96 protein-coding genes and 1 pseudogene (1 of these 97 running past the window's edge) are annotated in these 115,343 nt (G+C 42.7%); 58 read left to right on the forward strand and 39 right to left on the reverse strand.

Features of this window, described 5'->3' with window-relative positions; translation table 11 throughout:
• The first annotated feature begins 197 nt into the window (after nt 1-197).
• The gene (locus O7C57_RS18830; RefSeq protein ID WP_154624360.1) at nt 198-761 is read left to right on the forward strand and encodes a DNA-3-methyladenine glycosylase I; all 564 of its coding nucleotides are present in this window, start codon (nt 198-200) and stop codon (nt 759-761) included.
• 205 nt (nt 762-966) lie between these two features.
• A complete protein-coding gene (locus O7C57_RS18835) occupies nt 967-2,223 on the forward strand; it encodes a valine--pyruvate transaminase (RefSeq protein ID WP_154622815.1) in 1,257 nt (418 codons plus the stop codon).
• Nucleotides 2,224-2,447: 224 nt separating this feature from the next.
• Here the strand turns inward: O7C57_RS18835 and O7C57_RS18840 are convergent, their stop codons facing one another.
• Nucleotides 2,448-4,106, reverse strand: a complete 1,659-nt coding sequence (locus tag O7C57_RS18840) for a putative transporter (RefSeq protein WP_163860540.1) — start codon at nt 4,104-4,106, stop codon at nt 2,448-2,450.
• Nucleotides 4,107-4,462: 356 nt separating this feature from the next.
• Here O7C57_RS18840 and O7C57_RS18845 point away from each other — a divergent pair, with 356 nt between their 5' ends.
• Nucleotides 4,463-4,813, forward strand: a complete 351-nt coding sequence (locus tag O7C57_RS18845) for a YceK/YidQ family lipoprotein (RefSeq protein WP_154622813.1) — start codon at nt 4,463-4,465, stop codon at nt 4,811-4,813.
• A 238-nt stretch (nt 4,814-5,051) separates the two neighbouring features.
• Here the strand turns inward: O7C57_RS18845 and O7C57_RS18850 are convergent, their stop codons facing one another.
• Nucleotides 5,052-6,380, reverse strand: coding sequence for a DUF3748 domain-containing protein (locus tag O7C57_RS18850; RefSeq protein WP_208852755.1), 1,329 nt, complete (start codon nt 6,378-6,380; stop codon nt 5,052-5,054).
• 126 nt (nt 6,381-6,506) lie between these two features.
• Here O7C57_RS18850 and O7C57_RS18855 point away from each other — a divergent pair, with 126 nt between their 5' ends.
• Complete coding sequence (locus O7C57_RS18855; protein ID WP_154622481.1) at nt 6,507-7,121, forward strand: trimeric intracellular cation channel family protein; 615 nt, start codon at nt 6,507-6,509, stop codon at nt 7,119-7,121.
• Between the two features lie 75 nt (nt 7,122-7,196).
• On the opposite strand, the gene O7C57_RS21710 is transcribed toward O7C57_RS18855, so the two are convergent.
• Complete coding sequence (locus tag O7C57_RS21710; RefSeq protein ID WP_247046730.1) at nt 7,197-7,382, reverse strand: hypothetical protein; 186 nt, start codon at nt 7,380-7,382, stop codon at nt 7,197-7,199.
• 407 nt (nt 7,383-7,789) lie between these two features.
• Between O7C57_RS21710 and gmk the strand changes: the two genes are divergently transcribed.
• The 6 genes from gmk (at nt 7,790) to O7C57_RS18890 (ending at nt 14,321) form a co-directional block, all read left to right on the forward strand.
• On the forward strand, nt 7,790-8,413 hold the full coding sequence (gene gmk / locus O7C57_RS18865; protein WP_154622479.1) for a guanylate kinase: 624 nt from the start codon (nt 7,790-7,792) through the stop codon (nt 8,411-8,413).
• A gap of 57 nt (nt 8,414-8,470) precedes the next feature.
• Nucleotides 8,471-8,746 (forward strand): DNA-directed RNA polymerase subunit omega, encoded by a 276-nt coding sequence (rpoZ, locus tag O7C57_RS18870; RefSeq protein ID WP_004262665.1) that lies wholly within the window; start codon nt 8,471-8,473, stop codon nt 8,744-8,746.
• Between the two features lie 19 nt (nt 8,747-8,765).
• Entirely contained in the window at nt 8,766-10,889 is a 2,124-nt protein-coding gene (gene spoT / locus O7C57_RS18875) for a bifunctional GTP diphosphokinase/guanosine-3',5'-bis pyrophosphate 3'-pyrophosphohydrolase (protein ID WP_154622478.1), read from the forward strand.
• A 2-nt stretch (nt 10,890-10,891) separates the two neighbouring features.
• Nucleotides 10,892-11,605 carry a tRNA (guanosine(18)-2'-O)-methyltransferase TrmH gene (gene trmH / locus O7C57_RS18880; RefSeq protein ID WP_269723443.1) on the forward strand — a complete coding sequence of 238 codons (714 nt, stop codon included), beginning with the start codon at nt 10,892-10,894 and terminating at the stop codon, nt 11,603-11,605.
• Between the two features lie 10 nt (nt 11,606-11,615).
• Nucleotides 11,616-13,697 (forward strand): ATP-dependent DNA helicase RecG, encoded by a 2,082-nt coding sequence (recG, locus tag O7C57_RS18885; RefSeq protein ID WP_269723444.1) that lies wholly within the window; start codon nt 11,616-11,618, stop codon nt 13,695-13,697.
• Nucleotides 13,698-13,772: 75 nt separating this feature from the next.
• On the forward strand, nt 13,773-14,321 hold the full coding sequence (locus O7C57_RS18890) for an NADPH-dependent FMN reductase (RefSeq protein WP_154622475.1): 549 nt from the start codon (nt 13,773-13,775) through the stop codon (nt 14,319-14,321).
• A gap of 91 nt (nt 14,322-14,412) precedes the next feature.
• On the opposite strand, the gene gltS is transcribed toward O7C57_RS18890, so the two are convergent.
• The gene (gltS, locus tag O7C57_RS18895; protein WP_154622474.1) at nt 14,413-15,627 is read right to left on the reverse strand and encodes a sodium/glutamate symporter; all 1,215 of its coding nucleotides are present in this window, start codon (nt 15,625-15,627) and stop codon (nt 14,413-14,415) included.
• Between the two features lie 235 nt (nt 15,628-15,862).
• Here gltS and O7C57_RS18900 point away from each other — a divergent pair, with 235 nt between their 5' ends.
• Complete coding sequence (locus tag O7C57_RS18900; RefSeq protein WP_154622473.1) at nt 15,863-17,245, forward strand: uracil-xanthine permease family protein; 1,383 nt, start codon at nt 15,863-15,865, stop codon at nt 17,243-17,245.
• A gap of 116 nt (nt 17,246-17,361) precedes the next feature.
• A complete protein-coding gene (locus O7C57_RS18905) occupies nt 17,362-19,161 on the forward strand; it encodes an AsmA family protein (protein ID WP_249999677.1) in 1,800 nt (599 codons plus the stop codon).
• Between the two features lie 62 nt (nt 19,162-19,223).
• Here O7C57_RS18905 and fabY read toward each other — a convergent pair whose 3' ends face one another.
• The 4 genes from fabY to O7C57_RS18925 all read right to left on the reverse strand — a co-directional run bounded on the left by fabY (nt 19,224) and on the right by O7C57_RS18925 (nt 22,293).
• Nucleotides 19,224-20,147: a fatty acid biosynthesis protein FabY gene (fabY, locus tag O7C57_RS18910; RefSeq protein ID WP_154622471.1), complete on the reverse strand. Its 924-nt coding sequence runs from the start codon at nt 20,145-20,147 to the stop codon at nt 19,224-19,226.
• A gap of 22 nt (nt 20,148-20,169) precedes the next feature.
• Entirely contained in the window at nt 20,170-20,607 is a 438-nt protein-coding gene (dtd, locus tag O7C57_RS18915) for a D-aminoacyl-tRNA deacylase (RefSeq protein ID WP_154622470.1), read from the reverse strand.
• A gap of 60 nt (nt 20,608-20,667) precedes the next feature.
• Nucleotides 20,668-21,282, reverse strand: a complete 615-nt coding sequence (yihX, locus tag O7C57_RS18920) for a glucose-1-phosphatase (protein ID WP_269723445.1) — start codon at nt 21,280-21,282, stop codon at nt 20,668-20,670.
• Nucleotides 21,283-21,369: 87 nt separating this feature from the next.
• A complete protein-coding gene (locus O7C57_RS18925; RefSeq protein ID WP_163860535.1) occupies nt 21,370-22,293 on the reverse strand; it encodes a LysR family transcriptional regulator in 924 nt (307 codons plus the stop codon).
• Nucleotides 22,294-22,562: 269 nt separating this feature from the next.
• Between O7C57_RS18925 and O7C57_RS18930 the strand changes: the two genes are divergently transcribed.
• From O7C57_RS18930 to abgT, 3 genes are all read left to right on the forward strand, one after another.
• Complete coding sequence (locus tag O7C57_RS18930; RefSeq protein WP_163860534.1) at nt 22,563-23,888, forward strand: M20 family metallo-hydrolase; 1,326 nt, start codon at nt 22,563-22,565, stop codon at nt 23,886-23,888.
• Entirely contained in the window at nt 23,881-25,329 is a 1,449-nt protein-coding gene (locus tag O7C57_RS18935) for a M20 family metallopeptidase (RefSeq protein WP_163860533.1), read from the forward strand. The genes O7C57_RS18930 and O7C57_RS18935 overlap by 8 nt, the downstream gene beginning before the upstream one ends.
• A gap of 87 nt (nt 25,330-25,416) precedes the next feature.
• Entirely contained in the window at nt 25,417-26,946 is a 1,530-nt protein-coding gene (gene abgT, locus O7C57_RS18940) for a p-aminobenzoyl-glutamate transporter (RefSeq protein ID WP_154624406.1), read from the forward strand.
• A 73-nt stretch (nt 26,947-27,019) separates the two neighbouring features.
• Here abgT and typA read toward each other — a convergent pair whose 3' ends face one another.
• Nucleotides 27,020-28,843, reverse strand: a complete 1,824-nt coding sequence (gene typA, locus O7C57_RS18945; RefSeq protein ID WP_163860532.1) for a ribosome-dependent GTPase TypA — start codon at nt 28,841-28,843, stop codon at nt 27,020-27,022.
• A gap of 421 nt (nt 28,844-29,264) precedes the next feature.
• On the opposite strand from typA, the gene O7C57_RS18950 reads away from it, so the two are divergent.
• From O7C57_RS18950 to glnG, 4 genes are all read left to right on the forward strand, one after another.
• A complete protein-coding gene (locus tag O7C57_RS18950) occupies nt 29,265-29,921 on the forward strand; it encodes a PadR family transcriptional regulator (RefSeq protein ID WP_230085891.1) in 657 nt (218 codons plus the stop codon).
• Nucleotides 29,922-30,298: 377 nt separating this feature from the next.
• Nucleotides 30,299-31,708, forward strand: a complete 1,410-nt coding sequence (gene glnA / locus O7C57_RS18955) for a glutamate--ammonia ligase (protein WP_154624404.1) — start codon at nt 30,299-30,301, stop codon at nt 31,706-31,708.
• A gap of 171 nt (nt 31,709-31,879) precedes the next feature.
• Nucleotides 31,880-32,929, forward strand: a complete 1,050-nt coding sequence (gene glnL / locus O7C57_RS18960; RefSeq protein ID WP_154624403.1) for a nitrogen regulation protein NR(II) — start codon at nt 31,880-31,882, stop codon at nt 32,927-32,929.
• 9 nt (nt 32,930-32,938) lie between these two features.
• On the forward strand, nt 32,939-34,384 hold the full coding sequence (gene glnG, locus O7C57_RS18965; RefSeq protein WP_154624402.1) for a nitrogen regulation protein NR(I): 1,446 nt from the start codon (nt 32,939-32,941) through the stop codon (nt 34,382-34,384).
• 7 nt (nt 34,385-34,391) lie between these two features.
• Here the strand turns inward: glnG and O7C57_RS18970 are convergent, their stop codons facing one another.
• Entirely contained in the window at nt 34,392-35,270 is an 879-nt protein-coding gene (locus O7C57_RS18970; RefSeq protein ID WP_154624401.1) for a LysR family transcriptional regulator, read from the reverse strand.
• A 193-nt stretch (nt 35,271-35,463) separates the two neighbouring features.
• On the opposite strand from O7C57_RS18970, the gene ampC reads away from it, so the two are divergent.
• A complete protein-coding gene (gene ampC, locus O7C57_RS18975; RefSeq protein ID WP_425476436.1) occupies nt 35,464-36,597 on the forward strand; it encodes a class C beta-lactamase in 1,134 nt (377 codons plus the stop codon).
• A gap of 38 nt (nt 36,598-36,635) precedes the next feature.
• Here ampC and hemN read toward each other — a convergent pair whose 3' ends face one another.
• From hemN to greB, 15 genes are all read right to left on the reverse strand, one after another.
• Entirely contained in the window at nt 36,636-38,009 is a 1,374-nt protein-coding gene (gene hemN, locus O7C57_RS18980) for an oxygen-independent coproporphyrinogen III oxidase (protein ID WP_163860529.1), read from the reverse strand.
• Between the two features lie 206 nt (nt 38,010-38,215).
• Nucleotides 38,216-38,743: a Der GTPase-activating protein YihI gene (gene yihI / locus O7C57_RS18985; protein ID WP_269723447.1), complete on the reverse strand. Its 528-nt coding sequence runs from the start codon at nt 38,741-38,743 to the stop codon at nt 38,216-38,218.
• Nucleotides 38,744-38,946: 203 nt separating this feature from the next.
• Nucleotides 38,947-40,281, reverse strand: a complete 1,335-nt coding sequence (locus tag O7C57_RS18990; protein WP_154624397.1) for an NCS2 family permease — start codon at nt 40,279-40,281, stop codon at nt 38,947-38,949.
• Between the two features lie 218 nt (nt 40,282-40,499).
• Nucleotides 40,500-41,252: an amino acid ABC transporter permease gene (locus O7C57_RS18995; protein ID WP_154624396.1), complete on the reverse strand. Its 753-nt coding sequence runs from the start codon at nt 41,250-41,252 to the stop codon at nt 40,500-40,502.
• Between the two features lies 1 nt (nt 41,253).
• Complete coding sequence (locus tag O7C57_RS19000) at nt 41,254-42,006, reverse strand: amino acid ABC transporter permease (RefSeq protein ID WP_154624395.1); 753 nt, start codon at nt 42,004-42,006, stop codon at nt 41,254-41,256.
• A 102-nt stretch (nt 42,007-42,108) separates the two neighbouring features.
• Nucleotides 42,109-42,939: an ABC transporter substrate-binding protein gene (locus O7C57_RS19005; RefSeq protein ID WP_154624394.1), complete on the reverse strand. Its 831-nt coding sequence runs from the start codon at nt 42,937-42,939 to the stop codon at nt 42,109-42,111.
• Nucleotides 42,940-43,428: 489 nt separating this feature from the next.
• Nucleotides 43,429-44,142, reverse strand: coding sequence for a phosphate signaling complex protein PhoU (gene phoU, locus O7C57_RS19010; RefSeq protein WP_154624393.1), 714 nt, complete (start codon nt 44,140-44,142; stop codon nt 43,429-43,431).
• A gap of 13 nt (nt 44,143-44,155) precedes the next feature.
• The gene (gene pstB / locus O7C57_RS19015) at nt 44,156-44,932 is read right to left on the reverse strand and encodes a phosphate ABC transporter ATP-binding protein PstB (protein ID WP_154624392.1); all 777 of its coding nucleotides are present in this window, start codon (nt 44,930-44,932) and stop codon (nt 44,156-44,158) included.
• Between the two features lie 38 nt (nt 44,933-44,970).
• Nucleotides 44,971-45,852: a phosphate ABC transporter permease PstA gene (gene pstA / locus O7C57_RS19020; protein WP_154624391.1), complete on the reverse strand. Its 882-nt coding sequence runs from the start codon at nt 45,850-45,852 to the stop codon at nt 44,971-44,973.
• Nucleotide 45,853: 1 nt separating this feature from the next.
• Nucleotides 45,854-46,810, reverse strand: a complete 957-nt coding sequence (pstC, locus tag O7C57_RS19025) for a phosphate ABC transporter permease PstC (RefSeq protein WP_154624390.1) — start codon at nt 46,808-46,810, stop codon at nt 45,854-45,856.
• 111 nt (nt 46,811-46,921) lie between these two features.
• Complete coding sequence (gene pstS, locus O7C57_RS19030; protein WP_154624389.1) at nt 46,922-47,965, reverse strand: phosphate ABC transporter substrate-binding protein PstS; 1,044 nt, start codon at nt 47,963-47,965, stop codon at nt 46,922-46,924.
• A gap of 519 nt (nt 47,966-48,484) precedes the next feature.
• Nucleotides 48,485-49,405: a hypothetical protein gene (locus O7C57_RS19035; RefSeq protein WP_269723448.1), complete on the reverse strand. Its 921-nt coding sequence runs from the start codon at nt 49,403-49,405 to the stop codon at nt 48,485-48,487.
• Nucleotides 49,406-49,592: 187 nt separating this feature from the next.
• Nucleotides 49,593-50,924 (reverse strand): two-component system sensor histidine kinase EnvZ, encoded by a 1,332-nt coding sequence (gene envZ, locus O7C57_RS19040; RefSeq protein ID WP_154624387.1) that lies wholly within the window; start codon nt 50,922-50,924, stop codon nt 49,593-49,595.
• Nucleotides 50,921-51,640, reverse strand: a complete 720-nt coding sequence (gene ompR, locus O7C57_RS21715) for a two-component system response regulator OmpR (protein WP_004923581.1) — start codon at nt 51,638-51,640, stop codon at nt 50,921-50,923. Before ompR ends, envZ begins: the two co-directional genes overlap by 4 nt.
• 249 nt (nt 51,641-51,889) lie before the next feature.
• Entirely contained in the window at nt 51,890-52,375 is a 486-nt protein-coding gene (greB, locus tag O7C57_RS19050) for a transcription elongation factor GreB (protein ID WP_154624386.1), read from the reverse strand.
• 157 nt (nt 52,376-52,532) lie between these two features.
• Between greB and O7C57_RS19055 the strand changes: the two genes are divergently transcribed.
• The 5 genes from O7C57_RS19055 to O7C57_RS19075 all read left to right on the forward strand — a co-directional run bounded on the left by O7C57_RS19055 (nt 52,533) and on the right by O7C57_RS19075 (nt 59,383).
• Nucleotides 52,533-54,866, forward strand: coding sequence for a Tex family protein (locus tag O7C57_RS19055; RefSeq protein ID WP_269723449.1), 2,334 nt, complete (start codon nt 52,533-52,535; stop codon nt 54,864-54,866).
• Between the two features lie 352 nt (nt 54,867-55,218).
• Nucleotides 55,219-55,449: a ferrous iron transporter A gene (gene feoA / locus O7C57_RS19060; protein WP_154622219.1), complete on the forward strand. Its 231-nt coding sequence runs from the start codon at nt 55,219-55,221 to the stop codon at nt 55,447-55,449.
• Nucleotides 55,450-55,505: 56 nt separating this feature from the next.
• A complete protein-coding gene (gene feoB / locus O7C57_RS19065) occupies nt 55,506-57,824 on the forward strand; it encodes a Fe(2+) transporter permease subunit FeoB (RefSeq protein ID WP_154622220.1) in 2,319 nt (772 codons plus the stop codon).
• 10 nt (nt 57,825-57,834) lie between these two features.
• Entirely contained in the window at nt 57,835-58,068 is a 234-nt protein-coding gene (locus O7C57_RS19070; protein WP_154622221.1) for a FeoC-like transcriptional regulator, read from the forward strand.
• A 109-nt stretch (nt 58,069-58,177) separates the two neighbouring features.
• The gene (locus tag O7C57_RS19075) at nt 58,178-59,383 is read left to right on the forward strand and encodes a hypothetical protein (RefSeq protein ID WP_163860524.1); all 1,206 of its coding nucleotides are present in this window, start codon (nt 58,178-58,180) and stop codon (nt 59,381-59,383) included.
• 50 nt (nt 59,384-59,433) lie between these two features.
• Here the strand turns inward: O7C57_RS19075 and bioH are convergent, their stop codons facing one another.
• Nucleotides 59,434-60,213 (reverse strand): pimeloyl-ACP methyl ester esterase BioH, encoded by a 780-nt coding sequence (bioH, locus tag O7C57_RS19080; RefSeq protein ID WP_269723450.1) that lies wholly within the window; start codon nt 60,211-60,213, stop codon nt 59,434-59,436.
• Nucleotides 60,214-60,246: 33 nt separating this feature from the next.
• On the opposite strand from bioH, the gene O7C57_RS19085 reads away from it, so the two are divergent.
• The 7 genes from O7C57_RS19085 to O7C57_RS19115 all read left to right on the forward strand — a co-directional run bounded on the left by O7C57_RS19085 (nt 60,247) and on the right by O7C57_RS19115 (nt 67,503).
• Entirely contained in the window at nt 60,247-60,930 is a 684-nt protein-coding gene (locus O7C57_RS19085; RefSeq protein ID WP_154622224.1) for a phosphoribosyltransferase family protein, read from the forward strand.
• A 63-nt stretch (nt 60,931-60,993) separates the two neighbouring features.
• Nucleotides 60,994-61,572 carry a Fe-S biogenesis protein NfuA gene (nfuA, locus tag O7C57_RS19090; protein WP_154622225.1) on the forward strand — a complete coding sequence of 193 codons (579 nt, stop codon included), beginning with the start codon at nt 60,994-60,996 and terminating at the stop codon, nt 61,570-61,572.
• A 90-nt stretch (nt 61,573-61,662) separates the two neighbouring features.
• Nucleotides 61,663-61,986: a thiosulfate sulfurtransferase GlpE gene (glpE, locus tag O7C57_RS19095; RefSeq protein WP_154622226.1), complete on the forward strand. Its 324-nt coding sequence runs from the start codon at nt 61,663-61,665 to the stop codon at nt 61,984-61,986.
• Nucleotides 61,987-62,002: 16 nt separating this feature from the next.
• Entirely contained in the window at nt 62,003-62,848 is an 846-nt protein-coding gene (gene glpG / locus O7C57_RS19100; RefSeq protein WP_154622227.1) for a rhomboid family intramembrane serine protease GlpG, read from the forward strand.
• Between the two features lie 26 nt (nt 62,849-62,874).
• Nucleotides 62,875-63,633, forward strand: a complete 759-nt coding sequence (locus O7C57_RS19105; protein ID WP_163860523.1) for a DeoR/GlpR family transcriptional regulator — start codon at nt 62,875-62,877, stop codon at nt 63,631-63,633.
• 460 nt (nt 63,634-64,093) lie between these two features.
• Nucleotides 64,094-65,608 carry a glycerol-3-phosphate dehydrogenase gene (gene glpD, locus O7C57_RS19110; protein ID WP_154622228.1) on the forward strand — a complete coding sequence of 505 codons (1,515 nt, stop codon included), beginning with the start codon at nt 64,094-64,096 and terminating at the stop codon, nt 65,606-65,608.
• A 326-nt stretch (nt 65,609-65,934) separates the two neighbouring features.
• The gene (locus O7C57_RS19115) at nt 65,935-67,503 is read left to right on the forward strand and encodes an ATP-binding cassette domain-containing protein (RefSeq protein ID WP_196713899.1); all 1,569 of its coding nucleotides are present in this window, start codon (nt 65,935-65,937) and stop codon (nt 67,501-67,503) included.
• A gap of 42 nt (nt 67,504-67,545) precedes the next feature.
• Here O7C57_RS19115 and O7C57_RS19120 read toward each other — a convergent pair whose 3' ends face one another.
• The 3 genes from O7C57_RS19120 to O7C57_RS19130 are packed head-to-tail and all read right to left on the reverse strand — an operon-like array spanning nt 67,546 to nt 69,000.
• Complete coding sequence (locus O7C57_RS19120; protein WP_163860520.1) at nt 67,546-68,040, reverse strand: DUF2569 domain-containing protein; 495 nt, start codon at nt 68,038-68,040, stop codon at nt 67,546-67,548.
• Nucleotides 68,041-68,053: 13 nt separating this feature from the next.
• A complete protein-coding gene (locus O7C57_RS19125) occupies nt 68,054-68,416 on the reverse strand; it encodes a DUF488 domain-containing protein (RefSeq protein WP_154622231.1) in 363 nt (120 codons plus the stop codon).
• A gap of 38 nt (nt 68,417-68,454) precedes the next feature.
• Nucleotides 68,455-69,000, reverse strand: a complete 546-nt coding sequence (locus O7C57_RS19130) for a DUF2569 domain-containing protein (RefSeq protein ID WP_154622232.1) — start codon at nt 68,998-69,000, stop codon at nt 68,455-68,457.
• A gap of 193 nt (nt 69,001-69,193) precedes the next feature.
• On the opposite strand from O7C57_RS19130, the gene O7C57_RS19135 reads away from it, so the two are divergent.
• The gene (locus O7C57_RS19135; RefSeq protein WP_154622233.1) at nt 69,194-70,093 is read left to right on the forward strand and encodes a DNA-3-methyladenine glycosylase family protein; all 900 of its coding nucleotides are present in this window, start codon (nt 69,194-69,196) and stop codon (nt 70,091-70,093) included.
• Between the two features lie 76 nt (nt 70,094-70,169).
• Here O7C57_RS19135 and poxB read toward each other — a convergent pair whose 3' ends face one another.
• Nucleotides 70,170-71,894: a ubiquinone-dependent pyruvate dehydrogenase gene (poxB, locus tag O7C57_RS19140; protein ID WP_154622234.1), complete on the reverse strand. Its 1,725-nt coding sequence runs from the start codon at nt 71,892-71,894 to the stop codon at nt 70,170-70,172.
• Between the two features lie 1,233 nt (nt 71,895-73,127).
• Here poxB and proP point away from each other — a divergent pair.
• Genes proP through O7C57_RS19155 form a run of 3 tightly spaced genes read left to right on the forward strand, consistent with a single transcriptional unit; the run spans nt 73,128 to nt 76,523 of the window.
• Complete coding sequence (gene proP / locus O7C57_RS19145) at nt 73,128-74,630, forward strand: glycine betaine/L-proline transporter ProP (RefSeq protein WP_163860519.1); 1,503 nt, start codon at nt 73,128-73,130, stop codon at nt 74,628-74,630.
• A gap of 26 nt (nt 74,631-74,656) precedes the next feature.
• Nucleotides 74,657-76,129 (forward strand): deoxyribodipyrimidine photo-lyase, encoded by a 1,473-nt coding sequence (gene phrB / locus O7C57_RS19150; RefSeq protein ID WP_196713901.1) that lies wholly within the window; start codon nt 74,657-74,659, stop codon nt 76,127-76,129.
• A gap of 52 nt (nt 76,130-76,181) precedes the next feature.
• Nucleotides 76,182-76,523, forward strand: a complete 342-nt coding sequence (locus tag O7C57_RS19155; RefSeq protein ID WP_269723451.1) for a monooxygenase — start codon at nt 76,182-76,184, stop codon at nt 76,521-76,523.
• Here the strand turns inward: O7C57_RS19155 and O7C57_RS19160 are convergent.
• Nucleotides 76,495-77,256, reverse strand: a complete 762-nt coding sequence (locus O7C57_RS19160; RefSeq protein WP_269723452.1) for a class I SAM-dependent methyltransferase — start codon at nt 77,254-77,256, stop codon at nt 76,495-76,497. The genes O7C57_RS19155 and O7C57_RS19160 overlap by 29 nt on opposite strands.
• An 86-nt stretch (nt 77,257-77,342) precedes the next feature.
• Entirely contained in the window at nt 77,343-79,409 is a 2,067-nt protein-coding gene (gene paaZ / locus O7C57_RS19165) for a phenylacetic acid degradation bifunctional protein PaaZ (RefSeq protein ID WP_196713903.1), read from the reverse strand.
• Nucleotides 79,410-79,733: 324 nt separating this feature from the next.
• Between paaZ and paaA the strand changes: the two genes are divergently transcribed.
• The 17 genes and pseudogenes from paaA (at nt 79,734) to O7C57_RS19250 (ending at nt 97,461) form a co-directional block, all read left to right on the forward strand.
• Entirely contained in the window at nt 79,734-80,672 is a 939-nt protein-coding gene (gene paaA / locus O7C57_RS19170) for a 1,2-phenylacetyl-CoA epoxidase subunit PaaA (protein ID WP_154622240.1), read from the forward strand.
• Nucleotides 80,673-80,696: 24 nt separating this feature from the next.
• A complete protein-coding gene (paaB, locus tag O7C57_RS19175) occupies nt 80,697-80,984 on the forward strand; it encodes a 1,2-phenylacetyl-CoA epoxidase subunit PaaB (protein WP_154622241.1) in 288 nt (95 codons plus the stop codon).
• A gap of 10 nt (nt 80,985-80,994) precedes the next feature.
• Complete coding sequence (paaC, locus tag O7C57_RS19180) at nt 80,995-81,756, forward strand: 1,2-phenylacetyl-CoA epoxidase subunit PaaC (RefSeq protein ID WP_163860516.1); 762 nt, start codon at nt 80,995-80,997, stop codon at nt 81,754-81,756.
• Nucleotides 81,757-81,760: 4 nt separating this feature from the next.
• Complete coding sequence (paaD, locus tag O7C57_RS19185) at nt 81,761-82,270, forward strand: 1,2-phenylacetyl-CoA epoxidase subunit PaaD (RefSeq protein ID WP_247047535.1); 510 nt, start codon at nt 81,761-81,763, stop codon at nt 82,268-82,270.
• Nucleotides 82,271-82,280: 10 nt separating this feature from the next.
• On the forward strand, nt 82,281-83,339 hold the full coding sequence (gene paaE / locus O7C57_RS19190; protein ID WP_154622244.1) for a 1,2-phenylacetyl-CoA epoxidase subunit PaaE: 1,059 nt from the start codon (nt 82,281-82,283) through the stop codon (nt 83,337-83,339).
• Nucleotides 83,340-83,347: 8 nt separating this feature from the next.
• Complete coding sequence (gene paaF, locus O7C57_RS19195) at nt 83,348-84,121, forward strand: 2,3-dehydroadipyl-CoA hydratase PaaF (RefSeq protein WP_269723453.1); 774 nt, start codon at nt 83,348-83,350, stop codon at nt 84,119-84,121.
• A gap of 1 nt (nt 84,122) precedes the next feature.
• Nucleotides 84,123-84,917, forward strand: coding sequence for a 2-(1,2-epoxy-1,2-dihydrophenyl)acetyl-CoA isomerase PaaG (gene paaG, locus O7C57_RS19200; protein WP_163860513.1), 795 nt, complete (start codon nt 84,123-84,125; stop codon nt 84,915-84,917).
• A 1-nt stretch (nt 84,918) separates the two neighbouring features.
• Nucleotides 84,919-86,457 carry a 3-hydroxyacyl-CoA dehydrogenase gene (locus O7C57_RS19205; RefSeq protein WP_196713905.1) on the forward strand — a complete coding sequence of 513 codons (1,539 nt, stop codon included), beginning with the start codon at nt 84,919-84,921 and terminating at the stop codon, nt 86,455-86,457.
• Nucleotides 86,454-86,891: a hydroxyphenylacetyl-CoA thioesterase PaaI gene (gene paaI / locus O7C57_RS19210; protein ID WP_154622248.1), complete on the forward strand. Its 438-nt coding sequence runs from the start codon at nt 86,454-86,456 to the stop codon at nt 86,889-86,891. The genes O7C57_RS19205 and paaI overlap by 4 nt, the downstream gene beginning before the upstream one ends.
• Nucleotides 86,891-88,093, forward strand: a complete 1,203-nt coding sequence (gene pcaF / locus O7C57_RS19215) for a 3-oxoadipyl-CoA thiolase (protein ID WP_154622252.1) — start codon at nt 86,891-86,893, stop codon at nt 88,091-88,093. The genes paaI and pcaF overlap by 1 nt, the downstream gene beginning before the upstream one ends.
• 200 nt (nt 88,094-88,293) lie before the next feature.
• Nucleotides 88,294-89,616 carry a phenylacetate--CoA ligase PaaK gene (paaK, locus tag O7C57_RS19220; protein ID WP_154622249.1) on the forward strand — a complete coding sequence of 441 codons (1,323 nt, stop codon included), beginning with the start codon at nt 88,294-88,296 and terminating at the stop codon, nt 89,614-89,616.
• A gap of 163 nt (nt 89,617-89,779) precedes the next feature.
• Nucleotides 89,780-90,717 (forward strand): annotated as a pseudogene (gene paaX, locus O7C57_RS19225) (phenylacetic acid degradation operon negative regulatory protein PaaX).
• A 32-nt stretch (nt 90,718-90,749) separates the two neighbouring features.
• Complete coding sequence (paaY, locus tag O7C57_RS19230; protein WP_163860510.1) at nt 90,750-91,343, forward strand: phenylacetic acid degradation protein PaaY; 594 nt, start codon at nt 90,750-90,752, stop codon at nt 91,341-91,343.
• 1,188 nt (nt 91,344-92,531) lie between these two features.
• Nucleotides 92,532-93,110: a fimbrial protein gene (locus tag O7C57_RS19235; protein ID WP_154623243.1), complete on the forward strand. Its 579-nt coding sequence runs from the start codon at nt 92,532-92,534 to the stop codon at nt 93,108-93,110.
• Between the two features lie 58 nt (nt 93,111-93,168).
• Nucleotides 93,169-93,861, forward strand: coding sequence for a fimbrial biogenesis chaperone (locus O7C57_RS19240; protein WP_154623244.1), 693 nt, complete (start codon nt 93,169-93,171; stop codon nt 93,859-93,861).
• Nucleotides 93,862-93,881: 20 nt separating this feature from the next.
• Nucleotides 93,882-96,374 (forward strand): fimbria/pilus outer membrane usher protein, encoded by a 2,493-nt coding sequence (locus O7C57_RS19245; RefSeq protein WP_154623245.1) that lies wholly within the window; start codon nt 93,882-93,884, stop codon nt 96,372-96,374.
• A 13-nt stretch (nt 96,375-96,387) separates the two neighbouring features.
• The gene (locus O7C57_RS19250) at nt 96,388-97,461 is read left to right on the forward strand and encodes a fimbrial protein (RefSeq protein WP_269723454.1); all 1,074 of its coding nucleotides are present in this window, start codon (nt 96,388-96,390) and stop codon (nt 97,459-97,461) included.
• Nucleotides 97,462-97,510: 49 nt separating this feature from the next.
• Here O7C57_RS19250 and O7C57_RS19255 read toward each other — a convergent pair whose 3' ends face one another.
• Together O7C57_RS19255 and emrA are read right to left on the reverse strand one after the other, a co-directional pair.
• Nucleotides 97,511-99,031 carry a DHA2 family efflux MFS transporter permease subunit gene (locus O7C57_RS19255; RefSeq protein ID WP_163860509.1) on the reverse strand — a complete coding sequence of 507 codons (1,521 nt, stop codon included), beginning with the start codon at nt 99,029-99,031 and terminating at the stop codon, nt 97,511-97,513.
• A gap of 16 nt (nt 99,032-99,047) precedes the next feature.
• A complete protein-coding gene (gene emrA, locus O7C57_RS19260; RefSeq protein WP_154623247.1) occupies nt 99,048-100,220 on the reverse strand; it encodes a multidrug efflux MFS transporter periplasmic adaptor subunit EmrA in 1,173 nt (390 codons plus the stop codon).
• 608 nt (nt 100,221-100,828) lie between these two features.
• Between emrA and glgB the strand changes: the two genes are divergently transcribed.
• Together glgB and glgA are read left to right on the forward strand one after the other, a co-directional pair.
• Nucleotides 100,829-103,027 carry a 1,4-alpha-glucan branching protein GlgB gene (glgB, locus tag O7C57_RS19265; RefSeq protein ID WP_269723455.1) on the forward strand — a complete coding sequence of 733 codons (2,199 nt, stop codon included), beginning with the start codon at nt 100,829-100,831 and terminating at the stop codon, nt 103,025-103,027.
• Nucleotides 103,028-103,036: 9 nt separating this feature from the next.
• Entirely contained in the window at nt 103,037-104,476 is a 1,440-nt protein-coding gene (gene glgA, locus O7C57_RS19270; protein WP_269723456.1) for a glycogen synthase GlgA, read from the forward strand.
• Nucleotides 104,477-104,656: 180 nt separating this feature from the next.
• Here glgA and O7C57_RS19275 read toward each other — a convergent pair whose 3' ends face one another.
• Genes O7C57_RS19275 through O7C57_RS19290 form a run of 4 tightly spaced genes read right to left on the reverse strand, consistent with a single transcriptional unit; the run spans nt 104,657 to nt 110,161 of the window.
• Nucleotides 104,657-106,966, reverse strand: a complete 2,310-nt coding sequence (locus O7C57_RS19275) for a glycoside hydrolase family 15 protein (RefSeq protein WP_154622638.1) — start codon at nt 106,964-106,966, stop codon at nt 104,657-104,659.
• The gene (gene zwf, locus O7C57_RS19280) at nt 106,963-108,405 is read right to left on the reverse strand and encodes a glucose-6-phosphate dehydrogenase (protein WP_154622637.1); all 1,443 of its coding nucleotides are present in this window, start codon (nt 108,403-108,405) and stop codon (nt 106,963-106,965) included. The genes O7C57_RS19275 and zwf overlap by 4 nt, the downstream gene beginning before the upstream one ends.
• On the reverse strand, nt 108,402-109,454 hold the full coding sequence (gnd, locus tag O7C57_RS19285; RefSeq protein WP_154622636.1) for a phosphogluconate dehydrogenase (NAD(+)-dependent, decarboxylating): 1,053 nt from the start codon (nt 109,452-109,454) through the stop codon (nt 108,402-108,404). The genes zwf and gnd overlap by 4 nt, the downstream gene beginning before the upstream one ends.
• The gene (locus tag O7C57_RS19290) at nt 109,451-110,161 is read right to left on the reverse strand and encodes an ROK family protein (RefSeq protein ID WP_154622635.1); all 711 of its coding nucleotides are present in this window, start codon (nt 110,159-110,161) and stop codon (nt 109,451-109,453) included. The genes gnd and O7C57_RS19290 overlap by 4 nt, the downstream gene beginning before the upstream one ends.
• A gap of 481 nt (nt 110,162-110,642) precedes the next feature.
• On the opposite strand from O7C57_RS19290, the gene hdeA reads away from it, so the two are divergent.
• The gene (hdeA, locus tag O7C57_RS19295; RefSeq protein ID WP_154623420.1) at nt 110,643-110,948 is read left to right on the forward strand and encodes an acid-activated periplasmic chaperone HdeA; all 306 of its coding nucleotides are present in this window, start codon (nt 110,643-110,645) and stop codon (nt 110,946-110,948) included.
• A 119-nt stretch (nt 110,949-111,067) separates the two neighbouring features.
• Here hdeA and O7C57_RS19300 read toward each other — a convergent pair whose 3' ends face one another.
• Nucleotides 111,068-112,246, reverse strand: a complete 1,179-nt coding sequence (locus O7C57_RS19300; RefSeq protein ID WP_196713954.1) for an MFS transporter — start codon at nt 112,244-112,246, stop codon at nt 111,068-111,070.
• A 385-nt stretch (nt 112,247-112,631) separates the two neighbouring features.
• On the opposite strand from O7C57_RS19300, the gene O7C57_RS19305 reads away from it, so the two are divergent.
• Nucleotides 112,632-114,677 (forward strand): TonB-dependent receptor domain-containing protein, encoded by a 2,046-nt coding sequence (locus O7C57_RS19305; protein ID WP_269723457.1) that lies wholly within the window; start codon nt 112,632-112,634, stop codon nt 114,675-114,677.
• Between the two features lie 59 nt (nt 114,678-114,736).
• Nucleotides 114,737-115,343, forward strand: partial view of an alpha/beta hydrolase gene (locus O7C57_RS19310; protein WP_231131840.1) — the 5' portion only. It continues 356 nt past the right edge of the window; 607 of the gene's 963 nt are visible here — the first part of the coding sequence; it begins with the start codon at nt 114,737-114,739; the stop codon falls past the right edge of the window.

The following is a 115,343-nucleotide window of genomic DNA, read 5'->3' on the forward strand; positions in this document are numbered from 1 at the left end:
CCGCACGCGATACATATGATTTAAATGAAAGTATGTCAGTATACCCTTTGACCGCCAGATATACAGCACTGAATCTACGTCTATTTAGCCTATAAATAAAAAAACTTTACTTTCTCTCTTTAAAACTGGATATTTATCCAGTATAAATGAGCAACATTCTGCCCTAAACCGCTAGCCAATCCCCAAAAGGAGATCGTATGGATTCATCACTAACTCGCTGCCGATGGGTCAATCAAGACCCTGAATATATTGCATACCACGATAATGAATGGGGAAAGCCAACGAAAGATAATCTACAGTTATTTGAAATGATCTGCTTAGAAGGCCAGCAAGCAGGGCTGTCTTGGTACACTATATTAAAAAAACGCCAAGGTTACCGAGAATTATTTTATCAATTTGATCCCAGCCGAATTGCCATCATGAATGAAGAAGATGTTGAGCGTTTAATGCAAGATACTCGCATTATTCGTAACCGCGCCAAAATTAATGCGATCATTGCTAATGCTAAAGCCTACTTACAAATGATGGAAAATGGAGAAGACTTTTCCACTTTCCTCTGGCAATTCGTCAACAATACCCCCATTGTCAACCAGTGGCAGTGCCATTCTCAAGTTCCCGCCGAAACAGAACTTTCAAAAACACTCTCGAAGGCGCTTAAAAAACGAGGCTTTAAGTTTGTTGGCGCGATTACTTGCTATGCCTTTATGCAAGCGACTGGCATGATTAATGACCATTTAGTGGGATGCCATCAATATAAATAAATTAGAACTAAGCGGTGCTAGCTTCTTCATCAAAAGCAATATTCACTATACTTTAACTAATTTTAACATATATTAAACTTATAAATAATAAATACTTGGTTCTTTATCTGGAAGAGTGGTCACTTTCAGCTGTTGAACTCTCTTGTCGAGCGGAGTATGTTTTGAATTCCATTAACAAACTACTTAACATATGTGAATAAATGAGATGATATTTTCTAAATTCGGTAATAAGTTCGCTCAGAATTCAGGGATTTCAACCTTAATGAAAGACTTGAACGACGGTTTGAGAACCCCAGGTGCAATTATGCTCGGTGGCGGTAATCCTGCGCATATTCCAGAAATGGATGAGTATTTCCAAACTTTATTGTCAGAAATGTGTGCTAACGGCAAATTAACTGAGACTTTGTGCAATTATGATGGTCCACAAGGTAAAGATGCCATGTTGAAAGCGCTAGCAGCAACTCTAAAAGCGAAACTCGGCTGGAATATTAGTGCAAAAAATATCGCGCTATCCAATGGTAGCCAAAGTGCGTTTTTCTATCTATTTAACTTGCTTGCTGGTCGTTTTGAAGATGGTATCACGCGTAAGGTCCTATTTCCGCTAGCACCAGAGTATGTGGGTTATGCTGACTCTGGTTTAGATGATGATTTGTTTGTCGCAAATAAGCCTCAGATTGAATATTTACCCAATGGTCAATTTAAGTATCGCGTTGATTTCAATACATTGGAAATCACGGATGATATTGGTGTCATTTGCGTCTCTCGTCCAACAAACCCAACGGGTAACGTGATCACCGACGAAGAAGTTGAACATCTTGATCAATTAGCCAAACAACACAATATCCCCTTATTGATTGATAATGCATACGGCGTACCTTTCCCTGGCATTATCTTCAGTGAAGCAACCCCTTTTTGGAATGACAATGTCATTCTCTGTATGAGCCTATCAAAACTTGGCTTACCGGGAACACGTTGTGGGATCATTATCGCTAATGAAGAAATCATCAACGCTGTCAGTAATATGAATGGCATTATTAGTTTAGCACCAGGTGGTGTTGGACCAGCGCTAGCGTTAGAAATGCTGCAACGTGATGAGCTGATTTCTCTATCTAAAAATGTTATCGGTCCTTTTTACCAACAACGTGTCAAAGACGTGATTCAAATCATTCGTCGTTACATACCTGAAGATAGGTGTTTGATTCATAAACCTGAAGGCGCTATTTTCTTGTGGCTTTGGTTTAAAGACCTACCGATTACAAGTTTAGAGCTCTATCAGCGACTGAAAAAACGCGGTGTTTTGATGGTTCCAGGCCATTACTTCTTCCCTGGGCTTGAGGAAAACTGGCCTCATGCTCACCAATGTATGCGTATGAACTATGTACCTGAGCCGGAGAAAATTGAGAAGGGTATCGCTATTTTGGCTGAAGAATTAGAACTAGCTTATCAAACAGTTGAGTGCTAATACGCAAAAGTTAAATAAAAAAATAGCCCTTTTATTGAAGATAAAAGGGCTGAAAAAATTAGCGAGAACTCCGTAATCAAGTATTACATTACGAATATCATTCAACGATATTAAAGCACCTTTTGAATAAGTTCATTGCTTGAATAAGCACCATTTTTACCTCTATATACTCTCATACCCTATTTCTTCACAATCAGACTTAAGATTTTAAATAGTTCGTTATGTCACATCGCCCAAAATAAAATCGCCAGTAATTGCGGGGAAATGATACGTAAAAACATCGCTAAGGGATAAACTGTCGCATAAGAAAGTGCGGGCGCTCCACTTGTTGGATGAATATTATTCGCAAATGCTAGCGCTGGTGGATCCGTCATTGAGCCCGCTAGCACACCACACAGACTGAGATAGTTCATTTTGCCAAAAATTCGAGCCACAAGACCGGTAATAAATAAAGGTACAAAAGTAATCAACAAGCCATAGCCAATCCATGTCAATCCGTCACCTTTAACTAAAGTGTCAATGAAGCCACCACCGGAATTCAGCCCCACAACGGCAAGGAACATCACGATACCAAGCTCGCGCAATGCAAGGTTCGCACTTGGAGGCATAAACCAATATAAACGCCCTATTGTCCCAATACGCCCTAAAATCAGTGCGATAACTAATGGGCCTCCTGCTAAACCAAGTTTTAATGCCGCGGGAAACCCCGGTATAAAGAGCGGTATTGACCCCAAGACCACACCAAGGCCGATCCCGATGAATACAGGCAGCATTTGTACTTGCTGTAATTTATGTTTTGCATTACCGAGTAGAGCACTAACCGCCTCGATAGATTCAGGACGCCCGACTATATTGAGGATGTCACCAAACTGGAGAATCGTATTGTTATTAGCCACAAGCTCAACACCAGCGCGGTTCAATCGTGTTACCACGACATCATATTTCTGTTTTAAATTAAGGTCGCGTAGGCGTTTGCTGAGTACTGCATCATTTGTTACAACCACCCGCACTGAGTGCAAGACGGAACTTGATGTCGATAAGGAAGCATCAACTTCTTCCCCTAAGATTAAACGTACTTTATTCAGATCTTCTTTCTGCCCAACAACATGCAGTAAATCGCCTAACTGAATTTCTGTTGTGGGTTGAGGCACCATCAGCATTTCACCTCTTTTCAGCCTTGAACAAACAATCTCTTCACTTCCCAATAGCGGGATATCTTGCATCATGAGACCATCAAGGTTGGTGTTGCGAACAGCGATATTCATTGTTTGTAACGTTTCTCGTTGATGCATATTTTGATTGCTAAACGCAGACGCTTCTTTATCAACAGCAATCCTAAAAATGATACGTATCAACCACATCACAAGTAAAATACCGCAGATCCCCATAGGGTATGCCATCGCATATCCCATTCCCATTTGGCCGACTAAAGCAGGATCTGAACCTAAGTCAGTCAATATTTGCTGACCCGCACCTAATGAAGGCGTGTTCGTTACCGCACCTGAAAAAATACCTAAAATAATCGGTAAAGGGATATCGGCTAATTGGTAAATAATCGCCGTCACCACAGCACCCAGAACAACGATTAATAAGGCAAAACCATTCAGTTTTAATCCCGATACGCGTAGCGATGAGAAGAATCCAGGCCCAACCTGAATCCCAATTGTGTAAACGAATAGAATCAATCCAAATTCTTGGATGAAATGCAGCATGTGAGCATTTAGTTGTAAATCATAGCTTTGCGCAAAATGACCCACAATAATACCGCCAAATAATACCCCTCCTATACCAAGCCCAACATTACGGATTTTCCAATTACCTATCCATAAACCTAATGCAGCCGCTAACGCCAACAAACTCACAGTAAGAGCTAATTCACTCATAGACCGCTATCCTTTTGACGAACCGTCACTTACAAAACGTAACTTGAAAGGTGGTAAAACATACAACTGAATCGATTATGTCAAATAAAAACAAAGTAATATGTGCATTAGCCCACAGTTCAAAAGGAATTACATTTTGTTCAGGACACCTTTGATCAGCAATTCACTTAGTTAGGAAATAGTGACTTATATTTGTTAACTTTTCTTACAAATGAGGATATTGGTTTAAATCTTTATCTACACTTATAATACAAAAATAACGATTTGTATTATGCTCTGATTGTTAATTTTGCATTTTTAGCTATTATTGACTCAGGAAACAATAATAAATTTAAAGGGTAGGTTAAATAAATTATATGGCTGGGTTATTACTAACGAGAATATTGATCTGTACTCCTCTTCTTTTCTTAACTGGTTGTTCCAGTATTATGACTCATGCTGGTCCTTCGGATGGTTATTACCCCGGTTCTAAAAACAGTTTAGAAATGCTTAAAGATGAAAATACGGGCTGGGTAATGCGCCCATTACTGGCGATTGACCTACCTTTTACCGCCATTATGGACACCCTATTAATCCCTCTTGATTACGTAAAATCAGACAGTAACCCTGAAGAGAGTTCACCTAAAAAGCGTATTGAAGCATTAGACAAACAAACTAATACGACATTGAACCATAATCAAATTCATTCAGAGAATAATCTAGAATAATGTATTCAAATAACGAGTATTATTGTTTTGGTGATGACCTCTTTATTTATATAATTAGTTAAATAAATCATCTAATTAATACTATTTAATAATGATTTAATAAATCGGCCATTCTTATTGACACCGATTGTCGATATATCGAATAACAAAAATAGCTTTATTAAAGATGAATACATGATGAAGAGGCAAAATCACCTCTTCATCTCAAAAACAGATTGCCGTCATCTTTTTGCCAATATCAACCACCCAAGCCCGTTTCTACCGTATAAATCTGTCTAAAACCATCGGCTTCATCACGCATAAAAGCAATCAGACGATCATCCGGTGAGAATACAACCGCATCAGCAACGGGGGAAACGTCACTACGAACCGTTAATCTGTGTAATTCCCCTGAAGTCATATTGCAACGCATCACGCTGTTATCACAAATAAAAGCAATATGCTGCCCTTGGCTATCCCAGCTAAAGGCGGATTGAATTGGCATTCTACTATGCGTAATTTGTGTTAGCGCCCCTGTACAGGTATTCACTAACCACAGCTGAACAATGCCATCATCATCTTTCATCAGGCAAGCAATTGAGCGGCCGTCGGGTGATGAGCGTAACCAGTGTCTAGGGTGTTTAGCTAACCCAGGATATCGGCGCTCATGAGTATATGTCAGCCTTTTTTGCTGAATGTTTTTCGGTGGGAAGGGCATTCGTGACTCAGTACCTTGTAATGGAAATTCACCTTGTTGAGTGAACGCATTTTCGTCGTCAGGCAAATTAACGAGGAAAATTTCTGGGATAATCTCGCCATTAGCAGCATGAGTATCACCAATAAAGGTAATTGCCTTATTTTGCCATTGTCCGTTTTCCATTAGGTAGCCTTTCTGCCCTACCCACCCCTCTTCATAAGCTCGACTAATATCGTCACTTCCAAGGCGAGGCGTAGGTACCGTCTGGGAGATAACACAACAAAAGTATTCGCCATTATACTCACGCTCATGGCCTTTAGGTTCAACGAGTACTTTTTTTATCGGCACAGCTATAGCTACATTTCGTTGGTCTAATCGAACATCAACTTCATGCATCACATGATCATTGTATGTAAAACTTAGCCATTTACTGTCAGGGCTAAAGACATGAACGTGTGTCCCTCCTCTTAATGCCCCAGCGATGTATGGCGGAGTGATACACATCGCATCGATAGAATATGCCGTTCCTAAATGATCATCCCTAACATATACGCCTCTGCGATGGTGAAAATCATATTTCCACTGCTCATTAGGGAATTCCGGCCCATGTATAAAGGCATAACGAGGTGGATTTTCAGCACTGACGGTCACCACTCCAACGTGAGCACCATGATGAGCACGATAAATTTCTATTTGTTTTTGCGTATTAACATGAATTTTTTCTATCGTTAATCCAGTAAACGAACTCGCACTCGGCCGAACATCATAAACTAGCCATTGGCTATCCGCTGTCCAAACATTAATATTTGTAAGTTGATGACTTCGTTTATCATCTGTTATTTGAGTTTCTTTATAAGGCAATTTACTGTTCAATCTGTTATCCTGTGACATCTTTTAATATGGGCTATCGGATTATTTTAACTAATCTATTTTGTAAGGCACTAGAAAAACTCAGTCGAGAATTTCTACAAGTAATATTACCCTTTAGCAATAACTTTAGTGTCGAATAGAATCATCATGTTATTAAGTGTTCTTTATATTATTGGTATCACCGCGGAAGCCATGACTGGCGCTCTTGCAGCGGGACGGCGTAAAATGGACGTCTTCGGCGTTATTATTATTGCATCAGCAACTGCGATTGGCGGGGGCTCGGTTCGTGACGTCCTACTTGGCCACTACCCATTAGGCTGGGTACAAAACCCCGAGTATATTCTTACTGTTGCTGGCGCTGCTGTTGTCACCATTTGGATAGCGCCAATGATGAAGCATTTACGACGTTTGTTCCTTATCCTAGATGCAATCGGCTTAATTGTCTTTTCAATTCTTGGCGCCCAAATTGCTCTTGATATGAATTATAGCCCAGTCATAGCTGCAATTGCGGCTGTGATTACGGGGGTATTTGGTGGCGTTCTTCGCGACATGTTATGTAATACCATTCCTCTCGTATTCCAAAAAGAAGTCTATGCGGGCGTCTCATTTGCTGCCGCATGGTTGTATATCGGGCTTTTATACACCCCGCTCCCACAAGATATTGTTGTGATTATTACCTTAATTGCAGGCCTAAGCGCCCGACTTATCGCCATCCGTTATCGTTTAGGCTTACCGATCTTTAACTATGAAAGCCAAGATTAATGATTCATGCCATCACATAATTAAAAGGGTGGCATGTTTTTTATATCGCTAACGATATTAAGTACATTCCGTATTTCAGGTATCAATAGCCATTGATTTCATTTTACCTTGCGCGTTTGCTGAGTGTTGCACATTGAAATCATTCAGAATGGCTTTCTTGCTGAGACAATAAATAGCGACAACTGAAAGCACCATTAATGATATAAAAAGCGTTAACTTCAGCGTCAGTCTAAGCCCATTCGCCTTTTGCCTAAATGACATAAACCATTCTTATCATCTTATTTGGTTATCTCAGAACGCTATAATCTTGAAGCGATATTCTTTAATTTACCGTATATTTTCATTGGCTTTGCGAAACATTTCGCAAAAAGTATGTACTTTGTATAAATAGAGAAATATTTTATCGCATCGCTTCGCAATTCATCTATTTATTAAATAAATTGCGCTGTATACTCTAGATGATATGAAAGGTAATAAAGGGATACGTCGCTAAAGGGATAGCTCGTTGGCTATCGATATAATGAATCACTACAGCCATGTCGCAGCGATAAATGACGAGATAATTTATGCTTTATTGATAACGCTGCATGTTCGCTTAAGTCCGTGTATACTATGTGGGGTTTATTATCATCATTTATGTTTAATCCTCGACTATTCAAGAAACCATCATGATACAAGGCACGTTATATATTGTTTCTGCCCCAAGCGGTGCGGGTAAATCTAGCCTGATCCAGGCGTTGTTGAAAACACAACCGTTGTATGACACGCAAGTTTCTGTCTCTCATACAACACGAGCTGCACGACCTGGTGAAGTTCATGGTGAGCACTATTTCTTTGTCTCTGAAACTGAATTTTTGACGATGGTCGAAAATAATGAATTCTTAGAACATGCATGTGTATTTGGCAATTACTATGGGACTTCTCGACCTGTTATTGAAGAAGTGCTCAAAAGTGGTGTAGACGTTTTTCTCGATATTGACTGGCAAGGTGCTCAACAAATTCGCGCTACAATGCCTGAAGCCCGTAGTATTTTTATACTACCACCATCAAAAGATGAACTTTATCGCCGCTTACGTGGCCGAGGCCAAGATAGCGATGAGGTCATTGAAAAACGTATGTCACAAGCGGTTGGTGAGATTGAACATTACAATGAGTATGACTATCTCATTGTAAATGATGATTTCAATACTGCATTAAGTGATTTGCAATCTATTATTCGTAGCGAACGTCTAAGATTAGAGCGTCAAATTCAACGACATGGTGCTTTAATCAGCAAATTACTGGCAGACTGAGAATAGTTTCAGTATCATATCAGGTCATTTTTTTATTTCTTTTGGAGTAGCACATTTATGGCACGCGTAACTGTTCAAGACGCAGTAGAAAAAATTGGTAACCGCTTTGACCTCGTACTGGTCGCGGCTCGCAGAGCGCGTCAGTTACAAACTGGCGGTAAAGACCCTCTAGTTCCTGAAGAAAACGATAAATATACTGTTATCGCACTCCGTGAAGTAGAAGAAGGTTTAATCAACGGTCACATACTGGATGTACGTGAGCGTCAAGAGCAGCAGGAACAAGAAGCGGCTGAAATGCAAGCAGTTTCTGCTATAGCTGAAGGTCGTCGCTAATCACTAAGGTGGGTCTGCCTTGTATCTGTTTGAGAGCCTAAATCAAGTAATTCAGAAGTACCTTCCTCCGGAACAGGTTGAATTACTGAAAAAAGCCTATGTTGTCGCCCGGGATGCCCACGAAGGACAAACCCGCTCAAGTGGTGAGCCATATATAACTCACCCAGTTGCTGTGGCCTGTATTCTGGCTCAAATGCGCTTGGATCATGAAACATTGATGGCAGCGCTACTTCATGATGTCATTGAAGATACTCCAGCGACATTTCAGGATATAGAAGAGCTATTTGGCACAACTGTTGCGGGTCTCGTTGAAGGTGTATCTAAACTCGATAAACTAAACTTTCGAGACAAAAAAGAAGCTCAAGCAGAAAACTTTCGCAAAATGATCATGGCGATGGTCAAAGACATTCGCGTCATTTTGATAAAACTGGCAGACCGCACTCATAATATGCGCACGCTAGGCTCATTAAGGCCTGATAAGCGTCGACGTATTGCAAGAGAAACATTGGAAATCTATAGCCCTCTTGCTCATAGATTAGGTATTCATCACATCAAAACTGAGCTAGAAGAGCTTGGGTTTGAAGCCTTATATCCAAACCGTTATCGCGTTATCAAAGAAGTCGTTAAAGCAGCTCGCGGCAACCGTAAAGAGATGATCCAAAAAATCCTCTCTGAAATCGATGGTCGCCTAACCGAAGCGGATATACCTTGCCGAGTCAGTGGCCGCGAAAAACATCTTTATTCTATCTATCGCAAAATGCACCTTAAAGAGCAGCGCTTCCATTCAATTATGGATATTTATGCTTTTAGGGTGATAGTCAAAGATGTCGATACCTGCTATCGCGTATTGGGACAAATGCATAATTTGTACAAGCCGCGCCCAGGCCGTATCAAAGATTATATCGCTATCCCAAAAGCTAACGGCTATCAATCGCTACACACCTCATTAATTGGCCCACACGGTGTTCCTGTCGAAGTACAAATCCGTACAGAAGATATGGATCAAATGGCTGAAATGGGGGTTGCTGCACATTGGGCTTATAAAGAACAAGGCGAGCAAGGCACAACCGCTCAAGTACGTGCTCAACGTTGGATGCAAAGTTTACTTGAGCTACAGCAAAGTGCAGGTAGCTCTTTTGAATTTATCGAGAGCGTTAAATCTGATCTATTCCCCGATGAGATTTATGTCTTTACACCAGAAGGCCGCATTGTTGAACTGCCAACGGGCGCGACACCTGTCGATTTCGCCTATGCCGTGCATACGGATATTGGCCATGCTTGCGTTGGAGCTAGGGTTGATCGTCAGCCTTATCCATTATCTCAAGCCCTCACCAGTGGGCAAACTGTCGAAATTATTACCGCGCCGGGCGCTAGACCAAATGCCGCTTGGCTCAATTTTGTCGTCAGTTCAAAAGCACGCGCTAAAATCCGTCAGTTACTGAAAAACCTCAAGCGTGAAGATTCAATCAACTTAGGTCGCCGCTTATTAAACCACGCTCTTGGCGCAGGTCATAAATTAACGGATGTCCCCCAAGCAAATATTGATCTTGAATTAGCCCGCATGAAGCTCAACTCTATCGACGACTTACTGGCTGAAATAGGTTTAGGAAATGCAATGAGTGTTGTGGTTGCGCGTAATTTACAAAGCAATCCACAAGTTTCCCCAGAGGAAGAGGATGAGCCCGTCATCACAACACGCAACAAGCTGTCCATAAAAGGGGCAGATGGTGTTCTCATCACCTTTGCGAAATGCTGTCGCCCTATCCCTGGCGACCCTATTATCGCTCATATCAGCCCAGGTAAAGGACTCGTGATACACCACGAATCTTGTCGAAACATTCGTGGCTACCAGAAAGAGCCCGATAAATTTATGGCTGTAGAATGGGATAATGATACCGATACTGATTTCATCGCCGAAATCAAAGTCGATATGATTAACCATCAAGGGGCGCTTGCTAATTTAACAGCTGCTATCAATGATGCTAACTCAAGCATTCAGAGTATGAATACTGAAGAAAAAGATGGCCGTGTTTATTGTGCCTTTATCCGCCTAACAACCAAAAACCGGGTTCAGTTAGCAAATGTTATGCGCAAAATTCGGATCATGCCTGATGTATTACGAGTTAGCCGGAACCGTAATTAACTATGAATGAACGCCGCTATCGCCGCATTTGCCAAATGATGGCGATGCGGCAGCCAGACCTCACCATTTGCCTCGAAGAAATTCATAAACCCCATAACGTATCTGCCATCGTACGCAGCGCAGATGCCGTTGGCATCCATCAAATTCATGCTATTTGGCCAGACCAAAAAGTTAAACTTTCCGTTTCTTCTGCCGCAGGAAGCAATAGCTGGGTCAAAGTCATTTCACATCAATCCACTGAAGAGGCTATTTCACAGATAAAATCACAGAACATGCAAGTTCTTGTAACGAACTTATCTGAACAAGCCGTCGATTTCCGTGAAATTGATTATACTCGCCCGACCTGTATTATGATGGGGCAAGAAAAAAAAGGGATCTCTTCAACAGCACTGAAATTAGCCGATCAACACATTATTATTCCAATGGTTGGTATGGTTCAATCCCTGAATGTCTCTGTCGCCTCGGCACTGATTCTCTATGAAGCACAGCGCCAAAGGCAACTTGCTGGTATGTATTCCCGCGAAATAAGCCAACTTTCAGAGCAAGAGCAGCAAGAGTGGCTATTTGATGGCGGCTATCCCATTCTTGCAGAGGTTGCCAAGCGTAAAGGCTTACCACGGCCTTATATCAATGAACGAGGAGAGATAGAAGCCGATGCGTCTTGGTGGGCACAAATGCAGCTAAGTGAAAAAATGAAAAAACAGCAGCTAGGTTAAGGGAGAAACAATGAACAGTGGCCTACTTGATACGATTTCATTGACCACGCTACATGGTGTTGGGGCTAGCCAATCTGAAAAACTAAGTAAGATAGGGCTAAATACTGTTCAAGATTTATTATTACACCTCCCTCTTCGTTATGAAGATCACACGCGTCTTTACCAAATTCGTGACCTATTGCCAGGTACAACCGCAACTATTTTAGGGGAAGTATTACAAACTAAGGTCGTCTTTGGCCGTAAGCGCATGATGACTAGTCTTATCACCGACGGAACAGGCAACTTAACTCTACGATTTTTCAATTTTTCGGCAGCAATGAAAAATAGCCTTGCAGAAGGTCGCCATGTTATTGCTTATGGCGAGGTGCGTCGTGGCAATACTGGTCCAGAAATCATTCACCCTGAATATAAAGTCTCTCAAGATACGAGCAATATTTCTCTCCAAGAGAACCTCACCCCCGTTTATCCCACAACAGAAGGGGTAAGGCAGGCAACACTGAGGAAATTAATTGAGCAAGCGTTAGCGCTATTAGATAACGGGCAGATCAAAGAACTATTACCTGAAGAACTTAGCCGTGGTTTAATCAGCCTTCCTGAGGCAATTCGCTTATTACATACTCCACCACCTAACGTTGCCTTAAGTGAGCTAGAAAAAGGTCAGCATCCCGCTCAAAAACGTTTAATACTCGAAGAGCTTTTAGCACATCATTTAAGTATGTTGGCGATCCGTGCAGGCAATCAACGCCTTTATGCTCAGCCTATGACACTGGACGGCAAACTAAAAAAACAATTTTTAGCCCAGTTACCTTTTTCCCCAACTAACGCTCAAAATCGTGTGGTTGCCGAGATAGAACAAGACCTTGTCAAAGATGCACCGATGATGCGTTTAATTCAAGGGGATGTTGGCTCAGGAAAAACACTCGTTGCCGCATTAGCGGCTTTATCTGCGATTGAAAATGGTCAACAAGTGGCTTTGATGGCACCAACCGAGATTTTGGCTGAGCAACATGCTAATAATTTTAAATTATGGTTTGAACCTCTCGGGATCAATGTGGGTTGGCTTGCTGGCAAGCAAAAAGGTAAAGCGCGCCAGCAGCAGCAAGATGCCATTGCAAATGGTGAGGTGAGCATGGTCATTGGGACTCACGCCCTGTTTCAAGAGCATGTCTCCTTTAAAACTCTTGGTTTGGTTATCATTGATGAGCAACATCGGTTTGGTGTGCATCAACGCCTCGCTTTACGTGAAAAAGGTGAACAACAAGGGTTTCACCCCCACCAATTAATTATGACTGCCACACCGATCCCCAGAACTTTGGCAATGACCGCTTATGCTGATATGGATACCTCTATCATTGATGAGCTGCCTCCTGGGCGAACACCTGTTACGACAGTGGCCATTCCCGATACTCGGCGTAAAGATATTATTGAACGTGTCAGGCAAGCCTGTATTGATGAGGGCCGCCAAGCCTATTGGGTCTGCACTTTAATTGATGATTCTGATGTTTTAGAAGCGCAAGCAGCACAAGCGACGAGCGAAGAGTTATCATTAGCATTGCCCGAATTAAAAGTAGGTCTCGTGCATGGAAGAATGAAACCCGCCGAAAAACAGAGTGTGATGACGGCATTTAAAAATAATGAGATTCAGCTACTAGTTGCAACTACCGTTATCGAAGTGGGTGTTGATGTTCCTAATGCAAGTTTAATGATTATTGATAATCCAGAACGACTAGGGCTAGCTCAATTGCACCAATTACGAGGCCGAGTAGGTCGAGGTGCTATCGCCTCTCACTGTGTACTGCTTTATAAAACACCGTTAACCCATGTCGCCAAACAACGTTTACAAGTATTACGCGACAGTAACGATGGTTTCGTCATTGCTCAAAAAGATCTGGAAATCAGGGGGCCGGGGGAATTATTAGGAACACGCCAAACCGGCAATGCTGAATTTAAGGTCGCTGATTTACTGCGAGATCAGCATATGTTGCCTGAAGTACAACGTATCGCGCGCCATATTCAGCAGAACTATCCTGAAAATGCCAAATTGATTATTGAAAGGTGGCTACCTGAACGCGAGCAATACAGCCAAGCTTAATGCAATCGTAGCACTATAAAGACCTTAATACGTTTTGTAAAAATTAAAAGCCATAACAACAAGGGATAGTGGAACATGAAGATACAAATCTTAATTGGTAGTGTTCGACAAGCACGAATAGGACCTCAGATAGCACACTGGGTCAAGGATGTCGCTGCGAAAAATTATCCAACTGAAATCCTTGATCTCAGAGATTGGCATTTACCAATGGATGATGAACCCTATCTCCCCGCCGAAGGAATATATACCCAAGCACATACCATTGCTTGGAGCAAAAAAATCGCTGAAGCCGATGCTTATATTTTCGTTTTTCCACAATATAACTGGGGCTATCCAGCCGCACTAAAAAATGCGATAGACCATTTGTATAAAGAGTGGAACAACAAACCTGCCTTAATGGTCAGTTATGCCAATCGAGGTGGTGGAAGAGCTGCGGAGCAGTTGCAACAAGTTTTGCAAGGTATTCATATGCGTACCACAGAATCTCATTTAGAAATTAAGCTATCTGAGGTTAATTTCTCACCTTCCAACAGTGATACCTCTTACCCTGAAACACTTGACCATTATGAAAATGAGCTTGTTTCAGCGCTACATCAGATGAGCCTGTTACACACATCGCGCTAATTTCATTATTTATTATGTGCCCTATAAACGAAAATTGCCGTGAATAAATTCACGGCAATACCTGCTATTTACCTTTATCTATTTTTATCTGTTATCCCGTTATTGAAGGAAATACCGGTAACATTAAATACAGTTTGATCACAATCGCATTGACGATATCAATAAAGAATGCACCAACCATTGGAACAACTAAGAATGCAAGATGAGATGGACCAAATCTATCCGTTACTGCCTGCATGTTAGCGATTGCTGTCGGTGTTGCACCTAGACCAAAACCACAGTGACCTGCCGCCAATATCGCTGCGTCATAGTTCTTACCCATCACACGGAAGGTCACGAAAATGGCATAGCCTGCCATCACACAAGCTTGAACAGCCAAGATCACTAACATTGGGATTGCTAGAGATGCCAGTTCCCAAAGTTTCAGGCTCATCAGTGCCATCGCAAGGAATAAGGAAAGGCTCACGTTACCGACAACAGAAACCGCACGGTCGAATACACGATAAAAACCCGCAATAGATAAGCTGTTGCTTAAAATAACGCCCACAAATAGCACACAAACGAATTTAGGTAGAGCAAACGCTGTGCCCGCTAATAACTCTGCAATATAGCTACCTGCCATTAAACAGATCGCGATCATAGCAATCGTTTCGATCAGTACCATCGAAGTAATCATACGGCCTGATTGTGGTTTTTCAAAAGCAGTAGGGACATCTTTATCATCATCCCCAGTACCTGGCGTAGGAATATTGCGGATCAGGAAACGTGCAACTGGACCGCCGATTAATCCACCGAGTACCAAACCAAATGTTGCACATGCCATCGCAACTTCAGTTGCACTTTGGAAACCGTAATTTTCAGTGAAGATCTTACCCCATGCAGCTCCGGTACCGTGACCACCTGATAAGGTAATCGAACCAGCAAGCAGCCCCATAAGAGGATCAAGACCAAGTAATTCCGCTAAGGCAATACCAACCGTATTTTGTACTAGCAGTAAGCCTACAACCACAAAGATGAAAATAAAGAGTGCCTTACCACCAGCCTTCAAGCTGGCTAAGTTTGCGTTTAAACCGATTGTCGCGAAGAAGGCTAACATCATCGGTTCTTGTAATGATAAATCGAAAGATAAGCTCCAATCGAATACTTGCTTGATCACTAATAAGCTAAAAGCGACCAGCAACCCGCCTGCAACAGGCTCAGGGATAGTATATTTCTCTAGGAAAGGAACTGTTTTTACAAGTTTACGTCCGAGCAATAGCACAAGGGTAGCTGCCACAAGCGTACCGTAGACATCGAGATGATACATTTATGTACCTCGTCTGTTGTTAATATTATTTAAAACTAGTAAGACGTTAATTTCTTCCTTAAAACGCCAAAAGCAGGTAACTGAATTAGAAAAAAAATTGGCGATAAACACAAGTTAAAACATATAAAAATGTGACATTCCTTATCTAACAATGAAGAAATATTTTTCGCGCAAACGATTGCTTTTTAAATTAGTCGCTTTACAATGCTTTTTTTGTTGGCAGAGAAAGACCAAAATGACCACCGAAGTATCTCAAAAACAGGCTGTTGACGTCGCACCTAAAAGTGAACTCATTTACCGATTAGAAGACCGACCTCCTCTACCCCAAGCATTATTTGCAGCTGGACAGCATCTTTTAGCGATGTTTGTTGCAGTGATCACCCCGGCAATGCTCATTTGCCAATCATTGGGGCTTCCAGCGCATGACACTCAGCGTATTATTAGCATGTCTCTATTTGCTTCTGGTATTGCCTCTTTAATACAGATCCGAGCATGGGGTCCTGTGGGGTCGGGGTTACTCTCAATACAAGGTACAAGCTTTAACTTTGTTGCACCTTTGATTATGGGAGGGGTTGCACTTAAACAAGGTGGTGCTGATATTCCTTCGATGATGGCAGCACTTTTTGGCACACTACTGGTTGCAGCGCTCACTGAGGTGGTACTCTCTCGCTTCCTACATTTAGCACGACGGGTAATTACTCCTCTCGTTTCGGGTGTTGTTGTCATGATAATTGGTTTATCACTCATTCAAGTCGGATTAACGTCTATTGGTGGTGGTCATACCGCAATTTCTGATAATACTTTCGGTTCCCCTGATTATTTATTGCTAGCGGGTATTGTGTTGGCTGTTATCATTTTACTTAACCGCCAAAAAAATCCTTACTTGCGTGTTGCCTCTTTAGTTATCGCCATGGCAATTGGTTATATTGCTGCTTGGTGGTTAGATATGTTACCTACAGCTCAAGAGACAAACGCGAAACAATCCATGATGACGATACCTGAGCCGTTTTATTATGGGTTGTCGTTTGATTGGAATCTGTTAATTCCGCTGATGCTAATATTTATGGTGACCTCTTTAGAGACGATTGGTGATATTACGGCAACATCCGATGTTTCAGAACAGCCGGTACGTGGTCCAATCTATATGAAGCGAATTAAGGGTGGCGTCTTAGCGAATGGTTTGAACTCGATGGTATCTGCCGTTTTCAATACTTTCCCTAACTCCTGTTTTGGTCAAAATAATGGGGTGATACAGCTTACTGGCGTCGCCAGCCGTTATGTCGGCTATATCGTAGCGTTAATGCTTGTTTTATTAGGTTTATTCCCAGCTGTTGCCGGTTTTGTACAACAGATCCCTGAGCCTGTACTTGGCGGAGCAACAATTGTGATGTTCGGAACCATCGCGGCATCTGGCGTACGTATTGTCTCCCGTGAACCACTTAATCGTCGAGCGATCATGATTATTGCATTATCCCTTGCCGTCGGAATGGGGGTTTCGCAGCAGCCGTTGATTTTACAGTTTGCGCCGGACTGGCTGAAAACTTTATTTTCATCCGGTATCGCGGCAGGCGGTTTAACTGCAATTATTCTGAATTTAATTTTCCCTCACGAAAAGTAACCTATCATTTACCGCCAGAGTTGAATACACTGGCGGTTATTCTGTATTCTATCTTAGTCATTTACCCGGCAGCGCTTTCATCCAAACAATCCAATATATGGAGAGGCAGATAAACCATGAGGTGGTTAACTAAGCTCATCACGACCCTTTTACTACTGTTGTTATTAGTGGTTATATTTACTTACGCTGGGCTGCAAACACGCTGGGGTGCATCCTATGCCAGTCAGTTGTTAAGTAAATTCACTGATTATGATATTAAAGTGGGTATCATGGGGCATGAGTTTGCCAATGCTGGAGAATTTATCTTTCAAGACGTCAACATTGTGTCACGTCATAAAGATATGACTTTGGATGCTAAGCAAATGATTGTTGATATAAACTGGCGTAATTTATTGAGTGGCACCGCCATTCGTCGATTAGTCATCACCGAAGGGAATTTAGATATCTCCTCTGTAGAGACTGCCACGCCAATACCTTTAAATGCCAATATCCTGCAATTTGAAAATAGCCGTATTCAACTAAATCAAGCAAATAATAAGTTCAACGTATTTGGCTTTACGGGTGGCATTACACCATGGCACCCCACGACTAACCATCCTTTCGGCTACGGAGACTTTCGATTTACCACAAAAGAATTGAATATTAATGAGTTACCATTAAAAACGGTTGCAGTCACCGGTAAGCTCGAAAAAAATCTTACTGAATTTACTCAAGCCAGTGGCTACCTCAATAATGGTTATATTAAAGGCTCAGGAAAGGTGTTAACGGACAGCACCATCACAGTTGATTCTTTAGTCATGGACAAAGTTGGTTGGCAAAATAATATTCCCTTTGCTTCATTAAATCAGGCTCTCAATAGTCACCGTACAGTGTCCTTGAAAAATGTCGCTCTCACTAATGTGGATATCCAAGGAAAAGATTGGGCAATTTCAGGGCTCAATACTGAAATCGACCACCTTGACTGGGTCAGAAGTAGTTGGAGTAGCCCAGAAAGTCATATTAATTTCAGCATTAATCAACTCGTTATTAATGATCAACAACTTGATACGCTGATTGGCAATCTCAACCTTCAAGGCGATAACCTCAATATCGAGAAACTTTCAGGTTATTATTACAAAGGGGTATTTAGCCTTAATGGTGTATGGCAACGTAATAATAAAACGCTGACACTCAATGACGGCAAATTAGCCGGTATTTTATATACCTTGCCTGAAAATTGGCTACATTTCTTCAGCCAACCCTCACCTGATTGGTTATCCGGCTTAACGATCAAACAATTTACCTTATCGCAGTCTTTATTGATGAATATTGCCCCTAGTTTCCCATTCGAATTCACGGCACTGAGCGGCAAAATAGAAGACGTCAGCCTTATTAAACAAAAACAATGGGGGATTTGGAGTGGCAAAGCCACCTTTAATGCCGATAGTGGAACCATCAATCAAGTTATGATACGTCGGCCTTATATGGACTTACGCCAAAGTGGTCAAAGTTCTGCTGCGGCTTCATTCACTACAAGCACAGACAAAGGGCTGGTGAAGTTAGGGTTATTAGTCAAGCAATCCCCTAAAAAAATCCCCTTTTTACTCCGAGCCTCAGGGACTAATATTGAGCTTTCCGCTTTAAATCAATGGGGTTGGCAAGGCTTCCCATCTCAAATCGTGGGTGATTTTGATGCCTCATTGCAAGGTGACTTGTTAGCACCATCATTAGCTAGCAGCTTAAATGGTGAATTAGTGGCAATACCATTACAAGGGAAACAGATGTATCGAACCGTTGTGAAAGGCGTCGTCACCTCATCAGTTGAAAATGAGGCCTCACCGATGGAGCCTCAGCCCGCTCCTGCTACGGCTCCCGACGCTATTCCCACGAATATTTTGCCAACAAATGAGCAAATTCCCGCGCTGATAACTCAATAAATAACAAGGCAGGCCAGCGATCACGCTTGGCCTGCCTTTAAAATCAGTATATACGAAAGGCATTACAGTGACTTTACTGTTTTCTCAACAGGTAACACCATATACACACCGCTAAAAACGGCCCCCGCCTCGCCGTTAGTTCCACTCACTGTCACTTCAAGTTTTACCCTTGCTTTACTCCCTCTCGCAAGACGGTCAAGGTCACCACTCATTTGCGACATATCCGCAATAGCGGTGGGTCTACCACTCACTGGCTTGCTATAACGAATATTGGCATCCACTAATACAATATCACCACCGAGTTGATGCTCTTGCATTAATAACCAAATCAATCCCCAACCTGTCAGGGTGGCTAACGAAAATTGGCTTCCTGCAAAAATCGTTTCGTGAGGGTTTTGGTTGCCAGCTTCTGGCATAGTGGTAATAAACTTTTGCCCTGTATATTGTTCAATTCGAACCCCCATTTTTTCACTTAATGGGATATATTTATACCAAGCTTGTTGTAACTCTCCACACCAATCAGGGCGATGAAGGATCTGGTCAAGTGTCTCGATCGGTTTGATCATTAAATAGTGACGAACAGGTGTTTTGAGCTCACCGGCAATCAGACCTCGGCTTTCAAAGCCTATCTTACGAAAAAAGGGAACCGCTTCTTCTCGGACGCTCGACACAATACGTTTGACACTTTCTTGCCGCGCAATTGATTCTAACGCCATCAAAATGAGTTTACCCAGCCCTTTTCCTTGCATTGCTGGATTCACCGCTAAAAAACGAATCGCGCCTTCGTTATCGGCATTAATATAAAGCCGACCAATGGCTAAGATACGATTTTTATCATCAACAACCATTTGATGGTAAGCGGTAAGATCATAACCATCTTTTTCAGAACCAAATGGTTGATTAAAGGGTTTACGTAACATCTCCCAGCGGAACTGGTAATAAGCATCAAATTCCGCTTCATCTTTCGGTGCACGCAGATGGTACATAGTCTCCCCCTTAATAGTAGAATTAGACTTGCAACCAGAAAGTCACAGGACCGTCATTGGTCAGGCTGACTTGCATATCCGCGGCAAATTGCCCTGTTTCAGTGATCACACCTTGTTGGCGACTTTGCTCAACAAAATATTCATATAATTGTTCAGCCCGCGTAGGTTCAGCTCCCCCAGAAAAACTAGGTCTCATTCCTTTTTTAGTATCAGCTGCCAATGTAAATTGAGAGACAACTAATAAGCTCCCACCCGCTTGTTGAACATTCAGGTTCATTTTTCCCTGTTCATCACTAAAAATCCGATAGCCAAGTACTTTTTCACACAACCGTTTTGCTTTTTGTTCATCATCATCTTTTTCAACACCGAGCAAAACAAGTAACCCAGAATCAATTTGACCAACCACCTGCTCATCAACAACCACTGCTGCATGAGCGACTCTCTGTATTAATGCAATCATGATAACTCGACAAAAATATGGAGTAACAGTTTAGGTTACTCCATGGTGATAATTCATCAATTATTCGACTTCAGCACTGAAGTCATAAGTGCGGAAATATTCAGGTACCGTGTCTTTATTCACGACATGGACACCTTTAATACCTAATGCTTCGGCAGCCTTAATATTGTCCTCGACATCATCAAAGAAGATAGCATCAACTGCATCAAATCCTTCAGATTCAAGAACATATTGGTAAATAGCTGGATCAGGTTTGCGCATCCCCAGGTCTTGAGATAAGTATAAAAAGTCTGAGGAAGCTGCAATTTCAGGATAATGTTCAGGCCAGTAATCAAGGTGTAGGCGGTTAGTGTTAGATAAAACAACCACACGATGCCCCTGTTCACGAAGGCGTTCCATGATATCAATCACTTCTGGTCTTACTGACATAAATATCGCATGCCAGCCTTCCGCGAATTCTTCAAAACTGAGTGTAATGCCAAGTTCTTCACATAACATTTCTGCAAATTCGATATCTGAGATTTTGCCACATTCATGTTGTTGGAAGATATTCCCAAAAGTAAACCGCGACTTGATTTGCTCAGACGGTATTCCACTGAGTTCTGACCATTTATCAAATACACGATTAAAGTCGATATCAATAATCACATTACCCATATCGAAGATATACAGCATACCGTTTCCTCGTTGTTATTAACTAAATTCACTTTAATCATTATTCATACAACTGAACAGCCCTAATTACAGATTATTTTTTGTTTTTTATGAATACACGTGACCATCATCTCTATCGTGACAGTAGATACGGAATAATCTCGCCAAATGTTCACCTGCTGGCGATAACGTATGATCCCGACGTCGTACAAGAGCAAAAGTCGCATAAGGAAGCTTTTCAGCGAGATCGAGCGCAATGAATTGTTGTTCAAATAGAGGGTCATCAATAGTATCGATAGACACTATCGTCAAGAAATCACTCTGCGCCACTAAACTCATACAACCGATCAAGGTTTCACATGTCACACTAAAGCTCATCGGTTTATCCATCCTAGAGAACACTTCAGACAGTTGCTTATAGTAAGTGCCTTTCGGTGTTGGCATCGTCCAATCACAGTGGGTGAGCTGCTCTAATGAGGTGGCATGCTTCATTGGGTGATCTTTACGCATGATCACCTTGTATTCCTTGCTCATTAAACGTTCAAAATTGAATTCCGCATCTAGGCTACCGGGATAATACGTATTTACAGTGAAATCGAGCTCACCTTGGCGTAACTGAGGTAACATCGTCAAGAGTTGTCCTTCCATAATCCGAATTTTGATATTTGGAAAGTCACGATGGAATTGAATAATCACTTTTGGCATCACTGAACGCGCAATACTGCCTGCAACCCCAATATTAATCGTGCCGCTGGATAAGCCTATACGCTGCTGTATCTCTTCTTGCCCGACACGTAACTCTTCAAGAATGATACTGGCACGACGCAAAAAACTTTCTCCACTTTCCGTCAGATAGATCCCTTGATTACTGCGAATAAACAATTTTGCGCCTAAAGAAGCCTCTAATTCACGAATAGACTTCGTTAATGCGGGCTGAGAAAGCTGTAAAAAACGACTAGCCGCTCTAATACTGCCATGGCGACTTACCTCGACAAACGCTCTCAACTGATTCAGTTTTATTGGCAAAGCCATATGAATTCCCTGATAACCATTAGTTATATAGGCAAAGATAATTGTATCTTTTTTACCCTATTTTGATTGTGTACAGTCAATGCATGACGATAACAAATAATTAACATCAATACTTATTAACTATTTTTATTTATTAAAATAAAGAAACACAACATATTAAATTATTTTGAAATTATTAAATAAAATTTAATTTCACCGAAATCAAATCGTACTGGGTATTTATACCGAGCCATTCTATTTTATCGTGATAACTAAAAGAGATAACAATTATGGAGATTTCTTTAAATAACGCCATTGAATCCATCACACATCAACTACAACTTTGGCGCCGTGACTTCCATCAATATGCAGAATCAGGTTGGTTTGAATTTCGAACCGCAACACGAGTCGCAGATGAACTCGCTCGCCTTGGCTATCAGCTACAACTCGGAAAAGACGTTATTAAAGCGGAAGATCGTATGGGGTTGCCGACACCAGAACAGTTTGCCGAACAAGAAAAACGCGCTATTGAGCAAGGTGCGTTAACAGAATGGCTTCCCCATTTTTCTGGCGGATTTACCGGTATCGTTGCCACATTAGATACCGGTAAACCAGGACCGACACTCGCCTTTCGTGTCGACATGGATGCATTAGACCTTAATGAGGATCTCACCGCACAACACCGCCCTCATGCAGAAGGCTTTGCTTCTTGTAATTCACACATGATGCACGCCTGTGGTCATGATGGACATACCGCTATTGGCCTTGGTTTAGCTCATATATTGAAGCAGTTTCAATCACAGCTAACAGGTCGAATTAAACTGATTTTCCAACCGGCTGAGGAAGGAACTCGCGGCGCAAAATCAATGGCAACCGCGGGTGTGGTCGATGATGTGGATTTTTTTGTCGCAATACATATCGGTACAGGTGTTCCGAAAGGGGAACTCGTGTGCGGTAGCAAAAGTTTTCTCGCTACGACTAAATTTGATGTCACATTTCATGGTAAAGCAGCCCATTCGGGAGCAAGGCCCGAAGAAGGTAAAAACGCATTAGTGGCTGCGGCTCAAGCGACACTTGGCCTATATGCTATCCCTCGTCACAGTGAAGGTAGCTCTCGTATTAATGTTGGCGTACTGAATGCAGGTATCGGACGTAATGTGATTGCCGATCACGCCTTAATGAAAGTCGAGACACGCGGCGAAACGAATGAAATCAACGAATTTATGTATCAAAAAGCACTTAATGTCATCGAAGGTGCAGCAAAAATGCAGGATGTTGATTTCAAAATCAACTTAATGGGAGCGGCACAAAGTAGTCACCCTAGCCCTGAATGGGTCGATTTTATTATGGGTCTTGCACAGAACAAAATCCCTGAGCTGACCTCCGTCATCAAAGATAAACCTCAAGCTGCGGGTTCAGAAGATGCGACCTATTTTATGGAGCGTACAAAAGCGCAAGGTGGACAAGCAACCTATATGATTTTCGGTACTGAATTAAGCGCGGGTCACCACAACGAGCGCTTTGATTTTGATGAAGATGTCATGCCTGTTGCCGTCAAAACCTTAGCAACCATCGCGCTTTCGCTACCTGAATTTGGAGGCAAAACTCATGAGTAAGACATTCACATCCTTTATTAATAATTATATTGAGCAAAATCGTACTCGTTTTACCCAGTTAAGCGATGCGATTTGGGACCACCCTGAAACGCGGTTTGAAGAGACCTTTTCTGCTAATCTTCTTGCCGATGCGCTGGAGCAAGAGGGCTTTCAGGTTGAAAGAGGGGTTGGTGATATAGAAACCGCGTTCATCGCCAGTTTTGGCTCAGGTACCCCTGTTATTGCTTTACTCGGTGAATACGATGCACTTGCAGGTTTAAGTCAGCATTCGGCTTGTAGTCAACCTAATCCTGTTATTGAAAATGGTAACGGCCACGGTTGTGGGCATAATTTACTTGGCACTGCCGCCTTATCCTCAGCCTTTGCTGTAAAAGCGTGGCTCGAAGAAAACCAGTTGTCAGGCACCGTACGTTTCTATGGCTGCCCTGGAGAAGAAGGCGGTTCTGGTAAAACTTTCATGGTAAGAGAAGGCCTCTTTGATGATGTAGATGCTGCTGTCACCTGGCATCCTGAATCTTTCAGTGGCGTTTTTAATGTGCAATCACTTGCCAATATCCAGACAGCGTTCCGTTTCAAAGGTATTGCAGCACATGCGGCAAACTCACCTCATTTAGGACGTAGTGCGCTGGATGCCGTCAGTTTAATGAATGTGGGTGTTCAATTCTTACGTGAGCATGTTATCCAAGAAGCTCGTATTCACTATGCAGTGACGAATACAGGGGGCGCCTCCCCAAATGTCGTTCAAGCCGATGCTGAAGTCTTGTACCTTGTACGCGCTCCTCAACTAGACCAAGCTCAAGATATATATCAACGCGTTATTGATATCGCTAAAGGTGCCGCCTTGATGACAGGTACAGAACTCGATATTCGTTTTGATAAAGCATGTTCAAATTATGTACCAAATCGTACGATTGAAAAAGCGATGTACCAACATATTACCACTTACGGCATTCCTGAATATGACTCGCAAGAACGCCAATTTGCCGAGGAGATCCATGCCACACTCACTAAAGATGATTTACGCAATGCCAAATTAAATGCAGCGCGTAGTGGTGGTGAAGAAGCGGTTCATTGGGGTGAACGTCAAGGCAATAAAGCGCTAACAGATGAGGTTTTACCTTATGTTGAATCAAAAGAGCTGATGTACGGCTCCACCGATGTGGGCGATGTCAGTTGGGTGACCCCGACCGCACAGTGTTTTAGTCCCTGCTTTGCATTCGGTACGCCTCTACATACATGGCAATTAGTTGCACAAGGCAGAACATCCATTGCGCATAAGGGCATGTTATTAGCAGGGAAAATTATGGCCGCTACTGCCGTCGAACTATTAACGACACCCAGCTTACTTGCTCAAGCAAAAAATGAATTCCAACGTCAGCGTGATGAACAACCTTATCACTGTCCAATTCCATCTGACGTGAAGCCGTCAAAATTGCAGTAACGTGACATTGGCGGGCAAATAACAATCATAACGCCCGCCATCACAATTATAAAAATAACAATAATTGCAAATACATAGGAAAACATCATGAATCAAACTGCAACTTCAATGAATAAAAGTCCAGGTGCTATTTTTCGTTGGATAGAGCGTGTCGGGAATAAAATACCTAATCCTTTTATTCTCTTCGTCTATCTTCTCGCGATCCTAATGGTTGCTACTGCAATACTGTCTTGGTTCGATTTATCAGTCAAAAATCCCGCTAACGGTGAACTGGTTTCGGTTAAGAATTTATTGAGCGTTGAAGGCATTCAATGGATATTGCCTAATATCGTCAAAAACTTTAGTAGCTTCGCGCCTCTTGGGGCAATTCTCGCGTTAGTTATCGGGGCGGGTCTCGCTGAGAAAGTAGGTTTATTGCAAGCCTTAATGTACAAAATGGCGTCAGGAATTAATAAACGCTATGCCAGTTACATGGTGCTCTTTATCGCGTTTTTTAGCCATATTTCATCAGATGCGGCTCTTGTCGTCATGCCCCCATTAGGCGCATTAATTTTTATTGCGGTAGGGCGTCACCCAGTTGCAGGCTTACTCGCCGCTATTGCCGGCGTAGGTTCGGGATTCACCGCTAACTTACTCATTGTCACCACCGACGTTTTACTTTCAGGCATTAGTACTGAGGCGGCAATGATCATTGACCCTAACTTACATGTTAGTGTGATTGATAACTGGTATTTTATGGCGACTTCCGTGATTGTCTTAACGATTGCTGGCGCATTACTCACGGACAAATTTATTGAGCCTAGGCTACCAAAATGGGAAGGAACCTCTAATGACCGCTTAGAAAAACTGACACCATTACAAAATCGTGGGTTATTAATGAGCGGACTTTCAGCACTCATCTTTATCGCTATTGTTGCGTTAATGGTTGTGCCGGAAGGCGCCCCGCTTCGTGACCCTCAAACTGGCTCAGTTATTCCATCTCCTTTCATTAAAGGCATTGTTCCTGTCATTATTATTTTCTTCTTTGTGGTATCTATTACTTATGGTATTTCGACAAAGCAGATTAAAAAACCAAACGATATCCCTGATTTATTAGTTGACCCAATGAAAAGCATGGCAGGCTTTATTGTTATGGTTTTCCCACTTTCCCAGTTTGTTGCTTTTTTCAATTGGAGCAATATGGGGAAATTTATGGCAATAGGTTTAACTGACTTACTCGAAAATTTAGGGATGACAGGTGTTCCTGCGTTTATTGGCTTGATGTTTTTATCCGCATTTTTATGTATGTTTATTGCGAGTGGCTCGGCGATTTGGTCTATCCTAGCGCCTATCTTTGTGCCCATGTTTGTTTTATTAGGCTTCCACCCAGCTTTTGCCCAAATAGTTTTCCGCATTGCAGATTCTGCCGTATTACCGCTAGCGCCTATGTCCCCTTTCTTGCCACTATTTTTAGGGTTCTTGCAGCGATATTACAAAAATGCCCAACTCGGCACCTATTACACCTTAATTTTGCCTTACCCATTAGTCTTCTTTGGCGTTTGGATATTGCTACTCGTAGGTTGGTACTATGCCGGCTTACCAATAGGCCCAGGGGTTTATCCTCTACTCCATCCTTAACGCATCTGCCTATACGGATAAAAAAGGCGCCTTTTGGGCGCCTTCTTCATGATAGCTATCTCGCTAACGATAATTAGTCATCTTTTGAACGATTTGCACGGCGGCGATCGTTTTCAGTCAAGTGACGCTTACGTAGGCGAATAGACTGTGGAGTGACCTCAACTAACTCGTCATCATCAATAAACTCAAGCGCTTGTTCCAGAGTCATTTTGATTGGTGGCGACAGCGTTGTGGCTTCGTCAGTACCCGATGCACGCATGTTAGTCAATTTCTTACCTGTTAAGCAGTTAACAGTCAGGTCATTTGAACGTGAGTGAATACCAATGATTTGGCCTTCATACACTTCCGCACCGTGACCTAAGAACAGCTTACCGCGGTCTTGCAGGCTGTACAGTGCATAAGCAACCGCTTTACCTTGACCGTTTGAAATCAATACGCCATTTTGGCGGCCGCCGATTTCACCCGGACGAACATCATCATAGTGGCTGAATGTTGAATACAGTAAGCCAGTACCTGATGTCATCGTCATGAACTCAGTACGGAAGCCAATCAGGCCACGGCTAGGAATGATGTAGTCAAGACGTACACGACCTTTACCATCTGGCATCATATCGCGTAGGTCACCTTTACGTTCACCCAACGCCTTCATGACATCACCTTGGTGTTGTTCTTCAACATCTAAGGTCACTTGTTCAAATGGCTCTTGTTTACGACCATCAACTTCACGGAAGATAACTTTTGGACGAGAAACCGCCAATTCGAAACCTTCACGACGCATATTTTCGATCAGAACAGATAAGTGCAACTCACCACGACCAGAAACACGGAATGCGTCTGGATCTTGGGTTTCTTCAACACGCAACGCCACGTTATGAACGAGTTCTTTATTCAAGCGGTCAAGAATCTGACGAGATGTCACAAACTTACCTTCACGACCACAGAATGGTGAGGTGTTAACACAATAGAACATGCTAACTGTTGGCTCATCTACCGCTAATGCAGGCAGCGCTTCCACATTCCCCACGTTACAAATCGTGTCGGAGATATTAAGTTCACCTAAACCCGTCAGCGCAACGATGTCACCGGCTTCAGCTTGTTGAGAGTCAATACGCTCTAAACCTAAGTGAGTCAGTACCTTACCAATTTTACCATTGCGAGTGTTACCTTCGCTGTCGATCACCGTCACTTGCTGGTTTGGTTTCACTGTACCACGCTTGATACGACCAATACCAATAACACCTAAGTAGCTGTTGTAATCTAGCTGTGATACTTGCATCTGGAAAGGGCCTTCCAGATCAACTTTTGGTGGCTCAACGTATTTTACGATAGCTTCGTAAAGTGGGGTCATGTCTTCAGCCATATCAGTATGGTCAAGACCCGCAATACCGTTTATTGCAGATGCATAAACAATAGGGAAATCAAGCTGTTCATCCGTTGCACCTAAGTTAACGAATAAATCAAATACTTGGTCAACTACCCAATCAGGACGTGAGCCTGGGCGGTCAACTTTATTGATAACAACAATGGGTTTTAAGCCATTATCAAACGCTTTTTGGGTAACGAAACGCGTTTGAGGCATAGGACCATCAGTCGCATCAACCACCAGCAGAACGCTGTCAACCATTGACATAACACGTTCAACTTCACCACCGAAGTCGGCGTGGCCTGGGGTATCTACGATGTTAATGCGATAGTCATTCCATTTGATCGCGGTGTTTTTAGCAAGGATGGTGATACCGCGCTCTTTCTCCAAGTCATTGGAGTCCATAACACGCTCATCTACAGTTTCACGTTCACCGAACGTGCCTGATTGCTGTAGTAATTTACCAACCAGTGTTGTCTTGCCATGGTCAACGTGAGCGATGATGGCGATATTTCTTAAGTTTTGAATTGACAAGGATTTTTACCGTTTAATTGACAGGAAAGGAATATGCTTTATTGCGCCTAAATCGATATAGGAAGCATACTTTCTACGTTAATTTGCTGTTATTTTACACGTTTTTCCGCACAAGTGGAATAAATGTGAAACCCATCACTGTATAAAAAGTTTTTAACTAAAAAACATTCAGTTGCGTAACAATCGCGGAATATATCAGAAAATAACCCGTATCAGTACTGAAAAACCACAAAGTAGCAGAATAATACACTTTGTACCATTAATTATCCGCCTAAAAAAAGAATAAAAAATAGATTTTTTTGCACAATATCTAGTTTTCGACCCTTTTAATGTGATTTAGATATATCTAAATTGACTAATTAGATATATCTATTTATATTTAACTCAAGCTAATTCGATATATCTAATTAAGGAGGATTATATGCGAATTCATACCTGCCGTCATGTTTATCATTCACGCCATGAAGACGGCCATGGACATCAATGTTGCCACGGCGAAGATCATGGTCATGGTGAAGGTCGTCATTGTCATGGTAAGGGCCGTAGACATGGCGAAGGTCGTCATAAAGGTCGTGGACGTGGATTACGTCGTTTATTCGACCATGGTGATTTGCACATTATGGTGCTGTCATTAGTTGCCAAAAAACCAAGCTATGGCTATGAAATTATTAAAGATATTCAAGAAGCGTCCAGTGGTTTATATGTACCAAGCCCTGGGGTCGTTTACCCAACGCTAACATTACTTGAAGAGCAAGGTTTTCTTGAATCAGAAATAATTGAACGTAATCGTAAAAGCTTCAAAATTACCGCGGAAGGTGCCGAACATTTAAAAGCGAATCAAGAGATTGAGGCCACTATTTTCCGTAAATTAGCCAAAGCTCGCGACATGCAGCACGGCGGTAATTTATCCGAAGAAATCGAAATGGCGGTTCACCGTTTCAAAGCATTATTGCGCCATAAAATGGTGCTAAAGCAACTAAATGAAACCCAAACACGCCAAATCGCACAGATCATTAATGATGCAGTACAGCAAATTGAGCAAGTAAACACATTACTGACTGACAATATCGATGAATAATGTTGTTATTTAGCCATTTTTATAAAATGAACAGCCTTGGGCTTAGACGTCAAGCACAAGGCTAAATAGCCAATCAATCGACTTTATTACGTCAATTTAAATCCCACCCTAGTCAAATTGCACTACATCTGTGCAATCAAAAAGTAAATTGCACCATGTTAGTGCAATTACTGCTGTTTATTTCCTTATCCGTTTGTCATAACGTTGTAATATGCCGTATTTAGGCTATTTTAAAAGTTGGCACGTTTTTCGCTTATATTTTTATGTAAGAAGTGACACCTTGATTAACTGACGCTGAAAAGCCAGAAATAATGGCAAAAAATAATCCAACTGCCTGTGATTATTTTGCAAAACCGACCTGACCAGGAGAGCCGACGATGTCCTCAGAACACGTTTTATCGCTGATAGAAGAGCACAAAATAAAATTTATCGATTTGCGTTTTACTGATACCAAAGGTAAAGAGCAGCACATCACCATCCCTGCTCATCAAGTCAACGAAGACTTCTTTGAAGAAGGCAAAATGTTTGACGGTTCATCGATTGGTGGCTGGAAAGGCATTAACGAATCTGACATGGTGCTCATGCCAGATCCATCAACTGCAATGCTTGACCCATTTTTTGCGGATCCAACATTGATCATTCGTTGCGATATCCTTGAGCCAGGTACCATGCAAGGTTACGACCGTGACCCTCGTTCTATCTCTCAACGCGCGGAAGATTTTTTACGTTCTAGTGGGATCGCGGATACCGTGTTATTTGGGCCAGAACCTGAATTCTTCATCTTTGATGACATCCGTTTTGGTAATAGCATGCACAGCAGCTACTATCATATCGATGATATTGAAGCGGCATGGAATACCGGCACTAAATATGAAGGTGGTAACAAAGGTCATCGTCCAGGCGTAAAAGGCGGCTATTTCCCTGTTCCGCCTGTCGATTCTTCACAGGACTTGCGTTCTGCAATGTGCACCACAATGGAAGAAATGGGCTTAGTGGTTGAAGCGCATCACCATGAAGTCGCTACTGCTGGACAAAACGAAGTGGCATGTCGCTTTAATACAATGACGAAAAAAGCGGATGAAACTCAGATTTATAAATATGTCGTGCATAACGTCGCACATGCTTATGGTAAAACAGCGACCTTTATGCCAAAACCTTTAGTTGGCGATAACGGTTCAGGTATGCACTGTCATATGTCACTGTCAAAAGATGGTATCAACCTATTTGCAGGCGATAAGTACGGCGGGTTATCTGAAATGGCGCTTTACTACATTGGCGGTATTATCAAACACGCTCGTGCGTTGAATGCCTTCACTAACCCAACAACCAACTCCTATAAACGTTTGGTTCCAGGGTTTGAAGCCCCCGTTATGTTGGCTTACTCAGCACGTAACCGCTCAGCATCTATCCGTATTCCTGTTGTTGCTAGCACCAAAGCGCGCCGTATTGAAGTTCGTTTCCCAGACCCTGCTGCTAACCCTTATTTGGCGTTTGCTGCCCAGCTGATGGCGGGTCTTGATGGCATCATCAACAAGATCCACCCAGGTGATGCAATGGATAAAAACTTGTATGACTTGCCACCAGAAGAAGCGAAAGAGATCCCAACGGTTGCGGGTTCATTAGAAGAAGCGCTGAATGAATTAGATAAAAATCGCGAATTCTTAACGCGTGGTGGTGTCTTCACTAATGACGCTATCGACGCCTATATTGAATTACTGCGTAACGATATTCAACGTGTCCGCATGACGCCGCATCCACTAGAATTTGAAATGTACTACAGTGTGTAACACGCCGTTCCACTGCTAGTCTTTGTTGCCGTGAAACATTTGCCCCATCTTTGATGGGGCCTTTTCTCTGACTTTTTAGTAATAGATAAATTGACGGCATTGTTATTCAAGTTGCAGCTTTGTTGGGTAAATCAAGTATAATGCACCAAAATAGTGCAGGAGCAGAATTACATGAAAGCCGAACATTTGCCAGCACCGGAACACATCCTCAACTCACTGTTAAACAGCGTCTTAATTGTCGATTATGACCTTGTGATTCATTATGCTAATCACGCGGCTTTGCAAATACTTGCGCAAAGTCAACGCAAGATATATGGCACACCATTACCTGTTCTTTGTAGTTATTGCTCTTTAAATGACGAGTTAATGTTAAACAGCTTAAAAGAAGGCCACAGTTTTACCGATAACGAGGTCACGCTGGTGTTTAATAATCACTCCCATGTGATGGCGTTAAGCGCACAGCCTTTTTCTAGCCAATTTATTTTATTAGAGCTTTATCAATTAGACAGTCAACGTCGGCTAAGCCAAGAACAAGTACAAAATGCCCAACAATTAGCAGCAAGAGAGCTCATCAGAGGGCTTGCTCACGAGATCAAAAACCCCTTAGGCGGCCTAAGAGGAGCGGCTCAGTTGCTCTCTAAAGCCTTGCCGGATCCACAATTAAACGAATATACACAAGTCATTATTGAGCAAGCAGATCGGCTAAGAGCCTTGGTTGACCGGTTACTAGGCCCACAATACCCCGGTCCTAAAACACAACAAAGCATTCATCATAGCGCTGAAAATATCGTCCGATTGGTGTCGTTAGAAAAACCAGACAACATCACATTAGTCCGCGATTATGATCCAAGCTTGCCTGACCTTGAATACTATCCTGACCAAATTGAGCAGGTTCTGCTAAATATTATTCGTAATGCGTTACAAGCGCTTTCTGAGACAGGTGGTACGATTACATTACGAACTCGCACCGCATTTCAAGTGATGTTGCAAGGTGAACGTTATCGCTTAGCGGCACGTATCGATATCGAAGATAATGGCCCAGGCATTCCATTAGCTATACAAGACACCTTATTTTACCCCATGGTAAGTGGTCGCTTAGGTGGCACGGGATTAGGTCTATCCATCGTTCATAGTTTAGTTGACCAACATGCAGGAAAAATTGAATTTACCAGTTGGCCCGGTCATACCGAGTTTTCTATTTATCTACCAATTAAAAAATAGGAGATAACAATGCAACAGGGAAAAATCTGGGTTGTTGATGATGACAGTTCTATTCGTTGGGTACTTGAGCGTGCATTAAATAGTGCCTCTTTTCATTGCACCTGTTTTGATAGCGCAGATAGCGTCCTCGCGGCGCTAACACATGACCAACCTGATGTTTTGTTATCGGATATTCGTATGCCTGGTGTGGATGGCTTAGCCCTTCTCACTCAGCTAAAACAGTCACACCCATTATTACCCATTATTATTATGACAGCGCACTCTGACCTTGATGCCGCAGTGAATGCATACCAATCGGGCGCTTTTGATTATCTACCTAAGCCTTTTGACATCGATGAAACCGTTGCGCTGGTTGAACGCGCCTTAAATCATAGTCGTGAACAAAATCATGTCGAACGTGACCCCAAACAAAAAATGGAAAGCGTCTCTTCAACCATGATAGGTGAGGCTCCTGCTATGCAAGAGGTCTACCGTATTATCGGTCGTCTCTCTCGCTCATCAATTAGTGTGCTAATTAATGGTGAATCAGGAACAGGTAAAGAATTAGTGGCTCATGCGCTACACCAACATAGCCCTAGAGCCAACGGGCCTTTTATTGCACTAAATATGGCGGCCATCCCTAAAGACCTGATTGAATCTGAACTTTTTGGTCACGAAAAGGGGGCATTCACCGGTGCCACACAAGTTAGGCAAGGTCGTTTCGAACAAGCAAATGGCGGTTCTCTATTCTTGGATGAGATTGGTGATATGCCACTCGATATCCAAACGCGGCTACTGAGGGTACTTGCGGAGGGGCAATTTTATCGTATAGGTGGCTATACTCCTGTAAAAGTGGATGTCCGTATTATTGCTGCGACTCACCAAGATCTTGAGAAACGGGTTAAAGAAGGGTTGTTCCGTGATGATTTATTCCATCGCTTAAATGTCATTCGTGTGCAACTCCCACCATTACGAGAAAGAATCGAGGACATTCCCCGCCTTGCATACTATTTCTTGCAAAATACCGCCAAAGAGCTTGGGGTTGATAGCAAATTGCTGCATCCAGAGAGTGAACGTCTTTTACAACACTATCATTGGCCCGGTAATGTCAGGCAATTGGAAAACGTGTGTCGCTGGCTCACCGTGATGGCGGCAAGCCAAGAAATTTTGCCACAAGACTTACCTGAAGATTTACTCGGTCACCAGCAGCAAAATGATGCATCCACTGAATCCACGACACGCCATTATGTCGCAAGCAATAATACAGCATGGTTTGAATTACTTGAGCAATGGACTCAAGACGCTCTCGCGGAAGGGAAAGAAAATTTGCTTGCACAAACAGTACCGTTAATGGAATACACCATGCTGAGCTGTGCACTTAAGCATACTCATGGACATAAACAAGAGGCTGCTCGTTTACTTGGATGGGGTCGCAATACATTAACTCGAAAATTAAAAGAGCTAGGCATCGAGTAACCCTTTATCACGATTTAACTTCAGTCAGTAACCAATTTTGAAAAATCACCATTGCTGGGGTTATTGGGCGAGATTTTAAACGGCTCAGCCAATATCCCCCGAGTGTTACACTGATATCAAATGGTTGAACTAAGGTTCCCGCACTTAATTCATGCTCAAACATGCAACTTGGTGCAAGGGCTACGCTGTCGGTCAGCAATGCTGCTTCAACCATTAAGCGCGAGGAATCAAATATGGGTCCTTTGACACGCCACGGCTCAAGTCCCGCTACAATCTGCCATTTTTCCCATTCATCTTTACGATAAGAACGCATTAAACGGTGCTCTTTTAGGTCCAAAGGATGGGTCAATTTATGGGCTATTTTTTCAGAACAAAGCACAGTATGTGCGGCCGGAAATAACGGCGTATTTTCAGCTAATGGCCATAGCCCCTCACCGAAACGAATAGCGAAATCAACACCTTCTGCGGCTAAATTGACCACGTTATTATGGGTCATAATACGCAAATCAATATAAGGGTATAACTCAGTAAAAGCAGGTAAACGGGGTAACAACCAGCCTACAGCAAAAGTTCCCACGACTGACACACTCAGTACTTCGTGATAATGACCATCCTCAAACTGTTGCAATAATGACTCTATTTGGTCAAAAGAGCGACTCAAAACAGGAAGTAAAGCAAGCCCCTCATCGGTTAATGCCAGCCCTCTAGGTAAACGAACAAATAACTCTAATCCAAGTTGCTCTTCCAGTAGGCGAACCTGCTGGCTTACCGCCGCTTGCGTGACATTCAGTTCCAAACCTGCTCGCGTAAAGCTTAAATGTCTGGCAGAAGCTTCGAATGCCCTCAACGCATTTAGAGGAAGGCGATGACGATAATTTCCTGACATAAGTTTTTCTTTTGCCTCATCGAATTTTATATCGTTTTAAATCAGAGTTGGAAATAGGCATACTTTCTACCAATCACCAGTACATGCAGAATTCATCGACTCTACAACAAATTTGATGTTGAAGGATTAGCATACCTGAATTTTGTCAGTAACAACGAAAACTTTTACTTTAACGGATAACTCTATGAAAAATATTTTTCGTCAGGGACGGCTTTTTGTCGCTTTGAGTTTAGCCTTTACTTCACTTTCAGCGTCAGCGATGACACAACAAGCGGTTGATGACATTATCAAACCGCTGATGAAGCAAGAAAATATTCCGGGTATGTCTATTGCTATTTCTGTGGATGGACAGCAAAGAATTTACCACTATGGTGTACAGTCAAAGCAGACCCAACGACCTGTTTCGGATAGAACATTGTATGAAATCGGGTCATTATCAAAAACTTTCACAGCAACGCTTGCCGCTTATGCGCAAACACAAGGTAAGTTAGATTTCAGCCAATCTGTCAGCCATTACTTACCTGAGCTAACAGGCAGTGCTTTTGATAATGTTAGCGTGATGAATTTAGCAACCCATACGTCAGGTCTATCGTTATTTGTGCCAAATGGTGTCACTACTGACAAGCAACTGATCGAGTACTATCAAAAGTGGCTTCCTGAGCACAACGTTGGGCAATATCGCGCTTATTCAAACCTTGGCGTTGGGTTGCTCGGCATCGTAACAGCCAAACAACTTGATATGCCATTTTCTCAAGCGATGGAAAAATTGATGCTTCCTTCACTTGGATTAAAACATACTTATATTCATGTCCCTAAAAACCAAGAAAAATATTATGCACAAGGGTATAACAAGCAAGATCAACCCGTTCGAGTTACCCCTGAAATCCTTGATGCTGAAGCCTATGGCTTAAAATCAAATGCTAAAGATTTGATCCGTTATTTAGAGATCAATATGCAGACCATTAAAGTGGCTAAACCTTGGCAAGAGGCGGTTGAGAATACGCATACGGGCGTTTATCTCACAGATTCTTTTGTACAAGATATGATGTGGGAAAGCTATCCATGGCCAGTTTCTTTGGCGCAATTGCTTCAGGGTAATCGTGATGATATGGCACTAAAGCCGCAAAAAGTTGAGTTGATCAAACCCGCTATGGCGCCAGAAATACGTGCTTATTATAACAAAACGGGTTCAACGAATGGCTTCGCCACATACGCTGTATTTATTCCAGAAGAAAAAATTGCCATTGTGATGTTATCCAATAAATGGATACCTATCCCTCAGCGCATTACAGCAACTTATCAACTATTAGAAAAGATCGCTCGTTAAAAGACAATGGCTCCGTCATAACACGGAGCCACAATCGGTTATATCACTCGAGAAAATTGACGTTGACGCATTTGATTGCGTAAATAAACATCGAAACACATACAAATATTTCGAATCAACAAACGGCCTTGAGGGGATACCTTAATTGCTGTATTTGTTATTTCAACTAACCCATCTTCCGCCATCGGTTTTAACAAGGCTAAGTCTTCCGAGAAATATTCTTTAAAGTTAATGGGATAAAGGGATTCAATTTGTGCATATTGAAGCTGAAAATTACAAATTAGCGTCTTAATCACATCTCGACGCAAACAATCGTCATCGGTTAATACTAAACCACGCCACAACGCATGACCTTGCTCTTCAACCTGCGCATAATAAGTTTTTAAATCTTTTTGGTTCTGAGCGTAGCTATCCCCAAGCATGCTGATAGCAGACACGCCTAAACCTAATAAATCACAGTCCCCTTGCGTGGTGTAACCTTGGAAATTACGGTGTAAAACGCCTTCGCGCTGTGCTATCGCTAACTCATCTTGTGGCTTCGCAAAGTGGTCCATACCAATAAATTGATAGCCTTGTGACGTTAATGTCGCGATCGTTTCTTGCAAGATATCGAGTTTTTGCTCTGCGCTCGGTAAATCGTCATCTTTGATTTTACGCTGTGCAGCAAAGAGGTTTGGTAGATGCGCATAATTGAATACGCTCAGGCGGTCAGGCGACAACTCAATCACTTTTTGCAGAGTGAAAGCAAAGCTTTCTGGTGTCTGTTTGGGTAACCCATAAATAAGGTCAATACTCGTTGATGTAAACCCCGTTTCTTTTGCTCGATTAATCAACGCAAAAATGAAATCCTCATCCTGCTCGCGGTTCACCAAGACCTGAACTTCTTTATTAAAATCTTGCACGCCCATACTTAGGCGATTAAACCCTTCACTCCGCAAGTGATCGATCATGTCGAGTTCAATTTCACGCGGATCAACTTCAATCGACATTTCAACATCGTTTGAGAAATGAAAATGTTTTTTTAATAGTGCGACAAGATGGCTCACTTGAGCTTTATCGAGATAAGTTGGAGTTCCTCCTCCCCAATGCATTTGCGTCACAGTGCGATTTTTTAATAGTGCGGCACGCTGAATAATTTCTTTTTCAATAACTTGTAAATATTCATCTGCTTTATGCTTTTGCCGTGTCACTAGCTTATTACAGCCACAAAAATAACAGAGCTTATGGCAGAATGGAATGTGAACATAGAGCGATAATGGATTTTCAGGATAGCGTTGCGTTGCCGCCACGAATGCACGTTCATCATACGACTGATTAAACTCTAAGGCCGTCGGGTATGACGTATAGCGGGGTCCTGAATAATTATATTTTTGGATAAGAGAAAGATCCCAAACGATATTTTGCTCTGACATTAACATTCCTTAATTGGCCGAATGCCGGTTTACAGGCCACATCTTATGTTTTTTTATTGGCTAACTTATATACACGACATAATAACATAAAAGAAATTATAACTTGTGATTGGGCGGTGAGAGTTGATGCAACACCAAAAGTGATACAGTTTGAATGAAATTTGTTCAATACTCCCCCCAGCAAGCAGGGGGAGTGAAAAAGACGCTTATTTACTTTTCAAGATGCGCATAATGTCATCCAGTTTTTCTTCATTTTCCTCTTCTTCTTCATCAGTGAGTTCGATACCCAGAATAGACATCAACTCATCAATACGGTCTAAACAAGTATCAATGTATTTTTGCTCTTCCGTGGTGACCGTTTCACCCTCTTCTAAACGCGCTAATAAGCTATCTAAACGATCGTCCTGCTCCAGCATTTCTAGCTCTTGCTCGGGTGATAATTTCACTTTTGCGACAGGCTCTTTTACTGGCGTCGTACGTGTGGAAACGGCATTTGCATCAACCACCAATGGGACTGGTTTTTTGCTACCAAGGCGTGGGTCAAGGCTGTCGTTTTGCTTGCCAGACTGACTATTAGACGATTTTTCTTGATAGCGAGCCCCCGATTTATTGCCACGATGCTTTTTCTGGCGCTTACGCTCACGCCCTTCTGCATTGAGCTCTTCTTTTGTTTTGCGATACTTTTTCTTCGTTTTGCTAGCAGTTTTACTTGCCGGTTTTTTTGGTGAATTCATGGTCTGATACCTTGATAAGTCAGTTTCTGCTGCGGAATCTAGCAGAATCCCTCAAGCTGTGAAAGCATTTGCGCAGCAATTAAAACGGTTTTTTTGTATTTTGCATGGCAGCTTTGTTGATTATAGCTCGAATTGGCTGTCATAGAGAGGAGTTGATAAACAAAACGGCTCCGACGATTGGAGCCGTTTGATAGGAAAGAAGATTAAGCGTCAACTAAAACCATTTTTAAAATAAATAAAACGGAAACTAAAATGACGCATGGCCCCAACTCGCGCCAGCGGCCGGTACCCACTTTCATTGCGCAATAAGCGATAAAGCCTAACGCGATCCCTTCCGTGATCGAAAAACTAAAGGGCATCATCACCGCAGTAATAAATGCAGGAACTGATTCCGTTAAGTCATCCCATTTCACACGCGTTAAACTTGATGTCATCAACACCCCAACGTAGATCAGCGCGCCAGCTGTCGCATAAGCAGGAACCATACCCGCTAGTGGTGAGATAAACATGGTCAATAGGAATAACACACCAACCACAATGGCAGTTAACCCTGTACGTCCGCCAACCGACACGCCAGAAGAGCTTTCAATATAAGCAGTAACGGAGGAGGTTCCCATCGCCGAACCCGCGACAGAACTGAGGCTGTCGACATAGAGCGCCTGCTTCATGCGAGGGAAAGTTCCACGCGCATCCGTGATCCCAGCTTTATCTGTCACACCAATCATGGTGCCCGAAGAGTCAAATAAGTTAACTAACATAAAAGCAAAAATAACGCCTGATAACGCTAAATCCAAGGATCCCATAATATCAACTTGGCCAACAACGGTCATCACGCTCGGCGGCATAGAGAAGATACCATTGAACTGCACATCCCCTAATGCAAGGCCAATTAAGGTTGTGATCACAATGGAGACCAGCACTGCCGCATGGATATTACGTGCCGCTAGGATCGCAATAATGAAAAAGCCCAAAGCCCCTAACCACACGTTATGTTGGGTAAAGTTACCGATAGAGACGAGTGTATCTGGGTTCGCCACAATAATACCCGAGTTCTTCAGCCCCATCATCGCAATGAACAGTCCGATACCACTGGTGATACCAACGCGTAAACTTAATGGAATATTCGCGATAATCCAATAACGAATACGGAATAGGGTCAAAATGAATAAGCCAACGGCTCCCCAAAATACAGCCCCCATCGCCACTTGCCATGAATATCCCATCGCACTGACGACGACAAACGCAAAAAAAGCATTTAGCCCCATCGCTGGAGCTACTGCGATTGGCAGATTCGCCAACAGCCCCATAAGAATACTGCCTATCGCCGCAATTAAGCAGGTGGTGACGAAAACAGCTTTAATATCCATCCCAGCGACAGATAAGATTTGAGGGTTAACAAAGACAATGTAGACCATTGTGAGAAAGGTGGTGAAGCCCGCAACGACTTCTGTTTTCGCCGTTGTCCCGTGTTCTTGTAATTTAAACACGCGTTGAAACAGACCCTGTTGTTGTCCAGAGCTAGAAGATTGATTACTCATTAGATATAGCGCCCAAAAAAAGTTTTTTTCGCCCTATCCTACAACAAACAAATCGAGAGTGTTACCGTTAAAATGAAAAAAAGAAAACGTTTGCGTAAATCAAAGATCCATAAATGAGTTAACTTACTGATACAACAAGATGAATTGAAATAGACAGTAGAAAAATAAAATTTGCATAAGCAGTGGCGACCCCATCAGCAATCGCCACCTTGAATTGATTAAGATAACGCGAGTAGTTTTTGTCTACGCCAAAATAGCAAGGCACGCTTTGGCGCAAATGGTTTAGCCCCTTGATGACTATTTAAACGTTTTGCCACGAAGTTCGCGATCATCTCTAACGTTAAGCACATAACAAAATAAATAAAGGCAACAAATAAGAAAATTTCGAGTGGATACACCATTTCACGGTTATTCACTTGTGTCGCCAAAAATGACAATTCCGCGACACCAACAATGTAAGCAAGGGAAGTGTCTTTAATCAAAGCCACCCATTGATTAATAAATGAAGGAACCATCATACGTAATGCTTGCGGTAAGACAATTTGCCATAAAACTTGCCAACGGCTAAAGCCTAATGATAATCCGGCCTGCCATTGCCCTTTCCCGATAGCAAGAATACCTGCTTTTACAGCATGAGCTAAATAGGCAGAGGTGATTAATGCGAGCGCACAAACGACCGAAGCGATGCCCGGTATTTCTGTTCCTAGTACCACAGGTAAGAAGAAATAGGTCCAAAAAATTAGCATAATGACTGGAATAGCACGGAAAAAGCCTAAAATAGCCGCGAATAGGTTCATCCAAAACCCTCGTAACATGGCTAATGCAACACCGCTAAGTGTTCCCAGCACAATCGATGCGGCACCCGCAATTAAGCTGATAATCAGTGTAAGGGCTGCACCTTCTATAGGACCATCAGGAAAAGCGCCAAATAACAAATATTGCCAATTTTGTTCAATCACTGAAAAATCCATCTTATACCCCTTCCACTAAATTTCGTTGCGCTCGCCATTGTCCCCAGCCTTCCATAACCGCAATAATGGCGATATACAGCACTGTTGCGAGGCCAAATGCAGTGAATGTTTGTAATGTTTGGCTTTCCACTTGGCGTGAGACGTAAGAGAGCTCAGCAACACCAATTGCCATGGTTAACGACGAGTTCTTAACAACATTCATGTATTGCCCCAGTAAAGGAGGCATGGCGATTTTCACCGCCTGTGGCAACACAACATGTTTCATGGCTTGCCATCCCGTTAAACCAAGTGCAAAGGCTGCATATTTTTGGCCTTGGCGTACACCACGGATCCCTGAGCGTATTTCTTCAGCAATAAATGGTACCGTATATAATGTTAACCCAACAAAACCCGCTAAGAATTCAAATGAAGGCCAGCTCAGCGTGATACCTACCACGTGGATTTCATGCGGTGTATTGAGCCATGCCATCATCTCCGATGATAAAATCTCCCCTGACGCAAAATACCAAAAAAACAGTTGAACCAGTAAAGGTGTATTACGGAAAATGGAAATATACACACTGACCCCCCAACGTAGCGGGGCAATTTGGCTATCCTTTGCCGCGGCAACGACAAAACCTAATAGCGTTGCAGCAATGATGGTACAAACCGAGATCCAAATCGTCAGCAAAAAGCCATAGCCAAACCATTCCAAATACTCAGGAGCCAAAAAATGCTGAGAAAAAAATTCGCCGCTAATAAATTTTTCAAACATAACTGCTGCCTTGTATAACTAAGAACCCCGCAATAATGAGCGGGGTTATTTATTCTGAAGTGCTGATTCAATATATTGAATCGATATATCAGATGGTTATCATTATTTTTGTTGTTCAAGAGGAGCGAATTTGAATTCACCGCGAGGTTGCGCTGCCTTAGTATCAGGGCCAAACCAACGGTTATAAATCTGTTCTGCTTTGCCTTCTTTTTCTAATTTCAACAAGGTGTTATTCACATTTTCGATTAAACGCGTTTCACCTTTTACTGCTGCAACCGCTTGATATTCACGAGTGATACTAAACGGAGATATTTCAAAATCAGCCTTCACTTTTTCTGGCAAGTTACCCAGCAGACCGACTAACTTCGCGTCATCTTGCGTTATCGCTTGGACATTACCATTGCGCAAAGCAGCAAATGCTTGTGGCGTGTCATCATAAGAGATCACTTTCGTATTTGGATAACGCTCACGTAAGGTCACTTCCTGTACCGTGCCTTTATCCGCACCAATACGTAATGGGGCAATATCGTCAGGCGTTTTCAAGACCCCTTTGCGAGCAATAAACTTCTGCCCTGTCGCAAAATCCGGAATCGAGAAATCAACCTGCTTAGCGCGTTCGTCGGTAATTGTGAAATTTGCCCCAATGAGATCGACCTTACCTGATGTCAGTAAAGGAATACGGTTAGCTGGGTTAGTTGGACGCAATTCCAATTTCACGCCGAGGTCATCGGCTATCGCTTGCGCGATATCAACATCATAGCCCGCGAGTTTTTTTGTTTGTGGGTCAATAAAGCCAAATGGTGGATTACTGTCAAACACAGAGATACGGATAACACCAGCTTGCTTAATATCATCTAATTTATCTGCATTGGCGACATTGGCCACCAGCGCAAGGCCTGCAAGTAGTGCGGTAGTTAAAACGCGAGCTTTCATTGAACACCTCTGACGGTAAATTTATGTAAATCGACTACCACAAATTATCAAGGAAGGCTTATCTCTTGAAATACTATTAAATGATATATTTATATCAAAAAAGAATATACGAGGAAAAATAGGTCACCAAGCAATGAAGAGAGTCTGTAAAATGATTCACGTTACCTTTAAGGGTTGTTTGATGCGTACAATCGTTATGAGGACCTTTAATGAGGATGAATAAACGTTTTTTTCTAACTAACTCGTCCGTGTTTAATATCATATGAAAATAGCGTGATAACGGGAGCCTTTTAAAAGATCACCAAAAACCTAAAATCTGCATCAAATAAAAACACTCTAAGCATATCGAAATGAACGAAAACGACGCTCAATAACCTCACTCACACGTGTTGACGCTGGCGATAAAAAACAAAACCCCAGTCACACACATAAGTCTGTGACTGGGGTTGGTAATGACAACCAACAATGCGACAACGCAAAGTTTGACCGTTATTTTTTGGTGATCATTTTTTCCAATTGATCGCCACCTACATGACGGAAATCTTGCCCTTTCACATAGTAAAAAATGAATTCGCAAATGTTTTGGCATCGATCTCCGATACGTTCAATCGAACGGGCACAGAACAATGCCGTTAATACACTTGGGATCGTCCTTGGATCTTCCATCATGTACGTCATCAGTTGACGTACTATTCCTTCGTATTCTTGGTCAACTTTTTCATCTTCTCGATAAATCCGAATCGCTTCTTCCAAATCCATTCGCGCAAAAGCATCAAGCACATCATGCAACATTTGTACCGTATGACGCCCTAATGACTCAAGGCTAACCAGCAAAGGTTGATGTTGATGAGAGAATTTTTCTAATGCTGTTTGGCAGATCTTATCGGCAACATCCCCAATTCGTTCGAGTTCAGCGATGGTTTTTGAAATAGCCATAATGAGGCGTAAGTCACTGGCTGTTGGCTGACGCTTAGCAATGATTTTCACGCACTCTTCGTCAATAGCCACTTCCATCATATTCACTTTATGGTCATTTTCGATAACTTCGCGCGCAAGAGCCTCATCCTGATTATGCATGGCAGTGATCGCTTTGGTGAGCTGTTCTTCAACCAGCCCTCCCATTGTCATCAATTCTGTATGGATATGTTCCAATTCAGCATTGAACTGCCCAGAAATATGTTTGTTGTGATTCAGCGTATCCATAATCGGCTCCCTATCAACCGTAACGACCTGTAATATAGTCTTCGGTTTGTTTCTTTTCAGGTGTGGTAAACATCTTGTCTGTGTCATTAAACTCAATCAACTCACCTAAATACATAAAGGCCGTATAATCCGAACAACGTGCAGCCTGTTGCATATTGTGAGTGACAATGACCACGGTATATTCAGATTTGAGTTCGCTGATCAACTCTTCAATACGCCCAGTTGAAATGGGGTCAAGGGCTGAACATGGCTCATCTAATAATAAAACTTCAGGGCGAATAGCGATACCACGAGCGATACACAAGCGCTGTTGCTGACCACCAGAAAGACTATAACCACTTTGATGCAGTTTATCTTTGGTTTCATTCCACAGCGCAGCTTTGGTTAACGCCCACTGAACACGTTCGTCCATCTCAACACGCGATAACTTTTCAAATAAACGGACACCAAAGGCAATGTTGTCATAAATAGACATCGGGAAGGGTGTTGGTTTTTGGAATACCATACCGACTTTGGCACGTAATAACGCGATATCTTGTTTATCAGTCAAAATATTTTGACCGTCTAGCAGAATCTCACCTTCTGCTCGCTGCTCACCGTACAGCTCATACATTTTATTAAAGGTACGCAGCAGCGTTGATTTACCGCAACCGGATGGGCCGATAAAGGCGGTGACTTTGTTTTTTTCAATATCTAACGAGATATTTTTTAGTGCGTGGAATTTACCGTAATAAAAGTTAAGGTCACGTACTTGAATTTTACTGTTTGCGATCTGATTTGCATTAATCATGGCAACTTCTCTCTATAAATCTCTATTCAATCCGGGTGTTAGTGTTTTTTCTTAGCAAACACAACGCGTGCGATAATGTTAATTAACAGGACACATAGGGTGATTAATAGAACCCCTGCCCATGCCAGTTGTTGCCATTCCGAGAACGGACTCATCGCAAATTTAAAGATAGTCACAGGCAAGTTAGCAATTGGCTCACTCATATCTGTGCTCCAGAACTGATTCGACAAAGAAGTGAACAGTAATGGTGCGGTTTCACCCGCAATACGAGCAATCGCTAGCAAGATCCCTGTAATAATCCCGGATACAGATGCTTTAAGCGTAATAGATAAAATCATTTTCCATTTTGGCGTACCTAACGCATATGCGGCTTCACGCAAGCTATCCGGCACCAGTTTCAACATATTTTCCGTTGTGCGGATAACAATCGGAATCTGCAACAGTGCTAAAGCGATAACGCCTGCCCAGCCAGAGAAGTGCTGCATTTGTGCAACCACAATGGTATAGACAAACAGACCTACAACAATTGATGGTGCAGATAACAAAATATCATTAATGAAACGCGTTACAGAAGCGAGCCATGATTTACGGCCATACTCTGCCAAATAGATCCCTGCTAAGATACCTAAAGGGGTGCCTATCACCGTTGCCCACAGAATCAACAAGCCACTTCCGACGATGGCGTTAGCGAGGCCACCACCTTCAGTATTCGGTGGCGGAGTCATCTCTGTGAACAAGTTAAGGGACATCCCATCAATCCCTTTGGTCACCGTTGAAAATAAAATCCAAACCAGCCAGAACAGACCAAAGGCCATGGTTAACATTGAAACAAATAAGGCCATTCGGTTAATCTGACGACGCCATGCTTGACGACGGGCACGTTCTTTTTCGTTAATAACAAAATGTTGAGATGTCGACATATTAACGGCCCTCGTTCTTCGCTAAGCGCATAACCATGAGTTTTGATATCGCCAGAACAATGAAGGTGATAACAAAGAGAATTAACCCAAGTTCCATCAGTGCAGCAGTGTGTAATCCACTTTCTGCTTCGGCAAACTCATTCGCTAGTGCTGACGTAATACTGTTTCCTGGCATAAATAACGAGAAGCTATCCAGTTGATAAGTATTTCCGATGACAAAGGTCACCGCCATGGTTTCGCCAAGAGCACGGCCAAGGCCTAACATGACGCCACCAATCACACCATTACGGGTATAAGGTAAAACAATATTCCAGATCACTTCCCATGTGGTACAACCAATACCATATGCCGACTCTTTCATCATGACGGGTGTTTGTTCAAATACGTCACGCATAACGGAGGCAATGTAAGGAATGATCATAATGGCGAGGATAATCCCTGCCGCCAAAATACCAATCCCGAATGCAGGACCCGAGAAAAGCTCACCGACAATCGGGATACTTGACATCACATTGCCGACAGGCTCTTGGAAATATTCAGCAAACAGAGGCGCAAAAACAAATAGCCCCCACATACCGTAAACAATACTTGGAATTGCTGCGAGCAATTCAATCGCAATACCTAAAGGGCGTTTTAACCAGTTAGGAGCCAGTTCCGTTAAGAAAAGTGCAATACCAAAACTGACGGGTACAGCAATAATCAGGGCAATCAATGACGTCACAATGGTGCCATAAATTGGCACTAATGCCCCAAACTCCTCCGCGGGTGCATCCCATTCCTTAGTCCATAAAAACGAAAACCCAAATTTTTGCATACTCGGCCACGAGGCAAAAATAAGGGAAATAATGATGCCACCAAGCATTAACAAAGTGATTAGTGCGGCAATTTTTACCAATGCGCTAAATATCACATCGCCTGACTTGCTCGGTGCTTTAAATGCCGTTGTTTTCTCGGCCATGCGCTTTGTCTCATCCTACACCTACTTTATTAGTAGGATTTAGTTACTACGTCAGAAGGCGGATGTTAATCCTAAGCATCCGCCATCCATTGCCAACCCGAGGTTCACTGATTAAAACAGTGGTTTACCTTGGCTATCTTTAACTTCTGTTTTCCATGCTGCACGTATTGCTGTCACAACTTCTGCGGGTAGTACAGCGTAATCTAATGCTTCAGCTTGTTGACCACCTTTTTCGTAAGCCCAGTTAAAGAAGTCGAGCACCGCTTTTCCTTTTTCTGCATTCGCTTGATCTTTATGAACTAAGATAAATGTGGTGGATGTGATTGGCCATGCATTTTCACCATCACGGTTAGTCAGGTCTTGAGCGAATGACTTAGACCAGTCCACTTTTTTCGCTGCCGCACTGAAGCTTTCACCTGTTGGTGAAACCACCTTACCATCCGCTGAAACGAGTTTAGTATAAGCAAGATTATTCTGTTTTGCATAAGCATATTCAACATAACCGATAGAGCCTGGTAGACGTTGAACGAAGGCTGCAACGCCATCATTACCTTTACCACCTACGCTGTTTTTCGGCCAATTAACCGTTGAACCCGCACCGATGTCATTTTTCCAATTTGAACTCACTTTCGATAAATAGCTAGTGAAGACAAAAGTGGTACCGGAACCATCAGAACGTCTTACTACCGCAATATTTTGGTCTGGTAAGTTAACATCAGGGTTCAGCTTAGCAATTGCGGGGTCATTCCATTTGGTGATTTTGCCAAGATAGATGTCACCCAACGTCGTTCCGTCTAATGTCAATTGACCAGACTGGATACCTTTCACATTAACGGCCAAGACAACGCCGCCGATAACTGTTGGGAACTGGAACAGGCCATCTTGCTTCAATTTTTCATCAGTCAATGGCGCATCAGATGCACCGAAATCAACTGTTTTCGCATTAATTTGTTTAACGCCACCAGAAGAACCGATTCCCTGGTAGTTCACTTTATTACCTGTTTCTTTCTGATAAGAGTCCGCCCACTTAGCGTAAACAGGGGCAGGGAATGTTGCACCCGCGCCAGTTAAGCTTGTGGCAGCAAAAGAAGACATCGCAGTCATTGAAAGAGTTGCTGCCATTACGCTAGCTAAGGTTGTACGCATCATTTTCATAATCCCTCCGGGGATGTATAGAAACAATTAAGTGTAAATTGTTGGTGAAATGTCACGGTAGGAAAAATAGGACAATTTGATGACAACAACATGTCTGATTTATGACAGTTTTATGACAATTGATTATTTTAGCGTATTTATTAAAGCAAAGCGGAAGGCCAATAAAAAAAATTAACAATAAAATCAGATGGTAAGAGATATAATACTCGGCCAATCTGTCATGAGGCAAAAATGACACTCTGTCATAAAAAAGTCGCACAATTCTTTTTTGCCGCCTCTCAGGATCGATCAATACTGCTCTGCTCACCATAGCAAAAAGCGCATACACTTGTCATGAGGGGATAGATAACAGTTCATTGCAAGATACGCGCTTTATGATTTTCTAAGCGCTACAGCAAATAACGATGATTAAACACCTAACAAGCAAACCGCCATGACGTGCCCATTGACGCGTAAAATGAGCACGTTAGCGACAATAATCGATCTTATATCCAATTTCAAAATACACATAGACCGACATTATTCTTTATTTGCTTTGTGCTGCATATACTCCTTAAGCTCAGCCAGCACTTGCTCCATACCGACTTTCTTTCCCTGAGTTTGAGAAGGCGTCGTCATTTTGTGGATGCCTTTTAGTGGCGGAGGGGGCGGTGGCGTATCGATTGAAGTCACTGAGGTTTCTTTAAGCCCCTCATACTTTTTGGCATTATTGATAAAAACTTGATGACTTTTCAGCTCTGCCAGCACTTGCGCCATACCGGTTTTCTCCCCCTGAGAGTGCGGAGCAACAGCCATTTTGCCAATGCCCAGAAACTTTGCCATCGGCGGAGGGGGCGGTGGCGTATCGATTGAAGTCACAGAGGTTTTTTCAAGCTCCTCACATTTTTTGGCGTGATTGATAAAAACCTGATGACTTTTCAGCTCCGCCAGCACTTGTGCCATACCAGTTTTCTCCCCCTGAGTTTGCGGAGCAACAGTCATTTTGCCAATGCCCAAAAACTTTGCCATCGGCGGAGGGGGCGGTGGCGTATCGGTTGAAGCCACTGCGTTTTTTTCAAGCCCCTCACGCTTTTTGGCATGATTGATAAAAGTCTGACAACTTTTTAGCTCTGCAAACACTTGCTCCATCCCTATTTTCCCTGCTTTTGTTGGTTGAGCAAGCGGAGTACCAAACTCAGGCATTGGCGGCGGTACTGAAATAGATAGCGGTAATTTTGATGTTGCCAATTGATGTTCCGGTGATTGGATAACCGCGGTCAGTTGTCGACCCCACGTCACCGGTGTAGCCACCTTTTTAGGTTCTTGAAAGAACCCTATTATGGTACATCGTGTACGCTTTATTTTTTGAAATAGGGCAGATTGGTCTCCCTTTCCTTCTATCCTCGCGCATGCATTTTGACTTTGAGAAGAACGGATCGTTTTAAAAAAATTAATCTGCATAGATTCACCCAATTATTTTATTTGGATCTATTATCCAAACGAAACAATTGCTGAGTCTTTTATATAACGATTATTTTATTTATAAACGGCATGTTTTATGAGGTAAATAATTAGGAATGAATACAATTTAAGAATATTTTAGTTAAAGAGATGAGATAGGCTGACAGCTCATTTCACTAACAGCCTGTTATTCTTCTTTTTCTTTCAATGGTAACAGCGCGCGAATGGCAAAACCACCCCGTTCGCTTTTATGAATTTCGATACTGCCCTCATGGGCGTCGACAATACGGCGGATAATCGCTAAGCCAAGGCCTGTTCCCTTATTGCTACGCGCTTTTTCCCCTTGCACAAACGGTTGAAAGAGACGTTGGATATCCTCTTCCTTAATTCCTGCACCATCATCTTCCACTTGGAACCAGACTGAGTCTTCGTTTTTACCACTGCTGACTTTAATCCAACCATTACCATAACGATAGGCATTCACGATCATATTCGTAATTGCCCGCTTAATCGCCAATGGATTGGCATTCACAATCAGATTACCTGGCTCAAATGCCGTTTCAATTTCACCTGTAACACTGCTTTCCGCGGTGACGGCTTCATTTAAGATTGCATTCAGGTCACAGAACTCCATATTCATTTCTTGACCGGTCTTCAGGTAGTCCATGAATTGACCAATGATCGCATCGCACTCTTCAATATCTTTATTGATGGATTCAGCAAGATAACCATCTTCTGGACTCATCATTTCCGTCGCTAAACGTATGCGTGTTAATGGTGTACGGAGGTCGTGGCTGACCCCTGCCATTAATATAGTACGGTCATTTTCAAGTGTTTTGATGCCGGCTGCCATGTGGTTAAAGGAGCGAATTGCGGCTCTTACCTCTGCGGCGCCTTTTTCCTGCATAGCAGGCAGAATAACCCCTTTACCTACTTGACCAGCATGGTATTCAAGCTCCAGTAAGGGTTTATTTTGATAACGGATATAGAGCCAAACACCGGCAAAAATAAACAGAAAGATTGCTAATGTATAACGGAATACTAGCGAGAATTGGTTTTGCCCTATTTCGGTCAAAGGTACCCGTACCCAGATATCGGGGGCAAGATAAGACGTTAGCCAAAGAATAGGATATTCGCGGCCAAGTTCTAAACGGACTTTAGCTTCACCGCCAATATATTCAGACATGTTTTCACTGAGGAAATCATATTCTTTAGCCCAATTTAAGCCTTCTTCCATGGCAGCTGATTGGGCATAAAATGTGATCCCTAACTCATTATAAATCTTTTTACGCAATGCAGGAGAAACCCGCACAGTGGTTCCATCTTGCAGCACCATCTTTTCCGTCATTAAAGTTCGTACTTCATAAGCCAGTACTTTATTAAACTGTTGCAAACTTGGCATCACAACAAAGTTCAATACCACCATATAGCTGGTGACAAGGCTGGCAAACAATAAGGCAACGAACAAAAATAACGAACGAGAAAATGTACTACGGCGAGAGAACCTCAATCGCTTCATGCTTTACTACCGTCCGGTACAAACACGTAACCCAGTCCCCAAACTGTTTGGATATAGCGGGGATGAGCAGGATCTTCTTCAACCATACGGCGTAAACGTGAGATTTGCACGTCAATTGAACGTTCCATCGCACTGTATTCACGGCCTCTCGCCAAGCTCATCAGCTTATCACGAGATAATGGTTCCCTTGGATGCGAAACCAGCACTTTTAGTACGGCAAACTCACCACTGGTTAAAGGCATATTTTCTTCGCCTTGGAACATTTCACGAGTACCAAGGTTAAGTTTAAATTTACCGAATGTGATAATGGCATCATCCTGAGATGGTGCACCAGGTAGTTCATTTGCTTGACGACGTAATACCGCACGGATACGCGCCAATAATTCACGCGGGTTAAATGGTTTCGGGATGTAGTCATCGGCACCAATTTCTAAACCAACAATACGATCAACTTCTTCACCTTTTGCCGTCACCATAATAATCGGAATCGGATTATTTTGACTACGCAAACGGCGACAAATTGACAGGCCATCTTCACCCGGCAACATTAAATCTAAAACAATAAGATGAATAGATTCTCGCGTGAGGATCCTATCCATTTGTTCTGCATTGGCGGCACTACGTACCTGAAACCCTTGTTCCGTGAGATAGCGTTCTAGTAAGGCACGTAAACGCATATCATCATCGACAACAAGAACTTTATAACTTTCTTGCATTTTGTAGCCCTCAAGATGTGCAATCTATTGAAATTACCTTTAAAAATAAGAGCATACCCACCATTCCCAAAAATTATGGGTGTCACCAAATTCACAGTTATCTAAATGATCGCCACATCATATTAATGCGTTTTTTCGCTAGCCTGTGATAGTGGTATATAACTTAATTATTTTGCGTATAAGTTAAATATAAAATAGTTAATGCTCTAATTTACCATCAACTTGAAATTTAATGAATAATTTTACGCGTTATAGGGCTAGAGGTTTATAACTAATTTCTAATATCGAATAGGTCACAATCCCCCCCGGCGTGTTGACAGTAATTTCATCGTCAACCTGCTTACCAACTAGTGCTCGAGCTACTGGAGAGTCAATCGAAATCCAATTTTTAGAGGGATTAAATTCGTCAGCACCCACTAACCGGAATATTCTGATATTTTCATCATCATCTTCTAGTTTAACCCATGCCCCAAAAAAAACACGCCCTTCTTGCCGTGGGTCAGGTTCGACAATCCTGAGTTGATCCAATCTTTTAGATAAAAAACGAACTCGACGATCAATTTCTCGCAAGCGTTTTTTGCCGTAAATATATTCCGCATTTTCTGAGCGGTCGCCTTGTGCTGCGGCTTCAGAAACGGATTGGGTCACTCTTGGACGCTCTTCTTTCCAAAGGTACTTAAGTTCTTTGTCCAGAGCATCCCAGCCTTCGCGTGTGATTAACAGACTCTTATTCATAACCTTTATAAATTAGTAAGCAAGTTAGATAATTATAAATTATATACAGAATTATTCTTTGACTTTAATAAAGTTCGCCCTAGAAATTCTGCCTCTGTGCAAGTATAACAGTGCCATAAATTTTTTTATTATTCATTGATTAGGTATTAAAAACGACATGAATGAAACTCTAAGCCAAATAATTGCAGCAGAGCTACAAGTTCAGACGAAACAGGTATTTTCTGCTATCACACTGCTGGATGAAGGAAACACTGTTCCTTTTATTGCCCGTTATCGTAAAGAAGTGACCGGTGGGCTAGATGATACCCAACTTCGTCAACTGGAGAGCCGTTTAGGGTATCTACGAGAGTTGAATGAACGTAAGCAAACTATCCTTAAGTCAATAGAAGAACAAGAGAAACTCACCCCTGAACTCGCCGCTGCCATCAACAATACCCTCAATAAAACCGAACTAGAAGACCTTTACTTGCCCTTTAAACCTAAACGCCGTACTCGTGGACAAATCGCGATTGAAGCAGGTTTAGAGCCATTAGCGGAAGCCTTATGGCATGACCCTAGCCAATCACCGGATGATTTAGCACAAGCCTATATCAATGAAGAAAAAGGGGTTGCTGACGTCAAAGCGGCACTTGATGGTGCCCGTTATATTTTAATGGAACGTTTCGCTGAAGATGCGACATTATTAGCCAAAGTGCGTGACTACTTGCTAAAAAATGCCCACATTGTTTCCAAAGTTGCTGACGGAAAACAAACAGAGGGAGCAAAATTTAGCGACTATTTTGATCATCAAGAGCCTGTTTCTTCCGTTCCCTCTCACCGCGCATTAGCCATGTTCCGCGGTCGTAATGAAGGGATCTTACAACTGTCACTGAATTGTGACCCACAATTTGAAGAGCCGCCTAAAGAGAGTTACTGTGAAGAAATCATTACACGTCACCTTGATGTTAGGTTAAACAATGCACCAGCCGACCAATGGCGTAAAGCCGTCATCAGTTGGACATGGCGTGTGAAAGTGCTGCTTCATCTTGAAACGGAAATCATGAGTTCCTTGCGAGAAAAAGCAGAAGATGAAGCAATCAATGTATTTGCGCGTAACCTCCATGACCTATTAATGGCCGCACCCGCTGGGATGCGCGCAACGATGGGCCTCGATCCCGGCTTACGTACCGGCGTTAAAGTCGCGGTCGTCGATGCAACAGGTAAACTCATCGCAACAGAGACTATCTATCCACATACGGGGCAAGCAGCGAAAGCCGCCGCCGTGGTTGCTGCCTTATGCCAAAAGCACCAAGTGGAATTGGTGGCCATTGGTAATGGTACCGCTTCTAGAGAGACAGAGCGTTTCTTTGCCGAAGTGCAAAAACAGTATCCTGAAGTGACGGCACAAAAAGTCATTGTGAGTGAAGCGGGCGCATCCGTCTATTCCGCTTCAGAGCTGGCAGCACAAGAGTTCCCAGACCTTGATGTATCACTACGTGGGGCCGTTTCTATCGCGCGTCGTCTGCAAGACCCCCTCGCTGAATTAGTAAAAATCGATCCGAAATCGATTGGCGTTGGTCAGTATCAGCACGACGTCAGCCAAACGCAATTAGCCCGTAAACTCGATGCGGTAGTCGAGGATTGTGTAAACTCAGTCGGGGTTGACTTAAACACGGCATCTGTCGCTTTGCTTACGCGTGTTGCTGGTTTGAGCAAAATGATCGCTCAGAATGTCGTGAATTGGCGAGATGAGAATGGCCGTTTTAACGACCGAAAACAGCTCTTGAAAGTGACTCGTTTAGGGCCAAAAGCCTTTGAACAATGTGCCGGTTTCTTACGTATCACTAACGGTGACAACCCACTTGATGCGTCTAGTGTCCACCCAGAGGCTTATCCTGTCGTTGAAAAAATTCTCGATGCCGTTCGTCAACCTCTCAAAGAGATCATGGGCAACTCACAAGCCTTGAATAGTTTAAGCCCCCATGATTTTACAACAGAGCAGTTTGGTGTTCCTACCGTCACGGATATTATCAAAGAGCTAGATAAACCGGGTCGAGACCCTCGGCCTGAGTTTAAAACGGCAACCTTTGCTGAAGGTGTCGAAACCATGAATGATTTGACATTGGGCATGATCCTTGAAGGCTCAGTCACTAATGTCACTAACTTCGGTGCGTTCGTCGATATCGGTGTTCACCAAGATGGTTTAGTCCATATTTCATCGCTGTCTAACAGTTATGTCGATGACCCGCATAAAGTGGTCAAAGCTGGCGATATTGTAAAAGTCAAAGTGATCGACGTTGATATTCCGCGTAAACGCATCGCGCTCACTATGCGCTTAGATGAGCAACCGGGTGATAGCCATAGTTCATCGCGTAGAACGAACCATTCGCAAGATAGAAACTCACGGAAAACACCGTCGACACCTCGCGATACTTCACGAAAAAATAATAGTTCCGCGGGAAACAGTGCGATGAGCGATGCCCTCGCCGCCGCATTTGGCAAAAAACGCTAAGTCAGACTCCGCAATAAAAACACCTCTACAATCGACTTTCTCTTTGATTGTAGAGGTTTTTAATCCCACCCCGACAATTTCATTACGTTAATATTTAACAAAACGAATACATTAAACTGTTTTTATTTACCTGCACAACTTAGGTTCATCAATCCGAAGTGCCCGTATACTCAATGCTTAGTTGATCCATATCAATTCAGTTTGACGAAAAAAGAGGCTAAATATAGTGAATAGTTGATGATTATAATTCTCATTATTAATTAGATTTATTACTACTTACTGTCTTTTTTGGTCCATAAAAAATTATATTTTTAATAATTATCATTACTACTCATGATAAACGGAAGGCGTTATGTCATTACTTCCTCAACATAGCTACAAAATACTCGGTTTCTCACCACAGATAAGCCCCGCTTACCGACAAAAATTGCTTTCACTTGGTCTATTACCCGGCTCTATCTTTAAGGTGGTGCGTTGTGCTCCTTTCGGTGATCCGATTCAAATCGAAACACATCGAGTGAGTCTTGTATTACGCAAAAAAGATTTAGCGTTACTTAACCTTGACGAAACCACAGCCACCTAACATCACGGATTACTGCACCAGGTCGTTATCTTAAATTTTTATTACTGGTAAACACTATGAAACCATTAACTATCGGTCTAATTGGCAATCCAAACGCAGGTAAGACCACACTGTTTAACCAATTAACAGGGTCTCGCCAACGTGTTGGTAACTGGGCAGGGGTGACTGTCGAAAGAAAGGTTGGGCGCTTTAATACAACGCAACATCATATTGAGTTAGTCGACCTACCGGGGACTTACTCTTTAACAACGATTTCTGAGCAAACATCGCTGGATGAGCAAATCGCGTGCTATTTTATCCTCAGCGGTGAAGCCGATATGCTCATCAACGTCGTAGATGCCTCTAATTTAGAGCGTAATCTCTATCTGACATTACAATTAGTTGAATTAGGCGTGCCCTGTATTGTGGCGCTGAATATGCTGGACATCGCACAAAGCCAACATATTGAAATCGATGTGGAAAAATTACAGCAACAATTAGGCTGCCCTGTTATTCCTTTAGTTTCAACTCGAGCAACGGGCATTGATAAGCTCAAACAAGCTATTGATAATCACCCACAAAATAACATGACAGCCTTGGTTGAGTATCCCACGGCGCTATTACAAGCGGTCGATACATTATCAGAACAAATTTCAGCACAACAATTCAGTCAACAGCAGCGTCGTTGGCTGGCGTTGCAAATTCTTGAAGGTGATATTTATAGTCGCCAACGTGCAAATATTACAGAAGCACAACTACATGCTACTCAGCAAAACTTAAAAAATAGCTTAAATGAAGAACCTGAACTGCTCATAGCGGATGCGCGTTATCAATCCATCGCCGCTATCTGTGAAAAAGCGATAAACAATAGTGCTGCTGAACCTAATCAATTAACTCAGTCACTGGATAAAATTATTTTAAATCGTTGGCTTGGGGTGCCGATTTTCCTATTTGTCATGTATCTGATGTTTGTTCTGGCCATTAATATTGGCGGTGCACTACAACCGTTCTTTGAAGGGGCTTCAGAAGCCATTTTTATTCATGGCATACAATGGATTGGTGATTATTTTAGTTTCCCTGATTGGCTAACAGTATTCCTCGCCCAAGGGATTGGTGGAGGTATTAATACCGTTCTCCCACTCGTACCGCAAATCGGTATGATGTACCTATTTTTATCGGTCTTAGAAGATTCAGGCTATATGGCTCGCGCCGCATTTGTGATGGACAGGTTAATGCAAGCGTTAGGCCTACCCGGTAAATCCTTCGTACCACTGATTGTTGGCTTTGGTTGTAACGTTCCTTCTATTATGGGGGCGCGTACACTGGATGCACCACGTGAACGTTTAATTACCGTGCTCATGGCACCGTTTATGTCCTGTGGTGCACGTTTGGCAATTTTTGCCGTATTTGCGGCGGCATTCTTTGGTAAAAATGGGGCGAGTATTGTTTTTTCACTCTACATTTTGGGGATCGTGGTGGCTATCTTAACGGGTCTCCTGCTCAAACATACACTCATGCGTGGTGAAGCTTCCCCCTTTGTCATGGAACTACCGGTTTATCATGTTCCACACCTTAAAACCTTATTGATCCAAACATGGCAGCGCTTAAAAGGGTTTGTGGTTCGTGCAGGTAAAGTGATCGTTATCGCCAGTATGTTTATTGGTGCCTTGAATAGTTTCTCTTTATCCGGCAAACCCGTTGATAATATTAATGACTCTGCTTTAGCTTCCGTCAGTAAAGTGATCACGCCTGTTTTACAACCGATTGGGGTGCACACAGATAACTGGCAAGCCACAGTGGGCTTAATTACGGGGGCAATGGCAAAAGAGGTCGTTGTGGGGACCTTAAACACCCTGTATACCGCGGAAAGTATTACGGCAGAACCTTTCGATGCTGAGTCATTTGATTTGCTAGCAGAACTTGAAGATGCAGTAGTCGAAACATGGGATAGCTTGAAAGAGACCTTTACCCTAAGTGCCCTTTCAAATCCTATCGAAGCCAGTAAAGGTGATGGCGAAATGGAATCCGGTTCGATGGGAACCATGGCGGCTAAATTTGGTTCTGACATCGCGGCATACAGCTACCTCATCTTTGTGTTGCTGTATGTCCCGTGTGTTTCGGTTATGGGAGCCATTGCGCGAGAAACCAATAAAAGCTGGATGAGCTTCTCGATTTTATGGGGACTCAATGTCGCTTACAGTTTAGCGGCTCTGTTTTACCAAACCGCGACATTCAGCCTGCATCCACAAAGTAGCTTAATAACCATTGTTACAGTCATTATATTTAATATGGTGCTCTTTGCCTTATTACGCCGAGCGCGCAGTCGAGTCACTCTGAATTTAGCCAGTGCTACCGCTAAATCATGTTCCGATTGCTCAGGCAAAACGTGTCACTAAGGGGTTAATCATGGTCAGCTTGTTACAAATCAGAGACTTAATTGCACTGTATGGGCAAGCTGACATTGACTTACTCTGTAAACACTCCCATGCGCCTCAACCTATGGTGCAAGCCATGTTGGAAAAGTTAGTCGCGATGGGAAAATTAGAAAAAGTGGATGTTAGTGCTTGTTTAACCAGCACAAGTTGTAAAGGTTGCCCCGAAAGTACCGGCTGTTCACACCCTATCTATAAAATCAAATAACAGATTATTGAGAGAGCAATAATATTTTGGCATTGTCTCTTTTTTAAAGTTTTCATCAAGCTGATCACTAAAATACATCATCTCATTCAATGAAAAAGAGGATGTATTTATGCCACACTTTGATAAACAATTATTTGTAAATCACACCGAAAACTACTTTCGCCAACAGAACCAAACGATCCCACCAGAAGCACAATATAACTTAAGTAAAGGACTTACCGCTTACTTCCTGATCACCTCAGTCAAAAATAAAGGGAATAGTTATATTAACTTATTATCTCATGCTCAAAATTATCTTAAATCTGATGGCAGGTCACAAAGTAAAACGGCTATTTCTCATGAGTTAATGACCGCAAGTATCCAAAAAATACTCGAAACTCAGAAACCATTAGATAAAATAAAACGCTATCAAGAGTACTATTCCTGTTCCGCTAAGATTGAGGGTAAAGCGTTAACCCCCGAACAGTCACTCATAAAACATAAAAGAGCGGATGCGAGTAACCCGCATAATCCATTCGTGCAACACCAACATTTTGAAAAGTATAATGACAGAGTTCATCAATTAGCATATCAATATTTCGTAGCACTAAAATTTAAAGTGCTGCACAACGTTAATAAATTACCCCCCTCTTTAAGCCACATATTCTTTGAAAAACTGGAAAATAGTGTTGTTGGTAATCTTGCAGAATTGGTTCGAAAGCCTAATGATGCGTTAATACAAGCCTGTCTTAATATCGCCGCAGAGCAAATGCGCTGCCCTAAATTAAAACAGTATGATCAATCGATGAAAGAAAATGGTTTAAACGCAGAAAGCAAGACAACGTTAACCTATTTATTTCAAATCAGCGCTCCCGTAGACATTGAGAATATGCTACGTGAAGACGCCCAGCTTGCCGAAACCAGCCGTAAAGAAACGGGGATACAAATTTTTATCGGTGAAGATACCTTAGCGGGTTATATTCGTAAGGATCCTAAAAAGGATACCCCCCTTTTTACACTCTTTGACCCTAATGTGGGCATCAAGACCTTCAATAACTTAGATACCTTTTTGAATAGCCTAATCACGAAAGCCAAAACCTATAGCCATCAACATGGCCTTTCAATTGACACATTGAAATACAAAAAGTTTTATCACATTCGTCCATCGGTCAACCAACCGCAATCGTTCAATCGGCATGCAACCGCTTTTGAACCTTCTGCTCCTCCATTCCCCTTTGAACCATCGGCTCCCCCAAGCGAGTTAGTGATGAGGGAGTCAAACGCCTCCCATACGCCTGCACCACTGCCCTCTTATGACAGTCTTTTTAGTTCATAACCTGTTTGTTATCGCTAGTCAGTGGTCTTTTGACCACTGCTCCTACGGCTTTATCCTTCTAAACGCGCCAAAAAATCGAGTAAGTATTCACAAAACTCATCTGGATGGGAGATAAATGGCGCATGCGCACTGTGACGCATCACTACGGAAGGAGAGTTGGGATACCTATCATCCAATAAGGCAGCTACCTTGCGTGGCACGAGTCCATCGAGATAACCATAAAGGCGTAAAAACGGAACTGTGAGCTGTTTTAACTCATCGCGTAAATCGACAACGCGCAACATCTCCAATCCGGCATTGAGGGTCTCTACTTTAGGCACAGGCTGATCGGTAACAATGGCTTTAAGTAACCTAGCATCATTACGAGCACTCTCTGTTCCTAATGTTTGTAATGCCAGAAAACGTTCGACTGTGCGCTGAAAATCTGTTGCTAATTGATGTTCAAACCCAACTAATACTTCGGATCTTATTCCCGGCCAATCACTCGCATGAGCTTGAAAGCAGGGAGATGAAGCGACAGTGATTAACCCTTTTATCTGGAATGGATGGTCAAGTGCGATACGACTAGCAACTAGCCCGCCGAGAGACCAGCCCAGCCAACTAGCACCTTCGGGGGCATTTTGCCACAGCGTATTGGCCATTGTTTGTAGATCCATCGCCTCAAAACCTTGGCTACGGCCATAACCCGGCATATCAACCAGATGTAAACGAAAATGCGGGGCGATTCGCGGAATAATTGAACGCCATACCTCAGCATTCAACCCCCATCCGTGCAGCAGCACAAGATCTTGAGAACCTTCCCCAATTGTCTCCCAATACAGTTGTGTCATGGTTACACTCTCTTTTTTCACAGGAATATGTCTATGCTAGCAATGCAAGGTGCCTGTTGGCTATGCCAACAGCCATTAAAATTAGCTGACCAAGGAATCTGTTCATTTTGCATAAGGCACTTGCCGTCAATGCCTAATTGCTGCCATCGTTGCGCACTCCCTACCGAACAAGGCAGCATCATGTGTGGCCGCTGTTTGAAGCATCCCCCCGCTTGGCATACATTGATTACGGTAAGCCCATATCAAGCCCCGTTGAGAAAGTTAATCCATCGTTATAAATTTCATCCACAACCTCAGCTGGCTTTTACCCTTGCAAAGATCTATGCCTTACATTGGCTAAATGGCTATCGTCAATCACTTTGGCCTAAACCTGATTTACTGCTGACAATCCCACCACACTCTAAACGCCTGTGGTCTCGTGGGTTTGACCATGTTGCCTTTATTGGCGAATATTTATCCAAATGGTTAAATATCACCTATTCAAGAAATTCATTATTACGCACTCGTGATACACTGACTCAGATAACATTAAAACGTAAATACCGCTACAGTAATCTTAATGGTGCATTTACCCTGACGAGGCCTATAACAGGTCAGCGAGTCGCGATTTTAGATGATGTATTAACGACAGGAGCCACCATGCAAGCCGCTGCACAATTGCTGATTTGTGCGGGTGTACAGACAGTACAGGCTTGGTCCCTGTGTCGCACCTTGTAGAAAGGGGGCAAATGGGCGTATTATAACCAACTAAAGCGGTCAACTATTATTGAGCAAATGATTATGATTAATATTACTGAAGCAGCACAAGCTCATTTTGCCAAATTACTGGAAAATCAAGAGCCTGGAACCCAAATTCGCGTATTTGTCATTAACCCGGGTACACCTTCTGCTGAGTGCGGTGTCTCCTACTGTCCACCAGACGCTGTTGAAGCAACAGACCAAGAGCTGAAATTCGAGCTTTTATCGGCTTATGTTGATGAAATCAGTGCGCCATTCTTAGAAGACGCTGAAATTGATTTCGTGACTGACCAATTAGGTTCACAACTCACACTTAAAGCACCTAATGCAAAAATGCGTAAAGTGGCTGATGATGCACCACTTATCGAACGTGTTGAGTACGTTTTACAATCACAAATTAACCCACAACTGGCTAGCCATGGTGGTCGCGTATCACTGATGGAAATTACCGATGATGGCTTTGCTATTTTACAGTTTGGTGGGGGTTGCAACGGTTGTTCTATGGTCGATGTCACCTTAAAAGAAGGGATTGAAAAAGAACTTCTGAAAATGTTTGAAGGTGAGTTGAAAGGTGTGAAAGACTTGACTGAACACCAACGTGGTGAACACTCATTCTACTAAATGTTCACGCGATTTAACCTGTTTTTACGACACCCGTATTGTACTGCGGGTGTCTCTTATTATTAAACCACCTTTACTATCCGGTATGTTATGGAACAATTTGAGACGCTAACGCCTGCACAGGCATACCAACATTGGGTTGATGGCTCCGCAATATTAGTGGACGTTCGTGATCCACAAAGTTTTCGTGCGGGTCACGCGAGTGGCGCCTATCATTTGACCAATGAAACACTGAGCACCTTCCTAGAACAAACTGATTATGAACAAACTATCATGGTGATGTGCTATCACGGTCATAGTAGCCAAGGCGCTGCACAGTATCTGATTAATATTGGTTTCGAATCCGTTTATAGCATAAACGGTGGTTTCGAAGCTTGGTTAAGGGAATATCCACAAGCCGTCACGGCTCTCTAAGCGAGAACATCCATTCATGATCCACGTTGTTTCATTCGAAAATCCCAGAATGGCTCAGGCTTTTGTCGATTATATGGCAAGCCAACATATTCCATTAAAAATACACACAGTCCCAGAACAGCAACAAGTTGAACTTTGGCTCAATGACGAAGAGCACCTAGCGAAAGTACAACATGAACTCGAGCGTTTTTTGCAAGACCCGACAAATCCACGTTATATCGCAGCAAGTTGGGAAACAGGCACTACAGAAGCAGGGTTTAAATATCGCAATACCCTGACACTCGCGAACTTAAAAGCGCAATCAGGCCCTTTAACCATCGCTGTAATACTCATCTGCATCGGGGTCTATTTTTGGCTAGATATGACTCAACACCTTGATGTATTGCGTTATTTTGCATGGCCAAGAGAAGATCAACAATTTGAGTTGTGGCGCTGGTTTAGCCCTGTATTCGTTCAGTTTTCACTTTCCCAACTCGTTTTTAATCTGGTTTTATGGTGGTATTTAGCCAGTCAGGTTGAACGTCGATTAGGCTTTGGAAAACTGCTCACCATTTTTCTCGTTTCTGCCCTATTCTGTAATTGGGCTCAATCTCTGTACAGTGAGTCTAATTTTGGTGGGTTATCCGGTGTGGTCTATGCTCTTATCAGTTATGCTTGGTTAACGGGTGAGCGTCAACCGGAAAAAGAAGTAAGTGCCCCTCGGGGATTAATGATTTTTGTCATCGTCTGGCTCTTTTTAGGTAACTTAGGTGTTCTAGGTAACGATATCGCCAATGCCTCACATATCTCAGGGTTAATTATCGGATTATTGATGGGAATATGGGATAATAGGCATACTTTTAAACACCAGAGCTCCAGATAGAACATATATAATTAGAGGCTAACACCGTGAAACAGACCCAGAGACATGATGCAATCATTGAACTCGTTCGCCTTCAGGGCTATGTGAGCACTGAGGAGCTTGTCGAACATTTCGAGGTTAGCCCTCAGACGATCCGTCGTGACCTCAATGACCTTGCTGAACAAAACAAAATCCAGCGCCACCATGGTGGTGCCGCGTTACCTTCTAGTTCTGTCAATACGGCCTACCATGACCGTAAGATTATGTGGTCAAATGAAAAAGCGCGGATTGCACAACGCGTCGCGAGCCAGATCCCTGACGGTGCGACCTTATTTATCGATATCGGTACAACCCCAGAAGCGGTTGCGCATGCGTTAGTGAATCATAAAAACCTCCGAGTCGTGACGAATAATTTGAATGTCGCAACACTCCTCATGCCAAAAGAAGATTTTCGTTTGATTTTAGCAGGCGGCGAGGTGCGTTCACGAGATGGTGGTATTGTAGGTGAAGCGACTCTAGACTTTATTTCCCAATTTAGGCTGGATTACGGCATCTTAGGCATCAGTGGAATTGATATGGATGGCTCATTACTTGAGTTTGACTATCATGAGGTGCGCACTAAACGTGCCATTATTGAAAATTCACGCTGTGTCATGTTAGTGACAGACCATTCAAAATTTGGCCGTAATGCGATGGTCAACCTTGGTAACATGAACCTTATCGACTACTTATTTACCGATAAACTCCCCCCCGACAGTATTCAAAAAGTCATTGAGCAACACAATGTACAACTAGAACTGTGCTAAATCACGCCTCCAGATGGTGGCTTAAGCGACCATCTGAGGTTGTTGACAAAGTGGGATAAAAGCGTAGTTTTTCCCGCTTTGTGTTATCAGCCGAAAATCAATAAATTGATTTTCTCGTTTATTTTCAAAACCTATTCGACTTGCCGCCAAACATAATAGGTTTGTCAGCAGTCTGCATCTCTCTGAACCTTTTTGGAATCTCTGTCGCCTTTCAAGCGACTTATTCTTTGCCTCTCATACGATTACTCACCCAATGACGACCTTTCGTTAATGCTCGAACATGTTCATTTTGTAAAAATAAACACACTATTATTATGGTTAATGAGACTGTTTTGTTATCTTTATCACGCAGTTGTTGTTTTTTATTGGTTAGTAGTTGGCATATTAGCCAATTTTGATTACAATCAAATGAGCGAAAACGAACATTATAGAACTTGTTTCGAACATCTCAGGGGGATGCATGGAAACTAAAGACTTGATTGTAATCGGCGGCGGTATCAACGGCGCTGGTATCGCGGCAGATGCCGCTGGCCGTGGACTATCTGTATTGCTGCTTGAGGCTCAAGACTTAGCCAGTGCGACATCATCTGCGAGTTCAAAACTGATCCACGGTGGTTTACGTTATCTTGAGCATTACGAATTCCGCCTCGTCAGCGAAGCATTAGCTGAGCGTGAAGTATTATTAAAACTTGCGCCACATATCGCATTTCCAATGCGCTTCCGTCTGCCGCACCAACCTCATCTACGTCCAGCTTGGATGATCCGTATCGGTTTGTTCTTGTATGACCATTTAGGCAAACGTACCAGTTTACCGGGTAGTAAAGGATTGAAGTTTGGTCAAAATTCAGTGCTCAAACCTGAACTCAATAAAGGTTTCGAATATTCTGACTGCTGGGTCGATGATGCGCGTTTAGTTGTACTAAACGCTCAAGAAGTGGTACGTAAAAAAGGTGAAGTTCGTACGCGGACAAAAGTAACTAAAGCCTACCGTGAAAACGGCCTATGGGTTGTTGAGGCAGAAGACCTTCTGACTGGCACAAAAGAAACATGGCGAGCTAAAGGCTTAGTTAACGCGACAGGCCCATGGGTGAAAGAATTTTTTGACGATGGTTTGAAACTGAAATCACCTTATGGCATTCGCCTTATTAAAGGTAGCCATATTGTCGTACCACGTGCGCATGACGAGCCTCAAGCCTATATTTTACAAAACGAAGACAATCGTATTGTTTTCGTGATCCCTTGGATGGATGAATTCTCCATTATCGGTACGACCGATGTCGAATATAAAGGGGATCCAAAAGATGTGCGTATTGATGACAATGAAGTCGCTTATCTACTGAAAGTCTATAATGACCACTTCAAAAAACAGTTAAGCAAAGATGACATCGTATGGGATTACTCAGGCGTTCGCCCATTATGTGACGATGAGTCTGACTCTCCACAAGCCATTACTCGTGATTACACATTAGATATTCACGATGAAAATGGTCAAGCGCCATTGCTCTCTGTCTTTGGTGGTAAATTAACAACTTACCGTAAGTTAGCAGAAGCAGCGGTTGGGAAACTGGCGCCTTATTATCCAAACGCAGGTGCTGCATGGACTAAAAATGGTGTCTTGCCTGGTGGCGACATTGAAGGTTGTGATCGTGATGGTTACGCACGCTTACTCCGTCAACGTTATGATTGGTTACCTGAAGGCCTTGCACTACGTTTTGCGAGAACTTACGGCAGCCAAAGCAAACTCATCTTAGAGGGTGCAAACTCACTCACTGACCTAGGTGAAGCCTTTGGCCATAACCTGTATGAAGCAGAACTACGTTACTTAGTCGAGCATGAGTGGGTAACTGAATTAGATGATGCCATCTGGCGTCGTACCAAATTGGGCATGTGGCTGAATGAAAGTGAAAAACAGCGCATCGCACAATGGCTGGCAGAGCAAATGAAAGCGGCTCAACCAGTCACAATTGCGTCATAAGAAACAATTGTAAAAATCTCGTTGGCAATGCAGTCAAAGCCGGTCAGTTTATCGCTGACCGGCTTTTTCTTTTTTATGTCGTGAATATCATTGTATTTTATCAGTTGCTTAAAGCTATTTAGTCTGATTAAATAATGACGTTACTTTCCTTCAACCTCACTAAAGGTATTCCCCGACGATGATTTGAGATCTGCCAGAAAATGCTTACAGATACCTTAACGGTATAACTTTTTCTGATTTTGGCAGACAATAATCGCCCAGCCCCTCATTTCGTGAAATGAACGCACTATGTTGTATTGTCTGCCCCCTGTACTCAGGAGGTACACATGACTGTTGCTTGTCATTTCTCACAACTCAATATCGAATTTAACCAAAATGCGCTGTTTTCTCCTCTGAGCGGAACCTTGCAGTGCCAACAAAATGCACTCATTGGGAATAATGGCAAAGGAAAATCCGTATTAATGCGCCTGCTTGCCCAACAAATGATACCCACAACAGGTCATATCAATTGGATGATGCCTTTTATTCATGTAGAGCAGTTGACTCGCCTTGAAGGGAATTCTATTGCGGATGCTTTAGGCGTTAGTGCATTAGTCGATGCATTCACACGCGTCGATACAGGGAATGCGACGATGGAAGATTTTGAGCTATTAGACGATAAATGGCACCTACCCGCTGAGTGGCAAAGCTTGTTAGACTCGGCCAAATTACCCATTATGGTAGATGAGCCTATTAATCATCTTAGTGGTGGTGAACGCACACGCCTAGCGCTATGTCGTGCCTTCCTCCATAAAAATCATTTCTTACTCTTAGATGAACCCGATAACCATCTTGATCATGAAGGGCGTCAATGGTTAAGCAACAAGCTAGCTGAACATAAGGCTGGGTCTTTAGTGATCACCCATAGCCGCTCGTTACTGGGGCAGATGCAAACCATCTTTGAATTAACGGATAAAGGCCTACATGAGTACGGGGGGGATTTTGCGCTTTATGAGCAGCAAAAACAGTTTGCCATGGCCGCGATTGAAGCCAAAACAGAGCGACTCGATCACCAAATCCGCCAAGAAAAACGTCAACAGCACGTCACGATACAAAAAGCGGAACAGCGTCGTAAACAAGGTGAGAAAATTCGTTATAGCGGTTCCCAATCTCTGCTGTTATTGGATATGAAAACCAATCGTGCACAGAAAAGGCAATCCAATGTCGCTGAACGGCACCAACGTGTCATGAGTGATTTGCAAGGGCAATTACAGGAAACCCAAGATAAACAAATTCATAGCAAACAACAAAAGATGACCCTAAATTACCAACCTGATGGCAGCAAAGTCACCCTTTTTGCTTCCCAATTGCAATTACCTTATGGGCATACCACGCCACTTTCCTTCACGGCCTATACGGGAGAACATTGGCACATTAAAGGACGCAACGGCAGTGGGAAATCGACCTTATTAAAAATATTATCAGGAGAAATGCGAGCCATATCAGGTGAATATCGAATCAATCCTGCATTTTGCTATCTTGATCAACATCTTAATTTATTGAATAAAGATTTACCCGCCGCCGAAGCGCTGCATAATTATCAACCTGCATTTACCATTGAACAATGGCGAACGCAATTGGGTATGTTAAGGATCAGAGGTGATAAATCACTGCAACCTATAAAGCATCTCAGTGGTGGTGAACAGCTAAAAACAACACTATTGGCTCTAACACATAGCCCTACTCCACCAGCCGTATTACTACTAGATGAACCGGATAACCATCTCGATTTAGATTCAAAGAACTTATTAGAGGGATTGCTCAGTGATTACAAGGGAACCTTATTTTTGGTGTCCCATGATGACACCTTTGTCGAGAACTGTGGGATCACAAATGAATTCGTGCTCTCAGATTAATAAGCGTGTAAGGCTGCCAACGGGCAGCCTATAAGCTTGTGGTTACTTAATGAATGTTTGTTTAACTCTTTCAGACACTAAAAAATAAGGTATCCAAATCAAACAATAAAAACTGCTATTTGCCACATTCATAATATAGCTATATTTAATTTCCAAACCAAAAACGCTAGGAAAGATAAAACGCGAGGCAATAATCATTACGATATAAAATAGCATAGAAATAATGAAAAGCAGCTTTGCACTTTTCCGCCATTTTAACGCGGCAATAAAAGTCCACAACAACAAGACAATCAATATGCCATGACTCATTTGTAGCAAATAAAAGGCCGTTGAAAATCCGCTGACATAAAAATCAGAATTGACATTAGTCGCAAGATGCCAAGCTAATTTGACTTGATTAATATCGAACAGCATCATCATGATGGTTTGATACAGCATATAAAACAAACCTATCGTAGGAAAAATAAGCCATCCACCAATTCCCTGAAGTGGTGCTTTCTGAGGAGCCGTTGAAGTCGCCGGCTGATTTACATCCATCTTATTAATAACCTTATTTCTTTTTATGACTTAGCGCTGTTTCTAGATATGATTTTAAGACCAGTGCCTGATTATGCTGCTTATCTTTAGCACTATACAGTAATGTTAGATTACCTTGCTGAGCTTTTTCGACCAGTGGTATCCATGCCGATGGATTATCATTCAGTTCCTGCTGATATCTTTCAACGAATTTATCAAACTGATCGGTGTTTTGATGAAACCACTTTCGCAGCTCATTAGATGGAGCCACTTCTTTTTTCCATTCATCATATTGCAAATCTGTTTTTTTAATTCCTCTTGGCCATAATCGGTCAATCAGAACACGATAACCATCGCTTGGTGAGACAGCATCATAAACTCTTTTACAGTCAATCATGCACCCTCTCGTTAGTCACTTTAATATTGACTGATGATTTAATTCACAAAGGTATTTTTTACCCTAACAGATTTCAAAAAATAAGGGATCCAAATAGCGCAGGCACTCATCGCACGAATAATATTTCTGGTGTCATCGTCATCGACAGGAACGGAAAGAAGCTCTTTCACAAGAATAACATCGGCAATGACTAAGACTAAAGAAAAGACATAAAAGAAAATAATGACTTTTATCGTTAATTTCTTTTTAGTAAAAAAGAGATAACATAAAAATAACAATGTTCCATAAACAATTATGTTACCCAGTACTTCAAAATAGATAAGCTCTTTGAACATTGGCATAAAAGAAGGAGAAAGAGGATCCGTTAAAAGTCCCCAATATTCAAATGTTGCCGCATATGAACGCCAAAATGTATAAGGGAGATAAAAAAGAGAAATAATGATCCCCAACATTGGTAATATCAACCACCCACCAAAGCCCGCGGGTTTAAGTTCCCTGTTATCGTTTAAAGGCGAATTAGGCGTATTTTGACTCAATACCTTATGATCATCGCGTTGTGTAGAGCGTTCTTCTAATTCATTCATCATCACATCCTTGCTTTTCATTTATAGACAACAAAAGCAGCTGAAGCGTAACTCATATTTGATTTAAATCTAACTCTTTTTTGCTAAGAGATCACCTTTGAAATTCAAATTTAAAATGCCAAAATGGTTTTGAATAATAAATTCAGCTTGCCTCCCTACATATGACAAAAATGACACCGATAAGGCCTATGTGATGCAAAAAATAACCACCCAACTACGTTTGCCTTCCCATTTTCGGGCAGATGATTTTTTTGCCTTCCATTTACGGGACCAACACAATATTGCAGAAATTGTTGAGGGAAACTTATTACGTAAAGGCATACTGTGGGATCGCTCCCCTGCTCAGCTGCTCATTGCTATTGATGGCAATCAAGCCACGATGAGTCTTGAAATAGATAAGGGGGAAACGCAACCTTGCGAACAAAAATTGGTTGAGGTAGGCAAGCACATGCTTGGATTACAACAAGCGGTCGAACAATTTGAAGCACAATATTTATCTCATCCCATTCTTGGTAAATTAATTCAACAACAACAAGGCCTGCGCATCTATCAATCGACTAGCCCATTTGAAGCTTTAATTTGGGCTATTATCGGTCAGCAAATTAGTGTTACTGCGGCAATCGCAATACGCCGGCGTTTTATTCAAGCCACAGGGTCTAGGCATTCATCTGGAATTTGGTGTTTTCCAGATGCACAACAAGTGACTGCGGTCGATGATCTGACACTACGGCAGACAGGGCTTTCGGCCAGTAAATTGACGGCGCTCAGAGCCCTATGTGCAGCGCTCTTAAATCATCACATCGACCTCACATCACCAATCAACGCTGAAGAGGTACAAAAATTATCCAGCCAACTGGTTAGCCTAAAAGGTATTGGCCCATGGACGGTAAGTTATGCCTTGTTACGTGGTTTTAATTATCTTGATGGCTCGTTGCATGGCGATGTTGCTGTTCGGCGCAACTTGCAATCACTACTTGGTATGGAAACGCAACCTACAGCGAAAGAAACTGAAAAATGGCTTGAGGAGTTCACTCCATGGCGTGCTTTAGTGGCAGCACACTTATGGCGTAGCCAATCTGCGGCAGGATATTAATGGCCTATAAATACCAACCAACCGGCTAAGGTTGGTTGGCTTAAATGGTCAATCTAACAGCAAAGCGATAGATGAATTAACGTATCCAGTTTGTCTTCGCGAGTTCAACAACTTCATCACCACGACCGCTTAAAATCGCCTTCAGCATATACAAACTAAAGCCTTTAGCTTCTTGCAGATTAATGGTTGGTGGCATAGAGAGCTCTTGTTTTGCAGTCACCACATCGACCACAACAGGGCCATCATGTGCAAATGCTTCTTTCAATGCCGCATCCACGTCTTCGCTTTTCTCAACACGAATTCCTTTGATACCCGCGGCGTTAGCCACAGCAGCAAAGTTAGGATTATGGAGGTCTGTACCTTCAGTTAAGAAGCCACCGACTTTCATCTCCATCGCAACAAAGCCCAAAACACTATTATTCAGAACGATCACTTTTACCGGTAAATTCATTTGCGCTAGCGATAACAGATCCCCCATCAACATACTAAAGCCACCGTCACCACTCATTGTAATGACCTGACGAGTTTTATCGACGGATTGGATCCCCATTGCCTGTGGCATTGCATTCGCCATTGAGCCATGGTTGAACGAACCAATTAAACGGCGCTTACCGTTCATTTTTAAATAACGTGCAGCCCAAACCGTTGGTGTACCGACATCACACGTGAAGACGGCATCATCATTTGCAAGTGCACTGATTCGACTAGCCAAATACTGTGGATGAATCACATCTTCATGCCCCGGTTTCGCTAGATCATCAAGGCCTTTACGAGCTTCTTGATAATGTTTTAATGCGCTATCTAAATGGTGACGATCTTGTTTCACTGTTAAATGCGGCTGTAAGGCTGTCAAAGTCGCTTTAATATCACCGATCAATCCCATATCAATATGGCAATGAGAGCCTAAGCTGCCCGCATTGATATCGATCTGAATAATTTTAGCCCCTTGTGGGTAGAATGCGCGATATGGAAATTGAGTGCCGAGTAAGACAACGGTATCCGCATTCATCATCGCATGGTAACCCGATGAGAAGCCAATGAGTCCTGTCATCCCAACGCTATATGGGTTATCCCATTCAATATGCTCTTTACCTCGCAAGGCATGTACGACAGGTGCCTTTAATGTTTCTGCGAGTTTAACCACTTCATCGTGTGCCCCTGCACATCCCGCACCACAGAATAGTGTAATATTTTCTGATTGATTCAGTGCATCCGCTAATTTAGCTATTTCAGACGTTTGTGGCATGATCAACGGAGCTTGCGGCTGATACCATGTATCATTAGCGGTTTCTGGTGCGTCACGTAACGCGATATCACCAGGCAATACAATCACAGACACACCTTTTTCCAGAATTGCTTTACGCATAGCAATGCCAAGCACTTGGGGAAGCTGCTCAGGGTTAGAGATCATCTCACAGTAGTGGCTACATTCACGGAATAACTCTGTTGGGTGTGTTTCCTGAAAATAGTTGCTACCAATTTCGCTTGATGGGATATGTGCCGCAATTGCCAATACAGGTACACGGTTACGATGGCAATCATACAAACCATTAATCAGGTGCATATTACCGGGTCCACATGAACCTGCACAAACTGTAAGGTTACCAGTCATTTGTGCTTCAGCACCCGCTGCAAATGCCGCAACCTCTTCGTGACGAGTGCCTAACCATTCAATTGTGCCAAGACGGCGTAAGCTATCACTTAAACCATTCAGTGAATCACCAGTAACGCCCCAAATACGCTTAACACCTGCATTTTCTAGGACCTTCGCGACATAGGATGCAACAGTCTGTTTTTTCATAATGGCACTCTTTTAAGTCAGATTAAGTTAAAATCACTCACAACAAGTCAAAATCATGCTCGCTGTGACACTTCATCATTATTAAACCAATGTATATTTACTTAACTTAGTGTAACTAATTAAATCTGCTGTTCATACCAGCGAAAACCCATCGCTAGTAAGAACAGGATAATCATCCACTAATATCAAAAGAAGAGTCTGGATACAGAATAAATTAAATATAGCGAAAAGATGAAATAACAAAAATAAACCGCATTAACAATAACTTAACAACAAATCGAAATAAGATTATATAAGGTTCCTATTGGCTATCATCACGAATTGAAAACAGCCCCTTAGTCATCCTAAAAATAAAATGCCCCTTCACTTTTCATTTTGCTGGGAATTATTGAAACATGAATATTATCGACGATTGCCACAATGGTCATGATACTGCAATATTCCAGCAATATTCATTCAACTTAATGTAGAATAAGCAGACTGATAATATATAAGCTGAATCATTCAGGGTGGTCAAAAGGACCACTCACTGTGACACAAATAGAAAGAACAGCTAGTCACGCTTTTTATCTTTATACCATTTTCCTATCAGCTCATTATTCAACGCAATAACCTGCCAAATAATCAGATAACCCTGAAGGTATTTTAACGGGCTTTTGTTTTCAACACAGAATGATTGATGTCGGCTTATATCAGGATTTTATTATCTGCAAATGGAAGGCGAAAAACCGTATATAACAAAGTCGAATTCACACTTATTTTTCTTTAAAAAACAACAGCATAAATACCACCCCTAATTAAGCACTCATTGCGAGATTAAAAAGTCAATAACGCCACAAAAAGTAGCATAAAAGACTAACGTTTTACATTTATTCGATATTATTGTATTATTAGTCGCTATGTAAGGTTACCTAAAGGTACATGTTTTGCTTTATTTAAAAAATACACAACAACAAAATAACTCACTATTCTTTCCGCTTCTTCGTTCGTCTCTTCACAATTATTAGCGGTGATTTTCCCCTAATTGTCTTAGTAATCGGATATAACACGCTATTCATATTGATGATTTCTACAGGTGATTAATAAAATATTTATGCATTCTATAGATAACGACTATTCTAATATAACAGTCTCTCTGTTTATCTTACCCAAGTTAGCTGTAGAGATATGGACGCCACACACATCATGAATGCAGTTCCTTATGTTCCGAGATTCAGATAAGAGGATGGTTCCATGAAATTCAGAAAGAAAAAAGAAAAACCATTAAATATTAATGATATTACTATCATTGATGATGGGAAATTGAAAAAAGCCATTACAGCGGCTTCGCTGGGTAATGCGATGGAGTGGTTTGATTTTGGTGTATATGGCTTCTTAGCTTATGTACTTGGCCAAGTTTTCTTCCCTGGCGCATCACCGAGCGTTCAGATGATTGCCGCATTGGCAACGTTTTCCGTGCCTTTTCTCGTTAGGCCTTTAGGCGGTGTTGTTTTCGGGATCTTAGGTGATAAATACGGCCGACAAAAAGTCTTGGCGATCACCATTATTATTATGTCGATCAGTACGTTCGCGATTGGTTTGATCCCATCCTATGAAAGTATTGGTATTTGGGCTCCCATTCTGCTGCTGTTAGCGAAACTCGCTCAAGGCTTCTCCGTTGGTGGAGAATATTCAGGTGCAGCCATCTTTGTTGCCGAATATTCACCCGACCGAAAACGCGGCTTTATGGGAAGTTGGTTAGACTTTGGTTCTATTGCTGGCTTCGTATTAGGGGCTGGTGTCGTCGTCCTGATTTCGAGCATTGTCGGAGAAGAAAATTTTCATGATTGGGGTTGGAGAATTCCATTCTTCTTAGCATTGCCACTGGGTATCATTGGGTTATATTTGCGTCATGCGCTTGAAGAGACGCCAGCATTCCAACAACATGTTGAAACACTGGAAAAACAAGATAAAGCCAATATTCAAAACCCACCAAAAGTGTCTTTCCGTGAAGTGGTAACAAAGTACTGGAAGAGCTTAATGATCTGTGTGGGGCTGGTTATCGCAACTAACGTGACTTACTATATGTTGCTGACCTATATGCCAAGTTACTTATCGCATAACATGAATTATTCAGCTGACCATGGTGTGCTTATCATTATTGCAATTATGATTGGTATGTTATTTGTTCAGCCTATTATTGGCTTAACCAGCGATAAAATAGGTCGTCGCCCATTTGTGATTGCGGGAAGCTTAGGCCTGATTATTTTAGCCTATCCGGCCTTTATGCTGATTGACAGCGGTTCTGTGGGTTTGATCTTCGTTGGTTTACTGATTTTAGCCGTTTTACTTAATTGTTTTACTGGCGTGATGGCATCTATTTTACCCGCCATTTTCCCAACTCATATTCGTTACAGTGCTCTCGCGATCGCATTTAATATCTCGGTATTGATTGCCGGTGCGACACCAACCGTCGCGGCTTGGTTAGTTGAATCCACCAACAACCTGTATATGCCAGCCTTTTATTTGATGGTTATCGCGCTGATAGGCTTGTACACTGGGATTAAAATGCCAGAAACAGCAAATAAACCACTGAGAGGCGCGACACCGGCTGCATCAGATAAGGCTGAAGCAAAAGAAATCTTAAGTGAGCACTATGACAATATTGAACAGAAGGTTGAAGATATTGAACAACAGATTGCAGAACTTGAGAAAAAACGCCAATCGTTAATTAATCAGCACCCTAAATTAGACTAAGTCTATGTAAGGCAAAGGAGCAGAAGATGGTCAAGAAACAGGCTTGTCATTTGGTCTGGTTTCGTCATGATCTGAGAGTCACCGATAATAAAGCCCTGTCTTCTGCTTGTGCTGATCCCGAGGCTAAAGTGCTCGCCTTGTTTACTGCAACACCGGAACAATGGCGGGCACATGACCTTTCTTCCCGACAAATCACGTTCTTACACCAAAATCTGCTTGCGCTACGCGACTCACTGGCGAAGCTAGGCATCCCCTTGATTTGTCAGACAGTCGCTGATTTTTCAAGTGCAGCACACTGGGTCGTCGAGTTTGCACAACAGCAACAGGCCGATCACCTCTATTTCAACCGTCAATATGAATTGAACGAACGTAAGCGCGATGAATGGTTGTTAAAACAAACATTACCTTTTCATGTCCACACGTTCGATGACGCACTCTTATTACCGCCTCAATCAGTCACCAATCAAAAAGGTGAAATGTATCAGGTATACACACCTTTTCGCCGAGCCTTTATTAGTCAGTTGATAACGGCGGATTTTCGCTCTTTGGCAGCCCCTAAGCCAAGAGATAACGCACTGAAGCTCCAGACGCTATCACAACCCCTGTTTGAGCATCACGCGGTGGATATTGCGCCCCATTTTCCGGCTGGAGAAGCTGCTGCATTGCAGCAACTACGGCAATTTTGCCGTACTAAGGTCCAACACTATCAGCAACAGCGTGATATTCCTGCTATTGATGGAACCAGCCAATTATCGCCTTACTTAGCGATAGGTGTTCTCTCACCACGACAATGTTTAAATCGATTGCTTGCTGAAAACCCGCATGTTTTCGATTCACCTGATAGTGGTGCATTTACATGGCTCAATGAACTGATATGGCGTGAATTTTATCATCATTTATTGGTCGCATTCCCCCGCTTGTGCCGCCACCAGCCTTTTATTGAGTGGACAACATATATTCAGTGGAACACGAACAATACGGACCTAAATGCATGGCAAAATGGACAAACAGGCTATCCTATCGTCGATGCCGCAATGCGTCAGCTTAACGCCACCGGTTGGATGCATAATCGCCTAAGAATGATCACTGCTAGCTTTTTAGTGAAAGATTTGCTCATAGACTGGCGCCTTGGTGAGCGATACTTTATGCAACAACTGATTGATGGCACGCTTGCCGCCAATAATGGTGGTTGGCAATGGTCAGCGTCCACGGGGACAGATGCGCAACCATGGTTCCGTATCTTTAATCCGACAACACAAGGAAAGAAATTTGACCCTCAGGGTGAATTTATTCGCCAGTGGTTACCTGAATTAAGTTCAGTACCGGACAAATATATTCATACTCCTCATGAGTGGGCTGAGGCGAATAACCTAACCTTAGACTATCCTGCCCCCATTGTTGATCACAAACAGGCTCGTTTAGCCACTCTAGCGGCTTTCGAGGCAGGAAAAAATGACAGTATAAAAACCATTAATGATCAAAGTAATAATTTAAGTTAAGGATTATACTGTCCAATAATTAATAAAATAAAAAATTCAAATAGGAGTCGTTATGCCGGTGATTTTACAAGTGGACTTTCCTTACCAAGGCCCTTGGGGACAGGACATGGCCAATGCGATGGTAACGTTAGCCAAATCGATCAATGAGGAGCCAGGATTCATTTGGAAAATATGGACAGAAAACCCCGCAACACAGCAAGCTGGCGGTATTTACTTGTTTAACTCACAAGAACAAGCGCAAGCCTACTTAGAAAAACACAGCGCACGATTAAAATCATTTGGCGTGCCTGAAGTAAGAGGTGAGATTTTTGCTGTCAATCATGCGCTTAGCCAACTCAACCAAGCGCAATTTATTACCAAGTCATTCATGGACGTAAACATTCAAACAGCATAACATCGGAGGTAAAAGAACCATTTTCTTGTACCATAAAATAGTTCTTTGCCTCATCACTGAGTGTCATTTGGTATTGACGGATTGCGTCAACTAACGGCGGCGGTGTCCTCATCCGTTCCACCCAACTGGTAAACTCCAATTCAAGACGAAAGTTTTTCACCGTACGTACAAATAACTGTGCATGATTAAACATCGCAGTCCATTCACCAACAGAGTAATCACGAATATGTGAGGTATCACGTAATACTTCAACGGTTTGTAAGTAAATATCTAATAGTGGATGCCCCGGTGAAACAACATCAATAAACACCGCTCGGCCACCTTGCTTTAAGACACGATGCACTTCACGCAAAGCTCGACCAACATCATGCCAATGGTGCGCGGAATAACGACTAATAACAATATCAAAACGATTATCCTCGAAAGGCAATGACTCTACCGTTCCCTGACATGTTTTAATATTATGCAGTGCCCGTTCTTGGGCTGTCGCCGCGACAACAGAAAGCATGGAATCCGACAAATCATAGGCAGTGACAGAGTCCACAAAAGGCGCAACCGAAAAACTGGCATGCCCAGCACCACAGCCAAGATCGAGAACAGTTGCCTCAGCGTTTTCCTGAAGCAACTGCTGTAAGGCGTGTAAATCTTCGCCTTGTGCATGCACTTGGCTCGTTAAATAAGCAGCCGCTTGCTCGTCAAATTGTTGGTATACCGATTGATGATGTGTCTTCATATGATCCCCTATTATTTTTATGGCGGTTTTTTCCATCAAAACAGAAAATCAATAAAAAGACACGCATTTCATCCTTCATGCCAAATCTACTGTGCGAAATCCCCTTCTCGACGTTCAACCAATGTTAGAATGCTATACAAGGCAACCGCGGCGTTATTTTGATTAAACACTTGAACATCCCATTCAACCACACCATTTGGCTTATCCTCCGCTGTTTTTTGTGCCTTTTTAATTTTCTTCTTACAGGTTAAACGTACTTGAATTGTATCTCCGATTTTGACTGGCTCAATAAAGCGTAGGTTTTCCATCCCATAGTTGGCAATCACTGGGCCAACAGCAGCATCGACAAATAAACCTGCCGCCGCCGATACGACAAAATAACCATGAGCGACACGTTCACCAAACAAGGACTGTGCCGCACCAATTTTATCCATATGCGCATAAAAATGATCGCCACTTAAACACGCAAAGTTGACTAGGTCGGCTTCTGATACCGTACGTCTCGCTGTCAGTAAAGTATCGCCAATCACTAAATCCTCAAAATACTTCCTAAAGGGGTGTACAGGGTCGGTAATAACATCCGAGCCACGGACCCACTGCTTCGTGATTGAGGTCAGCATGGACGGGCTGCCTTGAATCGCTGTTCGCTGCATATAATGTTTTACTGCTCTTAGTCCTCCGAGTTCTTCTCCCCCCCCCGCACGCCCTGGGCCACCATGAACTAATAGAGGTAATGGGGAGCCATGTCCGGTCGATTCAGCTGCCGCCGCTTCATTTAACACCAACATTCGGCCATGCGCTCTCGCACTCTTGCGAATAACATCTTGAGCTACCGATGAATCTGCCGTCACTAAGGTTCCCGCAAGGCTTCCGCCTCCCATAATGGCTAACTCAACCGCCTGTTCACTGGTTTCATAACCAATCAGTGTTGCTACCGGCCCAAACGCTTCTGTTTCATGTACCGCTTGATGAGTGTAGGGATCCGCACAATACAGTAATGTCGGTGGGTAAAACGCGCCTTTTTGGCTATCAGCCCCTATAACATCTAGGTTTTCCATACTCCCACCACACAGCAACTCACAACCATTTTGCTGCAAGTACATGACTTTTTGGTGGACATCTTCACGCTGTTCCAGATTGATTAACGCCCCCATGCGGACGCCCTCAACAGCCGGATCCCCCATCGTTACCCCTGATAAACGCTGTAATAAGGCCTGTTTAACCGCTTCTAATTGTGTTTTTGGCACAAGGATACGACGAATTGCCGTACATTTTTGGCCCGCCTTTACCGTCATTTCTCGCGTCACTTCTTTAATAAATAGTGGAAATTCAGGTTGCTGTGCGGTCACATCAACACCAAGAATGGCGCAGTTCAGCGAATCCGCCTCCATAGTAAAAGGTATTGATTTTTCACGTAGTCGAGGATGTGATTTTAATTTTTGTCCTGTTGCTGCCGAGCCTGTGAATGTCACCACATCTTCAAAATCTAAATGTTCAAACATATCACCAACACCGCCACAAATTAGCTGAATCGCCCCTTCAGGCACTAAGCCACTCTCAACAATTAAACGAACCATTGCATGTGTCACTTGTGCTGAAGCAGTCGCAGGTTTAATAATCGCTGGCATACCTGCTAACCATGTTGGCGCTAATTTTTCTAGCATCCCCCAACACGGGAAGTTAAAGGCATTGATATGCAGTGCGACACCATGGCGAGACGTTAAAATATGCCGCGCAATAAACTGCCCTTGTTTCGATAATGGGATCATGTCATCTTCAGGCCAAAGGGTATCATCCGGTAATTCTCGATTTGCCAATCCAGCAAAGGAAAATAACGTCGCAATTCCCCCTTCGATATCGACCCAACTATCCGCCTTAGTCGCTCCTGTTTGCGCTGAAATTTCATAAAGAGATGCTTTATGCGCTAACAAATGTTTTGCTACTGCCTTTAACATCTGCCCACGCTGCTGGAATGTCATAGCAGATAAGGCATCACCCCCTTTTTTGCGCCCATAATCAAGGCAATCAACTAAAGGCAAACCCTCTGTCGTGACCTCATATAACGCCTGCCCAGTCAACGCATGGTAAATTTTGCGGCCTTCACCTTCACCATATAACCACTTCCCCGTTATATAACTCGTTAATTGCTGCATGACATCTCTCCAAATAAAAACAAACAAAAATAGACATATTATAAATATGTATCATAACATCAATGATAGACGCCACTTGAAATCTAACAAATCAAAAACAAATCAGATCAAAAATCCATGAAAAAACAAAAACCACACAAAAGACAATAAATTTAACTATATGTTTATCAACAATAAAATAAAATCAACTGTGAAGCCCATCGCAAAAGAAGAATAAACAGCATTGATTTTATTGTTAACGATTCCTAGCATTAATGTTAAATATTTATGATTCATTTTTTATTTTTAAATGATTTAATTCGAATCACTTGGATGAAGAAAACAATGAATGAGCAAAATCAGGCAAACTTCGAGGCCAAAATCGAAGCCGACATTAACATTGAGCCAAAAGATTGGATGCCCGATGCTTACAGGCAAAATCTGATCCGCCAAGTGGGACAGCATGCACACTCAGAAGTGATTGGTATGTTGCCTGAAGCGAATTGGTTAACTCGCGCCCCCACATTGCGGCGTAAGGCCATTTTATTAGCAAAAATTCAAGACGAAGCGGGACACGGCCTTTACCTATATAGCGCCGCGGAAACCTTGGGATGTTCACGCCAAGATATCTATCAAAAGATGCTCGACGGCAAAATGAAATACTCATCAATCTTCAATTATCCCACCCTGAACTGGGCAGATGTCGGCGTCATTGGCTGGCTGGTTGATGGTGCGGCCATTGTTAACCAAGTTGCGCTATGTCGAGCATCATACGGCCCTTACGCTCGCGCCATGGTGAAAATTTGTAAAGAAGAAAGTTTCCATCAACGCCAAGGCTATGAAGCCGTCACCGTACTGGCCAACGGAACTGCCGAACAAAAAGCCATGCTGCAAGATGCAATTAATCGCTTTTGGTGGCCAGTTCTCATGATGTTCGGCCCTAATGACAGCGACTCCCCACACAGTGCACAGAGTATGGCGTGGAAAATCAAAAGATTTAGTAACGATGAGCTACGCCAGAAATTTGTTGATAACACGGTGCCACAAGTCGAAGCCCTCGGTATGACCATTCCTGACCCTGATCTGCAATGGGATGAGGCGCTTGGGCATTATCGTTTCGGTGAAATCAATTGGGAAGAGTTCTATCAAGTGATCAAAGGCGAAGGGATCTGTAATTACGAACGTGTTAATGCCAAGCGTAAGGCTTGGGAAGATGGCGCATGGGTGCGTGAAGGTGCCATGGCACACAGCCAAAAACGCAAAGCTGTTAAGTCTGCTGCTTAGTACAAAATAAAAAAGGAAAAGATCATGAGCAATCAAGATTGGCCATTATATGAAGTTTTTGTTCGTAGCAAACAAGGGCTTGCACATCGTCATGTCGGAAGCCTACATGCCGCAGATGACCAAATGGCTCTCGAAAATGCACGGGATGCTTACACTCGCCGTAGTGAAGGATGCTCCGTCTGGGTCGTAAAAGCCACACACCTTATCGCCTCACAACCTGAAGATAAGAGCGCCTTCTTTGATCCCGCTGATAGCAAAATTTATCGCCACCCGACTTTTTACACCATCCCTGATGGTATCAAGAATATGTGAGGTGACGGATATGAACCAACATGAAGTACTCAAACAATATGTTTTAAGACAAGGCGATACATCATTGATTCTTGCGCAACGTTTATGTGAATGGTGTGGTCATGCCCCAGAACTGGAAATCGACCTCGCATTATCTAACATTGGGCTCGATTTATTGGGCCAAGCGAGAAACTTTTTAGCATACGCCGCCACCCTATCAGACGATAAATTCGATGATGAAGACAAAATTGCCTTCCACCGAGATGAACGTGAGTTCTGCAACCTACTGTTGGTTGAACAGCCTAATGGAGGCTTCAACGACACGTTAGTGCGCCAATTTTTTATGGATGCCTATCATGTTCCTCTGTACCAAGCCTTAATTCACAGTAGGGACGAGCAGCTATCCGCGATTGCTGAAAAATCGTTAAAAGAAGTGCTTTATCACTTGCGATTCAGCAGTAACTGGATGATCCGTTTAGGCGACGGTAGCGAAGTGAGTCACCAAAAAATTCAACAATCCGTCAACCAATTATGGCGATTTACAGGTGAATTATTTCATGCAGATGACATTGAAATTGCGTTAGCCAAAACGGGAATAGCGGTCGATCCTCGCACATTACATGAACAATGGCTCGCGACAGTCACTGACATTTTCGATCAGGCAACCCTGAGCATTCCAGATCAAAATGCCTACCGTTTAGGTGGCAAACAAGGTCTTCACACCGAGCATTTGGGCATCCTTCTCACCGAACTACAGTTTGTCCAGCGTGCTTACCCAAATTGTGAGTGGTGATGTAATGGAACAGAGTATGCAAATTGGAGGACTACACCCTCCACAAATTCATCAGATCTGGCAGCAATTGCATCAAATACCCGATCCTGAGTTACCTGCACTCTCCATTACTGATCTCGGCATGATCCGCAATGTTGTTGCGACTTCCCACGGATGGAAAGTCATGTTTACACCGACCTATTCCGGTTGCCCAGCAACAGAATTTTTAATCAACGAAATTAAAACCGTTTTAGCGCATGCAGGATTTGCCAATGTAGAAATCGATGTAGTGCTAACACCCGCTTGGACAACAGATTGGATGAACCAAGATGCCAAACAACGTTTACGTGAATTTGGTATCGCGCCCCCCGCAGGAAAATCCTGTGAACATCCTGAAAAATCGGGGCCAATCTGCTGCCCACGCTGTAACAGCCAACAGACAGAAAAAATTAGCGAATTCGGTTCTACAGCCTGTAAAGCGTTATATCGCTGTCTCGAATGCTTTGAACCTTTTGATTATTTTAAATGTATTTAAGGGCACACTCATGACTGTATTTCATCGTTTAAGTATTGCCGCTATTGAACGTGACACCGCAGATGCGGTTGCTGTGACCTTTAGTGTCCCTGACGAATTACGCGAACAGTACCGTTACCACCCAGGCCAGCACTTAACCCTCAAAGCGTTAGTCAATGGCGAGGATTTACGCCGCTGCTACTCCATTTGCAGTTCCCCCGATGAGGGCGTTTTAAAAATTGGGGTGAAAGCGATTCATGAAGGGCGTTTTTCCAATTTCATTAATCAGCAACTTCATGTTGGTGACTGCCTTGATGTGATGATTCCACAAGGAAAATTTGGTTATTTACCTAAAGTGACCACCCAAGCTCGTTACCTTGCCGTTGCAGCGGGTTCAGGGATTACCCCCCTTTTATCGATCATTAAATCAACATTACAAACCGAACCAAACAGCCGTTTCACCTTAATTTATGGTAATAAAAATAGCCGTTCCGTGATGTTTAAAGAAAGCATTGCTGATCTTAAAAACCAATATGCCGAACGATTCCAAGTGCTCTACTTGTTCAGCCAAGAGCAACAAGATAGCCAGCTGCTCAGTGGCCGAATCAATAAGCCCCAATTAGTTGCATTAGGTAAAACATTACTTAACTTTCAACAATTTGATCGCGCTTTTGTCTGTGGTCCAGAGGCTATGATGGATGATGTTCAATCGGCATTATCAGAATGTGGCATGAAACCAGAGCATATCCATAGCGAACGTTTCAATACCTCTAATATGAAGTTTCGCCCATCTGCCGCTTTATCGACAGACAGCCGCCAAGTCAGCATTCACCTTGATGGTCGCACCATGACAATCAATATGGACAGTCAAGACGATAGCATTCTCGACGCCGCGCTACGCCAAGGCGCAGACTTACCTTACGCCTGTAAAGGTGGGGTTTGCGCAACGTGCAAATGCAAGCTTAAATCTGGCGACGTTGAAATGGGTGTCAATTATAGCCTTGAACCCGATCAAATCGCGGACGGCTACATTCTTAGCTGCCAAGCGTGGCCGAAAGGCGATGGCGTCGTTCTCGACTTTGATGTGTAGGGGGCCATATGCAAACTGATTGGATCCTAAGCCATACAGCACACCGCATTTTAACGTTGACGCTAAATCGACCTGAAGTTCGTAATGCCCTGAGCACCGATTGCCTTGAGCTACTGGTCGAACATTTAGAACATGCCGATAGAGACCCGCAAATAGGGGCGATCGTTATTACGGGCAACCCACGTTTTTTTGCCGCGGGTGCCGACCTTAAAGAGCTTCAACAACAAACTGTTGCAACCGCCATTACCGATAAACGGCCTTTAGTTTGGCGTCGGTTTTCTCAGATATCCAAACCGATAGTGACCGCTGTAAACGGTTATGCCCTCGGGGCAGGTTTCGAGTTAGTGCTAGCCAGTGATGTCGTGATTGCCGGTGAAACGGCCCGCTTTGGCCTGCCAGAAATCACTCTCGGGTTAATACCTGGTGCAGGGGGAACGCAGCGCTTAATTAAGAGTGTTGGTAAATCCCTAGCAATGCAAATGGTCCTCACCGGAGAGGCGATCAACGCACATCGCGCCTTACAAGCTGGGTTAATTAGCCAAATCTGTGTAGATGGGCTGACCCTTGAATATGCACAAAAGCTTGCGCAACGCATTGCAAACCATGCACCACTCGCGGTGAAAGCCGCTAAAGCAGCCATTAATTCCGCTCAAGAAATATCACTGACTGATGGTTTACAGCTTGAGCGCCAATATTTTGTCGGCTTAGCAGGTACTGATGACCGACGAGAAGGTATTGCAGCCTTCTTTGAAAAACGACAGCCGAAATTTACAGGACAATAAAATGCCAAACAGCCCAAGCATACTGACCACATTGGAAAATGGCGTGTTCACCATCACATTGAACCGTCCTGATAGGCTTAATAGCTTTAATGATGAAATGCACCACCAGCTAAGTGATGCCATAAAAATTGCTGAACGTGATGACACCGTACGCTGTTTAGTGATTACAGGCGCAGGCCGGGGTTTCTGTGCTGGACAAGATCTAAACGATCGTAATGTCTCCGTAGGCGCCGAAGCTCCTGATTTAGGTTATTCCGTTGAGACTTTTTATAACCCACTGATCCGTCGGCTAACCCGCTTACCCAAACCGATTATCTGTGCAGTTAATGGTGTTGCGGCTGGAGCCGGTGCTGCTATTGCTTTAGCAGGAGATATCGTTATTGCCGCCAAGAATGCCAGTTTTATTCAATCATTCTGTCGTTTAGGGCTCGTTCCTGATTCAGGTGGTAGCTGGTTTTTACCGCACCTAGCTGGACATGCGAGAGCGATGGGAATGGCATTATTAGGCGACAAAATCAGTGCGGAGCAAGCGCTACAGTGGGGCATGATCTGGCAAGTGACAGAAAATGAAGACCTGTCCGCCACCGTCAATAAATTAGCTCAGCACCTCGCAACACAGCCTACTTACGGCTTAGGGCTAATTAAAAAAGCGATCTACAGCGCGGCAACCAACACCTTAGATCAACAGCTAGACCTTGAACGCGACTTGCAACGTTTAGGTGGTCGTAGTGAAGACTATCGTGAAGGAGTCGATGCCTTTTTGAATAAACGCGAACCTAAATTTAAAGGACGCTGATATGACACTTATACTCAACACCGTGGCTGTCATTGGTGCTGGTACTATGGGTATCGGCATCGCACAGGTCGCTGCGAGCTGTGGACATACCGTACTGTTATTTGACATCAACCCGCAAGCGCTGGAGCAAGCAAAGCACTCGTTGACTGAACGCCTAAATAAACGCGTTCAACAAGGCAAAGCTGATGCACAAGCCACCAAACAATTGCTTGCGCGTATCACGCTCGTTAATACTATGGCCGAATTAGCGCCAGCTCAAGTAGTCATTGAAGCTGTCGCCGAAAAATTAGCGATAAAACAGTCGATTTTTAGCGAATTAGAAGCGATTTGTCAGAAAAACACCCTATTTGCCAGTAATACATCATCACTCTCCATTACTGCCATCGCCAGCCAACTCAAATACCCAGAGCGCTTTGCTGGACTGCATTTTTTTAATCCTGCGCCTATCATGAAACTGGTTGAAGTGATACGAGGACGAGAAACATCCAACACGGTCATTGAACAGCTCAAAAGTTTAGCTTTATCATGGGGAAAAACACCGGTTATATGCCGTTCAACACCGGGTTTTATCGTTAATCGCGTTGCTCGTCCTTTCTATGCGGAAACAATGCGTGCACTTGAAGAGCAAGTCGGTGATCCGCCAACACTCGATAGTGTTGTACGCGATGCCGGTGGATTTTCAATGGGGCCATTACAATTGACCGACCTCATCGGTCATGATGTCAACTATGCAGTGACGGACTCTATTTTCCAAGCATTCGGCTATGATCCTCGCTTTCAAACCTCCTTTGAACAATTAGAGTTGGTACAAGCGGGCCATTTAGGTCGAAAAACCGGTCGTGGCTTCTATCATTACGATGAAAATAAACCTTTAACTCAAGCGACAATCGCCGAGAAAGTCATTTTACCGCATGCACCGGCAGTGACAGCACACGGCAATTGGCAAAGTTTCCCTGAATTTGCGCAATTATTAAAGCAAAACGGGATCCCTCTCGAAGAATCTAAAATAGATAACCCTAATCCGCCCACTCTTTTCGTTAACAATGTTATTGTCATGTTAACGAATGGTGAATTAACTTCTGTGCGCGCGCAAAAAATGAACCAAAGCATGGTGCAATTTGATTTATCGGCTGACTATGCCAAAGCAACCACTATCGCGATAAGTTGTGCAGTGCAAAACAGCGTCCAAGACAACCAAAATGTCATTGCCTTTTTTCAATCGCTAAACAAGGACGTCATTGTGTTACCTGATTACCCCGGTCTACTGACCATGCGAACCGTTGCCATGCTATGCAATGAGGCTTTAGACGTTGTTAACAAAGGGATCGCAACCCCTGAAGATACCGATAATGCCATGCGCTATGGGGTTAATTATCCTAAAGGCCCTCTCGCTTGGGGGACTGAATTGGGCTGGCAGCATATTCTTCATACTCTTGAGCAACTCTCACAGTTTTATGCCGATGGCCGTTATCGAGCCAATCCCTTACTACGACAACTCGTTGCTGGAACGCGCAGGTTAGACGCTAAGGAGATTCAATGAATTCTCAAATCACCATGACATTAGCCCAGCAATCAGCAGAGATTATGTACCGTGATGATGCATGCGCAAAAGCAATGGGCATGACGATAGAACTCGTTTCTGAAGGAGAAGCTCAGCTCTCTATGACTGTTTCATCACACATGTTAAATGGGCATAAAACTTGCCATGGTGGGCAGCTATTTAGTCTCGCTGATACCGCCTTTGCTTATGCCTGCAACAGCCATGGTCTTGCTGCGGTAGCCTCAAGTTGCTCTATTGATTTTATCCGGCCAGCCTTTGAAGGCGACAAGCTAACTGCCATTGCTCACGTAAAGCATCAAGGCAAACGGACAGGCTTCTATGAAGTCGAAATTATCAACCAACAAGGAAAAACCTTAGCGTGGTTTTATGGGCGAGCACATCGCCTAGGTCATCGTTTAACAGGAGAAGCATGATGAAAGATGCCTTTATTTGTGATGGTATCAGAACCCCAATTGGCCGTTATGGTGGTGCTCTGTCCTCTGTGCGCCCTGATGACCTTGCGGTCTTCCCCTTAAAGGCCCTAATGGAAAGGCATCCACAATTAGATTGGTCTATCACCGATGACATTATCTTAGGCTGTGCCAATCAGGCGGGAGAAGATAATCGCAATGTCGCGAGAATGGCGGGCTTATTGGCGGGTCTACCGTTATCGATTTCTGGAACAACAATCAATCGTCTCTGTGGTTCAGGGCTTGATGCAATTGCGTTCGCGGCAAGAAGTATCAAAGCTGGCGAAGCGGGTCTGATGATTGCTGGTGGCGTAGAGTCAATGAGTCGCGCCCCTTTTGTCATGGGAAAATCAGAGTCTGCCTTTTCGAGACAGGCTCAAATATTCGATACTACTATCGGCTGGCGCTTTATCAACCCTCTCATGGACCAACAGTTTTCAACACATTCGATGCCCGAAACAGCAGAAAACGTTGCTGAGAAATACCAAATTAGCCGAACAGATCAAGATGTGTTTGCCTTACGTAGCCAGCAACGTACTGAACAAGCACGTCAAAAAGGTGTGTTTGCGCAAGAAATCGTACCGGTCACGATTAAGCACCGCAAAGGCGATATTACCATCACCACCGATGAACACCCTCGCCCAGAAACGACAATTGAGCAATTACAAAAACTTAAAACACCTTTTCGTGAAAATGGTTCCGTGACCGCGGGTAATGCCTCTGGCGTTAATGACGGTGCAGCCGCACTAATAATTGCCTCACAAGAGGTCGCTAAAGCCCAGGGCTTAACCCCTAGAGCGCGCATTATTGCGACTGCAACCTGTGGTGTTGAACCTAGATTTATGGGGATCGGACCATTACCTGCCACCCAAAAAGTTCTCAAAATGGCAGGACTGACTATCGAACAAATGGATGTCATTGAACTTAATGAAGCTTTTGCGGCACAAGCGCTTGCCGTACTCAGAGGATTAGGCCTACCGGATGATGCACCACAGGTTAACCCAAATGGTGGCGCTATTTCATTAGGGCACCCTCTTGGTATGAGTGGCGCAAGACTCGCGATCACCGCCACCAATGAGTTACATCGCCGACAAGGACGTTTTGCCCTATGCACCATGTGTATTGGTGTCGGTCAAGGGATCGCCATGATTATTGAACGAGTTTAAGTAACTAGTTTACCTAAAGTCATACAAATTCAATCAGATAGATGATAGGTAGAAACATAAAAAACAGCCTGAAACCCTACACCTGCTCAGGCTAATACTGCGCTCACTTTAAGTTTTTAAGTATATATCGTCCTGACTCGGTAATACGCCATTAAGGACTTAAAGCCTGCAGATATCAATAATTATAAGGACTAGCAAATATGAGCACACTACCCCATACTCAGCAACACATGATTAATCCAATTGAGTTTGCTTCAAGAGATGAAATCGAGGCATTGCAACTCTCTAGACTGAAGTGGACACTCACTCACGCTTACGAGAATGTGCCAATGTATCGCAAAAAATTTGATGCTGCGGGCGTTCATCCTGATGATTTCAAGCAACTCAGTGATATCGAAAAATTCCCTTATACGACAAAACAAGATTTACGTGAAAATTATCCATTTGATACCTTTGCTGTACCGATGGATCAAATCATCCGTATCCATGCATCGTCAGGTACGACAGGACGCCCAACTGTTGTCGGTTACACACAACAAGATATTGATAACTGGGCGGACCTCATTGCGCGCAGTCTCCGTTCTGCTGGGGCCACGAAAGGGGATAAAATCCACGTCGCCTATGGTTATGGCTTATTTACGGGCGGTCTTGGTGCCCATTATGGCGCTGAACGTCTTGGTGCGGCTGTGATTCCCATGTCGGGAGGACAAACAGAGAAACAAGCTCAGTTGATCGCAGATTTCAAACCTGATGTGATCATGGTGACCCCATCTTACTGCTTAAGTATTATTGATGAACTAGAGAAAATCATGGGTGGTGATGCAAGTAAGTGCTCACTAAGATTGGGCGTGTTTGGTGCTGAACCATGGACAGAAGCATTAAGAACAGAAATCGAAACGCGTTTAGGAATTAAAGCCTTAGATATCTATGGATTATCCGAAGTGATGGGGCCGGGCGTTGCCATGGAATGCGCCGATGCGGGAGAAAGTGGGCCAACCATTTGGGAAGATCATTTTTATCCTGAAATTATTTCGCCAGAAACACTGCAAGCCCTCTCGCCGGGTGATCAAGGTGAGTTAGTATTTACTACCTTAACAAAGGAAGCAATGCCTGTTATTCGCTACCGAACTCGAGATCTGACGCATTTAATGCCTGGCATCAATCGCAATATGCGCCGTATTGGAAAAATTACCGGTCGTTCTGACGATATGATGATTATTCGTGGGGTCAATGTGTTCCCTTCACAAATCGAAGAGCAAATTATGCAATTCAAAGAGCTCTCTCCACATTATCAACTCGAAATCAGTCGTAAAGGTAATATGGATAGCTTGGCTATTCGCGTTGAATTAAAACAACCTGACATACTCAACTATGATGAACGCTGTAATATTTGCCATAATCTTAAGCATCGCATTAAATCAATGGTAGGTGTTAGTACCCAGATTAGTATTGTTAATTGTGGCGATATTCCGCGCTCTCAAGGTAAAGCAACTCGAGTCATTGATACAAGGATTGCCATATAATTCATCTTATTGAGGCACTTTATTGCGGATAATACCTAAAAGTGCCTCAATCTCAGTTTCCTATCACAGTCAGCCTCTGTATAGCAAATAGAAGACAAATCAGCTGTTTTTGTCTACTATTCACTCATGCTTTTGATACAGATATTCAATGGATAATAAAAAAATGGAAACTAAACTTGATCAATTTATACAGCATGCGCTAACGAGCCAACCCATTAGTGGAACATCCCTGATTATCTCGCTGTATGGCGATGCCTTGCACCATCGTGGCGGGGAAATATGGTTGGGTAGCTTAACCCAATTACTAGAGCCGATGGGCTTCACAGATCGCTTTGTCCGTACGTCTGTATTCCGTCTACAAAAAGAAGGTTGGCTTGACGCAGAGAAAATCGGTCGCCGTAGCTATTATCGAATATCTGAACGTGGACAAAACCAATTTCGCCACGCTGAGAGTAAAATCTATCAAAGTGAGCAGCCAAATTGGGATGGAAAATGGGATTTATTACTGCTTGAAGCCGCAGATAAAGACGAAAAAGCTCGGTTAAAAAAAGAGTTAAGTTGGTTAGGGTTTGGCCAATTTAGCACCTCATTAATGGCGGCTCCCAGCAGTGCTCAAAGTGATATCCCTTCTCTACTCAGTGAGCTCAATGCCAGTGAAGAGGTGATCTATTTTCGAGCGGATTATCCCTATACTCGTTCAGAAAAAATCTGAAAAACCTCGTTTCTGATAGCTGGTCATTACAGGAAGTTGCTGAACACTACCATCAATTCATTGTGCTATTTCGGCCACTCGCCTTATTGCTGAAAGAATTATCTGATGAGCAAATATCACCCGAGCAATGTTTTCAGCTACGCTTATTACTGATCCACTTTTACCGCCGAGTCATTTTAAAAGACCCACTATTACCTGATGAGCTGCTTCCAGCACAGTGGGAAGGACAAATAGCACGTAATCTGTGTATCAATATTTATCAGCGCATTGAGCTGGCCGCAACACGATACGTTAGCGAAATATGTGAAACAACCGTAGGAGAATTACCGCAACCAACGACACTCTACTTCCGACGTTTTGGCGGTATTTTAAAAGAAATCGCAGCATAGTCATGCTAAAAACAAATAGGAGTGAACTCAATATGCCTTTTTATCAAATAGACGGCATCACGCCAGTTGTCAGTCCTGAAAGTTTTGTTCATCCAACTGCCGTTGTCATTGGTGACGTCATCATTGGCAAAAATGTTTATATTGGTCCTAATGCAAGTTTACGGGGGGATTTCGGTCGCCTAATTATTAAAGATGGTGCCAACGTTCAAGATAACTGTGTCATGCATGGTTTTCCCCAATACGATACGATCATTGAAGAGGATGGTCATATTGGTCATGGCGCAATTTTGCATGGCTGCCATATCAAACGTAATGCGTTAGTAGGAATGAATAGTGTTGTCATGGACGGTGCCATCATTGGAGAAAACTCGATTGTGGGTGCCTGTTCCTTTGTAAAAGCAGAGGCGATATTTCCCGATAATACCTTAATCATGGGCACGCCAGCCAAAGCGCAACGCACCCTCTCGGAAAAAGAAATCGCATGGAAAAGCAGCGGTACTGTGGATTATCAAAACTTAGTGGCTCGTTGCCAACAAACGCTTAAAGAAGTATCCCCCTTAAAAGAAGAAGAGCCAAACCGGCCAAAACTTGAATTTGAAGGCATTATTCCAAAATCAGCGCTATAAGTTTTATCGCCATCCATAAGCACTCAAAATAGAGTGCTTTTTCTGACCATCAACAAGCAATAATGATTAATTGTCAAACGAATCATTATGAGATTGATACTATTCCGATTATCTTATATAAGCATTTTTAATAAGATCTGCTCAAAATAAGTCTCTCAACTTATCGACTATATTATCGCCATACATGATAAGTCATCACGTTTCAGTGAATGTACCGTGCAAAGCGCCCGACTCATTCACTGACTATTGAGAGAAAAAAGTAAATAAATAATAAAGTTAATTGATTTTTTGCCGATAGTTAATTAAGTAAAAGTTTAGTCATCGCTTTTTGAAAAATAAATTTGAAGTTAGTCATGCTATTTCGACAACTTCATACGCATATAACCTTATTATTTTTAAGGTTATAATACGTTTTTGCCTATTACATTAATAGGTAAAAACTTAGCTTGCTTAATTATTGCTCATTCATAGCCGGTTGTTTACGTTAAAAAAATATTTTCACTGGTGAATATATTTATTAACAATTATTCTTAATGTGAATTGTTATCAAATAGAATAAAAATTTATTCCAAGAAATTCATTTATAAAGATAAAAAAGATGTTATAAATAAAATTATTGATATATTAATTTTCGAAAAATTTCATGCAGTTATATAATTAACGTAATACTACTAAAGTAGTATTTGACATAACACTTTGATTTAAAATCAATAAAAAAACATAAAATGACAGAACGAAACACTTGGTAACAAGTTTTTAACCCTACCTTTATAGATAAAAAATATATATAATGCCGAAATATATAAATTTACAAAATAAAACTCCAGTCTCATTTCTAAATTCGCCTTTTTACACGTAATCTGCAACCTTTTCTGAGCTTATCTCGATATTTAATTTTTAAATCTAATGTGAGTAATATTTACCCTCTTTTTAAACAAATGATTACACGTATAATAGCGTCCAGCCAAATTTGATATAAATCAAATTACCCTGAAGTTTAAATACAGCCTAAATATAAAAACTCCTTTACTAAAAGGCATAGTTTTGTATTTCTTTTATTTAAACTTCACATAATTAATAAATATTTTTTAACTGGCCAGTTTAGCGTTCTATTTTTATTTAAATAGAATTTAAAAACTTCGCCATGTACCGTTATTAACCTATATACAGCTTTTCTCGGAGAAGAAAATGAATAACAAATTTGCATTATCGGCTGCTACAGCATTAATTCTGTCTGCTACACCAGCACTGGCTGCTGATAGCGCAGCTGGTGGTGTAATTAACTTTAGTGGCGCGATCACAGATACAACTTGTACTATCAACGGTGGTAAAAGTGCAGATTTCACTGTTGCATTAAACCCAATCACTGTTGAAGATGCTGGCACTGAGCAAGGTATTATTACTAAAAACAAAAAAACAGTCGCACTTACTTTCTCTAACTGTACTTCTGCTAGCGGTGTAGCAGATACTCCATTGAAAATTTATTTCTCTTCTGCAAATAATATTTCTACTGATGGTAAATATCTACAAAACACCACTGTTAATGAAAATGACACCAGTGTTTCTCGTAACGTTGGTTTCGCTATTACTAAAACAACAGACCAAATCCCTCTGTTATTAAACCAACCATTAGTGACTGATATCAAAGGCAATGATTCTAAAACTGACACTTTAGCATTAGATATCTATTACTATAAAACTAATGCTCTACCAGCAAGAGTCGGTAGCTTAAGCTCTAACGTAACTTACACCATTTCATATCTGTAATTATTTCCCCAAATAGCCAAGTTATCTTTTTAACTTGGCTATTTCTGAGTTGATTATTATGCGATTATTTATCTTTCTATCCTTACTTATTAGTAGTCATACTGCATTTGCTAATATCGTTGTGAATGGCACCCGCGTTATTTATCCTGAAAAAAATAACGAAACAGTCGTGCAATTAATTAATAATGGGAATGACCCAGCCTTAGTTCAGTCATGGATTGATGATGGTGATATCGATTCAACCCCTGAAACCGCAAATGTGCCTTTCTTACTTTCACCACCAGTTGTGAAAGTGTCTGGTAATGCAGGGCAACAATTACGTATAAAAAAATTGCCAGCCTCTTTACCAACTGATCGCGAATCGGTTTTTTATTTAAATATATTAGATATTCCACCGACCCCAGAGCATCTGCAAGGTAAAAATACCATGCAGCTTGCGATCAAAACGCGTATTAAGCTTTTCTATCGCCCAACACATTTACAAGCGGGAGTGGATGAAGCTCTTGAGAGTATTTCTGTTAAGGCCGAAAATCGGGGTTTCCTTATCACGAATAATAGCCCTTATTATGTCACCATCGCGAATATTGATGATCGAAAAGGTCAGAAAATGTTATCGGATTCCCTCATGATTAATCCTTTTGATCAGGTTTTAGCGCCCGCTAAAACGAATGTCATTGCAGGCCAAAATTATCGTTTGCTGTACGTCGATGACTTAGGTGCCTATAAACATAAAGCTGTGATTGCAAAATAAAAATAAGAGAATCAGTAATAATGACGTTGTTTGGCTGCCATAAAAGCCTATTTTTCGCTTTTCTCGTTCTTGGAACATCAAAAAGTTGGGGGGTCAGCTTTGATACCTCTTTACTCGCTGGTGATTCTGCGAAATCAGACCTGTCTCGCTTTTATGAAGAACAAAGCATGCCAGCAGGCACCCAAGAAATGGACGTTTTTATTAATGGTGACTGGAAAGGGCGCTATTCCTTTGTGTTTACCAACGATAACAATCAAGTGTTGCTTAGCAAACATGAAGCGTCGTTGTTAGGTATCAAGTTACCTGAAAGCACGAGTGAGCAACAAAATTATTCATTAGAACAATTAGTTCAAGGGGGTAGCTTTGATGTTGATGTCAGTACATTAAGCATCAAAATGTCTATTCCACAAAGCTTCCTATTACGCACGGAAGCGGGCTACGTTCCCCCTGAATTTTGGGAGAATGGCATACCCGCTGCGATGCTTTCATATAATACAACATACTATAAAACGCATAATAAACGTGGCGACACATCATCCAGTGATGACTTTTATGCTGGCCTTGAATCCGGGATCAACTTCAGTTCTTGGCAATTTCGTGATAGCAGCTCAGTCCGTAAACATGCAGGCAATGATCTAAAATGGCAGAATAACACCCGCTACCTACGTAAAGCTTTACCATCCTATAAATCAAATTTTATTGCTGGAGATTTCTACTCTCAAGGCACATTATTTGACTCAGTGCGTGTCCGAGGGGCTTCATTCGCGTCAGATATTAATATGCGCCCAACCTCACAACAGGGATTCGCCCCGATTGTCAGAGGTGTTGCGCAAACTAACGCCCTCGTCAAGGTGATGCAAAACGGCAGTGTGATTTATCAAGAAAACGTTCCACCAGGGCAATTTACCATTGATAATATTCAGCCAACAGGGTCTGCGGGTGACTTATTAGTCATTGTGAAAGAAGCTGACGGCCAAGAACAGTCCTTCACCGTCCCTTTCTCCGCTGTACCTGGCATGCTAAAAGAAGGCGTCAGTAACTACGCACTACTCGCAGGTAAAGTTAATCAAGAAAATGGTAGCTATCAGCCGAAGTTCTTCCAAGGCACTTTCGAATATGGCTTTAATAACTTAATCACGGGTTATACCGGCGTTATCGCCAGTGAAGATTATCAAGCTTATTTGCTGGGTTCTGGCTGGAATTTTCCTATTGGTGCGGTCGCCGTTGATATCACCCATGCCAAAACGAAGCTACCTAGTGATACTCAAACAGGTCAAAGTATGAGGGTGTCATACAGTAAATTTTTAAATACAACCGCCACAAACTTTACCTTAGCAGCCTATCGTTATTCCACGAAAGGTTACTATAGTTTCAGTGACGCTATCCATGCTCATGAAGGGTATCGCCTTTATCAAGAAACCATAGAAAAACAGCAGTCAGAAACGCAACCTAATCGTGAAGCACCTGTTTTTGATATGAATACATGGGATTCTATGCGTGGCGTACGCCCTAAGAATACGTTCACCATTAATCTTAACCAACGTTTACCAGAAAATTGGGGAACCTTATATATTTCGGGTTCTCAACGAGACTATTGGTCAACCACCCCAACCACGCGTGAATATCAATTAGGTTATTCAAACGCCTATGCAAATATGAGTTACTCTCTTTCAGCAAGCCGAGTACGCGATGGCAAAGGCAAAGAAGAAAATCGCTATTATGTTTCAATTAGCTTCCCGCTCTCTTTGTTTGATAATGATATGTGGGTGAGTACGGGATTCACGGCGACTGACTCTCGTTATCAGCAAAGTACGGTGTCTCTAAGTGGCACTGCTCTGGAATCAAATCGTTTGAGCTACTCCTTATCTGGAAGTAATCAACAAGGCGGCCAAAATATGGCAAGCGCCAACGTTGCTTATCGTTCAAATATCTCCACTATTGGTAGCTCTATAAGTGAATCTAATGACTATCGCCAAACCGGTCTAAACGCTCGTGGTAGCCTAGTTGCCATACCTTGGGAACTTCTTGCCTCCAATGAGATTGGTAACACAATGACCATTGTGAAAGCCCCCAAAGCGCAAGGACTCATGGTCAATGGTGACCAAAGTATTATTACCAATAAAGAAGGGTTGGCATTGGTGCCTTATGCAACCCCTTATCGTAAAAACACCATCACTCTGTCAAATACAGAAAATACTCAAGGTGCTGAAGTTATTGGTAATATTGCGAATAGTGCCCCGATAGAAGGCTCGGTGAATTTAATTAAATTTAAAACAGATACCCGTTCTTCTTGGATCAGTCGTGCAGTACAAAAAAATGGCAGTGCGCTTCCTTTTGGCGCGGAAGTTACTGACCTTCAAGGCGAAGCCTTGGGTTATGTAGGGCAAGCCAGCATGCTGTATTTAAAAGCAGAAACCTTTCCTAAGTCGGTCATTATTCGGCTGAATAATGGTACTTGCACCATTCACAATCTGCCTGACAACCTTGATGGCATAACTGGCGTTTGCCAATAACGAGATGAATGTCATGATGAAACATTTTCTTTTTTTAGTCTTGATTGCATTTAGTGGTTATAGCCAAGCAATTTGTCATGAGGGAGGTGGAGGTATTCGCTATGCCTCGCCGATCAGTATTGATTTGTCCGATAAACTAACCTCCGCTACGCCAGAATGGACCACCACAATATCAACCCAGTATGTGGGTAGCTTCAATTGTTCCACTCGTAACAGCGAGTTCGGTTATACCAAAATTCTCAATACCGATAACCAATATGCGACGATTTTGAGTTTCATGAATGGGAAATATCATGTCAGAGCACAAATCATTAATGATATCCCAAATAGAAAACTGAAGAACTCAGGTCGCCACAATGCCTCTGAACTTAATACTCCAGTAACGATTAAATTTACCCTTGAACCCAAACAAGGCACCCTGATTGCCGGTCATACTGCTCATCTGCATGATATTTTATTTGTTACAGACTTAAGTGGCATGTCATTTTTTGACATTGTACTATGGCCTGTTAAGCAAATTATTAAGATCCTGCAATGGTTGTTTAATGGGTTTAATTGGCCTTACGATGACCAAGATATGTACGGCCAGCCGCTAATATTGAAATATGCGCCTAAACTTACCACTTGCGCTTTTCAAAATGCAGGCCTTGTTGTGACATTACCAACACTCAGCCGTCATCAAGTCATTAATGAGTCACAGGCAGGCTATACCCCATTTGCATTAAATATGCGTTGTGAAAACCTAGGGGGGGCGAATAATACAGCGGAACGAGCAATTGATATCTTTTTATCTAGCAATAATCTGCTCAGCTCAGATAATACCGTGTTGATTGATAAAACAGCCAATGCGGCCCAAGGTATCGGTCTACGCTTAGTTAAAACCAGTAATCCAAATAACCCTATCGTGATTTCACAAAACCCAAACGCTCGTGGTCATGCAACATCATTATTCTATGTGAATGCGGGGGGTCAGTTAGAACCGAACTTTAGTATCCCTATGGCCGTTTACTATTACGCTTGGGATCCGCATAAAGCCAGCCAAGGCACCCTAAAAACAACAGCCACCCTGAATATTGTTTATCCCTAATATTCAAAACAATAAGGGCGTGATACATTCACGCCCTTATTTTATGCACTTAAGCCTTATTACCAAATGGTGGCTTAGCAAACCACACGGTAATAATCAGCCCGATAAATACCCATCCACATAACCAAAAGATTTCATTTGCAGCAATGATTAACCCTTGGCTAGTAATCTCTTGCGCAATGAAACCCGATGTTTGCTCATGGCTTAAACCATGTGCTCCCATCTCTTTATACATCTGCAAAGATTCTGGATTATAGTCTGTAATGTATTCCGTTAACTGACTATGGTGAACTGATTCCCTATCACTCCACATCGTTGTTGTGATTGAAGTGCCTATCGAACCCGCGAGTGTACGGAAAAAGTTTGCCAGACTTGATGCCGAAGCCAGTTTCTCTGGCGGTAAACCAGACAGGGTCAACGTGGTTAATGGCATAAAGAAACAGGCAACCGCCATTCCTTGTACCAATTGTGGCCAAACAACGGCTGAGAAGCCCATACTAGGCTCAAAAGTATACGCCCGCCAGAAGAAACAAATCGCATAAAACACAAAGCTAAACGTCACTATCCAGCGGATATCTAAGAAATCTGATAGCTTAGCAACGGGCGCAGAAAATAAGACGGGTAATAAACCAATTGGTGCGAGCGCTAATCCAGCCCATGTTGCGGTATAACCATAGACCTCTTGCAATAATTGAGGCAAGAGAACAATGGCACCAAAGTAAGCCATATAGGCCAAACTGACAGAAATCGTCCCAATGGTGAAGTTACGTGATTTAAAAAGGGATAATTCAACCACTGGGTTTTTGTCGGTCAGTTCCCAAATCACCAAGAAGACTAAAGCAATCGCTGAAATAACCGCTAAAATCACAATTTCATTCGATGCCAACCAACCAAGCTCTTTCCCTTTATCCAGTAGTACCTGAAGACAACCCACCCCTACGGATAGTAATGCCAAACCAATCACGTTAAACGGTACATTCACGACTTTCGATTCCATTCCTTTAAGAATAATAGAACCGACGATAACCACGAAAATACCTAACGGTACGTTCATAAAGAAGATCCAGCCCCAATGGAAGTTATCACTGATATAACCACCAAAAATAGGGCCAAATACGGGGGCTAAAATGATTGTCATTGACCAAAATGCCAGCGCCATATTTTGCATTTTGGGTGGATAACAACGCATAATCAGACTTTGTGAAAGAGGGATCACAGGCCCTGCGACAGCACCTTGTAAAACACGAAATAAAATTAACATGCCAAGGCTGTCGGAGAAGCCACAGAGTAATGAAAATACGGTGAATAACGCTGTTGCCCATAGGAAAACGCGGACTTCTCCAAACCGTTTGGCAAGGAATCCAGAAATCGCGATAGAAATAGCATTAGAAACCCCAAATGAGGTGATAACCCATGTTCCTTGAGACATAGAAACACCGAGATCACCTGCAATTGTTGGTATAGCAACGTTAGCAATGGTCGAATCTAGCACCTGCATAAAAGTTGCTAACGACAATGCAATCGTTGCCCATACCAGCTTTGCGCCCTTTAGTGGTTGAATATCTGCCACAGCCACTCCTTTCGGGCTAATCCGCGTTTTCGTTAATAATGGTGTCGATCACTGCATCGACATCAGCCAGTTTTAACACCAATACGTCACTTTCAAAAGCCGGTGTTTCACGCTGAATCTCAGCTAATACAGGGCCATTTTGGTCTTTAATATCAATCGTTGCATTCATTGATAGCCCGATACGTAATGGATATTTTGCGACCTGCTCCGGCTCTAATTCGACACGAACAGGTAAACGCTGTACCACTTTGATCCAGTTGCCCGTTGCATTCTGTGCGGGTAACAAAGAGAAGGCACTTCCTGTTCCCATATCTAAGCCAACAACCTTGCCGGTATACACAATATCATCACCATAAAAGTCGCTGGTTAGAGTGACAGGCTGTCCAATACGCACCTTCTCAAGTTGGGTCTCTTTAAAATTGGCATCAACCCACACAGGTTGCACTGGAACAACAGCCATCAAAGAACCTTGTGGGCTAACTTGAGAACCGACTTGTACATTACGGCGTGAAACATAACCAGTAATAGGGCTTTTTACTTCAGTGCGTTGCAAGGTAATCCATGCATTACGCACATTGTCAGCCGCCTGTTGAATAGCGGGTTGTTTTTTCAGCTCGGTATTACGCAACAGGGCACGGTTGGCATTATATTGTTGAATGGATATATCCAGTGCGGCTTGCGCCAACTGCACGGCTTCTTGAGAATGCTGTAAATCTTCTTTCGAAATTGTGCCACTGCGACCCAAAGCAACTCTTCGTTGATAATCTTTTTGTGCTTGCGCAAGTGAGATACGATTTTTTTGAATCTGCGCCAAATACTCATCACCATTGATATACAACTCTTTCGTTTTCCGCACAGTGGTCGCTAAATCGTGTTTTGCTTGCTCATAGGCTAACTGTGCATTGGTTTTATCAAGAACCACCAGCACATCACCGGCTTTCACTAAATCTGTATTTTCAAAGTTAACCTGAGTCACGTTGCCTGTTGTTTGCGCAATAATCGGCACCTGCACACCAGAGACATAGGCATCATCGGTATATTCTTGAAAACGTAATACAAGAAACCAATAAGCACCATAGGCAACAAATAGAAGAACAATAATAATTGAAGCGATAACCATCCACACTTTTCGACGTGTTTCTTTCTTCGTTTTTTGATTGGTTTCTGCTGAATTTGTAGGTTGATCCATAATAACTCTCAGGGTCTCACGCTTTATTAATCACTGCCCTTATATTTACGAACTAATGCTAATAAAGCAATAGAGAATTCCATTTAGCATTATTAATTTCAAAATTTATTCTTAATTAGATATTAACATTATCATCATTAAATGATGAGAATGTTCAATGGTGAGCATCTTAAATAGAATCAACTTAACTTAATGAATTTTAAAGATTATTATATTTGACTTTTCTTACCCCTAATTATTATGATAATAAAAAAGATTATTTTTAATACATCGATTTTTGATGATTTCCATCAGCACTCGTCAGCTTTATTGCGCGTTGGCTTTATTCGCATATTTCGCATATAAAGTATCGCTAATTTACTTGATATTGATCCAACTCAATGTTTTGATATATCAGAATTAGTTGCTGTTACATTTGAATAATACATGTGCAGAATAATAATAAATAAAAAGTATCTGAATACCCTAGATCATCCTTATATGATCAAAATAATTTTCAGTATCACTAGAAAATGATGAGCATGAAACAATAAATATCATTCTATCGTTCATAATGAGAACTATAATAGAAGACTGTTAGCCCCGACTGCTTTGATTCAGGAGAGGTAATGAAAGAAACGAAGGTATCCTCAACTCAAGCTCTGATCGTTGATCAACTCTTTGCCGGAAATTATCGTGACCCTTTCTCCTTCTTAGGTATGCATCAGCAAGGGAGAAAAACATATTTTCGAGTATTACTACCCAATGCTCAGCAAGTCACCGTCCTTGACAGGCTAACCGCAGCCCCTGTCATTCAATTATCACGCGTTGACCCACGTGGTTTTTTTGTTGGTGACGCAGCAGACTTAGATGCTAACTTTACCTATATCTTGCAGGTTGACTGGGGTGACTCGCAACAAATCATTGAAGACCCTTATCGTTTCGGCACATTACTCCATGAATCGAATACTCAAGGTTCTCCTCAAACGTGCTCATTTGAGGTATTAGGTGCACATATCAAGCAGTTGGATGATATCTTAGGTACCCATTTTTGTGTGTGGGCACCAAATGCACAACGGGTTTCAGTGGTGGGTGAATTTAATTTTTGGGATGGTCGTCGCTATCCAATGCGCTACCATCCAGAAAGCGGTATCTGGGAAATATTTCTTCCTGCTATCCATGCTGGTACTCACTATCAATATGAAATATTAGATGCAAAGGGGCAACTCCAATTAAAATCTGACCCTTATGCTTTTCGTAGCCAATTACGGCCAGATACCACATCCATCATTTCTCCACTGCCCAAAAAATCTATACCTACACCGCAACAAATTCAGGCGAACCAACGTAATGCCCCTATTTCAATCTATGAAGTTCACCTTGGCTCTTGGCGTCGCTCACATAATGGCACAACATGGTTAAGTTACAGTGAGTTAGCAGACACATTACTGCCTTATGTCAAAGAAATGGGGTTCACCCACCTAGAGATATTGCCCATTAGTGAACACCCTTTTGATGGCTCTTGGGGCTATCAGCCATTGGGGATTTATTCCCCTACCAGCCGCTTTGGTTCTCCTCAAGATTTAATTGATTTTATTGATAAAGCACACAAGCTCGGTATCAATGTTATTCTTGATTGGGTACCTGGCCATTTTCCTTCTGATAGCAGTGGACTCGCCAATTTTGATGGGACGCCACTTTATGAATACGCTGACCCAAAAGAAGGCAAACACCGTGACTGGAATACTCTGATCTACGACTACCGTAGCCGTGAAGTGCGTCAGTTTTTATCTGATAACGCGATATATTGGGTTGATCGCTTTGGTTTTGATGGCTTACGCGTCGATGCTGTTGCTTCCATGATTTATCGTGATTATAGCCGTCCTGACGGCGAATGGATTGCCAATGAATACGGAGGCAATATTAATCTCGAAGCCGTTAGCTTCTTACAAGAGACCAACGAGCGATTGCATAAAATCCAGCCTAATAGCCTCATGGCAGCTGAAGAGTCGACAGACTTTTCGGGCGTTACCTTGCCGCCATCCCTTGGTGGACTCGGTTTTAACTACAAATGGAATATGGGGTGGATGCATGACACCTTAAGTTATCTACAACTCGATCCACTCGCCCGAAAATATCATCACAACAAAATGACATTTAGTGTCATGTACGCATGGGCTGAAAACTACATACTCCCTTTATCCCATGATGAAGTGGTGCATGGCAAAGGGTCGCTATTACGCAAAATGTCAGGTACGCCCGAACAGAAATTTGCCACCCTACGAGCCTATTATGGATTTATGTGGGCGCATCCTGGCAAAAAATTACTTTTTATGGGTGGGGAGATAGCCCAATGGCGCGAATGGGATCATGATAGTGAACTTGATTGGCACCTAATTGATATTCCAACTAGCCCACACTCTGGTGTGCAACGCTTGGTGAAAGTTCTCAATTTAATTTACCGTAATACGCCGGCACTTTACGATAATGATCACCATGAAAAAAGCTTTGAATGGGTGATCGTCGATGACGATGACAACGCCGTTTTTGCATTTATTCGCTATGCAGAAAATGGAGATCCACTGCTCGTGATCAGTCATTTTACACCTGTAACTCGCCCTCATTATCGTATCGGCGTCAAACAAGCGGGTCGATACCAAATTTTATTAAACACAAGCGAGCAACTCTATGGGGGGAAAGAAACCCAATCGACCTCCCACATTATGACCCAACCCATTAAGGCTCATGGTTATGATCATTCTATTGAATTAACACTCCCCCCTCTATCAACGCTATACCTGAGCCTACGGCCAACCACAAATCAATAAGGAGTAAAAATGAAAGTATTACATGTTTGTGCCGAGTTTTTCCCTTTATTAAAAACAGGTGGGTTGGCTGATGTTGTGGCCGCACTTCCGCCAGCTCAGCGACAGTATGGTGCAGATGCAAGGGTGTTAGTTCCGGGCTTTCCTGCCATCATCAATCAAGTATCCGACAAACAGAAAGTCACCACACTCAATACATTTGCTGGTGAAATCACCTTATTTTATAGTCAATACCAAGGCACGCCACTGTATATTATTGAATCGCCGCATCTTTATCAGCGCGAAGGCAGCCCTTATCACGATGGTTATAATAATGCATATCAAGATAATTACCGTCGATTTGGTCTATTAGGCTTTGTTGCAGCAGAACTTGCGAGAGGCTGTGATCCCCTATGGCAAGCAGAAATTGTCCATGCACATGATTGGCATGCCGCCCTTGCTTGTGCCTATCTCGCCGCGTACGGATACCCTGCTCGTTGTATGTTTACAATACATAATATTGCTTACCAAGGGCTATTTTCCCCGCATCATATCCATGAGCTTTGGTTACCCCCTGAGTTTTATAATGTTGAAGGAATGGAGTTTTTTGGTCAGCTCTCCTTTATGAAAGCAGGTCTATTTTATGCCAACCATACCAATGCCGTTAGCCCAACCTACGCCAAAGAAATTTTAAATCCACATTATGCTTATGGCCTAGATGGATTGCTAAATCGACTCAATCATGAACAACGTCTCAGCGGCATTCTCAATGGCATCGATACGGAAGTATGGTCACCTTCAAGTGATACATTCATTGCGCAAAAATACAGTGCACACAATTTAAAAAATAAGGTGAAAAATAAGCTTGCTTTACAGAAGTCTCTCGGTCTTGCGCAACAGACTGACAAGCCTCTTTTTGCTGTTGTCAGCCGTATGACTCGCCAAAAAGGGTTAGATCTGATCCTTGATATTTTACCGGATCTACTGAATTCAGGGAGTCAGTTTATTTTACTGGGTAACGGCGATCATGATCTTGAGAATGCCTATCGTCATGCACAATCGCAATATCCTGATCAGATCCGCACCATCATTGGCTATGATGAGCCGCTATCCCACCAAATCATTGCAGGTACAGATGTATTAATGGTGCCAAGTCGTTTTGAACCTTGTGGCCTGACTCAGCTCTATGCATTACGTTATGGCACTCTCCCCCTAGTACGTAATACCGGAGGCCTTGCTGATACCGTGACAGATTGTTCCTTAGAAGCTATCAAGCGCGGAGAAGCAACTGGTTTTGTGTTTAATGAAAGCCATGCCTCTGACCTCAAGGCCGCCGTTGATCGTGCACTTGCTTTATGGGATTCCCCAGCACAATGGCAGCAAGTACAACGAAACTCAATGGCTCGGGATGTGAGTTGGCAAAAGTCGGCTGAAACATATTTAGAAGTGTATCGCAGACTGCTAACCCAATGAGTGTTCAATGAGGTTTAAAGCCGCGATGCGGCTTTAAATTCTCACTACCCTGTCATTCCCCTGCATCTCGCCATTCAATCATGCGTTGCTGTTTACAATCAATTTGCTGATTTAATTTATATTAAAGAAAGCGGGCATGATTAAATGCCCGCTTGAAAGATTGAATGCATAAACGATTATTTATGCTTCGATATCAATACTCCAGTCACGGCCTTCCCAGCCCTTGGCATCAAATCTACGTGTAAACTGGATCGTTTTTCCTGCTAATGCGCTGACATCTAATGCAACACCATATAGCCCTAAACCAAGTGGCTGGCTGCTTTGCTCTTTAATATTTTGCCAATGATCATAACCATAATGCAGAACAAATGGCTCTTGCGCTTCAATCCATAGCTCACGATCTGCGGGCACGGCCCCGCAAGACAAATTATCACGCCAATGACGTGCCCGTGGCGCTAGCGATTTTTGACCATAATGCTCACTCACCGAGTGCAACTGTTCAATAGGCACACCCGTTTTTTGCACGTAAATTAGTTTGATTAATTCCGCATGTGCCCAAATCAGTGGCATCGCACTACCACTCGGCCTGCCCGTTAATAACCCTCTTTCTGGAATACTTTCTTTATCCCAGATTTGTTCAGGCAACATACCGCCAGTACTGGCCGAGGCTAAGATCGCATTTAAATAAGGTTGAATATCTTGTTTACAGGCCGCGGCATAGTGGCCTCGTTCACCACTGAGTAATGGCCATAGGCGACCTACACCACTTCCATCAAATGCGCGTCCATCCTCATGTTCACCATAACCATCTTCGTTATAACGATAATAATATGGACCTGCCGGCAAGTTCACACATAACTGTTTATCCACCAGTTTGGTGGTATCTTGAATACGTTTATCTGACGCTTTACGTAGCCCTAAACGCACTAAATAGAGATATTCCATCCCCAATAACGCACGCGTGTTAATTGTTTCATTATTACGGTTACGTAGCATCACATCGCCAAAGCGGGCTGAATGGCAATTCGGATTTAAACGGATATAGTGTCCTGAAATACCCAACTCATGGTCAAGTTCCGTATTAGAGACATAGACCCAAGATTCTAATCGCTCATTCCAATCATCAGCCAAATCAATAGCGTATTGCTTATCACCTTCCTCAAGGAAACCCGCTTTCGCTCCAGCCACCAATGCAGCAATCGAGACTGATAATGTGAAAGGGTTAATTCCTGAGTTCTCTTCCCAACGATCTTGTGGGCTAGCAGGTCCATATTGTGCGATAAAAGCGAGTGCCTTACGTGCCATATGCACCGCTGCCCCACGCATTTCGCCAAGTAAGCCTTGCTCATGTAATTTTGCGGCAAATAGTACCGGTAGTGCGACTTCATCCAGTTGAATCCCCTGCCAATAAGGGCGACCATCAGTAAAATTGTTCTGCATCCAATGCCCATCAGGCTGCTGAATGGCTATCAAATAAGCCAGTAAAGCTCGCACTTCCGTAATCAACCCACAAGCTAGCATCGCAAAGCCGACTTCAACCGAATCTCTCGGCCAAACAAGGTGATAACCCCCAGGGTCTTTATGGGTATCCCCCCATGGTGTACTTAAACTCGCCACCAGTGAGCCGGGAAAGGTTCTACCTTCGTGCGTCTTTAATACTACAACTGAGGTGCGCACAGCATCGGATAACTTTTTCGGTAATTTATCGAGTTCAGGAAAATTGACCGTTTCATTCCATTCAGCCCATAAATAAGCGTACTGGCGCTTTGCTTCCTGATAACCTGCGGCAAGAGAGCTATTTGCCAGAGTTATAGCTCCTTGTGCACTATCTGAAAAAGCTAATGCGAGTACTCCTGAATTACGATTCAACTCCCCCAACATTGCGATATTACCAGGACCTGCCTGTTGATATTCCCAATGCATTCCACCGTTTTGGCTAAAATCTTGCCAGCCGTCAGAACTTCCCACATAACCCACACTGCCACGAGCAAAACCACTTTCAGCAGACAAAATAAGGTATTGTCCATTCTTCTGAGCCGCCAAACCCGCAGGAGTCACTGAAGCATAATTATTGTCGCCATCCCCTCCAAGATGTGGTGCTAAGAGTGGGTATAGCCGCAGTCCCTCACCTTCAAGGTGATAATGAATCAGCAATACATCTCGGGCTGGGTCAGTGATAATTTCCAGCTCAAGACGATAACGTTCATGTTGATGTACGATTTTCGGAATAGGTAAAGCAGATGATGGCGTGGTTAAGCTATATTGATGAACTCGCTTAACTTCTGACCAAAAATCATCCCCAGCAATAATAAACCCTAAATCTCGAATTTGCGGAGTACTACAAGAAGGCCAGTAGACTTCATTTAAAATCCCATACCCGACAGTAAACCACACACGCCCTTGTCCTATCGCAGTGCCTACCATATCTTTTGCACTACTCGTCCAAGTTGCGGTGCTACCGGGTGCCCCCGGTGCTTGCTGTGCTATCATTCGCGACTCTCCTGTTCAAAGAGTGAACGCCATTGATGCCCTGTACGCATAATTCGTGATTGCGTATCCGGCCCTTGAGTTCCCGCTTTATACAAATCAGGCATACCTTTCTGCCATGCTTTTAATGCAGGATCGATAATCCGCCACGCCCACTCAACCTCATCAAAACGCAAGAAATGCGCGCGTTCACCATGGAGCGCATCGATTAAAAGCTGCTCATAGGCGGACACCTCATATTGTCCAGGCTGTGTATAGGGTGCACTGAGGGTAATGCCATGTGTATTTAGATGCATACCCGGTAATTTCGCCGTCATATGCATATCCATCCCCATCGTCGGAGCTAATCTGAACACCAGCCAATTATTATCAACCTGAACATTTTCCGGTAATGCGCCTGCTGGCGCTTTAAATTGCACCGCAATTTCAGCGTAATTATTCGCAAGGCGTTTACCGCTACGCAAATAAAAAGGCACCCCTTTCCAGCGCCAGTTATCAATTTCAATTCGTAATGCGGCAAAAGTTTCAGTATTAGTGTCGACAGGTATACCCGGTTCATTGCAGTAGTCTGTTGCCGTTTCACCGTTCACTTGCCCAGCACAATATTGTCCTCGAACCGCCCAATCGTTCGCCTCCATATCATCCGTAGGCCTAACGGACTTGAGTACTTCAACCTTATGGTCACGTAGAATTTCACCATCCCAGCGGCCTAACGGTTCGATTGCAGTCAGGGTCAGTAGCTGCATAAGATGGTTTTGCAGCATGTCACGCATTGCCCCTGAATGATCGTAATAAACCGCACGGTTCTCTACACCAAGGGTTTCGGCATAGGTAATTTGTACCTGCTCAATATGTTCTGCATTCCAAACAGGGGCAAGGACACGATTTGCAAAGCGGAAGATCATTAAGTTTTGTGTCGCTTCTTTTCCCAAGAAATGGTCTATGCGATAGACCTGTGATTCATCCCAATAAGCATGAACTTGTTCACGCAATGCTTTTGCTGATTCGAGATCTGTGCCAAAGGGTTTTTCAATTAAGATACGACGCCAGTTATCGGGACTCTCTTTGGACAATCCTGCCTCACCTATCGCCTGTGCTGCTTGCCCAAATAAGGTAGGAGGCAATGCAAGATAAAACAGCGCCGATGGTGTCAATTTGCTTTCTAGCGCTTGCAAAGCCGATGCTTCAAGTGAACCACTGACAAAATCTAAGTGCTCACTGAATGATGTCCATTCTGCTTCATTAAAATCGGCAATAAATTCAGCCAGAGCGTTATGAATATGCTGTAAAAAAGCTTCGCGATCCCATTTATCAATTGAGTAACCAATAATATTGAGTTCAGGGATCAGGCCTAATCTATGCAAGCGAAATAATGACGGCATTAATAAACGTTTGGTCAGATCACCACTTGCCCCCAATATTACCAATGAAAGACGACTCATTGATCTCCCCCCTGCTCTGCTGCTTTTTCTTTATGTCCTCCAAAAGCATGACGCATTGCCGACTGAACGCGATCTGCAAATAAATCATTATCACGAGAAGCAAAACGTGAATACAGAGCGCTTGTCAGGACTGGAGCAGGAACCCCTAAATCGATAGCTGCGGTTGATGTCCAACGGCCTTCTCCCGAATCAGAAACTCGTCCTGCATAATTCTCCAAGTCAGGGGATTGGTGCATCTCTTGCGCGATCAGATCAAGTAGCCAAGATCCAACCACACTACCGCGGCGCCATAATTCACTGATCTCGCCAACAGGTAATTGATATTGATAATATTCAGGGTGTTCCAGTGGCGCAGTTTCCGCATCCGCAGCAACAGGATTAAGCCCTTGATCTGCATGCTTAAGGATATTCAGTCCTTCCGCATAAGCCGCCATCAAACCATATTCAATACCATTGTGCACCATCTTAACAAAGTGACCGGCACCACTCGGGCCACAATGTAGGTAGCCTTGTTCTGCTGGTGACGGTTCGCCTTGGTGACCTTCAGTACGTGGTGCGGCATCGACGCCAGGCGCTAATGCACGAAAAACCGGTTCTAAATATTCATAATGCGCTTTTGGCCCACCAATCATCTGGCAATAACCACGTTCTTCTCCCCATACACCGCCACTGACACCAACATCCATATAGTGAATGCCGTCGGCTTTCAATGCATTAGCACGACGAATATCTTCAGTAAAATGGGAGTTTCCACCGTCAATCAGTGTGTCACCTTTTTCGAGTAACGGTTTTAACTGAGCAATGACCGTGTCGACAACCGCTGCGGGCAACATAAGCCAAATATGTCGGGGTGCCTGCATGTTTTTCACCAATTCCTCAAGTGAGTGGTTAAAAACAACGCTGTCGGGTAATTGCTGACGAATCGCTGCATTTTGATCATAAACAACACACGAAATACCGGCTTGTTGGATGCGACGCACCATCGCGGCCCCCATTCTGCCAAGCCCAATAAAACCTAATTGCAGTTGATTTACAGATGATTGACTCATAGGTTATTCCCCCAAATTCTGATTCCACCAAGAAAAGCTTTGTCGTTATCGCCACGCCGTACATGCTCAGGTAGTTCAGCAAACTGATGCACATTACCCCCACCGATCACAATGTAATCCGGCATAAAGGCTTGATAAAATAAATCCACTATCGTTAGCACACTCTGCCGCCATGTCTCATCCCCAACCGATTCACGATAGTGTTCGCTCACATAATATTCGTAGTCATGTTCTCGATAGGGTAAATGGGCAATTTCCATTGGCTGTAGCTGCTGATTAGCCACTAATGCACTGCCTAACCCAGTACCTAATCCTAAAAACAACATGCTGCCACCTTCATAGCTACCAACAGCTTGCATGGCAGCATCGTTAATCAGACGAATAGGGCACGGGAATGCATTCACTAAATTAAAATCAACCCAACCACGTCCTAAATTAACGGGTTCTTTGAGAATACGATTACCAGAGATAGGGGATGGAAAGCCAATGCTGACGCCATCAAATAAACGCGTATCAATGCATTGGTTGACATCATGAATAAATTGCTCTGGCGTCATAGTGTGACCAGAAACAAATTCAATAGCAGGGGTGTTAGGGGCGGTATACAGTTTGACATGTGTACCACCAACATCAATAACTAAAATTCGTTTGGTTGTGGGAACATCCGAAATTGTAATGACACAAGATGTTTTACTCGTTAAAGACATAGAAAGGTTTCTCCGCTTTGCCAACATAGGCAATGGATGTTGTATTACAGGAAACTCCCGAACCTAAATCGATAACCGCAAGCCGATCTAGGCGAACAACTGTCTTCCTTCTGGTGTTGAAATGACGGTGCCGAAATAGGTCCCCGTCAATAATCGATAACAAGATTACATTTTATTTTTTGTCGATAAAAAAAGTATACCTATAAATAGTTTTAATAAAAGTAAAAACGCTTTTAATTAAATAAAACTTAATTATCTTTTTATTTAATTATCATTAAATGACTACTTTTAGTCTTATTTTCAAATAATAAATCACTATTGATAGAATTTAAATAATCATATAAATACCGTCATTTTGCGCTCTTTGTTTTTTATTTTTCATCATCTATGATGATTAGGAAATGGAGATAAGCATTTATATCCAGATTAGAACCTTTTATGAAAAACTCATTCAATGATCGTTAATTATTAAGGTGAAATTATGAAAAAATATTTTATTGTCGGTATTATTGCTGCTTCATTAACGAGCCTTTCGGCCATGGCTGAAGAGAAGAAAAACGATACTAAGCCCCTAAACGAATGGACATGTGAAGAGTTTTTAGCGATCGATGATAACTTTTATCCAACCGCTGTCGGCTTTGGTGAGTTATTAACGAAAAAAGATAAAGTCGAAGATGCCGTGCTAGATGTTGATGGTATTCAAACCCTAACACCTCTCGTGATTGAGGCTTGTAAAAAAGAGACTAAGGCTAATTTTGTTGAGCAAGTTAAAAACGCTAAAAAATAAGTCATCCTTGTTGATTGCGTAGCCTTTTGGCTACGCAATACATTCACCATATTACACCCTTTTATGATGGATGTGGTTTGGTTTTGCCTATTTCATCATGTTTCCTCATCAGCCAAAATTCACTCTCTTATCCGATGAATATGGCGTAACGCTGATAACGTCATCATTAAGGCAATCAAAACGCCCATTGCCGCAATTAAATAGATACCTCTATAACCCAACGTAGCGACTACCATTCCTGCAAGTGGTCCAGTCACACCGTAAGCAATATCTTGGAATGCAGAATACCCCCCTAATGCGGTACCTCGCATTTGTGGTGCAACAGCTTTAACCACTTCCGTGCCCACCGCGGGATAAATCAAGGAGCAGCCAGCACCTGTTAATGCCGCACCGAATAACGCGATGCCGTATACGGGAGCTAACCACAATGTTATCAGACCAATAAACTCAATTAATAACGAAATTAGCGCAATGCGATAACCATTGACTCTATCCGGTAATCCTCCCCAAAATACGCGCACCAACACAAAAGCACAGCCAAATGCACTCATCGCAAGGCCGGCGTTGCCCCACTGCTCTGACACAAAATAAAGCGAAATAAATGTACCAATCGCCGCAAAACCAATGCCTTTTAGCGCTAATATCATTCCCATTTTCCAGATCTTACGAATGACAGACCAGAAAGGAAGTAAGTTCCCCTGTAAAGGCGTAACAGAACGAACAGACCCATTAATTAGCCAAGAGATACAAGGTAACAGCATGACTATCACCCCCACTGCCATGAATCCATATTGCTGATAAATGATAAGCCCTAATGGCGCGCCAACCGCTAATGAACCATAAATAGCCATTCCGTTCCAAGACATGACTTTTCCAGCATTTTCTGCACCTGCAAGCCTCATTCCCCAAGTTAAGTTACCTGTTAAAAGCTGACTTTCACCTAGACCTAGCACCAAACGTCCAATAATGAGTAAGAGTAGTTGGTAGATTGACGAAACTGGCAACAATATGGCTAGCAGGCAAAATACCCCCGATATGCCACAGGCACTCATACCTTGGAGAGTCGTTCTTTTCGCACCTTTTTGATCGGCTAGACGCCCTGCATAGCCTCTTGTCAACACCGTTGCTAAAAACTGCACACCGACCACAATCCCTACCCAGACATCGTTAAATCCGAGTTCTTGATGAACGAAAAGCGGAATAACCGTTAAAGGCAAACCGATGGTCATATAAGAAAAAAACATGGAGATAGAAATTCGAAGCAGTGGTATTGGCGAATTTGGCGCGGACGTCGACATCATTAAAGGTTATCCATATTCACAACATCATGTTTATCTCTGACATTAAGTGAGCAAATTAATAATGTCAATTGAGTTTATTTTGGTATTTTACGTTAGCGTTAATTTGAGATCCTTATAAATAACCAATTGAAATTTATTATTTTTATTTATAAATAAAATCACTCTTTTAATTCTATTATCATTAACCTATTCACCATTGTGTAAATACTCAATAACACTGAGGTTACTCTTTATTTATCATTTTACTTCATACCTGTTAATAAACTTTTAATTTTATAGAATCCGCCAATCTCATATTTATTTCTTGTCTATTTCAGTGGTAACATCTGTATAGTTTATGATTATTACTCTCATTTGCATTTGTATTTTACTAGGGGATTTTATGTCTATTCACTGCCACTACACACGTCTAGCAGCCGCGGTTATTGCCGCCATCTCATCTTTTAATGCGCTCGCTCAAGAAGACTCAGATAAAATGATTGTTTCTGCATCTGGTTACTCACAACAGTTACGCGATGCCCCTGCAAGTATTACGGTTATCTCAAAAGAACAACTTCAGAACAAACCGGTACGCGACTTAGCTGATGCAGTTAAAGATGTGGAAGGTGTCAGTATTGTCGGTAGTGCCAATAAGCAAGATATCAATATTCGTGGTTTACCCGGCGAATATACTTTAATACTGGTAGATGGACGCCGCCAAAATAGCCGTGAATCACGCCCAAATGGTAGTGGTGGTTTTGAAGCCGGTTTTATGCCACCAGTGGAAGCGATTGAACGCATTGAAGTGATTCGAGGTCCGATGTCCTCTCTATATGGCTCAGATGCAATGGGTGGCGTTATCAATATCATTACCAAAAAAGTCACTAATGAGTGGCATGGTAATGTCGCCATTGGTGGTATTTTGCAAGAAAACAGCGAAAGCGGCGATTCGACTGATGGCAATTTTTACCTATCAGGGCCGCTGGTCAAAGATAAATTAGGCTTACAACTGTACGGAGGTGGTGACTATCGTCAAGAAGACAAGATTACCGACGGCCATAACAAACGTGATAATCGTAGTCTCACCGCCAAACTAACGTTTACTCCTCTGGATAACCAAACCTTTTTGCTTGAGGCGGGTAGAACCACCCAAGAACGTGACTCGACACCGGGTAAATCACTTGCCGAATATACAATGCGTGGTGAGTCAAAACAGAAAAATACTAAAACAGAGCTCCACAATAACCGAAATCACTTTGCTTTAACCTATAAAGGGGATTGGGATCTCGTTAACACCGAATTAAGTGTTTACCAAGAACAAACTAAACGCCATACCAAGTCAGAAGTCAAAGATAGCGCGGGTGATTACCATTTTGTCTATGAAGCTCGTGTGCCTGAAATCACCAATACTGTTGTCGATGGAAAAGTGGTCGCTTTCCTTCCTGATAATATCATGACTGTCGGTGGACAATTCCAACATGCTAAATTAAAAGACACTTCGGCAACAGGAAAAAAAACAACGGAAGATACGACGCTCAGTGCTGACCAGTATGCCTTCTTTATTGAAGATGAGTTTACGGCAACAGAAAACCTTATCCTGACTGGCGGGTTACGATTAGACCATCATGAATTTTATGGTAACCACTGGAATCCTCGTGGTTATGCTATCTATTATCTCACTGACGAAATCACCATTAAAGGTGGCGTATCACAAGCCTTCCGTGCCCCAACACTACGTGAAGTGAGCCCAAACTATGGAACATCAACCGAAAAAGGGGAAGGAATTATTTATGGTAATAAAGACCTGAAACCAGAAAAAAGCCTGAGTGAAGAGATCAGCATTGCCTATGACCACGAGTCAGGTTTCAATGCGAGCCTTACGCTCTTTAATACTGATTTTAAAAATAAACTCACCAGTTACTACACAGGTGAACCGGATCCAATTACAGGTCTAAAACTCTACACTTATGACAACGTAGGTAAAGCCAATATCAAAGGTGTCGAAGTCGCGACAGGTATTCCTCTAGCAGAAGATTGGAAACTTAGCTTAAACTACACTTATGTTGATTCAGAGCGTAAAAGTGATGATGAAAAGCTAAGCAATGGCATATCTTTGAAAGGCTATCCATTGGATAAGACACCAAAACACACCGCTAATGCCAAACTCGATTGGCAATATAGTGAAGACTTGAATCTATACACTCGTGCACATTATGAAGGTAAGCAAATCTGGGCGGCACAGCGTAATGGCTATACGGCACCGCGCTACCGTAGCGGCTACACTACAATGGATGTAGGCATGACTTATCAGTTACTTAAAAATACCAAGCTCAATTTAGCCGTATTGAATATCGCTAATGAAAAAGGTCCTAAGATTGACACAAATAGTGGCAACTGGGATGTTGAAGATGGACGCCGTTATTGGGCCAACGTCAATGTGAGTTTTTAATTTATTTTAACTATTTTAGGTGGATATCTAGCAAGTTTTCTCCGTCATTTGAGTGCGAGTTGGCGAAGAGCCAAAAAGACAATCAATTAAAGAATATCCTTGCTCGGTATCCGCTTTCATCAATGTTGTTTTCACAAACTATGCTAAATAAATTAATTATTTCGAGTTTATTACTCTCAATCAGCTTAATAACACCCGCTGCTGCTCGTCCATCGCAAAAGATCCCCGAGTTAGATGAGCAAGTGAGTCAGTTTTATGCTGTTCAGCATCATGACATGACCAACGAAAATTCGGCTAACGAAAAGCGTCGCTATCGAATTTTTAGCGCAGTTCCTCATTCCGCTGGAACAACAAGGCCTATTTTGTATATGCTTGATGGTAATGGATTATTTCCGTTAGCTGTGAATCGCGCAATCCAAACACTCCCAGCGGATAAATTGCCTATTATTATTGGTATCGGTTACCCAACCGATGAGGCTTTTCCCAAGAAATTACGCGACTACGATTATACTCCCCGCGTTTCCGGTGATGCGTTTACACACGGCGGAGGCGCCGATGAACTGTATCAGTTCCTCGATCAACAAATTCGTCCTTGGGCTGAGCAAAACTTCACTTTTGATAAACAAAGACAAACGCTATTTGGTCACTCCTTCGGTGGACTATTTA

The sequence above is a fragment of the Providencia sp. 21OH12SH02B-Prov genome, from assembly GCF_027362595.1.
In the GTDB taxonomy this organism is placed as follows: domain Bacteria; phylum Pseudomonadota; class Gammaproteobacteria; order Enterobacterales; family Enterobacteriaceae; genus Providencia; species Providencia zhejiangensis.

Bases quoted from the DNA above. Each gene is read 5' to 3' on its own strand.
- O7C57_RS18830 (WP_154624360.1), top strand. From the start codon at position 198: ATGGATTCATCACTAACTCGCTGCCGATGGGTCAATCAAGACCCTGAA.
- O7C57_RS18835 (WP_154622815.1), top strand. From the start codon at position 967: ATGATATTTTCTAAATTCGGTAATAAGTTCGCTCAGAATTCAGGGATT.
- O7C57_RS18840 (WP_163860540.1), bottom strand. From the start codon at position 4,106: ATGAGTGAATTAGCTCTTACTGTGAGTTTGTTGGCGTTAGCGGCTGCA.
- O7C57_RS18845 (WP_154622813.1), top strand. From the start codon at position 4,463: ATGGCTGGGTTATTACTAACGAGAATATTGATCTGTACTCCTCTTCTT.
- O7C57_RS18850 (WP_208852755.1), bottom strand. From the start codon at position 6,380: ATGTCACAGGATAACAGATTGAACAGTAAATTGCCTTATAAAGAAACT.
- O7C57_RS18855 (WP_154622481.1), top strand. From the start codon at position 6,507: ATGTTATTAAGTGTTCTTTATATTATTGGTATCACCGCGGAAGCCATG.
- O7C57_RS21710 (WP_247046730.1), bottom strand. From the start codon at position 7,382: ATGTCATTTAGGCAAAAGGCGAATGGGCTTAGACTGACGCTGAAGTTA.
- gmk (WP_154622479.1), top strand. From the start codon at position 7,790: ATGATACAAGGCACGTTATATATTGTTTCTGCCCCAAGCGGTGCGGGT.
- rpoZ (WP_004262665.1), top strand. From the start codon at position 8,471: ATGGCACGCGTAACTGTTCAAGACGCAGTAGAAAAAATTGGTAACCGC.
- trmH (WP_269723443.1), top strand. From the start codon at position 10,892: ATGAATGAACGCCGCTATCGCCGCATTTGCCAAATGATGGCGATGCGG.
- recG (WP_269723444.1), top strand. From the start codon at position 11,616: ATGAACAGTGGCCTACTTGATACGATTTCATTGACCACGCTACATGGT.
- O7C57_RS18890 (WP_154622475.1), top strand. From the start codon at position 13,773: ATGAAGATACAAATCTTAATTGGTAGTGTTCGACAAGCACGAATAGGA.
- gltS (WP_154622474.1), bottom strand. From the start codon at position 15,627: ATGTATCATCTCGATGTCTACGGTACGCTTGTGGCAGCTACCCTTGTG.
- O7C57_RS18900 (WP_154622473.1), top strand. From the start codon at position 15,863: ATGACCACCGAAGTATCTCAAAAACAGGCTGTTGACGTCGCACCTAAA.
- O7C57_RS18905 (WP_249999677.1), top strand. From the start codon at position 17,362: ATGAGGTGGTTAACTAAGCTCATCACGACCCTTTTACTACTGTTGTTA.
- fabY (WP_154622471.1), bottom strand. From the start codon at position 20,147: ATGTACCATCTGCGTGCACCGAAAGATGAAGCGGAATTTGATGCTTAT.
- dtd (WP_154622470.1), bottom strand. From the start codon at position 20,607: ATGATTGCATTAATACAGAGAGTCGCTCATGCAGCAGTGGTTGTTGAT.
- yihX (WP_269723445.1), bottom strand. From the start codon at position 21,282: ATGCTGTATATCTTCGATATGGGTAATGTGATTATTGATATCGACTTT.
- O7C57_RS18925 (WP_163860535.1), bottom strand. From the start codon at position 22,293: ATGGCTTTGCCAATAAAACTGAATCAGTTGAGAGCGTTTGTCGAGGTA.
- O7C57_RS18930 (WP_163860534.1), top strand. From the start codon at position 22,563: ATGGAGATTTCTTTAAATAACGCCATTGAATCCATCACACATCAACTA.
- O7C57_RS18935 (WP_163860533.1), top strand. From the start codon at position 23,881: ATGAGTAAGACATTCACATCCTTTATTAATAATTATATTGAGCAAAAT.
- abgT (WP_154624406.1), top strand. From the start codon at position 25,417: ATGAATCAAACTGCAACTTCAATGAATAAAAGTCCAGGTGCTATTTTT.
- O7C57_RS18950 (WP_230085891.1), top strand. From the start codon at position 29,265: ATGCGAATTCATACCTGCCGTCATGTTTATCATTCACGCCATGAAGAC.
- glnA (WP_154624404.1), top strand. From the start codon at position 30,299: ATGTCCTCAGAACACGTTTTATCGCTGATAGAAGAGCACAAAATAAAA.
- glnL (WP_154624403.1), top strand. From the start codon at position 31,880: ATGAAAGCCGAACATTTGCCAGCACCGGAACACATCCTCAACTCACTG.
- glnG (WP_154624402.1), top strand. From the start codon at position 32,939: ATGCAACAGGGAAAAATCTGGGTTGTTGATGATGACAGTTCTATTCGT.
- O7C57_RS18970 (WP_154624401.1), bottom strand. From the start codon at position 35,270: ATGTCAGGAAATTATCGTCATCGCCTTCCTCTAAATGCGTTGAGGGCA.
- hemN (WP_163860529.1), bottom strand. From the start codon at position 38,009: ATGTCAGAGCAAAATATCGTTTGGGATCTTTCTCTTATCCAAAAATAT.
- yihI (WP_269723447.1), bottom strand. From the start codon at position 38,743: ATGAATTCACCAAAAAAACCGGCAAGTAAAACTGCTAGCAAAACGAAG.
- O7C57_RS18990 (WP_154624397.1), bottom strand. From the start codon at position 40,281: ATGAGTAATCAATCTTCTAGCTCTGGACAACAACAGGGTCTGTTTCAA.
- O7C57_RS18995 (WP_154624396.1), bottom strand. From the start codon at position 41,252: ATGGATTTTTCAGTGATTGAACAAAATTGGCAATATTTGTTATTTGGC.
- O7C57_RS19000 (WP_154624395.1), bottom strand. From the start codon at position 42,006: ATGTTTGAAAAATTTATTAGCGGCGAATTTTTTTCTCAGCATTTTTTG.
- O7C57_RS19005 (WP_154624394.1), bottom strand. From the start codon at position 42,939: ATGAAAGCTCGCGTTTTAACTACCGCACTACTTGCAGGCCTTGCGCTG.
- phoU (WP_154624393.1), bottom strand. From the start codon at position 44,142: ATGGATACGCTGAATCACAACAAACATATTTCTGGGCAGTTCAATGCT.
- pstB (WP_154624392.1), bottom strand. From the start codon at position 44,932: ATGATTAATGCAAATCAGATCGCAAACAGTAAAATTCAAGTACGTGAC.
- pstA (WP_154624391.1), bottom strand. From the start codon at position 45,852: ATGTCGACATCTCAACATTTTGTTATTAACGAAAAAGAACGTGCCCGT.
- pstC (WP_154624390.1), bottom strand. From the start codon at position 46,810: ATGGCCGAGAAAACAACGGCATTTAAAGCACCGAGCAAGTCAGGCGAT.
- pstS (WP_154624389.1), bottom strand. From the start codon at position 47,965: ATGAAAATGATGCGTACAACCTTAGCTAGCGTAATGGCAGCAACTCTT.
- O7C57_RS19035 (WP_269723448.1), bottom strand. From the start codon at position 49,405: ATGCAGATTAATTTTTTTAAAACGATCCGTTCTTCTCAAAGTCAAAAT.
- envZ (WP_154624387.1), bottom strand. From the start codon at position 50,924: ATGAAGCGATTGAGGTTCTCTCGCCGTAGTACATTTTCTCGTTCGTTA.
- ompR (WP_004923581.1), bottom strand. From the start codon at position 51,640: ATGCAAGAAAGTTATAAAGTTCTTGTTGTCGATGATGATATGCGTTTA.
- greB (WP_154624386.1), bottom strand. From the start codon at position 52,375: ATGAATAAGAGTCTGTTAATCACACGCGAAGGCTGGGATGCTCTGGAC.
- O7C57_RS19055 (WP_269723449.1), top strand. From the start codon at position 52,533: ATGAATGAAACTCTAAGCCAAATAATTGCAGCAGAGCTACAAGTTCAG.
- feoA (WP_154622219.1), top strand. From the start codon at position 55,219: ATGTCATTACTTCCTCAACATAGCTACAAAATACTCGGTTTCTCACCA.
- feoB (WP_154622220.1), top strand. From the start codon at position 55,506: ATGAAACCATTAACTATCGGTCTAATTGGCAATCCAAACGCAGGTAAG.
- O7C57_RS19070 (WP_154622221.1), top strand. From the start codon at position 57,835: ATGGTCAGCTTGTTACAAATCAGAGACTTAATTGCACTGTATGGGCAA.
- O7C57_RS19075 (WP_163860524.1), top strand. From the start codon at position 58,178: ATGCCACACTTTGATAAACAATTATTTGTAAATCACACCGAAAACTAC.
- bioH (WP_269723450.1), bottom strand. From the start codon at position 60,213: ATGACACAACTGTATTGGGAGACAATTGGGGAAGGTTCTCAAGATCTT.
- O7C57_RS19085 (WP_154622224.1), top strand. From the start codon at position 60,247: ATGCTAGCAATGCAAGGTGCCTGTTGGCTATGCCAACAGCCATTAAAA.
- nfuA (WP_154622225.1), top strand. From the start codon at position 60,994: ATGATTAATATTACTGAAGCAGCACAAGCTCATTTTGCCAAATTACTG.
- glpE (WP_154622226.1), top strand. From the start codon at position 61,663: ATGGAACAATTTGAGACGCTAACGCCTGCACAGGCATACCAACATTGG.
- glpG (WP_154622227.1), top strand. From the start codon at position 62,003: ATGATCCACGTTGTTTCATTCGAAAATCCCAGAATGGCTCAGGCTTTT.
- glpD (WP_154622228.1), top strand. From the start codon at position 64,094: ATGGAAACTAAAGACTTGATTGTAATCGGCGGCGGTATCAACGGCGCT.
- O7C57_RS19115 (WP_196713899.1), top strand. From the start codon at position 65,935: ATGACTGTTGCTTGTCATTTCTCACAACTCAATATCGAATTTAACCAA.
- O7C57_RS19120 (WP_163860520.1), bottom strand. From the start codon at position 68,040: ATGGATGTAAATCAGCCGGCGACTTCAACGGCTCCTCAGAAAGCACCA.
- O7C57_RS19125 (WP_154622231.1), bottom strand. From the start codon at position 68,416: ATGATTGACTGTAAAAGAGTTTATGATGCTGTCTCACCAAGCGATGGT.
- O7C57_RS19130 (WP_154622232.1), bottom strand. From the start codon at position 69,000: ATGAATGAATTAGAAGAACGCTCTACACAACGCGATGATCATAAGGTA.
- O7C57_RS19135 (WP_154622233.1), top strand. From the start codon at position 69,194: ATGCAAAAAATAACCACCCAACTACGTTTGCCTTCCCATTTTCGGGCA.
- poxB (WP_154622234.1), bottom strand. From the start codon at position 71,894: ATGAAAAAACAGACTGTTGCATCCTATGTCGCGAAGGTCCTAGAAAAT.
- proP (WP_163860519.1), top strand. From the start codon at position 73,128: ATGAAATTCAGAAAGAAAAAAGAAAAACCATTAAATATTAATGATATT.
- phrB (WP_196713901.1), top strand. From the start codon at position 74,657: ATGGTCAAGAAACAGGCTTGTCATTTGGTCTGGTTTCGTCATGATCTG.
- O7C57_RS19155 (WP_269723451.1), top strand. From the start codon at position 76,182: ATGCCGGTGATTTTACAAGTGGACTTTCCTTACCAAGGCCCTTGGGGA.
- O7C57_RS19160 (WP_269723452.1), bottom strand. From the start codon at position 77,256: ATGAAGACACATCATCAATCGGTATACCAACAATTTGACGAGCAAGCG.
- paaZ (WP_196713903.1), bottom strand. From the start codon at position 79,409: ATGCAGCAATTAACGAGTTATATAACGGGGAAGTGGTTATATGGTGAA.
- paaA (WP_154622240.1), top strand. From the start codon at position 79,734: ATGAATGAGCAAAATCAGGCAAACTTCGAGGCCAAAATCGAAGCCGAC.
- paaB (WP_154622241.1), top strand. From the start codon at position 80,697: ATGAGCAATCAAGATTGGCCATTATATGAAGTTTTTGTTCGTAGCAAA.
- paaC (WP_163860516.1), top strand. From the start codon at position 80,995: ATGAACCAACATGAAGTACTCAAACAATATGTTTTAAGACAAGGCGAT.
- paaD (WP_247047535.1), top strand. From the start codon at position 81,761: ATGGAACAGAGTATGCAAATTGGAGGACTACACCCTCCACAAATTCAT.
- paaE (WP_154622244.1), top strand. From the start codon at position 82,281: ATGACTGTATTTCATCGTTTAAGTATTGCCGCTATTGAACGTGACACC.
- paaF (WP_269723453.1), top strand. From the start codon at position 83,348: ATGCAAACTGATTGGATCCTAAGCCATACAGCACACCGCATTTTAACG.
- paaG (WP_163860513.1), top strand. From the start codon at position 84,123: ATGCCAAACAGCCCAAGCATACTGACCACATTGGAAAATGGCGTGTTC.
- O7C57_RS19205 (WP_196713905.1), top strand. From the start codon at position 84,919: ATGACACTTATACTCAACACCGTGGCTGTCATTGGTGCTGGTACTATG.
- paaI (WP_154622248.1), top strand. From the start codon at position 86,454: ATGAATTCTCAAATCACCATGACATTAGCCCAGCAATCAGCAGAGATT.
- pcaF (WP_154622252.1), top strand. From the start codon at position 86,891: ATGAAAGATGCCTTTATTTGTGATGGTATCAGAACCCCAATTGGCCGT.
- paaK (WP_154622249.1), top strand. From the start codon at position 88,294: ATGAGCACACTACCCCATACTCAGCAACACATGATTAATCCAATTGAG.
- paaY (WP_163860510.1), top strand. From the start codon at position 90,750: ATGCCTTTTTATCAAATAGACGGCATCACGCCAGTTGTCAGTCCTGAA.
- O7C57_RS19235 (WP_154623243.1), top strand. From the start codon at position 92,532: ATGAATAACAAATTTGCATTATCGGCTGCTACAGCATTAATTCTGTCT.
- O7C57_RS19240 (WP_154623244.1), top strand. From the start codon at position 93,169: ATGCGATTATTTATCTTTCTATCCTTACTTATTAGTAGTCATACTGCA.
- O7C57_RS19245 (WP_154623245.1), top strand. From the start codon at position 93,882: ATGACGTTGTTTGGCTGCCATAAAAGCCTATTTTTCGCTTTTCTCGTT.
- O7C57_RS19250 (WP_269723454.1), top strand. From the start codon at position 96,388: ATGATGAAACATTTTCTTTTTTTAGTCTTGATTGCATTTAGTGGTTAT.
- emrA (WP_154623247.1), bottom strand. From the start codon at position 100,220: ATGGATCAACCTACAAATTCAGCAGAAACCAATCAAAAAACGAAGAAA.
- glgB (WP_269723455.1), top strand. From the start codon at position 100,829: ATGAAAGAAACGAAGGTATCCTCAACTCAAGCTCTGATCGTTGATCAA.
- glgA (WP_269723456.1), top strand. From the start codon at position 103,037: ATGAAAGTATTACATGTTTGTGCCGAGTTTTTCCCTTTATTAAAAACA.
- O7C57_RS19275 (WP_154622638.1), bottom strand. From the start codon at position 106,966: ATGATAGCACAGCAAGCACCGGGGGCACCCGGTAGCACCGCAACTTGG.
- zwf (WP_154622637.1), bottom strand. From the start codon at position 108,405: ATGAGTCGTCTTTCATTGGTAATATTGGGGGCAAGTGGTGATCTGACC.
- gnd (WP_154622636.1), bottom strand. From the start codon at position 109,454: ATGAGTCAATCATCTGTAAATCAACTGCAATTAGGTTTTATTGGGCTT.
- O7C57_RS19290 (WP_154622635.1), bottom strand. From the start codon at position 110,161: ATGTCTTTAACGAGTAAAACATCTTGTGTCATTACAATTTCGGATGTT.
- hdeA (WP_154623420.1), top strand. From the start codon at position 110,643: ATGAAAAAATATTTTATTGTCGGTATTATTGCTGCTTCATTAACGAGC.
- O7C57_RS19300 (WP_196713954.1), bottom strand. From the start codon at position 112,246: ATGTCGACGTCCGCGCCAAATTCGCCAATACCACTGCTTCGAATTTCT.
- O7C57_RS19305 (WP_269723457.1), top strand. From the start codon at position 112,632: ATGTCTATTCACTGCCACTACACACGTCTAGCAGCCGCGGTTATTGCC.